The sequence below is a fragment of the Fusibacter sp. genome, from assembly GCF_057447755.1.
Genome location: NZ_JBVBZF010000001.1, coordinates 212,161 through 316,878 on the forward strand (window position 1 = coordinate 212,161; position 104,718 = coordinate 316,878).

A 104,718-nucleotide genomic window follows, 5' to 3' on the forward strand; every position below is an offset into this window, starting at 1 on the left:
ACTAAAGATGGAGAAGTTCTTGGTTATCATGAAGAAAATTTGGAACTAATCGAACCATCTATGATTGTTGATTTGGTTCGGAATGGTAAAGTTGTTGGTCAAGTTGATCTTAGCAAATAACCATAGTATAAATAGAGTTGACAAGATAGACTTGTCAACTCAACTTTTTCCATAGGAGGAACTCTTATGAAGTACGATTATATTATTTTAATTGGCAGATTCATGCCATTCCACAATGCTCACAAACATTTAGTTGAACTTGCTTTGCCTTGGACAGATAAAGTTATTATTCTGTTGGGTAGTGCAAATCAAGCACGAACTGTCAAAAATCCTTGGACGTGGGAAGAACGTAAACAAATGATTCTTGCTAGTTTTCCAAACGATGCTGATAGATTAATTTTTGCACCCATTGAAGATACAATGTACAATGATCAACAGTGGGTAACTGAAGTACAAGAAACAATTTACAATATCATTACTTCCAATTACAAAGATGGTGAAGACCTAACAACAAAGAAAGAAATTGGTCTAATTGGTTGTGAAAAAGATGATTCTTCTTACTATCTCAAAATGTTTCCTCAATGGAAATTTCATGGTCAAACACCAGTTAAAGGCCAAGTTGCACTAAATGCAACTGATGTACGTGCTGGTTATTTTGATTTGGGAATTATTCCTGACTCAAATTATGCACCTGAAGGTACCAGAAGTTTTCTGTATGAATTCATGAAAACTGATGAATACGATCGGTTGGTTCGTGAATATAAACACTTACAAAAGTACAAACAGGCATGGAGTGTCGCTCCTTATCCTCCCACATTTGTAACTGTAGATTCAGTTGTAATTACGTCAGGACATGTACTAGCAGTTCGTCGTAAAGCCGCACCAGGAGAGGGATTATTAGCATTACCAGGAGGTTTCTTAGACCACAACGAACAAATTGTGGATTCAATGATTCGTGAATTGAGAGAAGAAACCAAACTGAAAGTTCCTGATCCTGTACTTCGTGGTTCAATTAAGACAAGTGGTGTATTTGACCATCCAAATCGTTCATTACGTGGACGTACAATCACACATGCTTTTCTAATCGAATTAGAACCAACAACTCACGGATTACCAAAGGTTAAAGGTGGAAGTGATGCTCAAAAAGCAGAATGGATACCACTTAGTCAAGCATTAAAAATGGGTGATCAATGGTTTGAGGATCATTTAATGATTTTGAAGCACTTTGTTGGAGAGATCTAGTATAAATACTCTGAATTGAGGAGATTTTTAATGAAACTTGCTGACATTTTAGTAGAAGCATCAGCCAAAATGGGTCTGATATTTTCATATGTTGATGGACAATTTGAAGATATTGAACTTGTTGATTGGAATACACAGATGGTTGTTCGTGGAAACCATTCAGCTAATCTGTTTAAAAGTTTGATTCGTGTAATTCGCGAACATGGTGATTTTAGTGAATTTGCAAAGTTTGCTCGACAACACTTACAGGGTGGTAAAAAACTAGGTCCTGATTATGCAGACCAAGGTGAAAATGACTTATACGTCATGTATCCTGTAGATGATCAAGTTATTGGTGACTTGATTGACATGTACGAAGATGAAACTGGAGCAAATGATCGTGACGAAGATGAATATCCACATGAGGATGAGTATAGTCGTCGTGGTCTAAGACGTTCAGACTTTTATTAATCTAGGACCGTTTGCTGTTATGCAGTAGGCGTCTGTTAAGGGCAAGGATTCGCTACCTTTGCCCTTAACCTTTTTTACATAGGATAATATAATGCGATTAGAAGAGATTAAACCAATCAAGGAAGCTAAGAAACCTAGTGAAGATTCAACTAAGGGCTTAGAAAAATATGTTGATGCCAAGAATTGGCCTAGTGATCTAGAACAGGCAAAAGCGTTTGGGAAACAAGCGGTTAGTCATTTCAAGTTCAAAGATAAGATCCCTAAGTTCAAAATGGCGATTAACAAAGCAAACTCTGTTGCAAAAGTACAATTTATTGTAATCAATGCAATCATGAGTGGTGAAGGTAAAGCTGTCATCAAATGAAGTTGGTTGAATTGCATCAAGCTAATTGTACGTTTTGTAATCAAGATGCAACAAAAGCTGTTGTATGGGCGGATGGACGAGCACAAATACCTGTTTGTGATGCTCATTTAAACAAAGCAAAACAAAAAGTTAAAAGCAATGGTGACAAGGTTGTAGAAATTAAAGCATTATGAAACTTCGGGATCTATTTGAAGAAATGCCACTACAACAAAGTCCCACTTATACCAGTGATTGGGATTCATCTGGACGAACAGATGTGGAATCATTGGTGAATAAAATCCATCAACGTGGAATACGACCTTCACTTGAAATGGTACGAGTAAATGATCTCTTAGCCACACAAGATTGGTTAAGTGATGAAGGTGGTGGGGGTGATCCTGTATTTGATGAATATGAAGATTATCCTGTTGCTTTGAAAGATAATGAAGGTTATCACTTATTAGATGGGCATCATCGTGTAAGTGATGCATACGATCAAGGTCGTAAAGTAATTAAAGTCTACGTTTTTCGATTATAACCGTTGACTACTCTTATGTCGAAGAGTATAAATAAAGACAGAACAGATCGGAACGATCTAAACCTTAAAGAAAGACTTAAAGGTACAACTTAAACATGTGGAGGAACTCTGTCATGAAACACACAAACAATATCCTTTTAAATACCGACTCTTATAAACCATCTCACTTTTTACAATATCCACCTAACACTACTCGTGTTTTTTCATATATCGAATCTCGTGGTGGGGCTTATGATGAGACTGTTTTCTTTGGTCTTCAAATTTTTCTAAAAGAATATTTGAGCAAACCAATCACTCAAGAAATGATGGACTATGCTGAAAAATTCTTAACAGCACATGGCGAACCCTTCAATAGGGAAGGTTGGCAACATATTTTAGATAAACATAATGGTTACTTACCAATCAAGATTCGTTCAGTTCCTGAAGGCCTAGTAATACCAACACACAATGTGCTTGCAACGATAGAGAATACTGATGATAAATGCTATTGGTTAACATCTTACGTTGAGACTGCTCTATTACGTAGTATATGGTATGGAACGACAGTAGCAACTAATAGTTATACCGCAAAACAAATTATCAAACAGTTCATGGAAGACACGTGTGACGATCTAAGTGGACTACCTTTTAAGATGCATGACTTTGGGGCACGTGGTGTTAGTTCAATGGAAAGTGCTGGCATAGGTGGAGCTGCACATTTAGTTAATTTTATGGGCTCAGACACTATTACAGGTGTACTTTTTGCGAATGAATATTATGATTGTGAGATGGCTGGATTTTCTATACCAGCAGCAGAACATTCCTCAATAACTTCTTGGGGTAAAGATAGAGAATTAGATTCTTATCGAAACATGCTTCGTCAATTTGCAAAACCTGGAAGTCTAGTTGCTGTTGTAAGTGACAGTTATGATATTTTCAATGCTGTAGAAAACCTATGGGGTAAAGAATTAAAACAAGAAGTTATTGATTCTGGTGCTTTGGTTGTGATTAGACCAGATAGTGGCGATCCAGCTACCGTTGTTTGGAAACTTGTTCACTTGTTAGCAGATTCCTTCGGATATGATATTAATACAAAAGGATATAAAGTACTAAAATATGTTCGAATTATTCAAGGTGATGGTATTAATAATGAAACAATTAAAGAGATTTTATTTCGACTAAAAGGTTCTGGTTTCAGTGCAGAAAACATTGCATTTGGTCAAGGCGGTGGATTGTTACAAAAAGTTGATCGAGACACTTGTAAGTTTGCCATGAAAACAAGCGCAGCGTTAGTTGATGGTGTGTGGGTTGATGTTTATAAATCACCAGTGACCGATACTGGCAAACATTCTAAACGAGGTCGTTTAAGTTTGTATCGTGATTGTAATGGTGACTATGAAACAATATCAAATAGTTTAGTTCATGATCATTTAGTTGAAGAAGTTCTTCGAGTTGTTTATGAAAACGGCGAACTAAAAAATACAATTACATTTGAAGAAGTAAGAGCTAACTCAGAAGTTTCTTAGCAAACTCACCCAACAAAACCATCTCTTGGAGAGTAGCATTGTTTTTCAAACTATTTGCTCTCCAAGAGATTATTTGTATGTTATCTTTAGTGTATCCTTTTGAAGAATCAATTCGATCAACAGATGGATATCCAGCTTCCTTTATATGATGTCTATCTGGTTTCCATTCTTGAAGTAATGGAATATTAAGAATTGGGCACACTTTTGGAATGATAATATCATTTTCAGTTAGATCAAAGTCTAATCCTTTTTTATTAGCTCTACGACGACATGAAGTAAGTAATGTATATGTGAACCCTCTTTTGCGTTTATAATTCTTGCCGCGTTCGTTGTGATCTTTGCGTAAATCATTTAAACTTTGAACAGTCGGATCACCATCATATACTCGTTGTAACCAATTTTGTTTTCGTTTTCGAGCACACGCTTTACACTGAGAATGGTGCCCATCTCTTGTTGACTTATCTTTAGGAAATGCTGATAATGGCAATAAACGTTCACCTGTATGCAGCGTTCCTTTACATTCTTTCATACTTATAACCTCTGATACCAAACTTTTATTTATGTTGGATACCAAAAAGATTTGGAAAACTTACATATGTCTAATATTCCACTCGAATTACTAAAAATTATCGAACCTGATGAATCGATACCATTGACACATTTGAATTCAAGCGTTCATTCAATACTTAGTATTGTCAAACAACAACTTGAATTCAAATTATACCAATATTTTCCACCAAATGTAGAAATTATGGTGACTGGTGCCCAAAAGTTCTTATCATCTCAACACATGATAACATGTATAGGTCCATATGGACATACTAATGGAGTTTCAATACAAGACGCAGGTCAAGTATTATTCCAAATATATAACGAAGAACCTCTTTTTCCTGAAATATATGATCTTATAGATAAAACTAAGTTTTGTATTCGTATTAATGAAGATGAAAATTTTGCTATAAAACAAATCAATGATATTGATCATTATTATACGTTAATTCGGTCGCCATCTTCTAGAATTAAACGTTTGTACAAAACTAAATGGAAACTTTAGTTGAAAAAAGTTCAGACCCAGACTATAATTGCTGTATAGAAAGAGAAACAATTATGTATAATATTAAAGCTGATAAACATGTAAATTGTATTACCCCACAACCAGGCTTTCGTCGCGGTCATCAATATCGTGTTGAGTGTAATAGCACTGTTACCAGTCGAAAATTGAAACTTACTAATGATAGTGGTGATATTGTTACAGTACAGAAACATGCTTTTGCTCCAGTCCATTATTCTTTAAAAAAGGGTGAAAAAGTTGTTTGTCTCCAAAACCTAAGCTATTTTACTGCAGGTATTCTTTATCCAGTAAGAGAAGATAGTTCTATTGATGAAGCCCATTTTCGCACCATTGACAATGATCGTGACACTGCAACAAAGAATAAAGGGTACTTTGTACCAGAACGTTTTTTTAAATTACAAACCAATGAGGACACCGATATGAATATTGATCTCAAAACACTTTTAATGTTCCAAATGATGAGTGGGAACAATGGGGAAGGCACTAACATGATGAGTAGTCTTATGCCATTATTATTGCTTGGTGATGGCAACAAGTTAAAACTGGATCGTGCTATGCTATTGAATGCTATTCCCGATTTGACTGACAATGAGCGTCAAAGCATTTCCGAAGGTAACACTGAAGCTGCTGTTACTTCCATTTTAGCACGTCAAATGAAAGACTCGACCAATCCACTTGGTGGATTGTTACCTCTCATGCTTTTGGGTGATGACGACTAGTCTTAAAACCTAGTAATATCCCCTGGACATAAATAAAGAAAATGATTATGTTCAGGGGATTATCGTGAGAATACCATTTCGTCAAGGTATAATTGACCACCAAAAAACTAATAATACTCAGTATTTTCTAGATATTAATGGATCTAGTGTCAATTTCCTTGCAAATCAAGAACCTACCCTTTTAACCTTTGCAGATCGAGATAAAGATTATCTTCTCACTGAAGATAAAACTGTTACCAGTGCTTGGGCTGGTCCCTTTCTTCCTGGCGTAGACTATTGGTTATTTTGGGATTTAAACATTATTACTGGAGTTCGTACGTTTGGTCACACTCTAGTACAACCTATTACCTCTTTAACACCACCAGCTTCTCCCGTTATGGATCAACATTGGTTTGACTTAACTGTTAACCAAATGAAAGTTTGGAAGGGTACTGCTTGGAAGCCAGTAATTCGGCTTTTTGCGTGCAAGTATGAAGAAGCTGCCATACTTTATCCCCTTATTGGCAGCTCATTCGTTGGTTCGCAAGTAGGCATAGTTGGTCAAAGAACTGCAGGATCACTCATTTATGATAAAAATGGGGTAGCAGTTCGAGCTGGTGGTCAATTTTTCACAACAGAAGACATTGCATTTGCAGGTGTTCCCACAAATGCTCAGCTTCGTATTGAACCGATTACGTTTCAAGCACAATGTAATGCTGAAATGGCAGCATATACAGTTGTTCATCTAAGTGATTTTAATCAACTTATGCCTGCAACAAGATTTGATCTTGGTCAAAAACTAGTTGGTGTATTAGAGCGTGATTCTATCATTGGTGATGTTGTAAGCATTACAACTGAAGGATTGATAACAAACCTTGAATGGGATTGGTCTGACGTTAATATTCCCATTTACATTGATGATTTTGGTGTACTGACCGATGTTGAAGACTTACCAAATATTCCTGTTGGTGTTTCAGTTGATCGAAATTCTGTTTACTTTCGTAATCCAGCATTTGGTATTGTTAATACAACCAGTGGTTCAGGTGGAGGGGGTGGCAGTGGTCCAGTCGTTGAGACTCCTCACAATGCTATTGCCTTGGAAACAAATGTTACAGGTGCACCTGTTGTAGTAAACACAGCTAATCCACCCTTACCTGGTCAAGTATTGTATGCAATTAGTCCAACGGAAGCAATATGGAAATATATTACTACTGAGGATATAGTTTTAGTTGCTGTTGGAATTACTATTAGTGGACCAACATACATTAAAGAAGGTTCAACAAGCACAGCACCTTACACAGCAACAGTTGAATGGTCTGATGGTTCTTTTTCAACTGTCTCACCAACTTGGAGTTTAATTCACCCTGATATATCCACTGTAACAATTGATGGTAGTAACTATATTACGGTAGGGACAACTCCGACACAAACTACATTTGATTTAAAAGCAACATTTGTTGATTCGTTAGGTACAACAGTTACTGCAACCAACATTATTACAGTTATTGTTATTGATAGTTTAACAATTTCTGGTCCAATAACAGTATGGGAAACCGAATCAGCTAACTATACTTCTTCTCTGACGTGGAGTAGTGGATTACTTGAAACAATCACAACAATAACAACATGGTCTGAAGATAGCACATATTCGACAATTGATTCTACTGGATTTTTCTCGGCTAGTGCTGTTAATGCAGATGAGATAGTAACTGTTGGAGCAGAATATAGTTATGCAGGCAAAACAGTTAATGATACAAAAATTGTTACTATCTATGATAACTATGTTCAATCATTATCAATTTCTGGTCCAACAAGTCTTGACGAAAAAACAACTTCTGTTGGAACCTATTTAGCAACAGCAACCTGGCGAAAAGGCAACACACTCAATGTTACAAATGCAACAACTTGGTCTTTGAGCGTTGCAGGATCAATTGCTGTAATTGATACAATTGGTGTTGTGGATACTTTTGCAGTAATTGCAAATACACCTTGTACCGTTATGGGTGAATATACTTCCGAACTAGTTACGGTCAATGGTACGAAAGCAATTACAATTATTGATGTTCCACCTCCACCACGTTATGGTGTTGGCTCAACAGGTCAAACAGGTGAAGCTTTCATTCTTGCACTTCCTGGCGAATTGCCTGATCTAACTACTGGTCACCATTTTACCATGACGGCTGGTGCTGGTCAAAAAATGTATTTTGCTCATTTGGCTTCTGTTGGTACAGCTGTCATTGAAGATTTAACAGGTGGTGCTGGATTTACAGGTGGATGGGATGCTTCAGGTAATCCTGGACCATCCGTAGTTAATGTAACAACAGATGGTGTAGTTCAACAGTGGTATCTATATGAAACAGATAATGCTGGATTGGGTACACGTGAGTACCGAATTAATCAATATGTGTGATCGTTATGCCAATTACAGTAATCTCTAATATAGTTCCAGCAAATAATCTAACCTTTCCAATAGTTGAAGATATTCACTTGAAAGGTGGTTTTAGAGTTGCTGATGATATAACCGAGAGAGATACTATTCCAAATTCAGCTCGTAAGGTTGGAATGTATGTAGCAACTGCAAATGATAATAAGTTATACCAACTTGAGAGTGATGAATTTACTTGGACTGAGACGAGCCTTGGTGCACCTATCTCATCATTATATTCTCGTGCAACATTGCAAGTAACAGCTCAAACAATTGTTGGCCCAGGATGGACAGGAACTAATTCTTGGGTTTGGCCCACAGGAAAAACTTGCATTGTTCATCAATTAGCAATGTCAGCTGAAGGAATAGTTGAAGCTCACTCATCTCCTGCGCGAAATGATAGTAATCCATACAAATTTCGAAGTTATGCAGGTCACTATGTTGATGATGGATCATCTTTAATGAGTGATGGTAGATTGTGGTTACGACCAAGAGAAACAACATTGTGTAATCTTGAAGTGCCACCAACAGATCAAACATATTGGTCAATTACAAATACGACAGGATATAGTATCACATATACTATTACAGCAACAATAGAAATCTTGGAGCCTGCATAATGCCAATTACGGTTATTTCAAATATCATTCCAGCTAACAATCTTACTTTTCCGATAGTTGAAGATATTCACTTAAAAGGTGGGCTACGTGTAGTCGATTCTCAAACAGAACGTGATAATATTAATGCAACTGCACGAAAAGCTGGAATGTACGTATATGTTATTTCAACAGGAATGATGTATTATCTTGATGGTGATCTAACAACGTGGTTAGAAGTATCAACAGGTACTGGTGGATCACAAATTACTTTTTCGAGAGCAACTGTAGTCCATACGACAGATCCTGTAGCTGCTGGTGCATACGAAGATTTTACGTTGCCTACGGGAAAATGTGCAGTTTTATTAGAAGTTGGGATCACAGATGTGGCTCGAGTTGAAGCCCATTCTCGCTCTGGACGTTCAGATCTTAATCCATACGTTTTTGAATCATATGTTGGTCATTTGAATGATGATGGTTCATATTTAGACTCAGGTATGAATTTGAAGTATAATCGTCGTTATACCACACTTGCAAACCTGGAAACACCAGCAAATTCAATAACTTATTGGCGAATTATTAACCAAAATGCTGTAGATACAACTTATCAACTAACTGTCACTTATTTGACAATAGAGCAGTGATAAATACTTGAAACATAAATAAACAATAAACCGATTGAATTAAGGAGACTCCCAAAATGGCAGGTTTCACAATAGAAAATGATAATGGTGGTGTTGGTTTTTCAACTCTTCAAGAGTTAGCCAATTCCATGATTTCGGATCTAACAACGAATGGATTCACTTTGATGTATCCAGCATCGTTTAGTGCATCCGTTTATTCAGCTACAATGGAGGCAAGTTTGACTGTCGATCCATTGCAAGCTTCACAACCTTGGCGTTTTCGCATAGATGCTGATGGTACATCAATGAAATTATTCGTAGCTACAGCATTACAATTAGATGACTTGGGTAATACTGTTGTTGACCCTGAACGTACTAACCATCAAGTTGGTGAAGTTAGTCATGGTGTTCAACATAATTATAGTCCTGATGTACTTACTTCTGGTCCTTATGATTTTATTCCAGATGGTAAGGTTAGTGCTTCTACACCTTTCTCATATCGACTATCAATTACTGATCGTGGATTTGTTATGGTTGTATGGCAGCATTCTGATGCTGAAATTGTGGACTACTCTTGGATTTGTGTACAACGTCCAGTTGATAATTCAACTGGTGCAACAGTTGTTGCAGGTAAAGCTCCAGTATTCTGTGTATTCCACAATATGGGTACAAGTGAGCGCATGATGGATTCTTATCCTTATAGTCGAGTTAATTGGAGACGTCCAATTCCAGGTTCAAACTCATCAACAGCGGGTGTGGCAGATTTGGAAAATGGTATTTTTAGATTTACAGTTCGTGAGTCTGATATTTTTAGACCATCTCTACCACGTAGTGCAACCTCACACTTTCCTGATAGCACAGCTATTATGAATGAAAATCAGCAAATCAGTATTACTGAGAATAATCAGTATGTTATTACATTTCCTGCAAATGTTAACACAGCACGGTATGCTTATACACATGAATTAGACATGATTGCATACACATCTGCTGACGTTATTTCACAGTGGTCTGATGCTTCTATTACGGTTTATGGTGAAGGTTCAGCTCGTACCTATAAAGCCTTGATGCACAATCAGGCTGGTCGAGATCCTGCACTCCAACCATTTATTTGGGGCATGCGATTGCTAGTCTTAACTGCTGGTGGTGGTATTTAATATCTAATTCAATCGGTCTAAAAAGAGTTCATTTCTGGTAAATACAGGGGTGAACTCTTTTTTTATGGATACAAATAAATGGCTGATTCTTTTCAATTTACAGATGTAACAGGTGCACCTTTATCAACAGATGTAACTTCTGCACCAATTACGGTTAGTGGTACTGCACTTTCTTCAGCCAATTTAAGCTATATAACAGTTCAAGATTACACTGTTAATAGTCCAACATCTCTAACAATGTCAAATGAACATAACGATATGTTCATTACAAATCCACTTGTTGGGGACTTTAATATCTCGTTTACGGATGTTACATCATTCCATGCTCCTGAGTTTCATGGTAATGTATTCTTATATTTGTTCGACTCAAGTTTTAATAATTTGATTTCAGGTGCCCCATATCCATGGTTTTTAGCAGCGAGAGACTATCCTGAATATCCTCTTGAACTATTAAGTGTTGGTTATAACGCTTATGATTATATCGACTTTTATGGCAGTACAGTCACATGGACAATTGCACGAACTGGTAGTAATATATCGATGCAAATTACTGATGGAACAGTAACAAGAAGTATAGCATATTCAACAGCCGTTGATGTACGCATTGCAATGGCATTTGTGCAGTCCTCATCAGCTTATGTAACGAGTCATACATTTGAAAGTTGGACTGGTTATTCTTTATTGTCAGGTGGGGCAACTGCTACAATTGATAATGGTACAATTGTTTTAAATACAGTTGATACTGGATTACAATCAGCAGCAGTATTTGATGGTGATAGTGTTGCAATCAAGTTAGGATCTTCTGCAAGTAAAGCTACCACAACATATTCAAGAATGGATATTGATAATCAGTTTGATACATTTAGTGTTACAACTGAGCTAGAAACTCAAACTATCCTTGATCCTAATTCGGTTACAGTTGATCCTTATGGATATACTTTTCCGTATAATGTAACAAATAATAAACTAACTCTCATTGATGCAACAACTGGAACCGTTGATCAGATTATTCCTTTATTAGCACCTGTTTCACCATTAGCCGAAGATGCAACCAATAATCTATTCATTTCAAATTATTGGACTAATTCATTGTTTGTTTTCAATCCAACATCTAAACTTGTTGCAAAAGAAATTGCTGTTGGTAATCATCCTACAGACATTGCATATATTGATGAGGGTTTGTCAGTACCATCAGTATATGTTGCATTAAGAGGTGACAATGCAATTGTTCGATTAGATCCTACTACTCACGAAGTTACCAACACTATTAGTGTTGCTGGTGGACCGTATGGTTTAGTTGCAGATTCAACAACTTCTCTATTTGTTACAAGATATGCTGCCGATAAAGTTCAGCACTTAACATCAACTGGTGTTGGTACGTTTTCTGAAGTTGAAATAACTGGATTTAACAAGCCACTAGAAGTTACGGCTGGGTTTAGTTCAGTATGGGTTACAAATAGTGGTAGTAACACTGTATCAAGAATCAATCCTGCTTCAAATACAATAATCACAACAATCACTGTTGGGAATAATCCTTGGGGCATTGCTGCAAATAGTACACATATTTGGGTATCAAATAGTACAGATGGCACAGTTTCAAAAATTGATCCTAGTTCAAATACAGTCGTAGCAACAATTAACGTTGGGTTTGCTCCATACCAAATCAAAGTTGATGATAATGATGAAGTTTGGGTTGCATTGTTTGGTGAAGATAAAGTTATTGAAATTAATCCACTAACTGATTCAATTGCAAAGACTATTACTGTTAATCCAACATCTTACGATATGGAGTTGTTAAACGGTAAAATCTGGGTAATGGACTCTTGGCAAGATACACCAGACCGCTTACAAGCAACAGATCAAACACCTGAATCATTATACTTTGTACCACAATTAGCTGCTGACTTAAACACATTAATTACATCTAATACTGTTACAGTTTCAGGATTAAATGTAACGACACCAGCATCTATTGAAACTAATATGCATTCAGCACAATTATACAAGAATGGTATAAGTGTTGGAACATCAACAACTGTTTATAATGGGGATGAATTATACATAACTTTACAATCTAGTGTAGATTATAGTGTTACAACCGAATCGGTATTAACTGTTGGTGGAGTCCAATCACCATTTACAGTTAGAACAGCTGATCCGATTGAAGATCCAAACCCATTTTCATTTACTGCAGTAAACAATGCTACTACTGGGATTGTGTATACTTCAAACACAATTACTATTAGTGGACTAACAGCAGGTGTTTCTACTCCTGTAACAGTTTCAAATGGTTCAATTGTCAAGAATACTGTTGATATTGGCGCAGGTCCAACAACAGCTATCAATGGTGACACGTTTGCTATAAAACTAACTTCTTCAGTAATGTTTTGCGAGACTGTAACTGCCACATTAACTGTTGGAAATATATCTTCAACTTATGTAGTTACAACAACATCTGGGGCTTCTGAATATGTTCTAGATGCAAACAGATATTATGATCCTTATTGGGATGGAAGCGAACCCTTTACTCCTAACTTAGCTACCACAAAGTCAGTTGCACTGATTGATATAACATCTGGGGCTAAAACATCTTTAGCCATTCCTGACAATACTGATTTGGTTGCTGCAGCTGCTATAAAAGATTTTGTTTATGTAGCAAACTATTATCATGACAGCATTTCACAAATTGATCCAGATACTTTAACAACAGTTCGTTACATTACTTTAGCAAACGGTGATAGACCACACGGATTAACATATGCACCAAGAGTATCAGGATCGACGGTTCAAACTAAATTGTGGGCTTCATTGGCAGGTGCGAACCAAGTTGTTAGTTTTGATTTAACAACAATGGCTGTTGATGATGTCATTAACGTGGGAGTTCGTCCTCTTGGAATTGGTTCAACAGAAGATGGATCAGTTTTTGTTGCAAATAGAGGTTCAAATACAGTAACAAAGATTAGTCCAACATTAACTACTTCGAATGTTGGTGTTGGTAGTTTACCATTTGAACTTGTTGTTGATAATAGTGATAGAGTTTGGGTTACAAATAGTGGAGCCAATACTGTTTCTGTAATCAACGGTAGCACAAATAGTATCATTACAACAATAACTGTTGGTGCAAATCCTTGGGGAATTGCATATGGAGCAGGATATATTTGGGTTAGTAACATTTACGACAATAGTGTTACAGTTATTGATCCATCGTTATTTTCTGTTGTAACAACTATTTCTGTTGGTGTTATGCCATATAATATTGTTATTGATTCAAATGATAAAGTTTGGGTTAGTCACTTTGGGGAAGATAAATTATACAGAATTGATCCAACGACATTTCTAATTGATTTTCAAGTTAGTTCAGTAGGCTACTGTAACTATTCAGCTGCGTTTGTACCAAACGATAATCGTGTATGGGTTACACAATATTATTCTAATACACCATCTCGAACAGCACCTATTAATCTATCTCCAACAGGGCTAACATTTGATACCTTAGAAGTTGGATTAAATGAAACAGTTATATCAAATGAAGTTGAAATAACTGGACTAGATAGAGAGGTAACTGTCTCAGTTCCAAATTTATATAATGCTGTCATTTATAAAAATAGTGTTGCTAGTGGTCAGTCAGTAACAGTTACAAATGGTGACTTTATTAAGTTACAAATGGATGCTGCTAATGATTTTAATGTTACAAGAACATTATCAGTATCATTTTGTGGTTCACTAGTTGAGTGGACTATTACAACTATCCCTGATGTAGTTCCAGATCTATTTAGTTTTGGTAGTGGCAATGATGCTATCATTCGTGAATTAACATGGTCAAACGATTCACCAATTACAGGTATGGATACTGGATTCTTTGCGTTAGGATTACTAGTACAACCAACAGGCGTATCTGGTGCTGCTTATGCTAACGTACAGGATAGTGGTAGTATTCGTGTTAATGGTATTGAATCAGTTGAAGATTTTCCAACAACATTAACGGAGCTTGATACATATTATGCTATTAAAGTTTCCCCATTAAATTTTAAACTTGCAGCAACTAATCAAGATGCTCTAGATGGTATTAGTATTGGGACTGGTGGAAGTGGTGCTGCTGGTATACAGCAAAACGGTGGACTAGATGATCCAATCCCATTTGTTGCTATTGATGGTACAACATGGCGAACTAGTATTGAACATGGACTACAAACAGGAGATCCAATAGTTGTAGAAGCTGCAACTATTGCAAAGATTTTTAACAATGATGTAGTTGCAATTGCTGTATATCCTGCAGGTCCTTATGGTTCAACACACACCTACCACCTGAACATTAGTGGTGTAGTTGGTGATTTCTCAGTTCGTACAATTAATTTGGTTGGGGCAATTGAATATCCACAATTGAATAATCCAAGATTTGCCTCACAGCCAACTGCAATTGAATATTCACCAAATCCAGTTGGTTTTAAATCTTCATATACTGCTTTGCAAACAGCCTCAACAGTAAGCACAAGTAGTCAGGGTGGATTTATTAAATCACAAATTGTACCACAAACAATTGCACGAACAGGAACAATACATAAAAAATTAGGTGTAACTGCAACAACAGGTAGAACAGCAACCAAAGCACAAGCAAGTGGATATCTTGTTGATGCTAATTTATTTGTTGAGAATACGTCTAATGGTGCATATGAAAATGAAAATTTGACAACTTATGATTATCCTAATAAATCGTCTGAACGTACTATAACACCTACATTTGAAATTTCAGACCGCAGAAAAGAATTTATTTTTCTAGAACTTGGACCACCCGAACCTATTAAAGCAGCTGTTGGGGCTCAAATTACAATTAATCAACTGTATGCAGCAAGAAGTACTCATACTGTGCATACAGATGATATGGTATATGAAAAGAAAATTGATGGAACAATAGAAGCCATTAATCATCAACATATAAAAGGTAGCTATCCTGCTGAACATACCCACGATTATACACAATTAAAAAATCCTGGACCAACAGTCAAAACTATTGACCATCAACATACTAAATCAGATCGTAGTTGGATAGCAATGTCTGGATATGGTAGTATAAAAACTGTTTCTGCTGTATATGAAACAACTGGTAAGAGTGCACTTAAAGTTACTAATAACAGTGCTAATGGATCTGCAAAAATTGCAACAAGGTTTCAATACTCAGGTCAGTTAGTTAATGGACTAGCTCCAGTACGTTCACAACAAAAGGTTGCTAATGTTACTGGACCAACTGTTGCACAAAGTGATAATACATACGTTCATGCACAAAATACATTAACACCCATGGTAAATGTGACAGTTGTTGATGAATATACTGGTCCAACAACATGCCCTGATTTGGATATGTTTGCAACTAGTACTGATGCATTAAATGCTTGTGTTGCTGCAGGAAATGCAGTAGGAACCTGCAGTACGGGACAGTGGGCGAATGGTTGTTGGTATTGGACATATGATATCGTTGATGATACGGTATGTGATGTTATTAACGTAACACCAATTGATGAACTAGAGATTGTAGCTGGATATATACAGGGAGGATAATAATATGACACACATTGCAAAAACTCCCATGAAGTGGCGAAATTTCGCACCACAACAAGCACAAGTCTTTACTTACCAAGCTACACAAAATGAAGTTAATGTCATTAGATTGAGACATGATTTTAATATTGCTGTACTAGGTGCAATTCCTGTAGACAATACTGTTATTGCAAGTAATGGTTTCCAAGGTGGATTTCAAATGACACCAGCATCCATCATATCGTACCCACAGTTTGGGCAACTTGAAGTAAACTGGAATACCATTGATTTAGATTATACTCCTGATTTGGGGTATACAGGACCAGATTGTTTTGTTATTGCATTGACAGCCCAAGAAACGCAACAATCCTATTATTATAAATTTTTTATTCAAGTTGGACCTCCACAAGAACCAGTTATTGAACCACCTCAACCTGAACTACAAAGTCTAGTTCAGTTGAAACAAATTGATAACTTAACTTTAGTTGGTCGTCATGGATGGGAAGTACCATTAGATGGTGTCTTTCTTGCTTTACAGGGTGAAACTATAACTTATTCTATCTATGAACAAGGTGGTGGAACTATAGCATGGATTTTTTATAATGCTGCTGCCAATACCATTTATATTAATGGTTTTCCAGATAACTTGGCTGGTACAACTAAAACTGTATTTGTTAAAGCAGAAATTCCAGGTGAATTTTTAATTACGTCATTTGACTTAACGATGATTGCTGAAATCGCTCCTAATGTTCCAGCAGAAGGTGCTCGATCAGAATGGTTTACTTATGAGTATAACCTAGGCTATTGGTATAATAATCAGGCTAATCCTACATCACTTCCAGGTAATATGTTGCCACAATATGCGAGTTGGGATACAACAGATGCTGGTGATCCTGATACATGGAAAGTCGAATCATACGGAGATTCGGACCTTGTTATTCAAAGTATCAATGGAATAATGCGCTCGTCTGTACCACTTGATAATGGAAAATATTCTTGGGAAATTGTTTTAATTAATGGTGAGAAGACTGCCTTTGGAATTGCAACGGATACATTAGTTCCCGATCCAACTCGTGGAGTGTTTCTAAATGCCAGTTCGGGTATTTACCCAACAGCACATGCAGTAATTGTATTAGTCGAACACTTTAAAGATTCTAATTTGATTACAATCTATAATGATGGTGTGCCAACAACATATGATTTAACAGCATTAAGTCTGCCTTCATATGTATATCGAACTCATACTCTTACCTGTACGTTTGATTCCACAACAAATGAATTTAGTGTGTATTATACTGATACCTTACTTGATACTATTACAGCAGCTAGTGGTCAGACTTATCGAGCAGCAATTTTTGGGGACGTTACGGAATATTATACATCTGGTGGGGCTGATATTCCTGATCCACTAAGCGGTTTTTTACCTGTTAATAAAGCATTTTATTTAACAAACTTAGGACATTTTGGTTTTACATATGATAACCTATTGCCAGTTGGTTGGACTTATGGAATTAGTGAAGAAGTCCCAGAAGCAACTATCCTTAGTGGATATTATGGTCCAGATACCAAATTTCCTTTCGCCCATCAGGATCAAGTATCTTGTGAGAATGCTGGATATGTATGGTTTAATGGTGCTTGTTATCCACAAGACCAGTCTACAATTCCGCAAACAAAAATCTATCAAGCAACTTCTGAAGATTGGTGTACAGCATTGGGTGGTATTTGGGATAATCATACATGTTGGAGAAATAGTACAGTTGACACCACATCTTGCACTCCTCTCAATGCAGACCTGTTAACACTAGCCTCAACTTTACCAGCACCAAATTACGTAGACATTCCATATGATACGGATCCTAGTCCATATGTACCATCTCGTACTATGGCAATATATGGAACGACTGGTCCTTCTGTTGATGCCGTTGAGCCTGAAGATGTCGTTACAACCAATGATGCAATATATCGAATTTCTGCCGATATGTTAGATGCTATCAATCCTAACCTTAAATTCAATGCTATTCAACTTAAATTAGCCATTGAGGATTATTTTATTGCTAATTATCCGATTGTAGATAGTGGTAGTATAACAGAAGCACACTATCCTTATGTAAGTCGTGTTGAGTTTATGCCAAAAGAAACACATTATGCTTATCGATCTGTTACTGAGCGAGGAAGATTATCAACTTGGAGACGTAGACTAAAGACGCCACAACCTGCAAATGTGCCTATTATTCCTGATTTTAATTTTTTAGAACCAGGCAAAATGATAGCTGCTCTTGGTGATTTGATTCCATCTCGTGGTCGAGAGTTTGTAATTCCGGGAACATCAACCCCAACAAAAGATATTGTAATGCACTGGGCACATGCATCGTTTTTTGATCCAACGGATAAGAATCGGTATCAGAATATGATTCTTACAGTGTTCCCAAAAATTTTTCCTGAATTTACTTTTAGTTTTACAACCGATATAAGTAGTTCAAACTTTTTACTTCATGCATTATCTTACGAAGACATGTATGCTTTAACTGGTAATTCTCGATCTCATGCTGGATTTACTATAGATGGTATTGCTGATGTGTGGATTGGTACAACCCTTAATGGTAACTATCTAGATAGCTTAGAACAAACCTTTCATCATGAAATTGGTCATGCTTTGGGACTTTCACATCCATTTAGTTTTCCAGAATTTAAAAATGAAGTTAGTGTAATGAATTATTATGGTGCTTCAAAAGTATTCAGTATTAGAGATATTTGTGGAATTCATTTGCATAAGGATAATCGCATCCCAAACAATATGTTATTGCCTAACTTATATCGTTTATTAGCACAAGGCAATTATGGAATGTTGGATCCTTATAGAAACGATACAGGTCACACATTTGATTTACGTGATGATTTATATTTTGCACCATGGTATGATTTTCGTTTTGAACAAAACTTTGGAATGCCAATAGATCAAACAATTAATATTAATCCCAACCTATACACTGATTTGGATTTGGTTGTAACAGTAACATGGTACAAAGCAGTTGATGATCCTACAGGACAACTCGCACTACCTCACCGTGGAGATCCTACAAATCTTTGTCCATAAACCTATTTTCTTTTTGGAGAAACTGTAGTATATTCTTTGCTCTTAGGAGAAAATAATGTTTGTAGATTATCATTTATTTGCAGAGCAAACTATCAAAGATTTAAGAGCCAAAGTAGAACCACTTGTCAAATCTGGCGATTGGGTTCCAATTGGTGATGTAACAGCTATTCACAACCCAAAACAAAATGTTACTGAATACATTTTACAGGTTGGGAAATTAGACAGAAGTTTAATAGGAAACCCATAATGCACATTTGTCCGAACGAAATTTATGCACTTCTCTTCGTCTGGCCTCAGATACAAATTCTGTTCCACCAATTTACTTGTTGGCTTGGAACCAAATTTGGTAAGGAGTGTGATCACTGTCCTGATTGTGATCATGATTAATCATGATAATTGTTTGTGCAAGAGAAAAATATTTTTTTGTTAAAATTTGCTTAGGACATTTTTTAGGTTCTCCATCCTTAGAGCGTTTGTATGGCAAAGAACCTTATCTTAAAATTGATCGTATCTATGATTTAGGTATGCAATCTATTGCAACTATGAGAAATGGTCAATTTCATCAAAAACGCATGTCAGCCGAAGATTTGAAATGGTGTGATTCTGTTAATAAAGAAGAAGCCACTCCAATGGAAGTCATGTATTATCTATTCAACCTTGACTAAATTCGAATCTTATTATATACTCCGCAAAAATTGGAGAACTATATGATAAGACATCCTAAGTACAATCGTGGCAACATGTACTTGTCAGGGGGTATGCAGTTCAAGAAGGGAAAAGGATCTACTTGGCGAATTAATGCTTCTGAGAAGTTACGTAACATGGGTTATTTCCCATTAGATATTTGTGAACTTGATCGAGCATATGCAGCTGAGCATGGTGATCTATTTTATGCTTATCAGAAAGAATTTTCTCATGAAGAGTTAGTTCAATTCAAATCTAACATTCGTAAACACTTTGTATACACCGACCTTGAGTTAGTTGATAAAGATTCCGATGCCATAATTGTATTATGGGATGAAGCTGCTCAGTTAGGTGGTGGTACGCATAATGAAATAAGTCATGCATATGAACGTGATATCCCAATCTTTTTAGTTGCAGCTGTCCCTAGAGAGAAAATTCCTGGATGGATTGTTGCCCAGTCTACAAAAATTTTTCGTAGTTTTGATTCGTTGTGGAAATACTTAGAAGATCTCCCACATGGCATTTTGTGTCGAGACATTTATGGCAACCATGCAGCAGGTAATCAATACTTGTGTTCATTATGTGGTGATCCATTCACAAAGCAAAAACATCATTTTGTTTCTAAAGTAAGTCCGCTATACTGCAATGATTGTGTTGATAATGTTGAAAAAACATTTGAACAGCATAAAGATAGATATGAATTCTTTGCTGAATATTTAGCAAACCAATCACTAGAGGAAATGAAAAAAGATGGATGAGCTAAAAGAATTTTATGAACATGAAAAAGATCATGTTTTAAAACAAATTCAATATTATTATAAAGATACTAATAAAATTGAACACTTTGGTCCATTTATTGGGGATATCGGGTATAGTGATATTTCTTTAGCCCTTAGGCGACAGGTTGATCCAATTGTTAAAGATAATCAATATTATTCTCTTGCATGGATGATGAACAATCCTTACCAAATCCGTTTAAGAGTTTGGAGCGAATCCTATCATAATGGTGATACGTATGGTGAGGAAGAACATGATTTTGATTTAGACTTTGAATCAATGGTTAAAATTTTTGCTGCAATCAATCAAAAGGCTTTACATGTTGCTGAACGTGAAATGCTTGATGAAGAAGAAGCCCAAAAACAAAAAGCGTTAGAATTAAAAGTTCGACGATTTTTACAGGAAAAGTTGGAGCAATATTAATGAACTTTAGAACAAAATTAGCACAAATACGATTTGAAACTTCCATTCGAAAAGCTCAAAAACGCAGAAAAAAATCTCTTCCTGTAGAAAAACCTACTAAGAATAAAGACTATCGATTTAACTCAGAAAATAAACAAGAAGCACTATCAGATAATGATTGGCATCACGATAGTGGTGAAAGTTGGTATCCTGATCGAGGTGACAGCTATTATCGTTACGATACAGGCTTCTTTGGTCTGTTCGGTTTTTAGGAGAAAATATGCCTTACATCAAACAAACAAATAGAGATCATCTTGATCCAATTATAACCCGTTTAGTTGATGCTCTTAAAGAATTAGGTCGTGACCAAGTAAATGGTAACCTAAATTATACTTTAACCAAACTGTTACTTGAACTTTATCCTGTAAATAAGTATCATGAAATAAGTGAAGCTGTGGGTATGTTGGAGTGTTGTAAACTCGAATGGTATCGAAAACGAATGGCTTTACGTGAAGATCAAGCAATTTACGAAAATGGTGATGTTTACCCATCACCTGTTGAGGAACCAAAATGAAGGCAATAGATTTTTGTTACAAACTACAAGGGTTTGTAGAAATTAGTAACGTTGTTCCCTCTGATGAGCAGTTACTAGTTATTTTGAATTTGTTGGATGAGGTTGAACTTGAAAAACCCACATCTAAAACATCTATGGATCCAAATAATTTTGTTGTTTGGATGAGAGGATGGAAAGAAATCGTTCAACCATCATCTATAGATGATACTGCTTGGGTTGTTATTCAAGATCATTTACAAGCTGTTTTTCTAAAGGTCACACCAGATCGCTCAAAAAAGCAGGATGCTGAAATCGAAGAAATTGAAGTAACTCAGAATGACATTGATGATTGGATTAGAAAAATTAATGAACGGAAGAAAGATTATCCTGATTGGCCTAAACCAAAATGTAGTCCTACATTATGTAGTTCATCAAATTCATTAAAGGCTTGTTAATGCAATATATAGAAAAGGATATTACGACAGTTGACTTCGGTATTGTTGCACATGGAGTCAATTGTCAAGGGGCAATGGGCTCAGGTGTAGCAAAAGCTATTAAAGAAAAATGGCCCCAAATTTATGTTCGGTACCTACAAGCAGGAACAGGTGAAACAATGTTGGGTGCAGTAGATTTAATTGATGTTAAACCTGATACAGATCAACTATTTGTTGCTAACTGTTATACCCAACTCTTTTATGGTAATAATGGACGATTTGCAAATGAAGATGCAATCGCCCAAGCGTTGGATAGAGTTATGCAATATGCTGCCTATTATAATTTACCAGTGTACTTACCAAAGATTGGTGCAGGTTTAGGTGGGTTAGATTGGGAAAAAGAAGTTGAACCAATCATTTTATGGTTAGATAACATTTATCGAACAGTTGATATCTTTGTATGTACATTCAACTCAACTCCTACACAATAATTGAATCCCTTAATGATCACGACAAATGTAACTTTGTCGGTCGGCTTTGTGTTTCCCCAGAAAATGGGGATTTTGCTGTTCGTGTTGATGAATGTTGGGTCTGTCACAAATATCAAATTTGTGATAATCAGAATCTTCCTGAAGAAGCATATGATTGGATAGCCGAACATAATCAAGAGATAGATAACTATAATAAGAAAATATTCAAATCTACCTTTGTACCTACGACAGCAAGTTGGGGAGGAGGTAGTTGGCAAGTAGAAGAGATTACTGAAGATGAGTGTAGGAAAATCCTCAATAGATAATGGTTATTTTTATTGCCCTTATGTGCCCACTGAAACTGACGAACAAGAACTTTATAGAGTTCTTTTAATGCTTCAAGAAAAATATCCCGAAGTGTTTGGTAGTTGTCAATTTTCTATTCGTAAAGAAGTTAATTGGGGAGCAATTCATCAACTAATGCTAGAAGAATTCCCCGAAATCGTAGCTGAATTAATGGCACATGCTAAGTTGGGCATTAAGTGCATCAAATATCCTACTGAGAAGCACATAAGATTGCAAAAAATTGCATATGACCTGTAGGAAACCCTTCCAAAAAATCATATAAATTACTATAATAAAGAGAAAACTTGAGGAGTGAAAATGAATATAATCGATATAAATTCAAAAAAGAAAAAAGTTCCTAACCTATCATTGCCCGAATATGGTGACGATTACGCCCTTAAAGCTCTCTTTATTAAAGTGTGGGGCAATGCAATGTCTAGTGATGAATACAAACGTGAGGATTGGAACAAATTACAAGTATTACTACAAGAACGTGGTATAAACGTTTAGGAGATAAAAATGCACGATAGTCAACTACTAACTGACAGTGATAACAAAGTTGTATATTATGTTGTTGCAGCAGGAAAAAGATTTGGCCCATATCCCAATGAAGCAATTGCTGGTGTTCAATTAGCAACCAACTTACCTTTGACTGAATCAGAGAAGATGTCAGCTCAAATCATTCCATCTACCCAAGATGGTAAACAAATATTATTGGAAAGTTAATTCCCTTTAACTAAATATGTCCATGCGATATTCTGAAATAGTTGAAGAGTTACTTGTTAAGGTTGAAGAAATCATCCGTGAAATGGAGGACACGGAAGATGAGGATTTCTTTATAGCCTTAGAATATGCTGACCAATTACGGGCAGAGTTAGAAAACCTCCAAGCCTAACTCTGCTTTTTCTTTCAATTTTAGTTCCATCCCGATAAATAATTATAGTTTATTGGGAGAATTAAATGCCTGCAAAATCCAAATCACAGCAAAGACTAATGGGTATGGTTCATGCTTATCAAAAAGATGGATCTTTGCCTGATGACAAAGAATTAGCAGCCAAAGTTAAAGAGGTTGCTAAAAGTATTTCCAAAAAAGATGCAAAAGATTTTGCAGAAACCAAACATAAAAAGCTCCCAGAAGTTAAAGAAGGAATGTCTTTCAAACACTTTTTCGAAGGTTGGAAAGAAACAGGAAGTGTATAACAAAGTGAGATACACATGCCAAAACAATTAAATTCTTCAAGTACTTGGTGGACACATCGTCCTGCTCCAGGTTTGGGTACAATGCAAAAAGCAAATAGAGGTTGGTTCGTTGTAAAGTTAGTAAACGGAAAAACCTTTTATCTCCAAGGAAAAGATTCAGATTTTGAATCTGTATATTGGGTTACAAATTTAAAACAAGCACGTTGCTTTAAAACTCTTTCTGAAGCAGAGAGTTATACTACCACCTACCTTTCAAATTATTCTTTTGATGATATTCTTCAAATAAGTCGTTGACACTTGACCCTGAACATATTATAATACTCATAATTGTGAGGAAATATTATGTCAAACCAATTCCTAAAATTATACGTTGATGATGAACGTGAAACTCCTGAAACTTGGGATCGTGCATATAACGTATGGGAAGCATTATTCAAACTTGAATTACTTCACTATGAAGAAGTAAGTTTGGATCACGATTTGGCTTCCTTTCTGGGTCCTTACAAAGAATTAACAGGTTTGGATATTGTACATTGGCTTGTACAACGGAAACAAGATGGAAAATATGTTCCACCTGTTGTTAAAGTACATTCTGCAAATTGTGTAGGATCACAAAACATGCAGTCTTTAATAGATAGGTATTTAAAGAAATAATAATGGAAAGTGGATTAATTTTACTCTACGCCATTTTAGCAGGTGGTACAATTGGAATGGAAAGAACTTTCCATGGGCGACCTGCTGGTTTTCGTACACATATTTTAGTTTGTGTTTCTGCAGCATTACTTACCCTTGCAGGCAAATTAATTATTACATCATTGGGTGGATCAGACATCTTACGAGCTGATCCAACTCGTATGGCTCAAGGTATCTTAACTGGTATTGGTTTTATAGGTGCTGGAGTCATTATGAAGGAAGGACTCACAGTAAGAGGTTTAACTACAGCTGCGTCCATTTGGATGACTGCTTCAGTTGGAATTGTGCTTGGATTAGGTTTAACACAAATTGCCTTTGAAGCTGTGGGGTTAACGATAATTGTTCTAATTGTATTTAGGTGGCTTGAATTAATTACCCCAACATTGTATTATAGAAAATTACAAATACACACAAACAAAAATTTTCCAAGAGAAAAATTTGAGAGAATACTTGATGTTTGTGAGATAAAAAGTAAAGCAATTAGTTTTACTATTGATAATACAGGAAATAAACTTATAACGATGACTATTGTTGCAAGACATCGTGAGAATTTTCAGTTATTGGCTCAATTGTTAAGTGCAAACCCACACGTTGAGAAATTTTCAATTCAGTTTAAGGATTAGTTATGTCAAATGTACACTACTTAAATGGTCTTATCAGTCGTGAGGCTGGTGAAGGTGAACTTGCGTTTTTCAAAGGAAAAACTTTGGAAGATAATCCTTATGGAGAAGATCAACCAATGTACTATTCATATTGGGAACAAGGTTGGAGAAACGCAAAAAAATATGCAATCGATTTTGGAATAGATTTACATGAGAGAGCTAGAAAATAAAGTTTTTGTTGTTGGTGGTGCAGTTCGGGACTTAATGCTTGGTCGAGATCCAAAAGATCTCGACTTTGTCGTTGTAGGTTCCACACCAGAAGAAATGTTATCACTTGGTTTCAATCAGGTTGGTGCTGATTTTCCTGTGTTCTTGCATCCAGAAACAGGTGACGAGTATGCATTGGCTCGTACTGAAAGAAAGAGTGGTAAAGGTTATCATGGTTTTACTGTGGATTTTTCTCCTTCAGTAACACTAAAGGATGATTTGTTTCGTCGTGATTTAACTATTAACGCTATGGCTATTCCTGTTGAATCTTGGGAAGATGCTAAAAATGGTGATATGTTAGCTTTGTACGACCCGTTTGAAGGTTTAATTGATTTGCAGAACAAAACCATTCGTCATGTCTCAGAACATTTTCGTGATGATCCTGTACGTTTGTTGCGTGTTTGTAGGTTTGTAGCAAGGTACAATTTTCAAGTTAACAACAACACCTTACTGTTGATGCAAGATATGGTTAATAATGGTGAAATTGATCATTTAACCTCCGAAAGAGTTTGGTTAGAATTTTCCAAATCACTTTCTGAACCATACTTCATTAAGTTCTTGTACACTTTAAGAATTGTTGGTGCATTGGATGTACTATTTCCCGAATTAGTTGAAATGTGGGAATTGGTTGCAAAGGGATTGGAATGTACATATGTTACATTAACTGACGAAGAAAGGTTTGCAATGTTATTTGTTCACTGTGTACCAAGTGAAGTAACAACTTTTGCTGATAGGTTGAAAATTTCAAATGAATTTCATCACCTAGCAAAAGTCGTATCTGAAACTTGGCCATTAATTAATTCTTGGGATAGAAAAGATGTGCAAGAAACATTTGAGTTAATTCAAAAGTTTGGTGCATTTAAGCAAACTCAAGACTTGTTTTCAGTCACAATGATTGCAAATGCATTAGGTGACATGTCACTTGTTCAAATGTTATCATGGTTAAGTGATGTTGCAAATATTACTAGAAAGGTAACATTTAGTGATTTGAGTTCTCATCAACAAGAAACGTTAAAGGGTGCCCAAATTGGTGAGGCTATTAATCGTTTACGTAAAGAAGCGATTCATAATAGGTTAATTCAGCTGTGGAGAGAGGAGATTGAAACGTCAATTCATTAAACTATTCACTGACCATCCGAGTCAGGTGAATGAAACGTATCTGCAACACTTAGTATTTGCATTGACCCTAGGATTACGGTTGATCTTGCTCGGTGTTGCATGTACGATTCATAGTGTTTTTCCGTTCTTGTTTGAAACAACTGCTTCAGAGGGTACTGTGGAGATAGTTCGTATATTGCAAGACAGAAATTCAAATCGGTAATTTAAACCTTAGAGGAGAAATGCGAATGTCATTTTTAGGTATATTCTTAGGTGTAGTATTAGTAATTGCAGTTATTGTTTTAACTGTTTTACGTTCTGCACATAAATCGAAAGTAGAGCGAGAAATCGCTGTACTTCGCCGCAAGGCCGAAGATCGTGGGAGTTATTCTGAAGAGCAGATTAACGAAGCGATGGAAAGTGAGCGTGAAAATCGTGCATGGCCTATCCCCAATGCTGTACGACCATCATTAATTGTGTTAGCAATTGTGATGTTTGGTTTGGGATTATTCAATAGTATTTTCTTTTATGCTGAACCTGGATTTGTTTATCATGTTCGAACCATTGCTGGTGAAGAACGAGTGGTAGATGATCTTGGTTATAGTTACTACTTATTTGGTAGAGTTAATGCATGGAAGAAAGCTATGACTGTTCAAGCAGATGATACTGGTAGTGCAGTAGCAAATGTTCAAGCTGAAAACGAAGCTGGAGCAAATACGTCAGCATCTTTAGCACCACTAACTGTTGTGATGTTAGATCAGGTTGATTCAAAAATTTCAGCAACCACACGTTTTCGTATTCCAACTGATCGTGAAACTTTCTTAAAGTTAGCACATGAATATCGCACACCTGAAAACTTATTACGTACTGCTTTGATTCCTGCATTTAAAGAAACTGTTCAAGCAACTGGTTCATTAATGGCTGCAGAGGAATACTACAGTGGTCGTCGTACTGAGTTTAATGCTGAGTTTGAAAACCAAATGCAAAATGGTATCTTCTTGGTTGAGCGTCGTCAAGTTGTTGTTCAAGATGAAACTGCTCAAGCAACAGGTTCGGCTGCTGCTGATCTTGGTAAAAATCAAAAAGATTTTGGTGACCATGCAAAAGTACGTTGGGTTGTTGAAAAACGTATGAAAGAAGATGGTGTTACTTTTGAACGTAAAGTTCAGAACTTCATTGATTATGGAATAACAGTTATTGAAGCTCGTGTAACTGACTTAAAGCCAAACCAAAAGTTTGTTGAACGTATGACGTTGAAACAACAGGCTGCTGCTGATCGTGCAATTGCACAGGAAAAACGGACTCAGGAAGAAGAACAACGTTTATTAGCAATCGCTAAAGGTGATCGTGAAGTTGCAGAAGAACAAGCAACTGCTAAGAAAGCTCAGATCAAACAAACAACTGAAGCTGAAACGGAAAAACGTTTGACATTAATCGGTGCTAACAAACAATTGGAACAAGCACGTATTGATAAACAAACTGCTGAAGTACAGCTAGATCGTGATAAGATTAAGGCACAATCAGTAAAAGTTCTTGCAGATGCTCAAGCTTATGAAAAGAAAGCTCTGTTAAACGCTGACAATGCATTGCAAATCAAAATTGATGCAATTGTTCAGATGAACAAGGATGCAATGGATGCAATGGCAAAACGTAATGTACCTGGAACTGTAATCTACAGTGGCAGTACTGGAACGTTAGGTAGTGACAGTGATATTAACAATATTGCAACTACTCAATTGTTGAAAAATTTGAAAGCTCTAGATTTAGATCTAAGTGTCAAAAAATAATCACAAATTGCCGATTTGTTGATGACGAGAGCCCATCCCAAGAAATTGGGGTGGGTTTTTCTTTTCTCCATAAATAACAATGATTAATCATAAATTGCAATTTTTGGGAGATAAAACAATGGCGAACAAAGCTAAACTTATGAAAATGTTAGAATCTTTGATGAACGATGATGGTTCATCAGCAGACCAAGCAATTCACGAGTATACAACTGAAAAGTTCCGTGAAATGTTAGGTGAGTCTTGTGGAATGTCACATGAAAATGAAGAAGACGACATGAAAGATGACAAAAAAGATGAAGGCAAGAAAGACGACAAAGGTAAAAAAGACAAGAAAGACGACAAAGTTTGTAAAGATTGTGGAAAAGACCCTTGCGTTTGCAAAGACAAAAAAGATAAGAAGAAAGACTAAGAATTTTCCTTCTTCATTAAATAAAAAAGGTGGCTTAGGCCACCTTTTTTATTGTATAATAATTACATGAAATGTCCTATCTGTCAACGTGAACTTATTACTGGTAATTCAATAGATGAACATCACTTAATTCCCAAAACATTTAAGGGAAAAGAGACTGTGACTCTACACAAGATTTGCCATCAGAAAATTCATCACACGTTCTCTGAACGAGAACTTTTGAGTTACTACCACACAATCGATCGTTTGTGTGGACACGATGAGATAAAGAAATTTGTTAAGTGGGTCTCAAAGAAAGACCCTGAATTTTATGATCGAAATAAAGATACCAAAGCTCGTAGGAGAAAAAGATGATTCGAGTAACGATTAGTGGTGATATACTTGGAACAATGTTTATAAAGGGTTCACAACTAGACAAATCAGAATGTGTTGATGGTATTCCTTCAACTGCAGAATTAGTCGATGTTACACTAAAATATGATGCAAACCTTGATCCTATAGTTGAATTCATTTATGATATCCACGATGGAATTATACAAATTCATGATAAGGCAATAACATGGCAACAGAAACCATAAAACAAGTAATTGTAATTCGAAAAGACCTCAAAATGCGTAAGGGTAAAATGGTAGCCCAAGGTGCACATGCATCTATGGCTGTATTTTTTGATCGTGCTGGTTTTAAACATCCCGAAAGTGAAGTTATGGTTGTTGAAGTAACTCCTGAAATGAAAGCTTGGGCTTTAGGATTATTCACAAAAATATGTGTTGGAGTTGATTCTGAGGAAGAATTGATCCAAATCTGGAAAGAAGCTCGAAACATGGATATTCCTTGCTCACTCATTAAAGATGCAGGATTAACAGAATTTGGTGGTGTTCCAACTTATACTGCTGTTGCAATTGGACCCGATGAAGCTGATTTAATAGACACAATTACTGGACATTTAAAGTTATTATAAATATGAACATGAAAATATATGCAAAAGGAGGATGTGGTTATGCTTAGTTAAATTAATTAAGGAGGTACCACATGTACTATCAACAAGAAGACGGTTTTTACGTCTATCGATATGATTATGTTTACGAAGAAGTTTTCAGTGAGCATTGTCAACAATGGTTTGAAAAATTGCACAAACGTTTAACTTGGGAACATTTTAAAACCCTACCTGAGTTATTCCGATCCTATAACGAATACGCATTCGAACATCGTTTCAGCCACAATATAGAACATACTTTTTGTATGTTCTCTCCATACAAACGTCGTGGTTGGTTGCCTTGTCGTAACAAAAACTGCAACATTCACTCAGATGGTAATATACCTTGTTATGTGGTCTATGATCACAATGGTTATCTTTACACTCCTTCGAAATTAATTGAATTATATCGAGAGTGGCGAGATGAAGTCTATAAATATCGCAAAAGATGGTATGTTCATCATGCTGGTTACAAGAAAGGTTGCTGGGGTGGTTACCACTATATGCGCACGTTTCAGGAACGTAAGTGGGCAAATGCTTGGGATGATGAAGAATACCCTGTTAAAGTTCGAGCTAGAAGAAATGCTGCTAACTTACCAACCGTTTGGGATGATTATCGAACTCATGCCGAAAAGAGTTGGAAATGGCAAAGTAAAAGAAGACATCAATGGAAACCAAAAAACTAACCGTAAATGATTATAAAAAATTGGAAATGAAGTTGAAGGTAGCTTTAAAAGAAAACCTTCGACTTCAAAAACAGTTGGTGCTTCAGGGTAAAGAACTCAAAATGAAGAAAAATAAACTGTATTCAGCAGAACGCAACTTGGATATGGCTCGTTATGAGAATATGCAATTAAAAGAAGATTTACAAATTGCTGAACAGGCTTTAGAAAAAATATTTGGAGACTAAGATGCCGATTGGATTCTTACTAAAATACTGGAAATATGGAGTGTTAATTCTCTTTTTGTTAGGTATATACATGTACTGGCTTAGTTTAACACACAAAATTGAGGATTTAGAACAACAAAAAATTGTTTTACTGCAAAATGAAGCAACATACAAAGCAAATGAACAACGTTTTCGGGAAAGTATTCAGGCTCAAAATAATACGATTATTAGAATGGAGCAACAACAACGAGAAGATCAAGAACGTATTCTAAATCTTTCGATGGAAGCTAATGAGGCTCGCAAAGAAGCCGAAGATACAAAGAAAAAGTTTAAAGAACATGATTTGGATCGTCTTACCCTAAGTAAGCCAAAATGGCTCGAAAAATTAGTTAACAAAGGAACTAAAAAAGTCTTTAAAGATCTGCATGATATAGCAGATCCAGAACAGATTGAGAAGGAGATTAAAGGTGAAAAATAAAAGCCCATCACTCAGCATGTATCTCTTACTATTCATCCTAGCAAGCACATTTGTGGGATGTACTGGAATGCAAATTAAACCTGCTGAACCTGTAAAGGTTGAGACAAGAACATCAACAATTCCTGTATTTCATCCACCATTACCAGATGCCCCAAATTTTGTTGATGTGAAATATGAAATTTGGACTCCTGATAGAATGAGAGAATATTTGAAGGATTTGGAAGCTGGTAAGGCTGTCCCAATGGCTTTATATGTACTAACAGCACAAGGGTATGAAAATGTTGCTGGTAACATCGCGGAAGTAAAGAGAGTTTTGAAACAATACAGAGCTGTAGTTATTTATTATCGCAAAAATGTTAACAACATGGCTGCCCCCGAAATGCCCAAAGAGAAGCCAAAAACAGATAAATAGTTTCATGAAACTGATTGATCTTATTGAAAATCCACTGACTGCATCTGTTGATGGTGATGTTATCATTCTGGAAGCTAAATTTATTAAGAAAGCACTAGCAACTGCTGCAAAACATCCAATTGCTACAGGTGTTGCTGCTTTGTGGGTTAATTCAGCACTTCAGCAATATCAGAAAAATAAACGATATACTACTCGATTCTTTGCAAAAACTGCTGAAGAACGTAAGTTATATCAGACTATTGTTGATGATCTTATGAGAACTGGACACTATAAACTTATCAAAACAAAATTTGTTGATGGTGGAAAGTTGTGGGAATTACGACACACAGGAGTATAACATGCGAAAAATTAAAGTTCGTGTACTAAATCCTAAAAGTCGTGAAAAGCAAAAAAGATTTAATGATTCGTTAACGATTGAAGTCAACGAGATTTATCTCAGCAAAGCAAGAGAAGAGTTTGTTGACTTAATGATTAGTGAGTTTGCTAGTTGCTGGTCTGTAAATAATGCAGGTTCAATTACGTTGCAGTTAACTGATGATCAAAAGAACAAGTTAGCAAAATGTTGGTCATTCTATGATGACTTAGAAACTTGCATTAATATTGCAAGTTTTGAGAGTGTTGAACCATATACAGGGACAGATATATTTAATGGTATGTTTGACCAAGAAATGCAAAGATTATTTTTACGTCGTGTACGTTACACGAGAGTTTACAAAGAAAGGTTTAAAGAATAATGAAACTTCACGAAATTAAAAATCTCGAACCTGTCGACACAATCGAAGAAGCTTCAGATCTTTCTGAATTAAAACCTGACGTCATTCAAGAATTACAAAAACGAATTAAAGAAGGTGCAAAAGACACTGAACAAAAATGGGCTAATGCTTTAGAATTAGTTCATAAAGCTTATCAAGTAGTGGGTGTTGAACGTCCTGTCCCTGCTATGACCTCTGCATGGACGCAATATGAAGAGATAATCACCTTTGCAGTTAAGGAACTTTCGAAATTTCGAGGGTTTGATGCTGATTGGAGATCTACTTCTGTCGAATATCCGAAAATTGATACTTGTGGCTGTTGATTAGGTGTTAAGCTTCCTATATACTTCAAGCACACTAGGAGAAATAGATGGCTGTTGATCACTTAGATACATATCATAATTGGTATAATGATTTTATGAAGTTAAATGAACGAGCGATTCGTCGTGCCTTAAAAGCTCGTGAACGTCATTTAATGAAAGATTTTACTACCCTTCTTAATAAAGATTATAGAAGTCTTATGTTCCTAGATCATCTTGATGATGGTATACGTAATTTTCCCGATGAAGCTAAATTTCAACTTGATCTAATTTTAAATACAAAAGAGGTTTATGCTTCGGATCTTGCATATTTGTTTTTAAATGCTCTTAGAGATCGTTACAATTTACCTAATACAGATTCAGTTACAAGAGTTGGAATTGAATTAAGACATTATGAAGGTAAACGGAATCAAATGTTAAAAGCAATTGGAACCTTTATCTTAAATAAAATTAACAATAATATGAGTGAGAAAATATAATGGCTTGGTGGGGTTGGGCACTAGGATCAACATTCTTTTGGGGATTATTTTATCTACTTATAGCTCGTCTCTCACCCGTACTCTCACCTGTTTCGCTTTACTGGCTACCCAACATTGTATTATTTGCAATGTTACCGTTTACTTATCAGCAAATAGCAGATGATTATGTTAAGTTATACCAAAGTACAATGGATATAAAAATCTTTGCTGGTATTGCTGCTGCCTTGAGTATCATTGCTTCGGTTATGTTTTATAAGGCACTTGGGCTACATGATAACTCCACTCATGTAGCATTGATACAAATTTCATACCCAGTGTTTACGGGATTGTGTGCATTTGTTTTATTTCAACAAAACACATTTACACCTGTTACTATATTGGGTGGACTACTAATTATGGCAGGAGTTGGACTTATCGTGTATAATGGCTAAAGTAACTTTAACATCACCAGCAAAAAATATCTACCTGTTAACAGGTGAAAGTCAATATAATGTTTCATCTACCTTTATGCGAATACAAGAATTCTATGAATCTCCTCTTGAAGAAATAAGAGGTCATTTTTTCACACTCGAACAATTTATGGACCGTTATGCAGAAGAATATGGTGACTTCTCATATACGTCTGATTGGGATGGATACAATGTTCCAGGACACGTTGTAAGACAATTTTTCGAATTGTTTAATGGGCACTTCTTGAAAAAAGAAATTAAATTAAAAAATCTCCTAAGTGAACCACTCCATTCCAAAGAACCTTTCTATATTATTGGCATTTATGATGAAGGAGAATTTGCACATGAAATGTCTCATGCTTTCTATTATCTATATCCTGAATATAAAGAAGCTTGTGACAAATTAACAAATTCCCTCCCTCCAAAAGTGTTAGCAACTCTAAAACAAACCATAAAAGATTGGGGGTACTATCATGAAGATGTTATGATGGATGAAATTCAAGCTTATATGGGTACTTCTTCTTTTTGGTGGTTATTCCGTACTTTCGGATTAAGTGTTATTCCATGGAGATATGTGCACAAATATCGTAAAATATACATTGAAACTTTTCGTAAGTACTCTCTCGCTCCACGTTGATTCCCCTATTCATTTACTGTAAAATATTTTCAAATATATTAAGTTGGAAATATTATGAATACATTAAACGAATATCAGAAAACTCTGTATAACGATTTGATGAATTTGGTAGAAACAAATGAAGCTTTCTACTTTACTGATCAGGAATTGGATGGTTCTACATATAGAATCTTCAATTATCGTTTAGCATCCTATATGGATTTTCAAGCTCCTAATGCTCGAGAATGTCGTGGAACTACGTTCCGAATTCGGGATGGTGAAGCAATTCGTTTAGTAGCTCTTCCAATGGAGAAGTTCTGGAACTTACACGAAAATCCTCATACAATTGATTTAGATCTTTCTCAAATCAATCAGGTGATGTTGAAGGCTGATGGTTCGTTAATTTCTACCTATATGCACAAAGGTCAGTTTCGGTTAAAGACAAAAGGTTCGTTATTTTCGGACCAAGCATTGAATGCTATGGAGTTCTTAAATCGACCTGAAAACTCTCGGTTAGAGTGGCAATTGAAGCAGTTAACTGAATATGGTTACTGTATCAACATGGAATGGTGTGCTCCTGATAATCGAATTGTGATTGGTTACTTAGAACCTAAGTTGACTATCCTTAACATTCGTGTTTTGGATACAGGTGAGTACGTTAAATTTCCTGATCGTATTTCAATCGATTATGATGCTTTGCATGAAAATTGGATTGAGATTACAGAATTGAATGCAACTGAAGAATTTGTGAAAAGTATTCCTGATATGCAAGGTGTGGAAGGTTATGTTATTCAAATTCCTGGTGACCATGCAAAGATCCGTACTGGAACTGATGCACACTGGAATGTTGATGGCATTCAACACGTTAAAGTGAAGACTGAATGGTACTTAGTACAACATCGTGCCAAAGATTCCATTAATTCTCCACGTCGCTTGTATGAAGCTGTGCTTGAACAAGCTACTGATGATTTACGTTCCTTATTTTATGATGATCCTTTAGTTATTAAAATGATTGAAGAGATGGAAATAAAAGTTGATAAGATGTATAATCATTTAGTTGCAACAGTAGAAAACTTCTACACAACAAACAAGGATTTGGAGCGTAAGGATTATGCAATTTTAGGTCAGAAAGAATTACCAAGAGTTGCATTCGGTCTTGCAATGTCCAAATATCTTGATCATGAAGTTGATTATGTTGATTTCATGCGACGTAATTGGAAGAAGTTTGGAATTAAAGATGAGGTAAAAGAAAGTGAGTAGTTGGGATTCTTTAACAAAAGAACAGTTGGAGAATCTTCCAACTAAACGTTTAATGAATGTGTACGACCTTGCTCGAAAACGGGCTTGGTACGTACCTACCTATTCTTGTGGTTCTCCATCATGCAACGATTATGCAGATGAAGAATATTTACAAGAAAAAGAACAACAAGAAGAATATCGTCTTCTTGTTAAATCAATCTTAGATACAAGAGAACATATTGAGGATAAAAAATGAGTACACAAGACGTGCCAGGACATGGTAGTGCAAAAAGTGATGTGTTAATGATGGGAGTTTGGGGAGAACATGAAGATGGTAGTCTCCTATTTGTAGAATCAACTGAAGGTGGTAGAGTCATCTATTCCATCTTTGATATGGCACAAAATCCTGTTGTGGAATATCGTGATGCTATGCCTGAAAAAGGCTTCAAAGAAACCTTTTCTTATGGTGATTCCAACTGTAAAGTTGATGCTGGTTGGCTATTTCACGACAAAACTCCATTCCCTTGGGATAAAGTAATGGCTGCTGGTGGTAAGGATGGTTTACGGTATGCATCTGTACAGGATCAACTTAATGCAGCCCAACGTGTTGCAGAATCTATGCAACTTCGTCAAAGAATCTTTGAACAAAGTAAGTGGTCACACTTAATCGAAACTGTTGGTGATAAAGGTAAAGTTATTGTCAATAAAATCCAACGTGCAATTAATGAATTGAGAAACTAAATGTCAAATCAGATTGATGATGAAGGTAGAGCAGAAGGAATTGTTCGAACAGATATGCATTGTCATGATTGTTCGAACACCTTTTATGCTTCAATTGACTTTGAGGTCGATGGAAACCACATTATAATTTGTCCTTATTGTGGACATCAGCATTGTCGTGTCATCGAAGATGGACAGGTGACAAGTGAAAGATGGGACAGTAAGTGGGGATCTGAGATAGATCCTACTGAACGTGTTTGGAGTCACCAATCACTAAAAATGGAAACGAATTCTGCTGCCAATTTTTTAAGAAAGAAATGGTTGAATAAATGAGTATAACAATTGCCAATTCTGCGTTTGTAACTTCTGGTACAGGACCTGCAATTTATGTTTCGGGAAATGGTCAGTATTATATAAACTCATCAACTACTTCAACGACTGCTAGTACCACTACATTCTCTGGATCAGGACTATCAGTTGTAGCATCATCCTTTGATGATGATGTTATTCGAGTACTTACAGGTAATCAAAAAGTACAACCAAACTCTACGTTAGAGTTTGATGATGGTACAATCATTGAAGTTGATGATATGGGGAACTTTAAGATAATCGACAAAGATGCAACGGTTATCTATCAAGGTTGTAAGATTAGAGAGTTCAATCCATTTATTAATGCTTCAGATCAATTAGAAGATTTCATTCGCGATCTTGGTAAGTTAGGTGTTAAGCAGAGTGAAGTACTAAATGTTCCAATTGATTTGTTTATTAATTGGTTAATATGTAAAGCAGCCGAACAAGATGGTGATATTGTTCCAACTGATGTTCCAAGACTTGAAACTACTGTTAAAAAACAGAAAAATCGTTGCAAGTGTTGTGGTCGATATATTCAGAAGAAACTTATCGAGAATGATATCTATTTTTGTAATCCGAAACATCACAAAAGTTTTCTAAAAAAGATGAACTTGTGATTCATAAACTAAAGGGTAACTATAAATGAAACCTTATTTTCATGCAAGATTAAGTGTAAAGAAATATGGTGGAGAGATAGAAGATTATCTTGACATTCATAACTTTATTGATTCTTCCAAAGCAACATTGGCAGATGTTCGTCATAGAGCTTTGTTACATAGTTCATTTGGGTGTTTTCTTGCTGAACAAGTTTTTGGAGTGTACATTACAAACAGTGCTGGTAAAGTAGTACAAGTTAGGGATATTGCTGAAGAGCATATTCAAGAAGATTTAGGATTCATACCATCAGTCGATAAGTGGCTGAGAAATATGAGAATCGAGCCGTGGATGAGTGGAATGAAAAAACGGCAAAAAGTGAAACGTTTGAAAATTGATTAGAGGTGAAATATGAGTTGGCAAGAAGAGTTAGAATCATTGCAAAAAGAATTGGATGATGCAAAATTATCCTATATGAATAAAGCAAAGAAAGTGTTTATGGAAAATCTATTTCCTCCTTTCTTTGAAGCCCACCCAGAAATTAAGGTAGTCTACTGGGTTCAGTATACTCCTTACTTTAATGATGGTGATCAATGTGTTTTTAATGTTGGTGAAGTTTGTTTAGCAGACGTTCTTCCTGAGGAAATGGAAGACTTCAACCTTTATGAATCATTTGTTGGTGGTAAAGAAACTTGGCGGGTTCCAAAACATTTGAAGGATGATTTCAATTCCATTTCAACATTCATTTCTAACAATGAAGAGTTGATGTTGGATCTTTTCGATGACCACGCACAAGTCATAGTTTACAATGAAACCCCAATTCGTATCGAGTCTGAAGAATACGAACATGACTAATAGTCATACCGTTCGTATTATTGGTGGACGTGGAAAGGTAGTTCAGGGAGAAGTTTGTATTCCTGATCGTGGTGATGTTGTTAATGAAAACAGCATCATCATTATTCCACATGGTGGTGCTGACTATCATGTGGCTGGACTAACCTGTAAAGGAATAATTACTGAAATTGGTAATCAACTTTGTCACTTAGCAATTGTAACAAGAGAGATGAAAAAACCTCTTGTTGCAATGCCTGGTGCAATAGTGGAACTAATGGATGTACAGAGAGTTATAATTGATTGTGAAGAAGGGAAAGTGTTGTGGAAGATATAATTGAAAATTATTTCAAATTACGTCAGGAAGTTTTTGAATATTTTGGATATAGAGAAGATTGGGTTGCAATTCCTCTAGAAGATACTCGTGAGTATTATTGGATAATTGATGAGGATGAAAGAGAGTTCATTCGTTATGCTGAAACGTTAGAACAACTTAAGGACGAGGAAGCTGGTCAGTATTATGAAGATGAAATTTATACACAACGTTTTCTACCGAAGTGGGTATATCGTGGTGAAAAATACACTTTAGTTTGTTCAAATCCTGGTGTGGATGGGAACAAATTTTTACGTGTTCTTGATAATGATAAAGAGGTTAAAGAAGATGAGTTGTGATAAGTGTGGTTCCAAACGTGTAGCACATTTATATGCCCACAGTAAAGATTGTTCTGATTTTGTTTGTGAGACTGATGGAATTATGTCAGAAAACACATATTTTCCCGACATTCCAAATATTTGTGATGGTGATGATGTTCAAATGAATATTTGTTTAGAGTGTGGAAAAGTACAGGGTAAATTTCCTGTTGTCATCGAGAAGCAGGAAGGGGTATTGTTAAGGGGTGAAATTGTTAATGCATGTAAACTTGGAATCATTGAAGCAGATCAAAATGGTGATGAGGAACGTGCTGACAAATTGGACGATATTGTTCGTGTCCTAACTGGGAATGGTCGATTAGCTGATTTTCCTAGTTTTGAGATTTGGGAAATTCCTGAAATGATTCCACACGAAGAATTGATTGCTGAAATTTTCAACTTTAGTTACTCAGATTATGATTAATTGGGACAAACCTAAAAAAGTAAGAACTACAGAGGAGCACAATAAAATGTACTCCTCTGATTCTGGAATACCTGGTACTTATGTACCAAACATGTCAGAGGAAGACTTATATTCATGGCGTGGAAAACTGGTTGGACAACGTACTGGTTTTCCTCATGTTGAATTACGAAAAGCATTTACCGCAGATGTCCTTATCTATGTTTCATTAGGTGAAGGATTTAAAATTTCCAAATATGAAGGACCCGACCAAACAAAAGGAATAAATGTTCGTATTTCATCTAACGCTGCCATTTCCTTAACATTCGAAGAATTACAAGAATTGAATCTTGTAATTGAAGAAGCAAAGGAGAAATTGAAAAATGAATTCCGAAGCGAAACCTAATTATTACTGGATTAAATTTCTATTCAGATGGATGTTGACATTCGCTGGAATTGTATTAGGAACAATGTTATTTGCTTGGTTGATTGGATGCGTCTATGGCTAAAAGTAGATACGTTACAAGAGTTCGTACTGAACGCTCCAGAATTCGTAGATACGAAAACAGGACAAGACTTTTCAACTCCAAAGTAGAACGTTTTATGGGTTGGTGGGGAATTGTAATGTTGGTCGGTATTCCTATGTTTTTAATATTTCAATGTGGACGAGCTGTTCAACAAGAACAAATTGTTGACAAGTGTGCGAAAACTCATTTAACATTATTATCAGATCAAAAAACCTATGTTGAATGTAACATAGATTATGCAAAGAGGAAACATTATGAAAAATTTCATTAAAAAAGCAAAAGGTTTTACATTAATTGAATTGATGATTGTGGTTGCATTTATCGGAATTTTAGTTGCAACTGTTGCACAAGCTTTAGGAAAGTAAAATGTCTCCAAGACCATTTCGACCAAGAATCCATCAAGTTGTATCCTTTATGATAAAGGCTCACGATGGACAAACTGATAAGAAAGGACTCCCTTATTGGTACCATCCTTATCGAGTTGGTCTTCGTTTACATCTTGCTTATCCTGATGATTTTTTTGATCCATTAATATTTGGAGCTCTTTTACATGATGTTGTAGAAGATACATCACTTGATCGTCAACAATTAATGAATGTTGGGTTTGATTCTTTAACATTAGATATTGTTGAGTTGGTTACAAAAGATCGTTCCATAACATATATGGATAATATTAAACGTATTATCAATGGAGCTAATACTCATAGTGAATTAGCAAGAGATTTTGCAGTTTTGGTAAAATTAGCTGATAATTATGATAATTCCTGTCCTTCTCGAATTAACCATTTAATGGAGGACGAACAAAATTTCTTAACAAAACGGTATAAGAAAGCACGCAAACTGCTTGAACCTGCAGCAGAAAAAATCTTAACTAAGTATGACCACATCGACCTTATTAAAGGTGATGTTCGTTTAAACAAAATGGACACTTACTTATTAACACCAACATGTCACATAAGTTAAAACTTAATCTTCGAATTATTTTTGTTTATTTACCCCTAATTGTTGCCTTTGGGTGCTTTGTTATGGGAAAATTAGCTTATCAATGGGTTAAATCCTTATTCAAACGGAGATAAACATGCAACTACTTTGGTTATTCTTAATTCCAATAATTATCGCAATCGTTGGACGAATGGTTTTCAATAAAACAATTACTTGGAAAGAAATGGGAGTACAAATACTCATTTGTTGTCTTCCAATTGGAATTGCTTATGGATTAGGATCTTACGCTCAGACGTATGATAGAGAAATATTAAATGGTGAAGTTCTTTCAAAAGAAAGAAATGAAGTATCATGTTCACATTCATATTCGTGCAATTGTGTAACTTCGTGTAGTGGAAGTGGAAACAATCGTTCATGTACAGAAATTTGTCAAACTTGTTATGATCACAGTTATGATGTTGATTGGGATGTTTTAACAAATGTTGGTACATTAAGTATTGACCGTTTGGATCGTCAAGGTCTTGACGAACCTCCTCGTTGGACATCTATACGACCTGGTGAACCTGTTGCTGTTGAACATGGTTATACAAATTATGTACAAGCAGTTCCAAGTTCTTTATTTAATGATAAAGATGTCACAACTGGTGACCAGTTTGCAAATTTAATTCCTACTTATCCTAGAGTTTATGATTATTATCATGTAAATCGTATACATGCAATGGGTGTATCAGTTCCTCACCAAGCAGAACTTAATCAGAAACTTGCTGAGATACTGAAACATCTAGGTCCTAAGAAACAAGCCAATATTCATGTTGTATTTGTAAACACATCTGATGCAACTTATAGGTATGCATTGGAGCGTGCATGGTTAGGTGGTAAGAAAAATGATATTGTTATAATGTTAGGAACTCCACACTATCCAGAAATTTTATGGGCTGATGTGATGACATGGGCTTTAAATTCAGGAAACGAGGTTTTCCATGCTTCGTTAAGAAATGCTTTAACTGATATGAAAACCGTTGATCAGGACAAATTAATTAGTACAATTGATTATTGGGTACCTAATAAGTTTGATAGATTTGCACATTCTAATCTTGAATATCTAAAAGATGAAATTAATCCTCCAACATGGGTGTACATTTTTTGTATCATCTTGGGAATATTTGGTGGTGTTGGTGCAATGATTTATATGCATAAGAATGATGTGTTCAACGAAGAATGGAGAAGGAGATATTAATGACTGTTCGAATCGAAATTACAAGTTGTACAGAATGTCCACACCACAAATCACCAAGATTAAAATGGGAATTATAGATTAATGAATACAATTGAAGACTTAATAATTATTTCTTCTGATACCAAAAATGAAGTGGATCAGTATCGATTGAAGAAAATTGATACTGATTTGGTAAATGAATTTCATTTATTATTGGATGGTAAAGGGTGGAATGATCATGTACAAGGTGATATTGTTACCAAAATTATTGATACAGGTGACTCTATTGTGGTAGAGTTTGGAACAATCAAAATTGAACTTGATTATGCTCAAGTTCATGAATTGCGAATAATGCTTGACTTTTTAAATAAGTTGGGTGATAATTGGAGTGAACAATATTTCGAAAAAGTCGAAATATAACTTTTGTAAACAAAACTTCAAAGGAGAAGTACATTATGAGTAAAGGTGTAATTGTAACACTTGGTATCGTTGGAATCTTTGTTCTGATTGGAGCAGTGATTTTTGGTTCTTATGTCAGTGCATACAATTATGGTGCTGATATGGAAACTCGGTTGGAAGCTGAAATGAAGAACAATGAGCAAATTCTTGCCAACTATGGCAAGAAAATCAAAGAGGCTGCTCAAATTCCTTCCATGCAAACTGATGATTTGGTGAAAATTTTCACTGGCACATTGGGTGCTCGTTATGGTAGTGATGGTTCAAAGGCTGCTTTTCAGTGGATTAAAGAACAAAATCCACAGTTGGATCAAAGTACATATCGTAACTTACAGAACTTAATTGAAGGTGGTCGAAATAAGTTTGAGAATTCTCAGACCAAACTTATCGACATTAAACGTCAATATAAGAAAGCACTTCGTACCTTTTGGCAAGGTATGTGGTTGAGAGTTGCAGGTCTTCCAAGCATTGATTTGGATAAGATTGTAGTTGTAACGTCTGAACGAGCAGTCAATGCTTTTGAAACTGGTCGAGAAGAAGCTCTTCAAATTCGATAAACCACTCTGCCATCTTCGGATGGGGACATCTAAGGCGCTCATTTGAGCGCCTTTTTTGTTGGTTCCAATAAATACTAAACAATCATTAGGAGCCTAATATGAGTGATATGTTACGAAGAATGCAAAAAGCAGCAGGAGTTCCTGCTGATAGATGGGTATCTCTTCAAGAATCCGAACAAAAAGAAGCAGTTAAACAAGACGTTGTTTGCCCTTTTTGTGGGTTAAAAATGTCTGCTTCCGAATTTCATGCACATTATATGGAACACCATCATGCTGATGTAATGAAAGCAATGCATGGTGAAAGTGCAGAAGAAGAGGCTAAGGAAGACAACAAAGAAGATGCTAAATCTGCAGAAGATGCGGAAAAAGAAGTGGTTGCAAGGGCCGAAGAAGAACAAGCTAAAAAAGAATCAGTAAAATTTACAAAGGGGCAAAAAGTTGAATATAATGGCTCACACTATCTTGTGGAAGTTCCTGATGCTAAAGATGATTTTATTGGGATCGTTCCTCTTGATAAAGCAGGTCAAGAAGATGCAGTCATGCTCGTCAAAGGAAACCAGTTAAACATTGTCACAGAAGATGTTGAACAGGAAGAACCAATCGTTGAAGAAGTTGTAGTTGAGAAAGAAGTAGTTGAAGAGAAAGCTGAGACTAATACCAACTACTATCTTGATAAGCCAATTGAATGGATGGAAAAGAAGAAACCTGAAGATAAAGTACAGGTTCCTGGAAAAGTCACATCAGCAATTCGTGGTGTATTACGTGATGCTGAAGCAAATATTAAGAAGTATGAAGGTCGTGATGATGGCAAACATCAGTACTTCACTGATTGTCAGAAAGTCATGAAAGAGCTTTTGGATTATTTCTCAGATGCTACTGTTGCAGACTGTAAATTAGCTGCTTTGTACGTTGCTGGTGTTAAATCACCAATCAATACAGAAATTCCAGCAGTTGTTTGGGAATGGTTAATGACTGGAAGTAAACCTTCTTTAAAAGATTACGTTAACGTTGTTAAGGGGAAGTAAGATGGCGTTAAGAGACATTTTTGCAAAAGTACCTAGAATCAAATTTTATCGTATTGATGAATCGAAGGAACAATTAGACGAAGGTGATGTTATTTCAGGCAAGTTTGGTGAAGAACGTCTTAAAGGTTTTAGTCCTGTTGAAATGAGAGCAATCTTACGTGTACTACAGAAAGCAATAGAAGCTGCAGATGATCATGCTGAAAGTGAACCAAACCGAAGAGATCGAGCCGAATACTTACACCTTGCTGAAGACCTTGAAGAAATGTTACGTGAAGTACGTATGGGAAACCGAAGTCAAGCTTATCGTACTTTTCGTCAGTTGGATTCAACAGGTCGTGACTTTCTTGATGATTTTATGGGAAATAGTGCTAAGACATTTTACTCATACTTTAAAACAAGTGCTCCACATAAAAAACCATTACGTAACAAAATAGAGATCTAAAATGAAAATTCGTGAAATTCTAAATGAAGGTGACATGCCACCACAACCTGGACTTAAAGAATTATTTGAATCAATTCCTTCAGGAAAAAGTGTCCTAAGAGATACAGGTCGTGGTAATCACAACAATGCTGAACTCCGACAACATCCAAGTCATTGGTCAATTTCTCGTCCTATCGAAGGGTCAGATGAAAGAGAAATGATTGCTACTGGAAATGAACAACATATCCGCAAGAAATGGAAGGACGTAAAGAATAAACACTTTACAGGTCCTGCTAAACGTAGAGAGTGAGATGAAAGTTCAAGACCTATTTGAAGAAGATTTTTTCAAAAAGAATCCACATATTGATCAATATTCAAAAAAGAACATTGAAGCTAGAATCCGTCAAATAATGTATGATCGTAGATTGTCTGGTGAAAAGAGTAACAACGGTGAACTTCAAATGCTCCGAAATAAATTAAAAGAAATTCAAAAGAAAAATGTGAATGAAAATGTTTCTTCATTTGGTGATAGAAAAGCAAAACGAGACAGATTGGCAAAAATTGATCGAGAACAAAACGACTTTCGACAAAATGTGAAATCAACAGTACGTCAAGCTGTTAGAACACGTAAAATTCCTGCAGATTTAATAATTGAAGCATTATTAAACTGGATGACTCCACAAGATGTATCTGCAGCCTTAGAACAAGCTGATTTAAAGGATTACTTATGAAATTATCAGAGTTATTTGAAGAAGTTATTTCTTTTGAAGAACGTAAACGTAGATCTGAAGAAATTCGTGATCAGAAAGCAAAAGAAGATCGTGGTGTAAAACGAGCTCAACATAAACGCAATGTGGATTTTCTCAAAGGTGAAATGAAAAAACACGATGTACAACAACGTAGAAAATCTATGAAAGTTGTTGAGAAGTGGGACAAAGAAGTAACTGTTGCCAAAAGTGAAAGAGGCAAGTATAAAAATAAAACAATTGCTGAATTGAAGAGCATGTTAAAAAATGCTAAAACGAAAGAAAAGAAGGAAGAACTTAATTTCGCAATTCGAGCAAAACAAAAGGACAAGTGGGGAGAAGTGAAGTGAAAAAATTCCTTGCAGTATCATCAGTTATTATCATCTTTGGTGGTATGATGGTACTTGCAGTTTTACTTCTTTCAAATATTCATTAAGAGAATCAATAAGATAAAAAACTGTTGACATCTTATATAAATAATAGTAATATTAATTCAACATTTGAATTTTAATTTTTAACAAAGGCAGAACAATGAGTTCAAGACATTCACAACAACATATACTCTTTAATCAACCCGAGTGGTCGGTGGGGTTTTGTGCGTCCTCATTGTTACGAGGTTATCGCCCAGAACAGAGAAACGAGCCTTTTGTGGAGAATTTTATAAGTTAAGATTTTCTAAGTTAAGAAACGAATCAAAAGGCTCACTTCGAAAGAACTGAGCCTTTTTTATTGTTTAACGGTTAATATAGTAAGAGCAAGTGGTTGAAATTCCCCCTCCCTATATTAAGCAACCCTTCAGTAAGGTGGTACTTACATGAAGTCCAGGTATGGGATTAGAACCGTAAAACCGGTCACCCGTGAAAGAATAAAGGGATCATTTTGTTTGGTATAAAATGAGTAAGCGCCCTAACTACAAAAGACTTTATCCGAGAAGGGCCGGATATAAACAATAGTCCCTTACGTATACACCTGTCTGCTAACTGGCCTAGGCGATTTGACTTTCAATCAGAGAAATGCGGGTTCGACTCCCGTCAGGTGTACCAATTATTCAATAACAATTTGTTTTAAAGTTCTAATTTCATCTTCAATGGCTTGATGAATTTCAGACAAAAAGAGATTGGCTGCATCATTTGCAGTCTGTTCAATTCTAGCAAGAGTAGGCTTTTTTCCATCTTGATAGACTTTAATTTGAGAAGCCATTACTAGTTGTCTTGCAATCTTTGCAGCAGCTGTTTGATTTTGAAAGATAATTTCCATAACCGTATATATGGTAGAAGTGAGGTGAGTGATGATGTTACGTTATACAGGCATCAGAGAGGAAGGTGCTGATACAGTTGGGTATAGCACACAAGAAGAATGTGAAAAATTTATTATTGAAAAACAAGGTAAGTTGAGTGTCATGTCTGGTTACCATGTTCTAGTACTTCAAGTTGCAAAAGGTAATATACGGTATGTACCTTATTGGATTGATAGTTTTGGGTATGGTGGTCTACGTTTTGACTTAACACATGAAGATGCGTTCGAACATGCAACCAAAGTTGCTGAAGTACCGTTTAGAATTGTTGAAGTTCATTTTGATGTATAAACTATGGCGATGTGGTGGAAAACAGGTATACACGCTAGGCTTAAACCCTAGTGCCTTCGGGATTGAGGGTTCGAACCCCTCCATCGCTACTAACCCTTGATCACAAAGAATTTTTATGTTAAAGTTAATTCTTTGGAGTGAAAAATGAAAAAAATCGTATTTGGAAGTTTCCTACTATTATTAAGTTGTTCTGCTCAAGTGGAAAGTGATCCAGGACCAATTTATGCAAGATGGGTTTGTGATTCACAAGTTGGAATGGGTACTACAATCCGTAGTCCTTGGGTTCCAGCCGAAGATATTAAGATGGATTGCCACACAAATATGTGTTGGTGGGAAAAGTCACCAAGACGTCTTGGTGAGCAAAGACAAGTACATTTCTTAATTCCAAGACCTGGAGATATTTGTCGTTATGAAGAAGCTCAAGGTCGTAAACCTGATGATCGTTTTGAATAAGAGGAAAATGAAATGCCTAAACAACGGGTGAGAGCAAAGGGTGCATCTATTGCACGAAACAAGAACATGCGATTTCGTATTGGTACACGTAAAGGTGGTCAATCTGCAATGGTAATGTCTGTACAACAACTTTTGGAAGCTTTAACTTCTGGATCTACTCGTCCAAGAGACATTCCAAAAATCAAGAAAGTTCTTGAATTGAAAGGTCATACATTGGCTGCATAAAGAATGGGCTGGTTTTAGCTGCGGCGACCCTTGTTTCCAGCACATGAAATAAGAAAAAATGAGGATTATGGGGTGGTGACGAAATTGGCAGACGTCCTTGGCCTGCTAAGCCGAGAGTCCTAGCGTTAATTTAAGTGTACATAGGATTAGCCGATACTTTTGTGTTGATCAGCATTTGTGTCGTGGAATGCAGGTTCGAACCCTGCCCACCCCACTAAATAGTATATGAAATAGGAGATGATTATGTTTTTCAAACCGAAATTCAAGTACTATAAGGATCATAGAGAAACTAAACGATACAAAACTAAGAAACGTATGGCTACAAACGTGTGGTTATATAGTTCACCATTCTTGTTAATTGGAGCAAACGTTATTGCTGGATTAACTCTTTGTTTAATGATTCTTGGTATGTTCACAACATTAATGTTTCTTGATGAAACAAAATAATCTATGGAGGATGCAATAAGGGCTAACTGGTGTGGCCGCCTGACTGTAAATCAGGTCCCTTTGGGCAAGAGGTTCGATTCCATCCTTCCTCCACCAAACACATCATTGTACTAATCGCGAAGTACAATGCAGTAAGGCTGACTACTGGTTTCATGAGCCACAGTCACATGAAAGGGATGTGATACCCTCGCCTTACTACCAACAATGAGCTTATGGTCTAAGTGAAGGGCACCCCCTAGTCTATTGGGGGAGATGAAGGTACGAACTTCTGGGCTCACCAAAACAATCTGTGCGTGGTATAAAGGTATTACTCTTTGTTTGGAACGAAGGAATGAGGGTTCGAGTCCCTCCGCACTGACTTTGACAGAGTGTAATATCAGTCTGGTAGATGGCTCCCCTAGGAAGGGAGAGGTCGTGAGTTCGAATCTCACCACTCTGAATGCTGAAGTTCAGATCGTATCGTTTTGAACTTCATAAATAACTGAAAGAATAACTGTTGGGAGACACTTTCATGTATTTTTATGTTTATAAAATAACCAATAATATAAATGGTATGATTTATATTGGCGTTCATCAGACAGAAAATCTAAATGATGGTTATATGGGATCTGGCCTCCTTCTAAAAAAGGCTCAGAAAAAGTATGGACTCGAAAATTTCTCTAAAGAGATTTTATATGAATGTAATTCTCGTGATGAATTATTTGTAATGGAATCTCAATTAGTTACCCAAGATTTTGTAAACAGTAAACAAACATACAATACTCGATTAGGTGGTCAAGGTGGACCAAAAGAACCTCGAAAAACCGATTATTATCGTTCTGGTGCACACTCCCACAATGTAAAATTAGCACAGAAAAAAGCTAAAGAAAAACATATTTTATTAAAACAACAACGAGTTGACAAATATAATCAAAATCCAGTATTATGTACTCATTGTAAACAACCTTTACTATACGAAAAACACCGTAATAAATTCTGCAGCAAATCTTGTGCAGCAACATTTAATAATACGGGCCGAGTGCCTACAAAAGAACATCGAGCAAATACAGCTCGAACTTTAAGGAAAAAGAATGATTTATGAATTTGACGGCCTAAAATTAAAAGATTGGCTTCCTATATTTTAGGCCCAATATATGCTAGACAACTAACTCCAGCTGACCTTAAAAAAGGAATTGCTAATCTTGATTTGTATTTTTGTGAACGAACAGCTGCTGGTGAAATTTTAATTCAAACGAATATTAAACAAACATCTGCACAATTTATAATCAATGAAAATACTCAAACTGTTATTGGACAAATTGAATGTTGGGATGTTAATGATTCCAATCATGAACCAATAATTTATTTCGCTTTACGAGATGATGATATATTGAAACAACTTTATGTGCGAGTTGTTAATTCTATCTCCGTGTAGCTCAGCTTGTTCAGAGCGCTCGCTTTGGGAGCGAGAGGTCCAAGGTTAGAATCCTTGTACGGAGACCAATTTTTGAGATAGAAATTATGGGTATGGCAAATGAGTGGTTGTTTCAAACAACCCATGAATTAAAACATATTTTGCGTTACTGTTTTATTTACACAAATAAAGATCCTGACACTTATTTGGATTTTACAATTGGTAAATTAAATGTGGATCAATGTCAAACAGTTAAAGAAATTTATACTAAGTTGTGGAATAAATTTCAAGAAATTAATGGTCTAAAAGAATATGTTATCCAAAATTCAAAATATGCTTTTAGCCACTTAAATGAGCCAACTAAAGAATTAAAACGTTTACACAAGTTAAAGTGGAAACTTTGAATACCTAGACGAGCGATACAGTGGGTACGGTGAATAAGAGAGTATGGTATTAGGATCTTATTTGCGAGATGGTTGCACTAGAATTGATCCTCTAGCACAACCATTGACTCGTCGTTTATTTTAATAAATCTCGATCACCTTCATCTTCTTCAATTGAAATGTCACAATGACGATCTTGAAAAAGATTTAGGATACGACAAATAATATATGCAACTTTCCATTTCCATGTGTTGTGTGGTAGACGTAACCATTTTCCAAAACGTGAAGACATTGTTTCGTCAGGATCACCACCAAAAACCGTGTTGAAAAATTGGTCAATTGAAACTAAAATATTCCAGAAATAACGATTCATACTACTCTCCTTGTAAAGTAGTATTTATTTCAAAAGGGTGATATGTTAAAAGTAAACCAAGATTGGCTACAAATGAATTATCAGTATCCAATTAAAGTAATCAAATTACTAATGTTGCTTAGTCATACTCAACATGATTTTGAGGTTGTAAAAGCATATCAAACTATCGTTACAGATGAACAAATATTAGATACTTTTAATTGGATTTGTAAACATTATCCAGAATATGTTATTGAGATGATACCTCATCATCCAAAAATTATAGGATATATAAACAACCCAACAAAAGAAATGCAAAGAGTCCAAAAATTGTGTTGGACTTTATAATGGCGATGTGGTGGAAAATAGGTATACACGCTAGTTTCAAAAACTAGTGCCTTCGGGATTGAGAGTTCGAATCTCTCCATCGCTACCAATAAATACCTCTATGAAATTAGAGGAATTGTTTGAAAATACTGATATGACTTTGGATTTAGAACCAAAGAATGTTCAGTCTATGAGTTTACTGAAAGGTCGCAAACCATTGGGCCAAGGTCAACAGGCTGTTGTTGTTCCTCACCCACGATCAAATACTGTTATTAAAAAAGTACGTATTCCAGGTGGTGATATTCAGGCTGATCCCTACGTTAATTTCTTAAAATTAGTGAAGAAAGTTGATAATCCTTTCTTTCCAACAATTTATAGTGTTAAAGCCTATCGTACACCAAGTACTAAAGGTCGTTTTCGTACTGTTCCAGGTGAATTATTTTTGGTAGTTCACATGGAAAAGTTACATCCTGCAACTCCTAAACTAATTGATTCTATTAAGCAATTACTACCTGAGCTTGGATTTGAAGGTGAAACAGAGTTAAGTAATGACTTATTTGACCAACCAAATTGGAGACGTCAGATACGTGCTAAAACAAAAAATCCTCAACTAAAACAAGCCTTGAGGTTGTTAGAACCAATGTTTCGATTATTTGGTTCTGATTTACATACCCAAAATTGGATGGTTCGACTAACAAGTGTTGGTCCTCAATTAGTAATAATTGATCCATTCTATGATTTTGCAGCAGATTTCTAAATGTCCCGTGCTAACTGTCATCGAAAAGTTCATGCCAATACTTTAACCGTTTCGGAAAGTGACGAATTAGCAAATATAAAATTGATAAATGAAACAATCAATATCCTCGTATACCCTCACGCTACGAACGTGTCGAAAGGTTAATTGGATACATGCAGGTTCGAACCCTGTCGGGGATGCCATTCCAAACACGAAATAGCATAAATGTAATGCACTCCTCGTGAGGAGGAGGTTATCTAGATTAACAACCTAGTTTCGTGACCAGTTTTTTATGGGTACTTATAGATTTCCTTGCATAAATATGTAATAGCAAGGAGATACTAGATGAAAAAAGTAGATTGGCAAAATAGATCCTTTTTAGAGAAAATTATTAAAAGTTCTTTCTGTTATAGCGATGTATTAATTAAATTAAAATTACGAACTGTTGGTCGCAATAATGAAACATTAAAGAAATGGATTGATTACCATAAAATTGATATTTCTCATTTTGATTCATATCGTTCTAGATTGAAGCTTTTACACGAAAAAAACACTATACCTTTAACTGAAATTTTAAGCGGGAAACATCCTCAATACAAAACTTACCATCTAAAACAACGCCTTTTAAAGGAAGGTTTAAAGAAAAATTGTTGTGAACAATGTGGATTGACTAATATCTGGAATAACAAACCAATCGCTATTCAACTTGACCACATAAATGGGAATAGTACTGATCATAGATTAGAAAATCTAAGAATGTTGTGTCCAAATTGCCACAGTCAGACAGCGACATTTGCTGGTAAAAACAAATAGTAAGGGGTAGACAAATTGGTAAAGTCATCTGCCTTTGAAGCAGAGGTTTGTGGGTTCGAAGCCCACCCCCTTATCCAATTACTTACATGCAAGATGTTTGTACTTAATGGAGTCATGACCATTAAACTAAACTGATTGTCGCTTGGTGGTTATACTAGTTGACTAAGATCAGAATAAGAATAGCTGAGTTTTGATTATGTAAGTAGTTTTAAATAGGTCTGTAGTTTAACGGAATAACACTTGGCTCTGAACCAAGAAGCGAAGGTTCGACTCCTTCCAGACCTGCCAATAGGCCTATGGTGTAATGGTAACACACAACGCTTTGAACGTTGAACCCCTGGTTCGATTCCAGGTGGGCCTTCCAATATGGATCTGTAGCTCAGTTTTTGGTAGAGCACTTGCCTGAAGAGCTTGGTGTCGTGGGTTCGAGTCCCTCCAGATCCACCAAATAGAATGTTGTGTATGGTGTAGCGGATAGCACGTCGGCGTGGAAGTCGAAAGCACGAGTTCGAATCTCGTTACATAGCTTAGACAGGGTAGTAGCTGTCGACAGTGGGCCAACATATATCATCTACTACTGGTATATGACGGTCCAACGTTATTAATGGATCAGTAGCTGATGTGGTCTTAGCGCTCGGTTGAAGCCCGAGAGATGTCCGTTCAATTCGGACCTGATCTACCAAACTAATCTAGTGTATCGCTATCGAAAGATAGAGGAAGCTCAGGACACACTCGGAACCTGTAGGAGGTTAAAACCGTTTTACTACTGATACCGAAAGGGAGTGTGCAACACAAACAGACCGAGATAAGTTCCATTCTATGAGGTCGGGTTGTGGCTTAGATGAATGATACACCTCGACAGAATCCTGGCTATCGGATTAGTACAAACAATGGCGACGTGGTGGAACTTTGGTATACACGCTAGTCTTAGAAACTAGTGCCTTCGGGATTGAGGGTTCGAACCCCTCCGTCGCTACCAAAATAAAATGCTTGGGTGGTGTAACTGGAAGCACGACGGGGCTTATAACCCTGAACACTAGATAGGTGGTTAGCAAGAGTTCGATTCTCTTCCCAAGTACTGAATTTTAGTAGATAATGCATTTATGATTAAAAATGTTATTATTATGATTTTATCGATAGGGTTAATTGTTGTAATTGATGCCTTTGAAGAAATTCGACCGAATAAAATGTCTGTCAGAGTTCACTGGGTTGTGCATCAAAATTTGCAATCTGTGCACAATTACTGTGGTTCAGATGAAGATCCTGAGTTGCTTAAAACTTGGACAATTCATGGTTGTGCAACATTTGATTTAGTTCGTCACACTTGTACGATACATGCTGTCGAACCTGACCCCAAACAAGAAGAAGGTGTATTAATGACATATCTTGGTCATGAATTATATCACTGTTTTGTTGGGCAATTTCATCCAACGATGGCTGAAAAAGAAAAGCAACGTTTAGAAGAAGAGAAGAAAAAACAACAGGATCAACAATCTTTTCCAAAAGGATTAGATTGGAATAGAGTTCCCTAATTATGGACCGTTGGTGTAATGATAGCATGAGTAGCTCCAAACTACTTGGCAGAGGTTCGATTCCTTTACGGTCTGCCAATATTTCAGTAAATAAGATAATGGTTGCTGCATTTTTTGCTATACTACTCATTATCTTAGGGATAACTGATGGTTTAATGACCATTATGATTATCCAAGCAGGAATGGGTTATGAACTAAATCCAATTATGGGGTTATTCATTAATAATGACCCTTTTGCTTTTCTATTAGTAAAATTATTTGTTGCAATTGGTTTCACATGGTACGTCTATCATTATGGAGATGGTAGATACAAATGGTGTAATAGGGAATTGATTTTACCCCTATTATGCATACCATATATGTTTATCGTAGGGATACAAATTGCGCATCTTATATCTTAGTTTGATATTATTGGTTAGTTGTTCGACACCTTTAGTAGATCCAACTCCTATTAATAATGAAACCCATATTAAATGGGTTCGTCATAAAGATTTGTTTGAACTTGAAAAAGCATGTGTAAAGGTTGCTCCCAGACCCAACAAATTCTTTGAATATCATGGTTGTGCAACGTTTAATCTAAAAACAAAAGAATGTATAATTCATACATTAAATCCTCAAGAATATATTGGTGAGGACATGGCTTACTTAGGTCATGAAGTTAAACATTGTTTTGATGGGAATTTTCACAAATGAGTATTGATTATAGAGATATGGATCGTGATATGGGTGATCTAGAAACTGCCCTAGAAGGTATTGAAAATTATTTGGAAAATTCAAAAACTGAATTGTACAATGTACAGAATTCATACGAAAATTTACAAACACAATACGAAGAAATCGTAAGTGAACGAGATTCGCTGGAAAGTGAAGTAGAAGATTTGCAGGGAATGAATGAAGACCTGCAAAGTCAATTATTTCATGCTCATAATGAAATTGATGCCTTGAACGAAGTCATTTCTGAATATGAGAAAAATGAAAAGCCTTCAAATAAATTTGAAGCCCATTCACAAATTTTAAGAGATATGCTTGAATAATGGAAACTGTTAAAGAGAAACAAACCGAAAAGCAAAAATTAAAACCACCTAGTAACTATAATGTCATTTTAATTAATGATGATTTTACTCCAATGGATTTTGTTGTTAGTGTTTTAGTTCAACTGTTTAATCATCCAATTGAGAAAGCTAATAAAATCATGTTAGACATTCACAACAAAGGTGAAGGTGTAGCTGGCTCTTATACAAAGGAAATAGCCGAAACAAGAGTTGCTCAAGTAAATAATATCGCTCAGCATTATGGGCATCCACTTAAAGCAGATATTAAACAAATTTAATGCCCCATCCTGTGGATTCAGGACGTGAGTCTTCTAAGCTCGTAGTCGAGGGTTCGATTCCTTCATGGGGTGCCAAATATAAAGAATGAAATTCATGATAGTTAGAGGTGTAACTGTTGATGGACGAAAATTTCGTCCAAGCACATGGATTGAAATGATTGCAGGTAATTTTGCAACATTCAAAAACGGAAGATTAAAATGGAATGACCATATTTTTCCTGGAATGTGGGAGTTCGACGGACAAGTTGAAAAAGTATTGTGTTTAACTGATGCTATACGTTATTTTCATCCTGAAATTGAAGACTTTGTTCGTGAGTTCGTTAAAGAAAACAATTTAATAATGGAAGAGTAATCCGAGTTTGGACTAGCGGAGCCTACCTCGAAAATAGGTTGTGTAGAGATACACGTGCAGGTTCGAATCCTGTCTCTTCCGCCAAAAAAATATCTATGGTGTCTGTAGCATAATTGGAATAATGCCTCTGACTGTGAATCAGAAAGATGCGAGTTCGAGTCTCGTTGGACACCCCAATCACATAAATAATCCTATGAAATTACAAGACCTTTTTGAATCACCATCGGATATTACGAAGATTGTTAGTCATGCACGTAACTTGACTACATTTCTTCAACAATTAGTTCGTGTTGCTCAAGACGCTTATGATCGTCATGGTGATATGAAAAAAGTTCGAATGATCTTGGGATCGCAAAAAAGTAGATGGTTTTCAGCTAATTATCCCGTTCGTAGAAAAGAATCTACTATTCAAGGTACTTTAGAATTATTTAAAAGCAGTACAGCAAAAAAACTTGCAAACCTAAAACTATATGCTCAAACAGCCAACGAAGATCAAGAATCACGTAGTTCACATTTAGATACACTTGCTGAACAATTACCAAACGTTTTACGTGGACTTGCATCACAAGCTGATAAAAATTCTCGTCAGCAATTGTTATCAGCTGCTGATGGTTTGATAAATGCTTATGACAGATTTATAACCAAGCTAACTGACTTAAAAACTCAGGGAATGGCAAAACGTCCTGAGAAGATTAAGAAAGTTAAACAAGAAAATTTGCTTGGAAAACAAAATAGTAGTGCTGAAGACGTTGTAAATGAACTAATTCGTACAAAGATTCCAAAAGAATTGCGAGGTGATATTCGTAAAACTATTTCTCGAATGGGTAGCAATAAACTACAAGCATTAATGAAAATCATGCATGATATGGGTATACACGAAAGTGTTGAAATGGATCCAATAAGGTTCTTAAAGATTGTTAACAAAGCAATCGAACGTAGACGTAAAGAGCAAGTTAACCCAACCGAAAAGTATCCAAAAATCAAAAAGGATAAGAAAGATAAAGATCCTGACGACCCAAAAGGTCAAAATGTTGATGAGTATGCATAATGTTGTTGTCTGAATTAAAACAAGTTCAAAAAAGAACAAAACACTTAGATCGTAAAGCATTATATCCTAATGAATTGGGGACAGGGGCTGATGCTGAAGTATATCAGCACCCAAAGAAATCGAATACTGTTGTCAAGTTTGCATTTGTTCGTAATCCTAAACACGATGGGTTTGTTGATTATGTAAAGATGATAGAGCAACACAAAGATAATATCTTTTTTCCCAGAATTTATACAGCTAAATTGTATGATCATAGTAATCCAAAATATGAGGATGAAGACTATAACTTGGTTGTAACAATGGAAAAGTTAATACCACTAAATCATCCAAAAGTAGCTCACATGCGTGATGAATTGTTGAAATCTATTGGAATATCAGAAAAAGATTTGGCTGACATGAGAGATTTATTTGGAACACGTGAAGCTGATTCTCACGAAACTTTACGATTAAAAGCAAAATTTTCATCGCCAAGATGGCGTAGACGATTAATGGCTGTATCAACGAACGATGAGTTCAAACGTGCATTACAATTGTTAGAACCATTAATGAGTAAGTATGCTACTGATTTACATTTGAATAATTTTATGGTACGATTAACTGGAACTGGGCCACAATTGGTAATTACAGATCCATTTTATACAGAAAATCCTGCAGAACATCGCAAAGGATTAAATAATCGTATTAGATTCATGCAAAATCAAAAAGGAATAAGATAAATTACTACCCTCTTAGCTCAACTGGATAGAGTACTCGGCTTCGAACCGAGAGGTTGCGGGTTCAAATCCTGCAGGGGGTGCCAAACATTGGAAGAATAAGCCGAGTTGGACTAGCGGCGACTGCCTTGAAAGCAGAGGGCCTGTGATGAGCAGGTGTGTGGGTTCGAGTCCCACTTCTTCCGCCAATTGCATAAATAAACTTATGGATAGAAATCGTTTACTAGAATTAGCAGGTGTTGACTCTTCAAACAAAATAGATGAAGGTCTTGGTAGTGATGAAGTTTACAATACTTTGTTTAAATTAGCTGAACAAGCCGATGCAGCACGTCGTGGTTTGGGCATCGCAAATAAATTGCGTGATCCTGCAGATCGTCGTAAGCATCGTAGCCGAATTATGACGAATCTTAATAGAATGCGTGCGTTAATTCGTAAAGCTGAACAGGCTTTGGATGCTGAATTAAATGGTGAACAATCCATGTCTGACGAAATGCCAGATGATAATGCGGGTATGATGTAAAGGTAGCCTGGAACCTTGCCAAGGTTTTCGTGAGGGTTCAATTCCCTCTACCCGCTCCAACAATCGCGGAATAGAGAAGAGGTTATCTCACCGGGCTCATAACTCGGAGATCGTGTGGTTCAAATCCCACTTCCGCTACCAATTCCATGAAGAAAAAAGACGCTGAAACAATAAAAGTCCTAACCCAATTAGGGTTACGCCAAGACCAACAATTAACTCCTGAACAGGAACAAATGTTGAAGAATGCTCTTGACCCCCAAGAAGATTATCTCGAAAAGATCAAAAAATTATTTGAACCTACTGACAAATAGTTTCTTTTCCTGTATACTATTCGAATGAATAGTTTGCTTACAAGAGATCAATTTCGCACCCAAGTATTCAGTCGAGACAAATATAGATGTGTTGTTTGTGGTCAACCTGCAAAAGATGCTCATCATATACTCGAACGTCGCTTATGGCCCGATGGTGGTTATTATTTGAATAATGGTGCATCTGTCTGTGAAACTCATCACTTAGAGTGTGAGATGACTACAATCTCTGTTGAAAAAATTCGTGAACTTTGTGGAATAATAAAACCTATCTTACCACCTCATCTTTATGATGATCAGATTTACGATAAATGGGGAAATATTATTCAACCAAACGGTCAGCGACTAAAAGGTGAATTATTCTACGATGAAAGTATTCAAAAAATTCTTGGTAGAGGTCAAGTTTTAGATCTGTTTACTACTCATATTAAATATCCAAGAACATATCATTTACCTTGGTCTCAAGGTATGCACGATGATGATCGAATGATGCCTAACACTGACATGTTTAAAGGTGAACGTGTTATTGTTACAGAAAAAATGGATGGTGAAAATACAACAATGTATAATAACCATATTCATGCTAGATCGATTGATAGTGTAAACCACGAAAGTAGGAATTGGGTTAAAAACTTTTGGTCTCACATTAGTTATGAGATTCCTGATAATTGGCGAATATGTGGCGAAAACATGTTTGCTGAACATTCCATTCATTATGATAACTTAAGTAGTTATTTTTATGGTTTTTCAATTTGGGAAAATGATATTTGTTTGAGTTGGGATGAGACTTTAGAATTTTTTGATATACTTGAAATAGAAACCGTACCTGTTTTGTATGATGGTCCATTTGATGATCTTCTTGTAGAGAATCTTTGGGATGATGCAATGCATGGATCACATGAAGGTTATGTGATGAGGTTAGCTGATTCATTTGCTATGAAGGATTTTCGTTTTTGTGTTGGAAAATTTGTTCGTAAAAATCATATCAATACAGTTAAACACTGGATGCATGGTCAACGAATAGTCACCAACAAATTAAAATATTAATATGTTACCTAAATTTGAAGAATTGTTAAAATTAGAAAAAGGTCCCAGAATACATCCAAACGGATTTATTCAATTAGATTTAGATAAAGAACATCGATTGCATGTATGGCCCGATGAAGACTTGATTCCAAAGAATCCTGCTCATATTCATGATCATACATTTGGTTTTGAAAGTACAGTTATTAAAGGTAGTATTGCTAACTTTGATTATAACTTATTGAGAGGTGATGCTTATCATATCTATCACGTTATACCTTATGCAATAAATCAACGTGAAGAACCGATGACAAAACTATCTAATTATACGTATGATGCTAAATCTGTTAATCATTCAATGTATAATGAAGGTGAAACTTGGTATATGCCACCCTTTATGTTTCATGATGTAATGTGGTTTGGGTTGGCTGCAACAATTATTAAGATTGGTGAAGTAACGGAACATACAACTGCAAAAGTGTTATGTCCTATTGATGAAACACCAGAAGAGAAGTTTGATCGACACAATACATTAAGTACAGATGAATTGTGGGCTTGGATTGAAAAAATTTATGAATAAATGGTAGGGTGGCAGAGTGGTTGAATGCACTGTCTTGGAAAGGCAGCGACTCACGAAAGTGGGTCCGTGGGTTCGAATCCCACCCCTATCGCCAATTAGAGGTGAAACATGAAAAAATTAGCATTCTTAGGTTTCTTACTTGCATTATCTTTTAATGCAAACGCTGACTGTCAAAAAGTTGTAACATTGGAATTGTCACAATCTCATTTTACCCTTGACCTTTGGGAGCATGCAAAAGATGCTATGAACAAACAAGAAGTAAAATTACCTTTTTCGTGTGAATTTGCTGACTCATTGAAAGTTGGCGATGATTTAATGAAAGATGGTTTTCGTGTTGGTAGCTTTATTGTGCATGGATCGTTTGGTGATTGGCATTTAAAAGTTAAATCAAAATGAATGTAAATGAATTAAAAACATTAGCCGAGAGTCGTGGCTATAAAGCTCAAATATCTAACAACAAATGTTGGATAAAAACAATGTTGTTTATAGGTAAATTTCATTGGGTTTTATTTGAACCAGAAACTGATCTTGGTGATTAAATAAAACCGTTGAAAAAAATTTTATTTTCTATTATAAATAAACTCGAATCGCCTCAAAAGGGATTCACAGTTATATTGCTTTTAGGAGGATATTACCATGTCTGATTTAGACCGTTTATTTAATGAACTTTTTTCCACATCTATTGGATATGATCGTTTAAGTAGTCAACTACGCAAAAATCAATCATTCCCACCATATAATATTGTAAAACTTGAAAATAGTGATGATGTATATGTTATTTCACTTGCCGTTGCAGGATATTCAAGGGATGATATTGACGTCGAACTTCAAGATGGTGTACTTACAGTAACTGGAAAAAGCGATACCTCAGATAAACTTTCTGAAAATTTGGTGTATTTACATCAAGGAATTGCTCAACGCAAATTTAAACAACGTTTTAACCTCGATGAATATATTGAAGTTGAAGGTGCAATGATGGAAGATGGTTTACTACATATTAAGTTACGTAGACATCTCCCTGAAGAAAAACAAGCTCGAAAAATTGCCATTAATCATGGTGTTGATTCGAAGCTTCTTCTTGAATAACGTTGGGCGGTGATAAACCGCCCCATGCGTCTGTGGTGTTAATGGTAACATTCGTGGCTTCCAACCATGAGTTGCCCGTTCGAGTCGGGTCAGGCGCTCCAATAATGGTTCCATAGCTGAGGGGATTAGCACCGCTTTTACAAGGCGGAGACGTTGGTTCGATTCCAACTGGAACTACCAATTCGAGGTACAAGATGGCTAAGAAGAAAAAATTTCCTGAGCCGAAAGGTGGGTGGGAATATATTCCAAAAGGTTCAATGTGTATTGTTTGTACACACTTTGAAGATAATTGTTCAAATTTTGATTTCAATAAAATGCCTTCCATCGAAATGGATGAGAAATTTAAAGTAGTAAAGTGTTCACATTTTGAAAAAGATGATGTACAGTGTTACACATTAAAATAAGAGGAAGAGAAATTGGAAATTAAATATATGTTGGACGGTGCTTCCGTCCGAATCGTCAAAATTAATGAAGAAACTGCTCTCGACAAATTACCCGCTCGAATCTATTCAGTTGAATTTGCTCAACTACTAGGTTATTATTTGTCTATTGTAAAAGATCAGTTTGAAGTTCCTGCTAAAATTTATGGTCGCACAAACAAACGTGCTGAAAAAATTCTTTATTCATATCAAGACCGTGATGCAGCAACTGGAGTTTTATTAACTGGCGACAAAGGTACTGGTAAATCTTTGTTAATGTCTTTGATAGCAAATAAGGCTATCACCGAATTAAATTTACCTGTTATTTTAATCAAAAATCCATATATTGGTTCTGATTTCACAAATTTTGTTGAAAACATTGGTGAATGTGTTCTAATTTTTGATGAGTTTGGTAAGATGTATTCAAATTCGAAACATTCCGAAGGTCCTACCCAAAATGATTTATTATCATTAATGGATGGTGTAGATAAAACAAAACGTCTATCTATTTTCACAGAAAATAGTGATTGGGATATTAGTGAATTTATGTTGGGTCGTCCTGGTCGAGCATATTACCACATTCGTCACAAAAAGTTGGATGAAGCAAGTATCACTGGTTATTGTGAAGATCATAATGTTTCTAGTGAGATTGTTGACGAGATTGTTGATCTATCACGTCGTTCAAGACTATTTAGTTTTGATATGTTGCAATCCATTGTTGAAGAACATATTCGTTTTGGTGAACATGTTGAAGATATCGTTGATGACTTGAACATTGACACACGTCAAGAAACTGTTGCAATGATGGAAGTTCTAGAAGTCTTCGATTTGGCAACAAACGAAAAACGTGTTATTCACGATACACCTTTTGTTACCAAGCCCACTAGCAATAGTTGGGATTGTGAAGTGAAAGTCAAACGTAACTTTACTGAAGCTGAAATTCGTCACATGGAAGAGGAAGATGAAGAGTTGGAAGAACGTTATGACGAATTCTACGTTCGTATCAAAGATCTCTCATACGAAAAGAATGGTAAATCTGTTTATGAAACCGATCGATATCGTGTGATTGCAAAGGATGTGCCGAAAGTTTCAACAAACTACAGTTTGTTAGTGTAAAGGATTACATTAGTTCCATAGTGAAAAGGTATCACGACACCGTGACATGGTGTAGTTAACAGTTCGATTCTGTTTGGAACTACCAATAAATAATTTGATGAATTTAAAGGAGACTTATATGTTACAACCCATAATGTAGTCCCAGTCAACACTTGCTGGGGCGTTAACAAGTGAGGTGTAACAATATGGTTATTAAATTTTCTCGTGCTCAACGTAGACACGATTATCGTCGTGTTATGAAGAAACGTCAGAATCATTGGGGCTATGGATATCAAGGTTGGCGACAACTTGAGATGGGAACTAATGATATGTGTGCAAAACTTGCTGGTATGGTTGCTCGTACCCCAAAAGTTACGAAATGTTACTGTTGTTGTAATCCAAGACGTAACGATTGGCAAAGTAGTTTAGACCGTTTAACTATGCAAGAACGTAGAGCATTAAATAAATATAAAGACGATTATGACGAGTTCGTATAATGGTAGTGCAGTTGGTTGCAACCCTTCAGGTATCGGTTCGATTCCGTTACTCGTCTCCAAATTGGAAGTGTGGCTGAGTTGGTTTAAGGCAGCGGTTTGCTAAACCGTCGACCCACGAAAGTGGGTCCGTGGGTTCGAATCCCACCACTTCCGCCAATTCTTAAATTTTCTGTTGTTTTTTATTCTATACATATTATAATAGACTAGATAAAATAGGAGATTATAATGAAACTAACCCCACTACATGACCGAATTGTTGTCCTTGAAGATAAAGCTGATGAAATTTCTCAAGGTGGAATAATTATCCCAGGTCAAGCCCAAAAGAAACCTGCAACAGGTACTGTTATTTCCCACGGTCCAGGCAAATATGTCGATGCACAACTTGTTCCAGTTACTGTAAATGATGGTGATAAAATTGTGTTTGTTAAACATCAAGGTGATATGGTTGAAGTTGACGGTGTTGAATATCGTATCATCAAAGATGAACATATCATTGGAATTATCACTTAATGGTTGAAAAGTTCGCTATTATAGGTCGCTCACTAAGAGCCGACGGTTCTGTTATTCGTGAAAATTATGTCGGAAATGAAACTGATTTAATTAATGGCACAATTAAACTCTTACAAGAAGAGTCACTTTCTGCTGCCATTTCTTTCTTTTCAAAACGAATGGCTTATCAATATCGGACTGAGCTTATTAATTGGGTTAATACAAAACACCCTGGTAAAAATGCTGAATTTGATGTTGTTTCTATACATCTTTCAACAGATGATATTAACATATAATTTTTGGAGATTACTATGTCCCTTTTAACACAAATAAAATTTGATCAACGTTCTCTCCGTTTACTTTCTCGTTCAGAAAATCATCGTGCAAAGGCTACCCTATTAACAACTTTAATTGGTGAAGCTGAAATGGTTGGTAAGAATGATGGTAACCGTGAATCAACAGATGATGAAGTAATTGCAGTCATCAAAAAATTTATTAAGAACATTAATGAGACACTCTCTCACATCGATCCAAACCAATCAGCATATCAGATTGCTATTGATGAAAGGACAGTTCTAGAAGCATATTTACCTCACCAATATACTGATGATGAACTAGCAACTATCATTCAAGCCTATATTGAAGAAGAAGATTTGACTGATGCTCGATCAATGGGTAAAGTAATGAAATTCTTGAAAGAAAACCATAAAGGGTTATATGATGGCAAGGTTGCTAGTGATTTAACTAAAACTATGCTTTCATGAACTTTCTATTAAAACTTAAAAGATTTATCATTCGTGTAGAAAATCATTTTCATGGTAAAGGAATGGTATATCTTGCAAGCCCCTATAGTGATGAAAGTGGTTTTGTACAATCGGTACGCCACAAAGAAGCTGAATTTCAAATTGCACAAATGATGAATGACGGATTATTAGCTTTTTCACCGATTGTACATTGCCATCATTTGGCTATGATGCACCATTTACCTGCAACTTTTGATTTTTGGCAAAACTATTGTCTGGGAATGTTGAACAACGCTAGTGAACTTTGGGTGTTAATGCTCCCAGGTTGGGAAAACTCAACTGGTGTTCAGGCTGAAATTAAATATGCACAAAGTCTCAATATGCCAATTTATTATTTGCATAGCAAACGAGACGATTCTCTTTAAATACAGCAGTATTCAAATGGTTAAAGAAACTAGGCTCTCAACCTAGTGCCGAAAGGCTTTGCGAGTTCGAACCTCGTCTGCTGTACCAATCCCCTCCGATAAATACTCCATAATTCATGGAGATCTCCCAATGCTAATTGACGGAATAGAATTAACAGAAGAATCTGTTGCAGTAAACATGCAGGTTGCATCAGGAACTGCTTTCCCTGCAAGCCCATCTATAGGTGAACTATATTATCTAACTGCTGGTATGGCAGGGTTATATGTTTATGATGGGGCTAGTTGGATTGCTGCTGATGGTGGTACCATAAACGAAAGCACAATTAATCATGATAATATCATGAACGTTGGTACCAACACCCATGCCCAAATTGATGCTCACATTGCTGACACGGTTGTACACGCTAATGATGCTGTTGCAGCTTCTTCAAATGATACTGCACCAGGTTCATTATTTGATAAATTGGTTGCTGGTGGCAATATCACTTTTTCAGTGTTAAATCCAGGACTAAATGAACAATTTCAAATTAGTACTAGTCCAGCAGTAGGTGAAGCCAATACAGCAAGTAATGTTGGGGTTGGTGGAGTAGGTATTTTCAAACAAAAAACTACAACTGACCTCGAATTTAAAAACATTAATGTTGGCAGTAATAAACTATCTGTAACGGATGATGTTGGCAATAATGAAATTGATCTTGATATTGTTGAGGCAAACCTTGTTCACGATAATATTGGTGGTGCAGGAACTAACACTCATGCCCAAATTGATTCACATATCGGTACAGGAAGTATTCACTTTACAGTTGCAAGTATTGACCACACGTTAATTCAAAATATTGGTACCAATACTCACGCCCAAATTGATACTCACATTGGGGATAGTACTGTTCACTTTACAGAAGCAAGTATTGATCACACCAACATTTTAAATAAAGGTACAAATACTCACGCTCAAATTGATTCACATATATCAAATAGTGCTTTACATTCTGATATAAATGCAAAAGTGTCAGCAACAGATACTACTACAAATTATCTGGAAAGTAAAATTGTTGCAGGGGCTAATGTAACTATTACTAAACTTAATTCTGGTGCAAATGAACAATTAGAGATTGCTTCAACAGGTGGTGGTCCTACAACAACAGTTTCAACTTTAGACCCATCAGGTGGTAGTGATGGGGATATTTGGTATAAAGTATGAAAGTTATTATCACAGTCCATCCAGGCATTGACAAACATGCCTTACTTCATGAACTTGAAGCTGATGGGTATGGTGTAATTGCTTCTCCTTGTAGTTGTGTTGATCATATGCACCATAGCCAAGTTAATATGGTCTTTGATCTTGACCCAGAAGATTTTGATAAACTTCGCAATGATCCAAGAGTTATGGATGTTGAAGATTACGATCATGTTTTAAACGTTCCAATGCAACTACATGATACACGTACAATTACGCCAGCAATGTATTACGATGATCCGGTTCATGATAACTGGGCTTTTGAAAGATGTACCAAACGAACTGGTTATAATGTTACAACAGCTAATACCAATACAACATTTCGTTGGAGTCATGAAGGTGATGGTGTTGATGTAGTAATTATTGATACAGGTATTCGATTAGATCACGAAGAATTCAAAGATGAATTTGGAGTATCTCGTATCCAACAAATAGAGTGGGAAGCAGGAATGTTAACATCCAAACCCAACTTTTATACTGATCAAGTTGGACATGGAACACACGTTGCAAGTACTGTTGCAGGATTAACACAAGGCTGGGCACCTAAAGCAAGAATCTATGTGATGAAACTTCATTTAGATATAACTAGTTATGATGATTATACTAGTGCATTAACGGCACTACAGTTAGTTCATGCTTGGCATAATGCTAAGTCAGGACCTGATGCTGGAAGACCTACAATTTGTAACAATAGTTGGGGTTATTATTGGCAATACCCAAGTAATTATCCTGATGCTAACTTTGCAGATTTTAACCATCCATATTCTGTTTCTTCAGTCAATGCTGAAATTACATCAATGGTTAATGATGGAATAGTATTTGTGGCTGCAGCTGGTAATGATTCTCACTATATTGCAAATACTATCGATAGTCAGTATAGTGATGGATACTGGACAGATGCTGGTGGTAATTATGTTACTCCAACTGATCCTAGCAAAACAACTTTTTATTATCTATATCGTGCAACACCTGCAGGTGCTGATAATGCAATTTGTGTTGGGGCGACAGGCTACTTATATCTTACTCCTCCTTTAACTGATGAGACTGCTTCTTTCTCAAATTATGGTTCACGCATTGATGTATGGTCACCAGGATTTTATATACAAGGAGCTGACTTTGCATCATCAACAGGATTGATTAAAAAGAGTGGAACCTCAATGGCTTCTCCAAATGTTTCAGGAATGTTAGCTCAATTGTTAGGAGCGTTTCCAACACTCACCCATGCACAGGTTTTGGATTGGATTTCTGATTTATCTGTTAATACAGTAGTGAGTAGTCAAACTTACAATCCAGGACGTCCTGGATTGACAAAGGTTATGACAAACAGTACAACACTAATGATCTTTAGTCCTTACATGGGTATCTACGTTAAAGATGCAGGAACCTGGAAATTAGTAATGCAGCCTTCTATAAAAGACAGTGGTGTATGGAAATTACCCAAAGAAGTACATATAAAAGATAGTGGATCTTGGTATAAAGTATACGGATAATAAATAAATCTAATTACAACCTACCGAGTATTCAAATGTCCTGCAACCATGAGTTTCGACCTGATGGGATACGTCGTCACAAGTGTATAAAGTGTGGCGAACGGCAGATGTGTGATTGGAAATTACACGAACAAGAACTTCACTTTCATGATGAAAAAGAAAAACCTGAAGTTCGAATCGATCGACACCTTCGTTGTCAACACTGTAAACAAAAACATTATTTTGAGAATTAGTAGTGCTCATAAAGACGATGAGTTTTATATGCAATTAGAATTATTACCTGGAGCAATAGACTTGTGGGAACATGTTAAAGACTATGACGTGTCTTTTTTAACAAGTGTCAAGCCAGAAAAATTTCGTGAACAAAAAAGATGTTGGGTACAAGAACATTTTGGTGATGTTCAAGTTGATTATGTCTACACTTCAAAACTTAAAGCAAATTGGGCAACTCCAACATCTGTTTTGATTGATGACAGAATGAAGTCCATTGAACCATGGATAGAAGCAGGAGGGATTGGAATTCTTCATACTTCTGCAGAAGATACGATTGCTCAGTTGTTAGAGTTTGGAATTTAGATTACTTACATAAGACACTGAAAGACTTCATCAGTGCATGAATTTGATCTATATTCAATACCCCTGCAATGAATGCAAGTACAACCAATGTCTTGAAATCTGTTAGTTTGTTAACTAACATGATCCAAAAGTCACCAACCTTTTCGATAATTTTTACAAGAATGTCTTTCATGTTATTATTTATGATAACCGTTGACTTTTGTGACCCTTTGTAAGATAATGAGATTTATTTGGAGTGGGAAAAAATGCAACGTTCTTTATTTGAATTCCTTGTACTGAATCTAAGTACTGTGGAAATTGCTGAGTGTTATCACATTGCTTTATCTCATGGATTTGTAATGAGAAATCCAACAGAATATTGTTTAGCTGACTTGATTAAGAAAAGTCCTGAAGTTGTGGAATTTCTTATTCCAGTATCACCAATGATGATCAAGTCAGTTAATCCAACTCCAAAAATGATGAGATTACACAATTTAAAATGGGAAGTATAATGACACCAGATAACATCATAATTGGAACTCCAGTATGTTCAGAGGAAGAACTTGACATCCTTTCTGAAGAGGAAACTGTTCGTTTTAATTTTGATGAACTTAGAAATGAAGATGGTGATGTCTTTCTTCCCAATTTACTAGTAAAAGTAGGTCTATTTGAATCTACAAGCCAAATTCGAAGATTAAATAAGGACAGATCTACAAGTAAGAAAATTGTTGATCCAAACGAAAAGGACTTGTGGAGAAAGTTAGAAGATTTAGAATTTACACACTTCAAAATTGGACGAAAAGTATTTTGGTTGTGTGTTGGAGAAGATAAGTGAATGAAAGAATAGTTTTAGTGTTTGGAAAAATTTGTTCAGGCAAAGGACATTTTTGTAAACAGTTTTCTCTACGTACACATATTATTACTTCTTCTATTGTGAAACAACTTAGTCAATTTGATACACGTTCACAATTAGGAACAACAAAACATCTTGATCAAGAAATTGCTGAAGAAATAATCAAACAAATCAATGAAGTCGAAGGAAATGTGATTATTGATGGAATTAGACAATTATCAATTGTTCAAGCCATAGTTGATTGCTTTGGTCAAACTAATGTAGCATTAGTTTGGTTAGATGTTTCCAAAGAAGAATTGAAACGAAGATTTTTATCACGAAAAGATATTAAGGATGATCAAGATTTCGAAACAGCATTACTAAAAGATGCTGAACTGGGGTTGGATGAATTGGAACAAGAAGTTCGAGCAAATCCTAGTACTTATATAGTGAGATATGAAAATGATGCAAAACGGTGATCACACATTAAGTCCAATTGCTTTTTGGCAACAGGTATATATTGCAGCGATTCGAGCTGGTGAAGATAGTTACTATGCAAAAATACGTGCTGATAATGCTGTAAAGGAAATGTTTGATTTTGACATTGATAATTTTCGAATGCAAGACGAATCTGTATAAATATGTTGATCTTCCTTCGTTATGGCTGGAAGATATTAGTTCAATTTTATTAACCAAAGGAGAAAGTAAAATGCAAAAGACACTTGAAATACGATCTGCCGAAGGTGGAGAAGATGCAAAGTTGTTTGTTAACGACTTAGCAGAAATTTACGAACGAACATTCCTCAAGTTAGGCTGAAAGTCTAAACGTATAGAAGTCCGTTCTGGATTTCTATCTCTTCAAATCCAAGGCAACAATTTAAACGTACTTAACTCAGAAACGGGTGGGCATCGCATCCAGAGGATCCCACCGACCGAACGTAGAGGTCGTGTGCATACTTCAACCGTTACTGTAGCTGTAATTGATGACCAAGTGGAAACCAATCCTCTTTACGATCGCCTATCTGAAAATGATTTTCGTATAGAGTGGTTTTCTGGAACTGGTAAAGGAGGTCAACACAGAAATAAGCACCAAAATAGTTGTCGAATGTATCACATTCCAACTGGGCTTATGGAAGCACGTCAAGGGCGTAAGCGTGAGACTAATCTACGTGAAGCGAAAGCTGCACTACTGTTAAAACTAGAGGAAATGAAGGCAAATGAACTAGGTTTAACAGTTGGTGCACTTCGTAAGGAACAAGTGGGGTCTGGTATGAGAGGTGACAAAATTCGAACCTATTGTTTTCAAAAGGATCAAATTATTGACCACCAATCTAACACTAAGATTTCATTGAAGAAAGTATTACGAGGCAACATGGACGTATTCTGGAATATTTCATAAATAATTTTATGAAATTGTATGAAATTCTTGATATGCCAAAAAATTCACGCAAATTAAAGCGTAATGTTCGTTGGCCTGATGATGAAAATCGTTTAGGAAGGGGTATTCAAAGCACAGCTTATGCCCACCCTAAACGTAATACTGTTGTCAAAAGAACAAGATTAGATACGTTTCGTGAACACACATATGTTGAGTTTGTTCAATTGTGTTTAGAACATCAAGACAATCCATTTTTCCCAAAGTTTTATACTGCTAAGAAAGTTCAAGAACCTGTAGAAAATGATGAACAAAGACGTGGGAAGGAATGGTTAATCACAGAGATGGAAAGACTGGTTGATATTGAAAAACCAAAAATTCAGGAAGCATTATTGCACAAATTGATTAATGATGGTTTTTTAGATGTGTACAAAGTCCTTGCAACAGATCATAATTCTGCAATTAGTGAAGTAGCAGCAATGAATTTTGACACTTTTTCAACAGCTCGTCAATTTGATGAATTGTATTCATTACTAGACTATCATAAAGGTCGAGATATGTTAATGTCTCGTTCACCTAATGGAAAACTACGTCAAGCATTAACTTTGCTAAAACCTCTATTCGATGAACATCATGCTGATATGCATGCAGGTAACGCAATGGCCCGAATTTCTGCGGGTGGTCCACAATTGGTTTTTGTTGATCCTCTATTACCTTAATTTTTATTAAAAAATTCGTTGACTATCATATATAGATCCGTATAATAGTTTTGTCGTTTGGGACACATAAGCATTCGCAAGAATGTGAAAGGGCAGTGATCCTATTATAGCTGTCGCCAACTTCGGTTGGACATCCAAACAAGCCTAATACCTCCCGTGAGGGAGTTTTCACTTATAAATGCGGTGGAAATAACTATGAAGTTAGTTATGTAGGAAAGAGCTTTGACTTAAGTGCCAACTTCGTTGGGAACACAAGTCGAAGAAGAGTAACAGGTGGTGCTGACCTCTACATTAAACCAGCTAACGAATAGGTAGTATAAAAGGTAGAATTATTGGTTCGAGACTCGCAATCAAGAGCTGTAATTCAATTCCAAAGGCGCTGAGGTTTTCGAACCCCAGAATCTTGAAGAATTACTGAGTATTCGGCAGAAGAAAGGTATTTCGGCGGAGTGTATTTTGTAGACCAAAAGTCTATGAAGCATTGAGTACGCTCGTCGAGATAGGTAACTAAAGTAACTCATTTGGTAGAGTGTCTGCCTCAAAAGCAGAAAGTAGTTGGTTCGATTCCAACCTTTTTAAAAAACGCAAAGTCGTACTCAGTAATATGTGAAAATGGCTTAATTCCTTACACTTCGGTGAATAAGGAGATTGGAAACTCGCAAGGTGGAAAATCTTAAGTGAAAGTCGCACGGTGGCTCGCAAGCCTTTACTGCTCGCAAGGTAGACGGTAGACGGAAACTTGAATAGCATATTATGATAGGTGAATCGCCGCACCTTAAAAAAGGCAGTCATGCTTGTAGACTTTTCTCGGAAAAGTGGATAAGATAAGAACCCAGAGTGTCGCAACTTATTGGGATAATGTATCGAAGGTACAAGTACTAATGGTGTAATCTCAGCCTATTAACCATAAATAAACCTATGAAAACGCTATTTTTCGCAATCTTGTTAATGTTTCCATTTGTCACCTATGCAAATGATGTTGAGGATTTGAATAAAAAAATCCAAGATAATCCTGATATTACACAAGATCATTTATATCAAAAACTGAAAGTTTTACAGACCCAACTTCCAACATTGAAGTGGACGGTGCATCACCATACTTTCAAAGTAAACATTCACAGCAACAGAGATTTTTTGCTTCAATACAAATATGAATTCTAAAAAACCCCGTAAAACCAAAGCATTGGTTGTGGGTTGGATTATAATCGATAAACGATTTGGTCCTCTATTCACAACCTTTAGCCCAAATAAAGATACCTGTATTTCGATGTACGAAACGAAATTTGGGATGGAATGGAATAACGCTTGTCAACATGGAGCAATTTGTGATAAAGTTTCACTTGTAAAAGGTTGGAATTAATATAAATATTAAATAATCTTCATAAAAGGTAGCCTATGTCATCACAAAATAAATCAGTACATGAGTTCAAAAAACGTGTAATGCCAACGACTTACCGTGACGAACTAGAGAAAGGAATGACCCAATCAGACAAGATTGAGTATACTTTTCGTAAAGCATGTAAGAATGTTGATGGTGTAGTAGGTGGTGCACAAAGTACTACTGTCCAACATCTTCAAGATGTTGAAGCTGTTCTTTCTTAATGGCATTTCCATATTCTATGAAATGTCCAACTTGTCAAGCAGATCACGGTTATGTGTTTATGGGTAGAGTAAATTGCTATCATTGTAATGAGTGTAATTCAAGATTTTCGCTCCATCACACCACAAATGGCGGATTACAAATTACAGGAACTTTACTTGATGGACTAAAACTTAATGCTGATCCAGCCTATGCCTCACAAGCTATCGAAATCTACGATTTTGCTTATAAGTACATCACAAATCCAACCCCAAAACAAACTCGCTTACATAAACTTACCTGGGAATTATAGGTCATTCAAATAAATACATTTTTTGGAGAAATGTATGTCACACAATGGACCTGAACGACGTAAATTGCAATCCAGAAGTCACCCTCATCGTCGACAAGATGATCCTCCAATGACCTTCTGGCAAAAAGCAAAATTGAATCCTTTCAAAACTGCAACTGCTGTACTTACCTTTATTGCAACCCTTGCAAGTATGGTGTATGGATTTTTGGAATTTGTAGCAACCAAATCAGATGTCCATATGTTACGTAGTGAAGCTATTGACGTTGCTATTATGAAATATGAAGATGATTTGATGGAAATCGAATTTCGAGTTACATCTGGACACGGAAGTGATTTTGATGTAATATTAGTAAATCATTATAAAAGACGTATTGAAAGTTTGAAGGAATTAAAGAGAGAAGAGTAATGCGATTCTTAATATTCATTATTTTTAGTTTATGGTTTAGTGTTTCCTGTGCAGAAGAAGCACCACCACCTCAACAAAAAGCAAATATGAAGGTTCTTGAATCTCAAGTCGTTCAAATTCAAGAGAAAATTCAACAAGGTGAAGCTTCCAAAGAAGAAAAAATTTGGTTGAAAATTCTTAAGGAACAAATTAAAAAACAATCCAAAAAATAGGTTGTCCTCCAACCTTAAATTACAGATAATATCTGTTATGTCCGTATAGTTCAATGGTAGAACGGGAGATTCTAGTCCTCTGCGTTGTGGGTTCGATTCCTACTACGGACACTTATTTTATAACCCTAAAGAGAGAAGAGAGAAATGAACTGTTTTAAATATTTCAGTATAAATGTTTTTCCCACCATATTACTAATAATTTTCCTAGTGTTCAGTTTAACAGGTTGTGAAGATGACAACCTTTATCCTTTTATGGTAACAAGTGTTGGAGATCGAGTAACACTCCATTATATTGGACAGGAGAATGTTCTTCCTGAAAAATTTTATGTAATCACACAAGGTTCTTGGAATGGAGATCCCTGTAATCTTCGAACAACTGCTCGTCCTGCTAATGATAAAGCTTGTGGTCAGCAATCCAACATTACATTGGGAATGGTATTGAAAATTCGTGGTGATCGAATTGAGAAAAACGAAGCACGTTTAACTATGCAATATATTGATTGTAACAACTGTCAAGCAGTTGATCTCGAAAAACTTGGAATTGCTCTTCAACGGGCTGCAACAAGTGATGGTAAGATGAGACTATCTGAACGTGTGGAAGAAGTAGAGAAGGTAGCAAATAAAGCAAACATCGATATTAATCGATTAAATGATAAGGTTGATGCAAATATGGATGAAACCGTAGTTGCTGTCAAACAAGTACACGAAAACTTAAAGGGAACACAAGAAGTTGTTATGTCTCACGAAAAAGATATTGGTGAGTTGAAACAACGATCTGAAGCCTATGAAGAAGTTGTTGCAGAGAACTCTACGAAACTTAAAGTAATTTGCAATGACAAAGAGTTTGACATGTGTAACAAACGCGAAAATATGTTTTCTGATTCAGTAAATAGTGGTACAGTTGCACCAAAAGCAAATCACTTTGATTTCTTGAACAAATAAGGAGCAGTAATGAAAATTCCGTACACACCAATTAAAACTGTTATCACTCAAACTACTTGTGATTTTCACAAAGAACATCCTGGAGTACCTTATGCAGGCTGTTGTTGTAGTTTTAATTGTGCAAGTGTAGAATTAACTGCTGAAGAACAACTTCAAGAAAGATTGAAAAAATTTAAAGATCAAATGGAAGGTGATAAAAATTGCCTTCCAAATGGTTTTTGTTTTAATGATAAAACCAACTTTATAATTTAATAAATAAACTTACCAAAAGAGGAGATAACCCATGACATAGGTTTCTAACAGAAGTCCCCCTTAATAGTTTGTTAAATTTACCCATTTAGCAACTTTTAACATTTAACTATTAGGAGACTTAAAATGAACGCTAAAGAATTTTTCAAATCAAAAGATCATTATCTATACTTTCGTAAAATGTGGGCTGAGCATGTAAATGCAAAAGGTCTAATTCGAGCTCACCATCATGTAATTTACAATATTCTTCGTGGTCGAGACCCATTTCACGGTTTTTCACCAGTAACTGCAAAACGTAAACTCTATCCAGGACAAAATCCTCATAGATATTATGATATTGTAGATTGGTTTATGCGTGCTTTGGAGCGTCAATATAAAGATTATATCACAAGTGCCATGGCACCATTTGGTGGAACCATTACAGCTGAAACGCTTCTACAGGTATGTGAAGTGTACAAACAACGTATTGAAGCTAATAAGGAGGCTGCATAATGTCTTAGATTCCTTACGTTTACGTCGTTGTAAGGACAGATATCAAGCTTGAACATCAGATTGTTCAAGCTTGTCATTCTGCTCTTGAAAGTGGATTTAGTTTTGATCGTCCTAACGAAACATGTCACCTTGTATTGTGTCAAATAACCAATGAGGAGGAATTGTTGAAGTTAGCATCGAAACTGAGAGATAATAGTATAAGTTTTGAACTATTTCATGAACCTTGGTGGAATATGGGGTACAGTGCATTATCTACTGAACCTATGTATGAAAAACCATCAATTTTGAAACGTCTAAAACTATGGAAGGGTATAAATACTCAAATAACCGAGGAGGAAAATGGCAATGGCAATCTTAAACAACCAGCACATTTCGCTTGAAGAAATTCCTAGAATTCTAGCACTTGATATCGCTGGTCAGCCATTTCGCTGGATCACGTATCAAGATGCTTGCTATTACACTGCAAAAGGAGCAGTAGCTTGGGCTATGCCTGAACATACTGTAACTGTTTATGGTGGTACTTCAAGTTTGACAGGTGAACAATCTTCACTAACATTTAACTCGATTATTGCAATTCGAGGTAAAGTACAAGCTAAACAAGGACACAGAGATGTGGCATTCAATGGTAATGCAATGTTTCGTCGTGACCAAAATATTTGTGCTTATTGTGGTCAAGAATTTCCTACCTCCAAGTTGACAAAGGATCATATTATTCCTCAAAGTAAGGGTGGTAAGGATTCTTGGACAAATTGTGTAACCTCATGTGGTCCTTGTAATCGTCGTAAGAGTGATTACTTACTAGATCAGTGTGGAATGGAATTATTATATGTTCCTTACACACCTTGTCGTAGTGAATACTTGTTACTACAAAACCGTAGAGTACTGACTGATCAAATGGAGTTCTTGAAATCTCAAATCAAGAACAAGAACAGTCGTTTCTTATAACAATAGGGCCTTCGGGCCCTATCTTATATTATGCGTCATATAGATACAAATACAGAAATTAATCCTTTAGAGATTGATGAGTTATCTCTTCGAATAGACTATTTAATTTCGTTATAAACCTTTTCTTTTCCCAATTTATTTTGTATCCTTAAAATAGCTATAAACTATAATAAGGAGTAGATAATGTCCGTCTTAGACATCATTACTTACCCAAACAAAAATCTTTCTGCTAAATCTCGTTTGATTGATATTGATAATGAGAATGAAATGGAAGAAGTTCGAATACTTGCTGCTGATATGCTTGAAACGATTGAAGCACATCCAGATGCTGTTGGACTATCAGCTGTACAAGTTGGTAGACATCTTCAGTTAATTGTTATTAGAGCAATTGAGGGAATTATTGAAGAGCCCCTTTATCTTATCAACCCTACCATTACACAATTTGTAGGTAAAAAAGCACTACAGATGGATGAAGGTTGTCTTTCGGTTCCTGGTATTTTTACAATGATTAAACGATCACCTGCAATTGTTATTAAAGCTCATAAACTTGATGGATCTGACTTTGAAATTCAGGCTACAGGTGTCATGTCAATTATTATTCAACATGAACTTGATCATTTAATTGGTAAAACAATTCTTGATAAGGTTGGTATCTTAGATAGAATAAAACTGAAAAGTCAGTATGAAAAACAGCAGGAGATGAACAATGGATGATATTGAAAAGACAGAAGAAAATCTTCAAGAAGAAGCTCAACAAGCCCCAATGGATCCAGAACTGTTGCGTATGTTAATGCAAAGTGGTATTCGTAGAGGAAAGTTACGTTTAACTAAGAAACGTATACCAAAAGCAAAACGTATTCACAAACGTAAAATTCAAAAACAAGCACGTAAAGCAAATAGAGGTTAAAATGAAACGTAAAGTACAAATGAAAATTTTAGATCCACGTATTGGTAATGAATTTCCTATACCTGAACATGCTACTGATGGTTCAGCAGGTATTGATTTGCGTGCATGTATAGATGAAGACATTCAACTTGTGAGAGATGATGTATTATTAGTTCCAACTGGTATTTCAATTCATATAGAAGATCCAAACTATATGGCAATGTTAGTACCTCGTTCTGGGCTTGGTCATAAACATGGTTTGGTGTTGGGAAATTTAACTGGTATTATTGATTCTGATTATCAAGGTCAACTATTCGTATCTTTATGGAATAGAGGTATTAGAGCCCAAACAATTCATCCTGGTGACCGTATTGCACAGATGATTGTTGTTCCTGTTCAACAAATAGAACTTGAAGTTGTTGATGAATTTGTTGAAACAGAAAGAGGTGAAGGTGGGTTTGGTCACACAGGTGTTAGTGTTGAACCAAGCGTAGTTCATTTTGAAACATGTGATGGTGACATGATTGCTTTTGAACTTGAGGAAGATAAAGCTGAACAATTCCCAGTAGACCGACATCACGAAATGAGAACAGAAAAGTCTGCAGTAACCGTTGATCCAAAACAAGATTGAATTTATGGTAACAAATAGACTAGAAAAGGATGCTAGTTTTCAATTAAAGGAAATACTTTACATTTAAGAGGAGTAGCCACACAATGTCAATTGTAAGTAATCGTTTCAAGGAACGTTTCAAAACTCACGCTAAAGAGGAAATGTCCCTAGATGAATATTTAGACCTTTGCAAAACCGACCATATGGCTTATGCATCTTCAGCAGAAAGAATGCTTGCTGCTATTGGTGAGCCTGTATTGGTTGACACTTCGAAAGATCCCAGAATGTCTCGAATCTTTCTAAATAAAACTATTAAAGTTTATCCAGCATTCAAAGAGTTTTACGGTTGTGAAGAATCGATCGAAAACATCGTTGCTCACTTTCAACATGCTGCCCAAGGGTTGGAAGAACGCAAACAAATTTTATATCTTTTGGGACCTGTTGGTGGTGGTAAATCATCATTAGCAGAACGATTAAAAGAGTTAATGCAAAAATTCCCTATCTATACAATTAAAGCCATCAACAAAGAAACTGGCGAAGAAGAAATTTCCCCAATTTTTGAATCACCTTTAAACTTGCTCGATGCTGTTGAAGATGGTCCTGTTGTTGAAGAAGAATATGGTATCTCTGCACGTTATTTGCAAGGTATCGCTTCACCTTGGGCTGTTAAACGACTGGAAGAATTGGGTGGGGATGTAGACCAATTTCGAGTTGTTAAACTATGGCCTTCAATTTTGAAGCAAATTGCAATTACCAAAACTGAACCTGGTGATGAAAATAACCAAGATATTTCATCGTTGGTTGGTAAAGTCGACATTCGTAAGTTAGAAGACTTTTCTCAAGATGATCCTGATGCTTATAGCTACAGTGGTGGGTTAAACCTCACTAGTCAAGGTATTTTGGAATTTGTGGAAATGTTTAAAGCCCCAATCAAAATGTTGCATCCTTTGTTAACTGCAACACAAGAAGGTCACTACAATGGAACACAAGGTTTCGGTGCGATTCCTTTCCAGGGCATTATCTTAGCTCATAGTAATGAATCTGAATGGGAACAATTTCGCAATAACAAGACTAACGAAGCTTTCTTGGATCGTGTTAATCTTGTTAAGGTTCCATATTGCTTACGTTATGAGGAAGAAGAGCACATCTATGAAAAACTTCTTCGTAATAGTTCATTGATTGATGCACCAATTGCTCCAGGTACATTACGTATGATGGCTCAGTTCTCTGTGCTATCACGATTATTCAAACCTGAAAATTCAAATCTCTACTCTAAGATGAAAGTCTATAATGGTGAAGATTTGAAAGATGTAGATCCAAAAGCAAAATCTCTTTCTGAATACCGTGAAAATGCTGGTGTTAATGAAGGTATGAGTGGTCAGTCTACTCGTTTTGCATATAAGATTTTATCAAAGGTCTTCAACTATGATCCAAATGAACTTGCTGCTAACCCAGTACATTTGATGTATATTTTGGAAAAGACTATCATCAATGAACAGTTTGGTAGTGAAGTTGAAGAAAACTACTTAACCTTCATCAAAGGAATTTTGGCTCCTAAATACGCAGAGTTCATTGGTGAAGAATTACAAAAAGCCTATTTGGAATCATATTCCGAATATGGTCAAAACTTATTCGACCGTTACATAGCATATGCTGATTCTTGGATTCGTGATGAAGATCATCGTGATCCAGATACAGGTGAAATTTACGATCGTGAAACTCTAAATGCTGAGTTAGAAAAGATCGAAAAGGCTGCTGGTATTGGAAATCCAAAAGATTTTCGTAACGAAGTTGTTAACTTTGTTCTACGTGAACGTGCTAACAATGAAGGTAAGTCACCTGCATGGAACAGTTATACTAAACTTGCAAACGTCATCGAGAAGAAGATGTTTACACAAACCGAAGAGTTACTTCCTGTAATTAGCTTTGGATCTAAAAAATCCAAAGATGAAGAGAAGAAACATAACGAGTTTGTTGATCGTATGGTTAAGAAAGGTTATACCCCAAAACAAGTTCGCTTGTTAGTTGAGTGGTATATGCGTTACAGCAAATCGAGCTAAGCGTTCTAAGTCGCGATGATCGTGACTATTCCTCAGAGTGGTAGGACAGCTTTTGGTCGGTGGCGTAACCTCAAGTTTCTGATGGATCAGATTACTACCCTCTTTTTACCATATTGATAGTTAAAATTAACGGAGAAACTTAATGCCACATATTATCATAGACAGAACAAAAACGACTAAGAACAAGTCGGCTACAAACCGACAGAAATTCTTAGATCGTGTTAAAGGAAGAACAAAAGAAACTGTTAAAAAAGCCATTCAAGATGGGAACATAACTGATATTGTTAAAGATAGAAAAGAGAAGGTTAACGTCCCAACAAAAGATATCAACGAACCAAATTTTCGACACGATCATGGTGGTGTAACTAAACGTGTACTACCTGGTAACAAAGAATTTATTCCTGGTGACCGTGTTCCAAGACCACCTAGTGGTGGGGGTGGAGGTGCTGGTCAAGGTGCTTCTGATAAAGGTGAAGGTGAAGACGATTTCGAATTCACTATCACTCGCGAAGAATTTCTTCAGTATTTCTTTGAAGATCTAGAACTTCCTGATATGGAAGAAAAGAATATAGCCACAACTGAAGAGTACAAATGGAAACGAGCTGGATTTGTTACGGATGGTGATCCTGGACGCTTACATTTAGTTCGTTCAATGAAAAATGCTTCGGCTCGTAAAATTGCTTTACGAAATCCTAAGAAACGAAAACTCAAGAAGTTGTTAGAAGAACTAGCACAACTTGAAGCATTCTGTATTGGTAAGACTGAAGATCAAACTACAATTGAGCGTGACCGCATTAAAGAGATCAAAAAAGAAATTGAAGTTCTTGAACGTAAATTAAAAAATATTCCATTTGTTGATGAAATTGATTTACGTTACCATAATACTGTCAAGTATCCTGTACCTACGACACAAGCAGTTATGTTTTGTGTAATGGATGTATCAGGGTCTATGCAAGAATGGCACAAGGAAATGTCTAAACGTTTCTTTATGTTGTTGTACTTGTTTTTACACCGTAATTATGAGAAAATAGATGTTGTGTTCATTCGTCATCACACTTCAGCAAAAGAAGTTGATGAAGAAGAATTCTTTCGTGGAAGAGAAACGGGTGGTACGTTAGTTTCACCAGCTCTTCAACTTTTAATGGATATTCAAAAAGAACGTTATCCGACCGATGCTTGGAATGTATATGTTTGTCAAGCTTCTGATGGTGATAACTGGGATAATGACACAAAAACTGCAGTTGAGTGTGTAAACAAGATACTCAAAATTTGCCAATACTTTGCATATGTTGAAGTTAGTAATCGAGATCAAGGTGATCTTTGGCCTCATTATGAAGCAATCGCTTCTCAACATCGAAACTTTGATATTGCAAAAATAACTGATGCTTCTGATATCTATCCAGTGTTCAGAGGTTTATTTTCAAAAGAGAGAGGTTAATATGACCGCAAACGCCACAGCGCCCAAGAAAAAGCGCAAATACACTCGAAGAAAAAAGAAAAAGACTGGATATATTTCTGAAAGTGCATCATGGTCTGAAGAGTTATTGGAAGAATACTATTCAGCAATTGAAGATATTGCAATTAATAAGTTTGGAATAGATTTTTATCCAAACCAATTAGAAATCATTTCAAGTGAACAAATGTTAGATGCATATAGTTCAGTTGCAATGCCTGTTATGTACAATCACTGGTCATTCGGTAAGTCGTTTGTTTCTAACATGGAACATTACAAACGAGGTCGTATGGGGTTAGCTTATGAAGTAGTTATTAATAGCAATCCTTGCATAGCATACTTAATGGAAGATAATACAATGCTTATGCAAATACTTGTTATGGCTCATGCATGTTTTGGTCATAATACATTCTTTAAAACAAACTACTTATTTAAGCAATGGACTGATGCAGATTCCATAATTGATTACTTAGTATTTGCTAAGAAATACATTATGGATTGTGAAGAAAAATATGGTCCAAGAGAAGTAGAAGAAGTTCTTGATTCTTGTCATGCTCTTCAAATGTATGGTGTTGATCGATATAAAAGACCTGCACCTTTATCAATGGCTGAAGAAAAAGCAAGACAGGAAGAACGTGCAGCCTATATTCAACAGTCACTGAATGACTTGTGGAGAACTGTACCAACTTCAAACAATCGTGACGATGTGGAAGAAGAAAGACGTTTTCCACCTTCACCAGAAGAAAATATTTTATACTTCATAGAAAAACATGCACCACACATGCCAACATGGAAACGTGAAATATTACGTATTGTTAGAAAGATTTCTCAATACTTCTATCCTCAAATGCAAACTAAGTTAATGAATGAAGGTTGTGCAACTTTTTGGCATTATCAGTTAGTTCATGAATTACATGCCCAAGGAAAAATTCCTGATGGTTATATGTTAGAATTCTATGAATCGCATACTGGTGTTACCGCTCAACCAAGTTATGATAGTCCATATTATAGTGGTATCAATGTTTATGCTCTTGGGTTTGCAATGTATATGGATATTAAACGTATTGTTATGAATCCCACTGAAGAAGATCGTGAATGGTTTAGAGGTCAAGAGTGGGTTGGGTCTGGTGATTGGGTTAAAATTGTTAAGTGGGCTGCTGCATCTTTTAAAGATGAAAGTTTTGTTCAACAATTCTTATCACCAAAAGTAATACGTGACTTTAAACTATTTTCTTTTATAGATGATGATGAAGATACGGAATTAGAAATTACAGCTATTCACAATCGTCAAGGGTATGAAATGATTCGTGATATATTAGCTGAGCAATATAATGTTAATGAAAATTTACCTAACATTCAGATTTACAATGTAAATCGTAGAGGTGATCGTTCACTAACACTAAGACATTATCAACACAATAGACGTCCACTTGAGTTGGATAGCACACATGAAACATTAAAGCACATACGTCGATTGTGGGAACATGATATTATCCTCGAATCGGTCGATATAAATGATCAAGTCAAAACAGTCTACAAAGCAACTGAAGATAAATGCTTATTGGAACATTTTGACGATTGACCCATAAATAAAGAGAAAATGGATTTTCTCTTTATTAATTCAGAAAAACAAGGATTTAGACCGCTTTATGCGAGTATACAATATAACTAATATACACCTACAATTTCCTGTCCAAATTACCAATTCGGTATTGTATTTGTCCATGCTCTGGACATCCAATAAACAGCTACAATTTACAGAGGAGACGTGATATGTCTACAACAATTCACTTCTAATTGCGTTTATTAGATTTAACTTTCCTACGAAGGGTGAATATCATGTCCAAAAAGAAAGGCAGTACAACAAAAAGGAATTTACAACGAGACGTTGAGTTTTTAAACGAAGTTATAAAAAATAATGGGAGAGCCATGAGCGAAGGAGCAAAAAAGAAAAAATGGACGCGGCATGACATTAAGACAAATGTCAAGCCCATGACCGCAAAACAAGAAGATATGTTTCATACATATTTTCAGGGAAATCAATTAGCTGTATATGGATCTGCAGGAACAGGTAAAACATTTTTGGCTCTTTATCTAGCCATGATGGATATTCTCGACAAACGAGATCAAAAAGATAGAATAGTAATAGTTCGATCTGCTGTGCCAACCCGTGAACAAGGGTTCCTACCAGGCACACTTGAAGAAAAGCAAATGCATTATGAAAATCCTTATCGTGATGTACTTTGTGAACTTTTTCACCGTCCAACCACATATGATGACATGAAAGAAGCTGGTCTTATTGAATTTATGACCACATCATTCGTTCGTGGGTTAACTTGGGATAACGCAATTGTAATTGTTGATGAAGGTCAAAATATGACATGGCATGAAATCAATTCTATTATGACACGTATTGGGAATAACTCTCGTTTAATCTTTACGGGTGATTTAGTTCAAACAGATTTGAATCGTCGCTTAAGTGATCAAACAGGAATGGATCAATTTTTAAAAGTCACAGAAGCTATGCACAGTTTTGCACATATCCGTTTTACAACACACGATATTGTTCGTAGTGGTTTGGTCAAAGAATGGATTGAAACTTGTGAGGAGTTAGGGGTATATTAAAATACCCCTTACTTTTTCTTGGCTTCAAACTTTTCCAACTTAAATTCTAATTCACGAATTTGTTGTTTTAGTTTATTAATGTGTTGAATTTCTTCAATTTCTCGGTGTGTAAATAATTTCTCTAATTCACGAAGTTTCTTTTCGTGTTGCAAAGCGATTGTTTTATCTTCCATAACGTGACGTTCAACAAGCTGCTTTAATGCCACTTGGTCACGCTCTATAAAGGATAAACGAGCACTACCTAACCCCCACGCAACAGCAACCGTTGCAACAAGGGCTATTGCTGTAAGTACGTCTTTTAACGAGAAAGTTGCAGGTACTCGGACGCGTGTATCGTTGTCATTGTCGTGTCTATGCATATGAATATTTATTCAAAAACCCTTTTACCCATAAATAATTTACATGAATACACGTGTCTCTATCAAAGAAGCTTGCAGAAATTTTTGGGTACTTGTTTTATCCATTGTAGTTGTTGTAGGTGTAATAATTGGTATTGTGGCTAGAGAAAACATTATAACTCCAGCATTTATACAAGCTCACAATTTGCGAGTTGAACAGCTTGAAAAACGTGTAAAAGATCTGGAGAATCTACACTATCATGAATAGTATTATACCATATTTACCAACCATTTTTTGTTATTGGACTAGTATCTTAATTGCATGGAGTGCAATATCTGCATTAGGCATGTTTCAAATCATTCGTAAAATTAAAAGCTGTGGGTATGAAACAAGATCTTCAGACCATGCAGCTTTATGGTTATCAATTATTGGGGGAATTGCAGGTACTGTAATTCTTTTTGGCTTACCTGATCTAGTTGCATTAGTTATGGATGTCATGATTGCTCTCAATGTTTGGTATACTCTTTTTATGGGTTATTTGAGTTGGTCGAGTTTATCAGGTTGGCCAATTGTAATGCAATATGAACACCCAAGACATTCTAAACGACCTCATTTAACTGAACTGTAGTTTACCCTCTTCTTTTATAGTATAATTTCTCTTGAATAATTAGGAGAAAAATATGCGTGCATATTATTTTACAAACATGTACTTAAGTTCAATACAGCAAGGTATTCAACCTTTACATGTTACAAGTCGTTTATTCACCAAATATATGGAGATGAATGACGATTGTGCTTGGATTGATAATCCAATGTTACGTCAAATATATGATTGGGCAACCAATCACGAAACCGTTATTTGTTTAAATGGTGGATATACAGAAAGCATTCGTGAATTGATGAATAATTTTTTCAACGTACCTGAAAATCCATACCCTTGGGCTTTCTTTAATGAAGGTAAGGATGCACTTGATGGTGCTCTAACTTCTATTGGAATCATATTACCTGAACGAATTTATGAAACTGCTCAAGAAAAACGAGAGAATCGTGCGGATTGGGCATATGGTGATAAAGGATGGTTTCTTATGTATGGTGGTCGATATGGAGATGTTTGTGTGTATGGTAAATACCAAGACCTTACAGAATGGGAAAAAGACTTTATCGATGAAATGAGCAAGTATGGGTTAGCAAAATGATTAAGATAACTGTATCAGGTGATGCTGCTGTTGGCAAATCGACTATTATTAAGATAATTGAAAAAGCATTAAGAGGTTTATCTCTTAATGTGGAAGTTAAAATGCTTGATGAGAATTTTGATGACACTCCTTATGCTATGTCTCGCAGGATTGGTAAGATGCAAGAACATAACTTGCCAATCAAAATTATTGAGAAACGATCATTACACCTCATCAACAATGTTGAACGTATTCGCGAAAAGCCAATGTTTATTAATGTTTATTATCATGGTGATGGTGGTCAATGTTGTATAGAATCTGTACAATCATTTATTAATGATGAAACAGGTGCAGAAATAGCCAATAAGTTTGTTTGGCGTAAAGTTAACGAACCTGGGCATAATTGTAGAAATTCTGTTCGGGTTGAATATAGTGATGAGAATTTACAAGGTAATTGGGATGGACAAAACTACACTAGGTGATAGAATGAAAGGTTACGAAGCAACAAGTCAAAGTAAGTTACTTCGTCGTACACCAGTTATAATTAGACTTGATGGTAAAGCATTTCATACTTGGACAAAACAACTTCCAAATTTTGATGCTTCTTTACGTGAAGGACCTTTTAGTGATGTTATGCATTGGGCTATGACATACACTACCCAGTCTTTACTAAACAATATTCAAAATGCTGTATTTGCATACACCCAATCTGATGAAATTTCAATTCTCTTAAATGATTGGAAGAAACTTGAAACTGATCAATGGTTTGATGCTAAAGTTCAGAAAATGGCAAGTGTATCGGCTAGTATGGCAACAGGTTATTTTAATCAAGCTGTAACAAATGAAAACTACAATTTCTCATTAGCATTGTTTGATGCTCGCGTGTTCAACATTCCTCGTGAGGAGGTGACAAACTACTTTATCTGGCGTCAACAAGACGCAACACGTAACAGCATCCAAATGCTTGGGCGTTTTTATTTTTCACATAACCAAATGAATAATAAAAACGTCAGTCAAGTTCAAGATATGTTAATGGCAGAACACAATGTCAATTGGAACGATCTTGAAACATGGAAGAAAAGAGGGACAGGAGTACATCAGTATGGAATTGATGCACAGATCCCAATCTTTACTCAACAAAGAAATTATGTTGAGAAGTTTCTATTGGAAGAACAAGATGATGCAAGTGTTTGAAGATAGACCAGTTATTGATCGCTTTAATGGTGAATATGATTTTCTGAGTAATTTTTACTACAGTAAATTTATGTTTGAAGGTATTACCTATCCAACAAGTGAACATGCTTATCAATCCTTGAAAACACTTATTCCTGCAGAGCAAGAAATGGTTCGTAATGCACCATCTGCAGGCCAAGCAAAAAGAGCTGGTCGTGAAGTAACAATGCGTCCTGATTGGGATGAAATTAAGTTTCAACTTATGTATGATATATGTTTGGCTAAATTTACCCAGAATGCTTACTTACGTAAACGTTTGTTAGACACAAAAGATGCTGAACTTATCGAAGGAAATACCTGGGGAGATACTTATTGGGGTGTTTGTAGAGGTGTAGGTCAAAATAATCTTGGTATAGTTTTAATGCAACTTCGTGAACGTTTTCGTTTGGAAGAAGAATTTAATGTTGAGTGGGATAATGACTAAACGTTTTGTATATGATGCAGTTGAGGTTGTTTTGACTGGTCAAACAGCTAAACGTGAATTAATTCGTAAGTCACGCAAAGGAAATATTGTGACTTATGATATCAAACACGAAATTAAACCCGCCAACCGAAATGATGGTGAATGGACTAAATGGGTTCGCATGGATGAGTTATATGAAATTGAACAAGAGGAAGATGATGTCTAATTTAGGTAAAGAATTCTTAGGTTTTGTTTATAGACTTATGATGGATTCACTTTGGTTTGGGTGTGGAGTTTATGCTGTACTAACTGTCTTTGCACATCTACCATCTGATGGTTGGATGTTAGTTGCTTCTATAATGGGTGCACTTCTTGGATTTACTATATTTCGTCAGAAAAAGATTAAACAATATTTTGCGGAGTTACGATCATGATGAGTTGGGGCAGAGATGAGTGTCATTGTGCTTGTCATAGAGATCCATCAGTAAAACATATCATGCCTTGTTGTATTCAATGTATGAAGTGTGGGGCTCGTGTAAAGAATATTGAAGCACATATAAAAGAATATCACAGTGAACAGGAGAATAATAATGACACAATACCACGATCTACAATACCTGAATCTTCTTCAGAAAGTTCAGAATGAAGGTGTATTAAAACAAAATCGAACAGGTACTGCAACGTATAGTCTCTTTAGTCAACAAATGAGATTTGACTTAAGTGATGGTACCATTCCTCTATTAACTTCAAAGAAAATGTTTACCAAAGCAATCATTCACGAATTGCTGTGGTATATTCGTGGTTGTGATGGTGGTAACATTAAACAACTACAAGCAGATGGTGTCCGTATCTGGAATGAATGGGCTGACGAAGATGGTAATCTTGGACCTGTATATGGTGTATTGTGGAGGCACTGGCAAAGATTAACACAGGTTGATTCAGAGATTGATTGGCAAACCGATCCTCCATCGGTATTACTTCATTCTAAGTTTGAAGAGTCTGATCAATTAGCTCGTTTAATTTATCTACTTCGAAATAACCCAGATGATCGTCGAATGCTCGTAACTGCTTGGGACCCTACATTAGTACCCAGAGACGATAAAACCTTTGCTGAAAATGTTGCAAACGGTAAACAAGCCTTACCACCTTGTCACTATACGTTTCAGTGCTATGTTGCGAATGGGCGATTGTCGTTAATGCTTAATCAACGGTCTTGTGATTTGTTCTTGGGAGTTCCCTTTAATATCGCACAGTATAGCATTTTATTACACATGTTAGCCCAAATTGCAAATTTACAGCCAGGTGAATTTATATGGAATGGTGGTGATGTACACATCTATCACAACCATCTTGATCAAGTTGCTGAGCAATTAACTCGACGACCATTTGCATCACCTTTTCTTGACTTAAATCAAGATGTTACAGAAATTGATGATTTTAAATTTGAAGATTTTCAAATTCTTGACTATGTAAGTCATGGTACGATAAAAGCCCAAGTTTCTGTGTGACTTAATATAAATAGGGTATGAGCCCTATAAAAGTACCAGGATATACTATTGTTTTTCGTAAGAAAAACATTAACGGAAAGCATGTCGTTCGTGGAGTTCAAGGAATGATCCATGAACGACTAAGCCGTTTGCCAACTGTTGGGGTTATTAATAATCCAGTACTTCAAAATGTAACTCGTTTGATTACAGAATATATGGAAGACTTACTTGCTCATGACAAAATTCAAGCTTATCAAATCATATGTGACCAACGCAATAATAATGAAGACTTCAAACAACGCAATGGTCTAATTGCTATAATTGTTCGATTTCGTCAAACAAATTGTTTAACAATTACAGAACTCCTATATGAGATGTATAGAAATGATTCGAACTAAACACAAAAATGTAAATTCTAAAACATTAGTAAAAGCTATAGATGAATATGTAATTGATGAATTAATTTCTGAAGAAGCTAATTGGGAAGATCCAACAATTCGTATAATGTCTTTGGAGTTCATTGATATTGTTATGGAGGATCATAAATCTCAAGGACAAATTGATCATTGGAAAATTTATAGTGATAAAAGAAACAACTCTCCTGAAATGATTGCTCAATCTATATACACCCTCAATATTGAGTTTAAACAATCTCACTGTTTAAATACCACCAAATTAGTGTATACTTTTGGTGTAGGATTAAAAAACTAACCTGTTGACCCTCCCCCTATTTCACTGTATAGTAGTTATATAACTTAAATTACTATTGGTGTCAAATGAACAGTTTATATGATATTTTTCTTGATTTTGAAAATCATCCTTCCGAAGATATTGTGGAAGTACTACAAACTGCTGATGATCAGTATCATAATGACGATGAAAGTTTTCTAACAGATGAAGAGTACGATGCTCTTCGTCGCTACCTTGAATTATCCGATCCTACCAATCCATACTTAATTGGAGTTGGTAGTGACGTTCGTGGTGGTAAAGTTAAACTCCCATTTGAAATGGGAAGTTTAAACCAAATTCAAATTGGTGAAATAGAAGAGTGGGTTACAAAAAATCGTTTATCAGAAGTACAATGTGTTGTGTCTGACAAAATGGATGGAATTAGTTGTTTATTAGTTTACGATAATGATGGCAAATTCCAAATTGCTTACTCTCGTGGAAATGGTACTGAAGGAGCAGATATTTCACGTCACATCTCAAAAATTGCTAATGTTCCTCAACAAGTTAATGGTCGTATGGTTGTACGAGCTGAGATTGAAGTTGATGAAACCAATTTCCAAAAAGTACGTGAAAAAGTTACACGTCATTCCTCAAAAGACCAATACAAAAATGCACGTAATATGGTTGCAGGTTTGATGAATCGAAAAGAAAATCCAGAATTTGTTTATGATTACATGTCTGTAGTTGCTTATGAGGTTTTGGGTGAAAATTCTCTTTCGAAGTCAGCACAGTTAGAAAAGTTAAAACGAAATAATTTTAATGTTGTTCCTTATACAATACTGCTTGGTAATGAATTAACTGATGAAATTTTAGCAAATCATATTGATTTTCGACGTGAACAATCAGATTTTGCAATCGATGGAATTGTAATTGAAGTGGATAGTGTTGGAGTTCGTAATAGAATGAATCCAACTCGTGAGACTCTCAATCCTGAATATGCTATTAAGTATAAAGTAGCAGATGCCTCCAATATAGCAAGAGTTGAATGTGAAGGTGTAACTTGGAATATTTCCAAACACGGTTATTGGAAACCTCAAGTCAACATTGAACCTACTGAACTTGTTGGTGTAACTGTAAGAAATGCAACTGGTTTTAATGCTAAGTTTATATTGGATAATAATATAGGTCCTGGAGCAATAATTGAAATCACAAGAAGTGGTGACGTTATTCCTTTTATCCAAAATGTTATTCAAGGTACGACAGCACAAATGCCTGATGGAGATTGGCATTGGAATGAAACTGGTGTTGATGCAATTATGGATAATTTTCATGAACATGATGAAGTAATGGCTCAACAACTTATTGATTTTTTTGCATCAATTGAAGCTCCACACCTTAAAGAAGGTAGTGTACGAAAAGCTTTAGAGTACAAAGGATGTAACACTAATGGTTTTACAAATGCTCTGTTATCGATCCTAAACTTTACTGAAAATGATTGGAAGTTAGTGATTGGTAAAAAAGGACAAATCATTTATGATGGTTTACAAGATAAACTATCAAATATCCCATTACATATCTTAATGGGTTCCTTACCATATTTTGGTCGTGGAATCGGTCGTCGCAAATTTAAGAAGTTGGAAAAAGCATATGGAACTGAGGAGTTGCACCTACATATCATTAATGATGTAGAGTATATAACTGCTGTGGAAGGATTTGAAATGAAATCTGCTGAAAAGATAGTTGAAGGTGCTCCACGTTATTACAATTTTTACAATCAATTACCTGATTATGTTCAGGTTCAAGTGACTAATCTTAACCAGAAATCTGGAGGTAATATGGAAGGTCAAAAAGTAGTATTCACTGGTTTTCGTGACAAAGAGCTACAGTCTTTGGTGGAAGAAGCTGGTGGTGAAATTCAAAATGCATTTAGTGGAAAAACAACTTTAGTTGTTGCTAAAGATCCAAACAGCAATTCAGGTAAATTGAAAAAAGCTCGTGATAAGGGAGTGAGTGTTATTGGTATTGACGAACTTAAAGGTATGTTGTAATGCTTGGAGTGATTTTAATCTTTATCGGATTCAATATTTTAGCTATTACTTGTTGGTTCCAAATTTATTCAGCACAACGATTTTTGACAGAGTGGGTTAAACGATTCGCTCCTCATCAAAAAGAAATGTCTGAAAAAGATGTGGAAGAATTTGAACAAGTAGTAGTTCAAAAACTTTATTTTTATCATCGAAATGCTCAGTATTACAATATGTACTTACTTGGTGTTGGTATTGGTAATTTGTGTTTAATTCCTTACATTTTTACAGTTTGGTTTGCACCTATTATAGCTGTTCTTTTAAACTATCCAGTATTTCGGTTATTCCAGATTATGTTAAAAGATAACCAAAATCTGGGTTCTTTCTTACAGAAAAAAGTTTTAGCTTACCAACATTTCTTTAATAGTGAGGAGCAACATGATTAAAGATTTAATATTATTAATAATTCTTGTAGTAACAGCTTGTATGCTTGGTATCGAAAAGGTGCAAGCAGATGTTGATGCTGAAAACGAATTTGCTGATCAACACTTTGAATCAATCTTTGGAAAAGTATCTTCTTCTCAGGAATTTGATTTTGAAACGGTTGTTAAAGTGAAAGTAATCAAAACAGAGTTTGATGAAACTTGTGTTATCCTTTATTTTGATTATGAGGATGTTAAAATACCTACTTTTAATGGTGAAAATGCAGTCCTTTTTCGGTGTAATTAAATGAAATTATCAGCTATTGTTTGTTTAGACATGTATGGTGGAATGGGTAAGGATGGTAGAATTCCATGGGTGGACGAAAATGGAAAGAATGAATATCCTTCTGATTTTAAACACTTTCAAAATGTTACAAAAGATAAAACTCTCATAATGGGACGAAGGACGTATGAGGAGATTGAATCAATTACTCTGAAACGTGCTAAGAAACCAAAAGCACTTTTACCAAAACGTGAGAGTATAGTTGTTTCTCGTAACCCTGATTACAAACCCAAACTTGCAACCAAGTATGAAAATTGGAGGTTAGCTCTTTATGATCATAAAGAAGAGGATGAAGTTTTTATCATAGGTGGTGCACAGTTATTTTTAGAGACCCTTCCATTTATCGAAACAGCATATATAACTATTATAGATAAAGATTACCAATGCAATAAGCAATTTCAAATTGACTATTTGAGAAAAAACTTTAAAATTGTAGATGGTCGTCAAGAAAAAGATTTATATTTTGTTACATATGAGAGAGTGCGTTAATGAGAATATTTCAGTCTGGTTCTATCCCTACTCCAGTTGGAAAAATAACATATTATATACAAAAACAGGATACAAACAATTTTAAAGTATCTCTAAAAAATGGAAGTGAAGAGACTAACACAACACTTTCGACTTCTGAAAGTGCCATTAAGTGGCTTGAACGACAGGTAAGTTGTATAGTCAGAAAATTCGAGGAATAGTAATGCGTTTTTTAACACTTATATTTTTTAGTTTGTTTACACTATCTTGTGCTGCCGATCCTGTAAACCCTCATGCAGGGTTAACTCCTGAAATGCTTCATCAACAACGTGAAGCCTTCCATCGTGATATTGGTTATCCAATGGTCTTCCGAGTTCCTGGTCCTGGTGAAATGTACAATTTTCCAATCAAGGAATATCGATTATTAATTGTTGCACCTGACAATGATGAGTTTCTCGATAAGCTTGACCAGTTGGTTAATGCTTGTTTTGATTATGGTATGTTTGGTGCTTTTGTTTTTCAGGATAAGAAAATTAGCACACCAATTGATACAATCCTTAATCGAATTGAAGCTGGAGTAAATGTTGAACGATCTGAAAAAGTTGTTCGAATGAGAGTTGCTCGAGACATTTATCGCAGTAATTTTAATCGAAAAGAATCAGCACGTCATGCTTACAAGGAATGTATGACAGACTTAGGACGTTTACGATATGAAGGTCCTACTACTGATGATGATTTTCTAGGTTTTACTGAGTAGCTTTTTTGCGAGGAGCCCGTTTCTTTTTAGCAGCGGGCTTCTTTGGCTCATTTAAGATTTTAATCATATTCTTCAAACGTTTTCTAATTTCATCAGAATCCATCCAAAGATCTTCACCTTTTAACAAACGATCAATTTCATCTTCACTCAAAAAGGGGTAGTAGATTTTCTTGATCATTTTACTGAACCACTTAACAGTAGCTTCTAACTGTGCAACTTGCTCATTACCTTTTCCAAACACACCACCACTAAAATTGTGGAACATCATTAAACCGTGATCATTGACAATAAATTCATCACCAGAAAGAAAAATAATTGTTCCCAAAGAATGGCATTCACCTTCAAGTACAGTAATACATTTAGCTGGTGAGTTTTGCATGCAGTTGATAAGTTGTACACCTGTATCGAGAACACCACCACCAGTGTTCAAAATAATGTAAATCAGATCTTGTGGATTGGCTGTTCTGATTCTGTGAAACATATCAATGTAGTGTTGTGGTTCTAAAATTTCACCAGTGAGATAAAAGGTATGAAGACGACTTGTTAGAGGCTGTTCATAGTATTGAAAGGCTCTAGGTTCGTCATTAGGTTTAATTTCTTGTTCGGTATTTTCTTCCACACGAGTACCCTCATACACGACCAAGAAAGTATGATCGTTATAACTATATATATGAAGATTTTACCAAACGTCTATGTATTCATTCAGCGGTAACCCTATGGTTCTCTTGATTTTATCCTCCCATTCATAGAAAGATTTACCGTGTGTCATGCGTTTAATAAAAGGGTAAGAAGTACGTTTTTGAAGTTGCCACAAGTGTACCATTTCGTGCACTAGCACAGTAAGGAAAGTTTTTCTATCATCAAATTCACTACAGATGCCCATATGATATGAGTCTTTTTTAATGTACCGACAATACCCAAGAGCAGCATCTTCCCCATAACGTGGTTGGAAGACGGTAATAGATTGGGGCATCTCCAATTTGTTATTGAATATTGCAGCGTTAAGATAACGAAACCAAAATACAACCATTTCTTTCGAAATGTCAATACAGTATTCTTCTCCGCGTTTTCGTATGTGATCCTTTATCTTAGCTCGTGCATATTTGACACTTACTTTTTGCATACTTCCATTTTCTTTGGTTGATTCCAATCAACCTCCAGGATCTTTATTTTAAATAAAGACGAATTCTAGTTTTTGCTTCAAAATCAGACACAATATTTTCTTTAATTATACGTAAAACATATAATTTACCATATTTCTTCATGGCGTCACTAATATCTTTTGCATCGAAGTCATGATCAGGCGGAATACTGACACTCCAGCCTTCCTGAATTGCCTGATTAGCCATTACAAATCCACTTCCATGTCTGTCTGGGATGATTACTTTTGGACGTGGTGAACGTCGTAAGATTTCAAGCTGATGTTCTGTAAGCTCATTACTGAGAGAAGCAGCCCCACTAACGACATTAGCGTCAAAGTATCCTTCTAATACATAGAGTGGATCTTGAGAGTATTTAGTGATTTGATCGTAACCGTAGAAAATATTATCACGTGAAACGTCAACAGATTTGTACTTATTTGTACGAGAATCAAGGAGATCCCTACCTTGATAAAAAATTAATTTGTTGTTTTTGTAAAATGGAATGATTAACCTTGCTTTCCAGTCTTGATTCCATTTTTCTTTACCACCATCAGAGAGATAGTATGGATATGCATAAGGGTCTAAGCCTCTTTCTTCAAGATAGTATTCAGCTAATTCTGTATATTTGTCATTTTCTTTTGACCCTAATTTATAGAAATGATATGGAAGTTCAATTTCTTGAGGTTCAAGTTTGAGAGTGGATTCAGGAACATGATCTGTAGACTGTCCTCGTTCTTGAAGTGCTTTAAACATTACAGCATTTAGTTCTTCAGGTGGCACCCCAAAAGCTGTTAGAACTTCTTCCATTTGTTTTGAGACTTTAGTCTGTTCATGAGGATCATATTTTGGATTAGCCCCACAATTGAAACAATGATAACCAACGACATCTCCATCAAAACGAAACCCTGCTCTCTTTCCTTTACGACCATGGTCCATACACTTTCGGCAGAGTACACGATACCAACCTTGATTTGTGGGCATGGCTGGTATTGGAATATATTGACGAATTACTTCTTCGAGAGATTTACCTTTCATTAATAAGTTGACGAATTACCTCAACAGTCGCAGTTATTTGATGACCATTAAGTGTCACAGTTACTAACTTAGAAGCTGTATTAGGTATTGTATTAGGTATTGTATTAGGTATTGTATTAGGTATTGTATTAGGTATTGTATTAGGTATTGTATTAATACCAAAGGTTTCACGAGTGAAGTTACGATTGCTTGCACCTTTTTGTCTACGTAAATGAGACTTACCATATAGGTAATAACTTATCGAGTGTCCATGTGCAGATTTCCTTTTTTTGCCATCTTTATTTTTCGGATTAGTAACAATTTTGTCATCAATTTTGTATACTCCTAATCCACCATTAGGAAAAACTTTTACGGCCATTTTTGTTGCCTTAGCAACAACATCACAATCAACTAAAATACGTTCTGTTCCACCATTTGATGTTTTGACCTCGACAATTGTTTGTTTTTGCATACTAAATTCCTCACTAAAAATTTAAGTATACGAGTTGTTTCCTGAAATGTAAACATATATAATGGAAAAATTATGACAAAGAAAAAAGACGATTATACTGGTAGAGATATTCAAGCATTAAGTGACCAAGAACATGTTTTATTGTGTGTATAATTAACTTGTGAATAATCATATGTGGTACCGTGTTTTTGTGTTGCTCGCCGAATAAATTCTTGTGTGTCAATTTGATTAGCCATTAAATACCTCCAATTAGTTTAAACTATTTATAAGTAGTTCCAATACCGTTTATTGGAAAAATCAAAGAATTATGAGAAAAAAATCATATAACGAAACTGATATACAAGTCCTTAGTGATGTCGAACACGTTAAAAAACGTGTTTCTGTATACCTTGGAAGTAATAATCCAGCAACATATACAATACCACTATATAATGATACTTTTAGTGTGACAGATGTTACGTTTGTTCCTGCAACTTATAAAGCTGTGGGTGAATGCTTGGACAATGTAGTTGATGAATACACTCAACATATGCCCAAAAAACCACTTATAACGATTTTAGCTGATCCACAAATTGGGTATTATCAAATTCAAGATGCTGGTCGAGGTGTTCCAATAGGTAAGCACGAAACAGGTAAGTATACACCCGAAGTTGTGTTTGATTCTTTGAGGTCAGGAAGAAATTTTTCTGACGATCGTCAAGCCGGGGTTATTGGAATGAATGGTATGGGGGTATCTTTGACTCGTATTTGTAGTACGGAATTTAACGTTACTATTAATCGGGAGGGTAAAAAGTATACCCAACGATTCTTATCAGATAAAACATTCAAACCAAAAATTATAACAGGTCCAAAAGCAAAAACTGGAACACAAGTAGAATTTACCCTTGATCCTTCCGTATTTAAAGATATTAAATTACCCAATGTCCTACTACGTAATAGAGCAATAGAAATTGCTGCCACAAATCCAGGTATTCAGGTTCAATATAATGATGAGAAGTTTGTCTTCAAGAAAGGGTTTGAAGACATTGTTAAATCTATGTCTAACCAATACTTCAAGTTTGAAGCAGACGATATGGAATTCTTTGTTATATTTGATGTAAACAAAAATATAGATGAACAAATCTTCACATATGTAAATTCGTCTCTTCTTTTCGACGGAGGAATATGTAATACACAATTTCTTAATGCGTTCTACGCCAAAGCTGTTGACCATTTAGCCACAGCAGCGAAAAAACAAAAATGTGAGGTAACAAAAAATGATGTTCGACAAAATCTTCTTGTTATCGGCAACATGAAAATTGCAAACCCAGAATATGATGCTCAAAGTAAAACAAGATTAACTGGTCCAAATCTACGAAAAGAATTTAAAGATTATATTGATAATCAGTGGAGTTCATTTGCTCGTAAGAATAAGAAGTGGTTAGAAGATGTTCTTGAACGTGCATGTGATAGGCATCATATTACTGCAAATAAACAAGCCGTTAAAGAAATGGCTAAACAATCTCGTAAAAAGATTCTTGGGCTAAATGATGCAACAAGTAAGAATCGATTTGATTGTCAGTTGCTGATTACTGAAGGTAAATCTGCGGCTGCTTCAATTACATCAGTCCGAAATCCTGCAACTACTGCTTCATTTCCATTAACTGGTAAAGTGAATAATGTTTATGGGATGACTGTTGCTCAATTGTTAAAAGCAGGAAAAATTACTGACTTACTAACATCTATTGGATTAGTTCCTGGTCAAAAAGCTTTGCGTGGAAATTTAAGGTATGGAAAAATAGTTATTGCAACTGATGCAGACTATGATGGTAATGATATTTTTACATTATTAGTTAATATCTTTTTCCAATTTTGGCCTGAGTTGTTTGATCAAGATTATGAACCAATCGTTCATCGACTTATTGCTCCAAATGTTGTAGCCGTTAAGGGTACGAAGCGTATTCATTTCACATCAAGAAATGACTATGAAAAAGTAAAACATAAGTATAAAGGATATGAGATTAGCTATTATAAAGGGCTTGGTAGTATGGTTCAAGAAGATTGGAAAATGATTTTAGATGGACAAACAGATACCTTGATACCAATAATTGATGATGGTAAACTCAATACAACTTTAGAATTACTATTTGGACCCGATGCAAATAAACGTAAATCGTGGTTACAAGATGAGGAGTAAAAAAAATGGGACATTATGATAATTGCAGAGATGGAAATTGCCCAGTGTGTGGACAAACTGAAGGATACTGTGAACACACGTTAGAGGTATACATGCAGAAACAAGCCAAACAATTTGGAACGGACCGTAGAATTACTGATGGTAAAAAACCTGGAGTAATTCCGCAATTACAACAACTAGAAGAACGAGTAAAGAAAGTTGAAGAGTTGGAGAAAAGAGTTGCTTATCTTGAATCTTTGATGGGAGATTGGAAATAATGGGTAGGAAGTTACAAGCTTCATGGACTATTTCAACAATAGATGATCTTAAATCAATAGCTGACTTTGAAGATAATCTTGCTGTTGAAATGGCTGCTGAGATTCAAAAAGAAATCGATTTAGAAGTAATGCATTCCATGTTCAAGCCTATTAAGGATGTAGTTGAACTATTAATTGCTGAAAATCTTGAATTGTGGTCTAATTTTCCACCTGTTCAACTACACCATGAAGATATTAAAATTCCGATGGATCAATTAAGAGATTGTCCATTGAATCAATATGATGATATTGCTCTTAAAATTATTGAATCTAGTCCACTGGGTATATCGGTTATTACTGATCCTACTGAGAAACAATTAAGAGCTCAAAAACTTATTTGGAAATTATAATGGTACATTGGTTAGATATAGACCCAGACATTTTAAAACGATGCATAGATATGTGGGGAGAAGAATCTCAAATCCACATGACAATCGAAGAAGCAAGTGAATTAATTCAAGTTTTGTCACGAATTCGATTTCGACCAAAACGAGCACCTGTAGAAGAAATAGTCAGTGAGATTGCTGATGTATTATTAATGTGCCATCAACTTGCATACATTTATGGTGAAGAATTAGTTCAAGATAAAATATATGAAAAACAACAAAGAGTTGCAAAGAAATTAGAACATTATGAGCGACAACGACAACAGCAAATCCGTGAAGAAAGTACTTCTTCCCCTAATTAGACAAATTATGCCACGGACACTTGCTACGGAATTGGTTGGTGTTCAACCAATGCAGCATCCACATGGTAGTTTGTTTGGTTTATCTACAGATCTTAGTGATTTTAGATACGCTTTAGAATCATGTAAAGCTGATTTTCCTGACCTACCAATTTGGGAACTACTCGATATTATTTTAGATAGAGCTGTTGGAAAGACTATTCTAACAACGTTTATGGAAGTTGAAGTTGAGCAACACAAAAAAGATTTGGCTTGGTCCTTATTGCGTCCAGAAATGTTAATTGAACTACCATTACATCTATATGATGAAGTTGCTTTTAGGTTGATTGAAGCTTCTCCTGTTGCTATTCAGGCATTTGCAACTCCTACTGATGAACAAATGAAAAGACATAAATTGAAATGGATATTATAAATCGACATATGCTATCTGGGACTATTGGATATGCTATATCAGCCCTAGTCTATAGTGATGCGTTTAAGCTACCAAACACTATTACACACGAAGAAAAAGTGGCGATAGTTGAGGCTATTACTGAATCTATTTCACGATATCCTGCTGATTGGAATAAACTAACATATAGTATTTTAGATGTTGAAAGATATCGAAATACTCGTTCACTACAACTTGAAGGACTATCTCATGAAGCTGCTAAGATATTTGTAGTAGTTGCAGAAGGGGCTATTAAAATGATTAAAGACCCAGATGAAAAGTTAACACGTTTACATAAAATAAAGTGGAAAGTATGAGCACAGTATCTGCCGCAAATCTTAATGCCGTTTCAATGGGGATGAATTGGAAATCGCCAGTCAAAACTGCAAAACAACTACCAACACATGCAAATACTGGAGACACTATGATGTGTACAGATACAGGTAGTGTTTACATATATGATGGTACAAGTTGGGTAGAAATTACAGGTTCCAGTATGTCGGTATTAACAGAACTTTTTGAAGCCATATATAATATTATTGGTGCTAGACCAGAACGTGCGCAAGATTTATTAAAAGTTATTCCTCGTTTATCTGACGAGGAAATTTTAGATCTAGTACAATACTCAAGACAGTGGATTGAGTTATTTGATAATCCATCACCAGAAATGATAAGACGACATAAGTTGAAATGGGAATTATAAATGAGTAATTTAGAAGAGAAAAAATGTGAGCACCATAAAGTGTATTCAGGTACTACCTTAATGTCTTCTCCTCCCCAATATCCATGGATTTGTAAAAAGTGTGGAGTTGAAGGAGTAGATAGAGGACAATATAAGATTAATGAATATGAAAAACTGGTGCAAGATAAGAAAGATGGAAAATTTACGTGATTTATATCTACAAGATTTAGGTAAAACTGTTACTTACGGTGATAAAAATCCTCGACAAAGGGTAAGACATCTTCATCTTTGGGAAGGAATTCAATCTACTTACCAAAATCAACCTTTCGATTTACATTCATTCCCCAAAGAAAAAATTTGGGTGTGGAGTGATCAACATTTTGGTCATAAAAATATTATTCGTTTTTGTGATCGCCCGTATACTGACCTTGATATTATGTCTCAATCTATGATTGAAAACTATCAATCTGTAGTACAACCTGATGATGTTTGTATTTGGGTTGGTGATGTTGGGTTTCAAGCTGACTCACTATTAAATGAGATTATTCATCAGTTAAATGGCTATAAAATTTTAGTTGTTGGTAATCATGATTTCAATAAAAAGAAATTACGTAAACTTCATTTTGATGAAATTCATTTATTGCATTATTTCTCAATTGAAGATATAGACTATGTCTTCACACACTATCCAATGGAAAATCTACCAAAACCCATGATTAATATTCATGGTCATATTCATAACAATGAAAATTTAGCTAACATTCAAAATATAAATGTTAGTGTTGAAGTTATCGACTACACGCCAATTAATCTACTAGAACTACATAAAACAATTGGAAGATCACGCTTTGAAGCATTAGTTGATTTTCGCTAGGAGTTAAAATGCACGATTTTAAACACATGAATTCTCTTGAGGATAATTCAGTCAATTTTGTTTTTCCAAAAAACAAATCAAACATCGAATCACGATTTGTAAAACGTAATGATGATTACTTTATTTGTTATTTGTCATCCCAGAATGGATGCCAATACTCTTGTCGTTTTTGTCATCTAACGCAATCAAAACAAACGGAGTTTGATCAAACAACACTTGAAGAATTTCATGATCAGACTAGAGTTGTATTAGACCACTATCGTAGTACTTATCCAACTGAAGAGATGACAGAAAAAGCTATATATTTTAATTTTATGGCTCGTGGTGAGCCCTTAGTTAACCCACATGTTCACCATTGGTTAGAATTACGACGTAACCTAATTGATATAGTTGATGATTATTGTTTTGGATATGGATGGAATGACTTTGAATTTAAGTTCAAATTATCAACAATCATTCCTGAAAGTATTATAACATTGAACCAATACTTATTAGATGATACTTACATTTACTACTCTTTGTATAGTTTAGATCCACATTTTAGGAAACGTTGGTTACCAAAAGCAAAAGATGTTAATGAATCTTTAGAATTATTAAAAGATTTTCAAGATAAGGGTGGAAATATTGTTTTTCATTGGGCTTTTATTGAAGATGAAAATGATAGTGTTGAAGATGTCAAAGAACTTGCTTATGCTGTTCGTAAGTTTAAAAATCCAAGAATAAACATTGTACGATACAATCCTTATTCGAGTAATCAAGGTAAAGAATCAAAATATGTTCATCAAAATGCTGGGTTATTACAAGATATGCTTGGAAACGAGGGTAGAGTTAAAGTTATTCAACGAGTTGGATATGACGTTAAGGCTAGTTGTGGAATGTTTGTATAAGTGTAGATATAAATGGCTGATAATATAAAAAGAAAATCTCTAAGTCGTCGTAAAGATGCACCAACCAAAGATGCTTTCGATGAATATCGAAAGATGTATGATGAAATTGCACATAAAATGGAGAAAGGCGAAAAGGTCTACGTAGAATTCAAAGAAGGTGAACGAAAAGGTTCTATTGCTTATATTGCACAAATGGATATGTCATTTACTGAAACTTACCGCGAACTTCCATTTTGGAACAAAACTGAACCTAGATGGCAACCAAATAGTTGGTCAAGCCATACTAAGGATGATGGATATTATGATTGTGATATTTCAATGTATGTAATTCTTCGATGGGAAGGAAGACAAAATAAAGTTAAATGTAGTCTCCATTCTGATGGAATGAATTATTTACCTGACTATGAAGGTCCAACAAAATGGGAGAAGTGGGATAAAAAAGCTGCTGAATTAAAAGCATTAGAAAACCTTATTATTAAGGATCGTGAAGGTAACGAGCTTGAATTAGATGATAAGGTACTATATATAAATGCAAGATATGGTGGGGCTGCATCACTAGATCGTGGTACCATAAAAGACATTCGTATTAAAGTACAGATGTATAATAACAAGTTAAATAATTATCTAGAAGTAACTATTCTAAATGAGAATGGTCAAACAAGTAAAATTTCTAGTCCTGAAGATACAGTATTATTATTGAAGTCTTTGCAGTCTGAAAACTTTGATTATGAGGATTAAATGAAACCTGAAAGTTCAGAATATGTAGACGATCAACGTAAAGAGTACAGTTTATATGTACTTCAAATGCGTGCAATTCCAGCTTTAACTGATGGGTTAAAAGCTGCTGCTCGTCGTGTATTGTGGACTGCAAGAGATGGTAAGAAATATAAAAGTGCTACTCTTGCTGGGGCAACAATGCCAATTCATCCTCATGCAAGTCCCGAAACAACAATTGACACGTTAGCTGCACCTTTTGGGAATAATATTCCTTTACTTGATGGTATAGGTGCATTTGGTACATTACTTAGTCCAAACGAATATGGTGCTAGTCGTTATACAAGTGTCAAAGTTTCTGAATTTGCAAAAGATGTCTTATTCAAAGATATTGAAATCATTCCTATGCAAGAAAATTATGATGGTACTACAGAGGAACCTGTTCATTTTTTACCATTACTTCCAATTGCTGTACTTAACCCAACATCAGGAATAGCTGTTGGATTTGCTAGTGATATTTTATCTAGATCTTTGTTGGATATTGTTGAATGTCAAATTCAACATTTGCGTGGGCGACCAAAAGTCATTGAAGATCGTTTTCCATATTTTGCTCCAACAAATAGTACAGCTGTTGAGTGGATTGAACCAAACAAGTGGATTTTTCATGGTGCATTTAAAAAGAAGAATAGTACAACACTTACTATTACAAAACTTCCTTATGGAGTACTTCATGAAAAATTTATTAACAATTTAATTAAGCTTCTCGATAATGGGACTATTATCGATTTTGAAGATAACTCTTCAAATCAAATTGACATTGAAGTTAAATTTAAACGAGGAGTTATTGATGATACAAATAGAACGGATATGTTAAATCTTTTAGGTCTAATCAATTCTGTTTCTGAGAATATGAATGTATTAGACTTAGATGGGTCTCGAGTTTGGAGTACTGATTTTATATCTATAATTCGTCGATTCACTGATTGGCGATTAACTTGGTATGAAAAACGGTATCAACGCTTAGCAGATTTACTAGAGAAAGAAATACAAAGATACAAAGATATTATTACAGCAATACGAAAGAATGTGGGTGGTATTGCTAAGAAGGTTGAATCTCGACAAGAGTTGAAGTTATTACTTGAAAGTATGAATATAATAAATATCGATTATATTGCAGATTTGCCTGTATATCGGTTTACTGAAAATGAACGTATTAAGGTTGAGCAAAAACTTGATGAAGCTAATATGTTAATGAAAACTTATAGAAAATTACTCACAGACGAGAATGAACGTAAACTCATTTATATAACTGAGTTAAAGGAGGTACTAAAAAAATATGGATAATACAAAAACATTATATGATTTCAATATTGAAATCTTACAACCTTATCCACACTGTGTGAAAAAATTAGAAACTTTCTGGGGTCGTTTAGAATTCTTAGACTACATTGATTCATTGATATATTTAGAAGATCGTATAACTCGTCAAGGTTTTCCCATTAAGGTTATGCTTGAATTGCTTAATATTAAGGATTATTATATCAATAATCTACTTGTGCTTTGTGTTCATAATGGATTAACAGCACAAGAAAAGTTAACTATAACCCAACAGCAAATTCGTCGATCAGACCCTTATGCTGGTGTTAAATCATTTGGAGAATAAAAATGAAATCGTACAGTAACGAAGTTGTTACACCTGATAAATTGAGAAAGTTTCATATTACCCTTATAGTTCTGCTTAGCATAAATTTGGGCATATCAATTGCTACTCTTATATTAAAATTTGTATAAAATGACGATCGAACCTTTTGCTGCTTTTGTCTTTGGACTAACTGGTGGATGGATTATTCGTCATTTAACCTGCAAACAACCTGATATTGAGCCTATCAAAAAAGCTTTAAAACAAGAACAGTTTGAGTTGTATTATCAATCTATTATTCCACTTGATAATTTAGAATTGGAACCCTATTATGAAGTTCTAATTCGAATGAGAGATAATCAAGGAAATTTAGTTTCTCCAAATGCTTTTATTCCAATTGCTGAACAACATAATTTAATGTCTAGTATTGATAAGTGGGTTATTTCAACTCTCTTTGATATGATTGCAGACACAGAATGTATGGCAAATTTTTCAGTTAATTTATCAGGCAATTCACTAAACGATCCAACTTTTGTTGATTTTGTTATAGAGCAATTTCGTAAGTATGATATTCAGCCTTCTTCTATTTGTTTTGAAATTACAGAAACAGCTGTAATTGATAATTTACAAGTGGCAAGTGAATGTATGCATACTTTGAAAAATCTTGGTTGTAAATTCTCGTTAGATGATTTTGGTAGTGGACTTTCTTCATTTACTTATCTAAAAGCCCTTCCTATTGATATTCTAAAAATTGATGGATACTTTGTCAAGGACATACTTACAGATATTTTCGACTTAGCAATGGTAAAATCTATTTGTGAAGTTAGCAAGACTATGAATATTAAAACAATTGCTGAATTTGTTGAAACATATGAAATTTTAGAGACGTTAAGTGAGATTGGCGTAGATTATGTTCAAGGTTATTTTATTTCTAGACCTACTCCATTATCCTCTGAAATTTTACCCACCTTAAAATTAACATACAAATAAAAAGGGGCCTTTCGGCCCCCTCTTTCTATCCACATTTTGAACTACCACAATTTGTACACTTCTTACATCCTTCACTGAATACAACTGAAGTACTACCACACTCTTGACAAGTTTCATCTTCAACTGCTTCACCATCTTTAATGTAAGATGAAAGATACTTTTTGATCTGAAATACAAATGTGCCAACATAAGCAGACTCTACTTTATCAAGTACAGCTACAATATTCTTGATAAGAATACCATGACGTAAACACAAACTAATTAAACGTGCTACCTTACTTGAATTAGTATCAGATGTCATCTTAGCTAATTGGTCGTCTATATGACGTTTTGGAATGCGTTTCTTACGTGCTAACTTCGTAAGCAAATCTACAGCATCATCACTTACAATGCTTTTTTCATGAGCATTTGTCTTAACAAACAAAGCAAATGGGCGTGATGGATTATCTTCATGATAGGTTACT

General features: G+C 35.5%; 166 protein-coding genes, 31 tRNA genes and 1 pseudogene (2 of these 198 cut by a window edge). 187 read left to right on the top strand and 11 right to left on the bottom strand.

Features of this window, described 5'->3' with window-relative positions; genetic code table 11:
- From AC220I_RS01635 to AC220I_RS01665, 7 genes are all read left to right on the top strand, one after another.
- On the top strand, nt 1-120 hold the end of the coding sequence (locus AC220I_RS01635; protein WP_486722093.1) for a hypothetical protein. The gene continues 570 nt to the left of window position 1, outside the view; only the last 120 of its 690 coding nucleotides appear in the window; the start codon falls outside the window, past its left edge; the stop codon is at nt 118-120.
- Nucleotides 121-186: 66 nt separating this feature from the next.
- Nucleotides 187-1,242, top strand: coding sequence for a bifunctional nicotinamide-nucleotide adenylyltransferase/Nudix hydroxylase (locus tag AC220I_RS01640; protein ID WP_486722094.1), 1,056 nt, complete (start codon nt 187-189; stop codon nt 1,240-1,242).
- 30 nt (nt 1,243-1,272) lie between these two features.
- Nucleotides 1,273-1,692, top strand: a complete 420-nt coding sequence (locus AC220I_RS01645) for a hypothetical protein (RefSeq protein ID WP_486722095.1) — start codon at nt 1,273-1,275, stop codon at nt 1,690-1,692.
- Between the two features lie 91 nt (nt 1,693-1,783).
- Entirely contained in the window at nt 1,784-2,056 is a 273-nt protein-coding gene (locus AC220I_RS01650) for a hypothetical protein (protein ID WP_486722096.1), read from the top strand.
- On the top strand, nt 2,053-2,229 hold the full coding sequence (locus AC220I_RS01655) for a hypothetical protein (RefSeq protein WP_486722097.1): 177 nt from the start codon (nt 2,053-2,055) through the stop codon (nt 2,227-2,229). The genes AC220I_RS01650 and AC220I_RS01655 overlap by 4 nt, the downstream gene beginning before the upstream one ends.
- Nucleotides 2,226-2,573 carry a hypothetical protein gene (locus AC220I_RS01660; protein WP_486722098.1) on the top strand — a complete coding sequence of 116 codons (348 nt, stop codon included), beginning with the start codon at nt 2,226-2,228 and terminating at the stop codon, nt 2,571-2,573. Before AC220I_RS01655 ends, AC220I_RS01660 begins: the two co-directional genes overlap by 4 nt.
- A gap of 113 nt (nt 2,574-2,686) precedes the next feature.
- The gene (locus tag AC220I_RS01665; RefSeq protein ID WP_486722099.1) at nt 2,687-4,078 is read left to right on the top strand and encodes a nicotinate phosphoribosyltransferase; all 1,392 of its coding nucleotides are present in this window, start codon (nt 2,687-2,689) and stop codon (nt 4,076-4,078) included.
- Here AC220I_RS01665 and AC220I_RS01670 read toward each other — a convergent pair.
- Nucleotides 4,059-4,607 (bottom strand): hypothetical protein, encoded by a 549-nt coding sequence (locus tag AC220I_RS01670; RefSeq protein WP_486722100.1) that lies wholly within the window; start codon nt 4,605-4,607, stop codon nt 4,059-4,061. The genes AC220I_RS01665 and AC220I_RS01670 overlap by 20 nt on opposite strands.
- A 66-nt stretch (nt 4,608-4,673) precedes the next feature.
- Between AC220I_RS01670 and AC220I_RS01675 the strand changes: the two genes are divergently transcribed.
- The 64 genes from AC220I_RS01675 (at nt 4,674) to AC220I_RS01990 (ending at nt 46,122) form a co-directional block, all read left to right on the top strand.
- Nucleotides 4,674-5,132, top strand: coding sequence for a hypothetical protein (locus AC220I_RS01675; protein WP_486722101.1), 459 nt, complete (start codon nt 4,674-4,676; stop codon nt 5,130-5,132).
- Nucleotides 5,120-5,869 (top strand): hypothetical protein, encoded by a 750-nt coding sequence (locus tag AC220I_RS01680; protein WP_486722102.1) that lies wholly within the window; start codon nt 5,120-5,122, stop codon nt 5,867-5,869. Before AC220I_RS01675 ends, AC220I_RS01680 begins: the two co-directional genes overlap by 13 nt.
- 64 nt (nt 5,870-5,933) lie before the next feature.
- Complete coding sequence (locus AC220I_RS01685) at nt 5,934-8,258, top strand: hypothetical protein (RefSeq protein WP_486722103.1); 2,325 nt, start codon at nt 5,934-5,936, stop codon at nt 8,256-8,258.
- 5 nt (nt 8,259-8,263) lie between these two features.
- Nucleotides 8,264-8,893, top strand: a complete 630-nt coding sequence (locus AC220I_RS01690) for a hypothetical protein (protein WP_486722104.1) — start codon at nt 8,264-8,266, stop codon at nt 8,891-8,893.
- Nucleotides 8,893-9,513 carry a hypothetical protein gene (locus AC220I_RS01695; protein WP_486722105.1) on the top strand — a complete coding sequence of 207 codons (621 nt, stop codon included), beginning with the start codon at nt 8,893-8,895 and terminating at the stop codon, nt 9,511-9,513. Before AC220I_RS01690 ends, AC220I_RS01695 begins: the two co-directional genes overlap by 1 nt.
- A gap of 56 nt (nt 9,514-9,569) precedes the next feature.
- Nucleotides 9,570-10,649, top strand: coding sequence for a hypothetical protein (locus AC220I_RS01700; RefSeq protein WP_486722106.1), 1,080 nt, complete (start codon nt 9,570-9,572; stop codon nt 10,647-10,649).
- Nucleotides 10,650-10,727: 78 nt separating this feature from the next.
- The gene (locus tag AC220I_RS01705; protein WP_486722107.1) at nt 10,728-16,202 is read left to right on the top strand and encodes a hypothetical protein; all 5,475 of its coding nucleotides are present in this window, start codon (nt 10,728-10,730) and stop codon (nt 16,200-16,202) included.
- 4 nt (nt 16,203-16,206) lie between these two features.
- Nucleotides 16,207-19,275, top strand: coding sequence for a hypothetical protein (locus AC220I_RS01710; RefSeq protein ID WP_486722108.1), 3,069 nt, complete (start codon nt 16,207-16,209; stop codon nt 19,273-19,275).
- Between the two features lie 55 nt (nt 19,276-19,330).
- Nucleotides 19,331-19,522 carry a hypothetical protein gene (locus tag AC220I_RS01715; RefSeq protein ID WP_486722109.1) on the top strand — a complete coding sequence of 64 codons (192 nt, stop codon included), beginning with the start codon at nt 19,331-19,333 and terminating at the stop codon, nt 19,520-19,522.
- A 142-nt stretch (nt 19,523-19,664) separates the two neighbouring features.
- Complete coding sequence (locus AC220I_RS01720; protein WP_486722110.1) at nt 19,665-19,940, top strand: hypothetical protein; 276 nt, start codon at nt 19,665-19,667, stop codon at nt 19,938-19,940.
- Nucleotides 19,941-19,982: 42 nt separating this feature from the next.
- Nucleotides 19,983-20,717 (top strand): hypothetical protein, encoded by a 735-nt coding sequence (locus AC220I_RS01725; RefSeq protein ID WP_486722111.1) that lies wholly within the window; start codon nt 19,983-19,985, stop codon nt 20,715-20,717.
- Nucleotides 20,710-21,159 (top strand): hypothetical protein, encoded by a 450-nt coding sequence (locus tag AC220I_RS01730; protein ID WP_486722112.1) that lies wholly within the window; start codon nt 20,710-20,712, stop codon nt 21,157-21,159. Before AC220I_RS01725 ends, AC220I_RS01730 begins: the two co-directional genes overlap by 8 nt.
- The gene (locus AC220I_RS01735; protein WP_486722113.1) at nt 21,159-21,410 is read left to right on the top strand and encodes a hypothetical protein; all 252 of its coding nucleotides are present in this window, start codon (nt 21,159-21,161) and stop codon (nt 21,408-21,410) included. The genes AC220I_RS01730 and AC220I_RS01735 overlap by 1 nt, the downstream gene beginning before the upstream one ends.
- Nucleotides 21,411-21,418: 8 nt before the next feature.
- Nucleotides 21,419-21,712 carry a DUF6899 family protein gene (locus AC220I_RS01740; RefSeq protein WP_486722114.1) on the top strand — a complete coding sequence of 98 codons (294 nt, stop codon included), beginning with the start codon at nt 21,419-21,421 and terminating at the stop codon, nt 21,710-21,712.
- On the top strand, nt 21,709-22,146 hold the full coding sequence (locus tag AC220I_RS01745; RefSeq protein ID WP_486722115.1) for a hypothetical protein: 438 nt from the start codon (nt 21,709-21,711) through the stop codon (nt 22,144-22,146). The genes AC220I_RS01740 and AC220I_RS01745 overlap by 4 nt, the downstream gene beginning before the upstream one ends.
- Nucleotides 22,146-22,616: a macro domain-containing protein gene (locus tag AC220I_RS01750; protein ID WP_486722116.1), complete on the top strand. Its 471-nt coding sequence runs from the start codon at nt 22,146-22,148 to the stop codon at nt 22,614-22,616. The genes AC220I_RS01745 and AC220I_RS01750 overlap by 1 nt, the downstream gene beginning before the upstream one ends.
- Nucleotides 22,617-22,892: 276 nt before the next feature.
- Nucleotides 22,893-23,198 carry a hypothetical protein gene (locus AC220I_RS01755; RefSeq protein ID WP_486722117.1) on the top strand — a complete coding sequence of 102 codons (306 nt, stop codon included), beginning with the start codon at nt 22,893-22,895 and terminating at the stop codon, nt 23,196-23,198.
- A gap of 60 nt (nt 23,199-23,258) precedes the next feature.
- Nucleotides 23,259-23,450 carry a hypothetical protein gene (locus AC220I_RS01760; RefSeq protein WP_486722118.1) on the top strand — a complete coding sequence of 64 codons (192 nt, stop codon included), beginning with the start codon at nt 23,259-23,261 and terminating at the stop codon, nt 23,448-23,450.
- Nucleotides 23,451-23,459: 9 nt separating this feature from the next.
- Nucleotides 23,460-23,666, top strand: coding sequence for a hypothetical protein (locus AC220I_RS01765; RefSeq protein ID WP_486722119.1), 207 nt, complete (start codon nt 23,460-23,462; stop codon nt 23,664-23,666).
- A 22-nt stretch (nt 23,667-23,688) separates the two neighbouring features.
- Nucleotides 23,689-23,835 carry a hypothetical protein gene (locus tag AC220I_RS01770; RefSeq protein ID WP_486722120.1) on the top strand — a complete coding sequence of 49 codons (147 nt, stop codon included), beginning with the start codon at nt 23,689-23,691 and terminating at the stop codon, nt 23,833-23,835.
- 65 nt (nt 23,836-23,900) lie between these two features.
- Nucleotides 23,901-24,140: a DUF3008 family protein gene (locus AC220I_RS01775; protein ID WP_486722121.1), complete on the top strand. Its 240-nt coding sequence runs from the start codon at nt 23,901-23,903 to the stop codon at nt 24,138-24,140.
- A 15-nt stretch (nt 24,141-24,155) separates the two neighbouring features.
- On the top strand, nt 24,156-24,434 hold the full coding sequence (locus AC220I_RS01780; RefSeq protein ID WP_486722122.1) for a hypothetical protein: 279 nt from the start codon (nt 24,156-24,158) through the stop codon (nt 24,432-24,434).
- A gap of 48 nt (nt 24,435-24,482) precedes the next feature.
- On the top strand, nt 24,483-24,794 hold the full coding sequence (locus AC220I_RS01785) for a cyclic-phosphate processing receiver domain-containing protein (RefSeq protein ID WP_486722123.1): 312 nt from the start codon (nt 24,483-24,485) through the stop codon (nt 24,792-24,794).
- A 2-nt stretch (nt 24,795-24,796) separates the two neighbouring features.
- The gene (locus AC220I_RS01790) at nt 24,797-25,456 is read left to right on the top strand and encodes an MgtC/SapB family protein (RefSeq protein ID WP_486722124.1); all 660 of its coding nucleotides are present in this window, start codon (nt 24,797-24,799) and stop codon (nt 25,454-25,456) included.
- A gap of 2 nt (nt 25,457-25,458) precedes the next feature.
- On the top strand, nt 25,459-25,665 hold the full coding sequence (locus AC220I_RS01795) for a hypothetical protein (protein ID WP_486722125.1): 207 nt from the start codon (nt 25,459-25,461) through the stop codon (nt 25,663-25,665).
- Nucleotides 25,646-26,821 (top strand): tRNA nucleotidyltransferase/poly(A) polymerase-related protein, encoded by a 1,176-nt coding sequence (locus AC220I_RS01800; RefSeq protein WP_486722126.1) that lies wholly within the window; start codon nt 25,646-25,648, stop codon nt 26,819-26,821. Before AC220I_RS01795 ends, AC220I_RS01800 begins: the two co-directional genes overlap by 20 nt.
- Nucleotides 26,802-27,023: a DUF6356 family protein gene (locus AC220I_RS01805; protein WP_486722127.1), complete on the top strand. Its 222-nt coding sequence runs from the start codon at nt 26,802-26,804 to the stop codon at nt 27,021-27,023. Before AC220I_RS01800 ends, AC220I_RS01805 begins: the two co-directional genes overlap by 20 nt.
- A 253-nt stretch (nt 27,024-27,276) precedes the next feature.
- Nucleotides 27,277-28,587 (top strand): SPFH domain-containing protein, encoded by a 1,311-nt coding sequence (locus AC220I_RS01810; protein WP_486722128.1) that lies wholly within the window; start codon nt 27,277-27,279, stop codon nt 28,585-28,587.
- Between the two features lie 79 nt (nt 28,588-28,666).
- On the top strand, nt 28,667-28,996 hold the full coding sequence (locus AC220I_RS01815; protein WP_486722129.1) for a hypothetical protein: 330 nt from the start codon (nt 28,667-28,669) through the stop codon (nt 28,994-28,996).
- 350 nt (nt 28,997-29,346) lie between these two features.
- Complete coding sequence (locus AC220I_RS01820) at nt 29,347-29,574, top strand: hypothetical protein (RefSeq protein ID WP_486722130.1); 228 nt, start codon at nt 29,347-29,349, stop codon at nt 29,572-29,574.
- Complete coding sequence (pth2, locus tag AC220I_RS01825) at nt 29,556-29,954, top strand: aminoacyl-tRNA hydrolase (RefSeq protein WP_486722131.1); 399 nt, start codon at nt 29,556-29,558, stop codon at nt 29,952-29,954. The genes AC220I_RS01820 and pth2 overlap by 19 nt, the downstream gene beginning before the upstream one ends.
- A gap of 71 nt (nt 29,955-30,025) precedes the next feature.
- Nucleotides 30,026-30,655 carry a hypothetical protein gene (locus AC220I_RS01830; protein ID WP_486722132.1) on the top strand — a complete coding sequence of 210 codons (630 nt, stop codon included), beginning with the start codon at nt 30,026-30,028 and terminating at the stop codon, nt 30,653-30,655.
- On the top strand, nt 30,637-30,879 hold the full coding sequence (locus AC220I_RS01835) for a hypothetical protein (protein ID WP_486722133.1): 243 nt from the start codon (nt 30,637-30,639) through the stop codon (nt 30,877-30,879). Before AC220I_RS01830 ends, AC220I_RS01835 begins: the two co-directional genes overlap by 19 nt.
- A 1-nt stretch (nt 30,880) precedes the next feature.
- Nucleotides 30,881-31,336 carry a hypothetical protein gene (locus AC220I_RS01840; protein ID WP_486722134.1) on the top strand — a complete coding sequence of 152 codons (456 nt, stop codon included), beginning with the start codon at nt 30,881-30,883 and terminating at the stop codon, nt 31,334-31,336.
- On the top strand, nt 31,326-31,748 hold the full coding sequence (locus tag AC220I_RS01845) for a hypothetical protein (RefSeq protein ID WP_486722135.1): 423 nt from the start codon (nt 31,326-31,328) through the stop codon (nt 31,746-31,748). Before AC220I_RS01840 ends, AC220I_RS01845 begins: the two co-directional genes overlap by 11 nt.
- Nucleotides 31,749-31,752: 4 nt before the next feature.
- Nucleotides 31,753-32,085: a hypothetical protein gene (locus tag AC220I_RS01850; RefSeq protein WP_486722136.1), complete on the top strand. Its 333-nt coding sequence runs from the start codon at nt 31,753-31,755 to the stop codon at nt 32,083-32,085.
- Nucleotide 32,086: 1 nt separating this feature from the next.
- Nucleotides 32,087-32,482 carry a hypothetical protein gene (locus tag AC220I_RS01855; RefSeq protein WP_486722137.1) on the top strand — a complete coding sequence of 132 codons (396 nt, stop codon included), beginning with the start codon at nt 32,087-32,089 and terminating at the stop codon, nt 32,480-32,482.
- Nucleotides 32,482-32,823: a hypothetical protein gene (locus tag AC220I_RS01860; protein WP_486722138.1), complete on the top strand. Its 342-nt coding sequence runs from the start codon at nt 32,482-32,484 to the stop codon at nt 32,821-32,823. Before AC220I_RS01855 ends, AC220I_RS01860 begins: the two co-directional genes overlap by 1 nt.
- A 47-nt stretch (nt 32,824-32,870) precedes the next feature.
- Complete coding sequence (locus AC220I_RS01865; RefSeq protein WP_486722139.1) at nt 32,871-33,299, top strand: hypothetical protein; 429 nt, start codon at nt 32,871-32,873, stop codon at nt 33,297-33,299.
- Complete coding sequence (locus AC220I_RS01870; protein WP_486722140.1) at nt 33,299-33,730, top strand: EamA family transporter; 432 nt, start codon at nt 33,299-33,301, stop codon at nt 33,728-33,730. The genes AC220I_RS01865 and AC220I_RS01870 overlap by 1 nt, the downstream gene beginning before the upstream one ends.
- On the top strand, nt 33,723-34,385 hold the full coding sequence (locus tag AC220I_RS01875; protein ID WP_486722141.1) for a hypothetical protein: 663 nt from the start codon (nt 33,723-33,725) through the stop codon (nt 34,383-34,385). The genes AC220I_RS01870 and AC220I_RS01875 overlap by 8 nt, the downstream gene beginning before the upstream one ends.
- Before the next feature lie 54 nt (nt 34,386-34,439).
- Complete coding sequence (locus AC220I_RS01880) at nt 34,440-35,624, top strand: T4 RnlA family RNA ligase (protein WP_486722142.1); 1,185 nt, start codon at nt 34,440-34,442, stop codon at nt 35,622-35,624.
- On the top strand, nt 35,617-35,859 hold the full coding sequence (locus AC220I_RS01885; RefSeq protein WP_486722143.1) for a hypothetical protein: 243 nt from the start codon (nt 35,617-35,619) through the stop codon (nt 35,857-35,859). The genes AC220I_RS01880 and AC220I_RS01885 overlap by 8 nt, the downstream gene beginning before the upstream one ends.
- A complete protein-coding gene (locus tag AC220I_RS01890; RefSeq protein ID WP_486722144.1) occupies nt 35,856-36,344 on the top strand; it encodes a hypothetical protein in 489 nt (162 codons plus the stop codon). Before AC220I_RS01885 ends, AC220I_RS01890 begins: the two co-directional genes overlap by 4 nt.
- Nucleotides 36,345-36,656, top strand: a complete 312-nt coding sequence (locus AC220I_RS01895) for a hypothetical protein (protein WP_486722145.1) — start codon at nt 36,345-36,347, stop codon at nt 36,654-36,656.
- Nucleotides 36,653-37,291, top strand: a complete 639-nt coding sequence (locus AC220I_RS01900; RefSeq protein ID WP_486722146.1) for a hypothetical protein — start codon at nt 36,653-36,655, stop codon at nt 37,289-37,291. Before AC220I_RS01895 ends, AC220I_RS01900 begins: the two co-directional genes overlap by 4 nt.
- Before the next feature lie 25 nt (nt 37,292-37,316).
- Nucleotides 37,317-37,670, top strand: coding sequence for a DUF6915 family protein (locus AC220I_RS01905; protein WP_486722147.1), 354 nt, complete (start codon nt 37,317-37,319; stop codon nt 37,668-37,670).
- A gap of 9 nt (nt 37,671-37,679) precedes the next feature.
- Nucleotides 37,680-38,123, top strand: coding sequence for a hypothetical protein (locus AC220I_RS01910; RefSeq protein WP_486722148.1), 444 nt, complete (start codon nt 37,680-37,682; stop codon nt 38,121-38,123).
- Nucleotides 38,116-38,436, top strand: coding sequence for a PEP-utilizing enzyme (locus AC220I_RS01915; protein WP_486722149.1), 321 nt, complete (start codon nt 38,116-38,118; stop codon nt 38,434-38,436). Before AC220I_RS01910 ends, AC220I_RS01915 begins: the two co-directional genes overlap by 8 nt.
- A complete protein-coding gene (locus AC220I_RS01920) occupies nt 38,424-38,771 on the top strand; it encodes a hypothetical protein (RefSeq protein WP_486722150.1) in 348 nt (115 codons plus the stop codon). Before AC220I_RS01915 ends, AC220I_RS01920 begins: the two co-directional genes overlap by 13 nt.
- Nucleotides 38,761-39,213: a hypothetical protein gene (locus AC220I_RS01925; protein ID WP_486722151.1), complete on the top strand. Its 453-nt coding sequence runs from the start codon at nt 38,761-38,763 to the stop codon at nt 39,211-39,213. The genes AC220I_RS01920 and AC220I_RS01925 overlap by 11 nt, the downstream gene beginning before the upstream one ends.
- Complete coding sequence (locus tag AC220I_RS01930) at nt 39,206-39,595, top strand: hypothetical protein (protein ID WP_486722152.1); 390 nt, start codon at nt 39,206-39,208, stop codon at nt 39,593-39,595. Before AC220I_RS01925 ends, AC220I_RS01930 begins: the two co-directional genes overlap by 8 nt.
- 95 nt (nt 39,596-39,690) lie before the next feature.
- Entirely contained in the window at nt 39,691-39,987 is a 297-nt protein-coding gene (locus AC220I_RS01935) for a small multi-drug export protein (RefSeq protein WP_486722153.1), read from the top strand.
- Complete coding sequence (locus AC220I_RS01940) at nt 39,971-40,081, top strand: type IV pilin protein (protein ID WP_486722154.1); 111 nt, start codon at nt 39,971-39,973, stop codon at nt 40,079-40,081. Before AC220I_RS01935 ends, AC220I_RS01940 begins: the two co-directional genes overlap by 17 nt.
- Before the next feature lies 1 nt (nt 40,082).
- The gene (locus tag AC220I_RS01945) at nt 40,083-40,679 is read left to right on the top strand and encodes an HD domain-containing protein (protein ID WP_486722155.1); all 597 of its coding nucleotides are present in this window, start codon (nt 40,083-40,085) and stop codon (nt 40,677-40,679) included.
- A 115-nt stretch (nt 40,680-40,794) separates the two neighbouring features.
- A complete protein-coding gene (locus AC220I_RS01950) occupies nt 40,795-41,895 on the top strand; it encodes a hypothetical protein (RefSeq protein WP_486722156.1) in 1,101 nt (366 codons plus the stop codon).
- Nucleotides 41,896-41,976: 81 nt separating this feature from the next.
- Nucleotides 41,977-42,294 (top strand): hypothetical protein, encoded by a 318-nt coding sequence (locus AC220I_RS01955; RefSeq protein WP_486722157.1) that lies wholly within the window; start codon nt 41,977-41,979, stop codon nt 42,292-42,294.
- Between the two features lie 35 nt (nt 42,295-42,329).
- Complete coding sequence (locus AC220I_RS01960) at nt 42,330-42,887, top strand: hypothetical protein (protein WP_486722158.1); 558 nt, start codon at nt 42,330-42,332, stop codon at nt 42,885-42,887.
- Nucleotides 42,888-42,985: 98 nt separating this feature from the next.
- Nucleotides 42,986-43,912, top strand: a complete 927-nt coding sequence (locus tag AC220I_RS01965) for a hypothetical protein (RefSeq protein ID WP_486722159.1) — start codon at nt 42,986-42,988, stop codon at nt 43,910-43,912.
- Nucleotide 43,913: 1 nt separating this feature from the next.
- Nucleotides 43,914-44,354, top strand: a complete 441-nt coding sequence (locus AC220I_RS01970) for a hypothetical protein (protein WP_486722160.1) — start codon at nt 43,914-43,916, stop codon at nt 44,352-44,354.
- A 1-nt stretch (nt 44,355) separates the two neighbouring features.
- Complete coding sequence (locus tag AC220I_RS01975) at nt 44,356-44,643, top strand: hypothetical protein (RefSeq protein WP_486722161.1); 288 nt, start codon at nt 44,356-44,358, stop codon at nt 44,641-44,643.
- Between the two features lies 1 nt (nt 44,644).
- Nucleotides 44,645-45,064 (top strand): hypothetical protein, encoded by a 420-nt coding sequence (locus tag AC220I_RS01980; RefSeq protein ID WP_486722162.1) that lies wholly within the window; start codon nt 44,645-44,647, stop codon nt 45,062-45,064.
- Nucleotides 45,061-45,429, top strand: coding sequence for a hypothetical protein (locus AC220I_RS01985; protein ID WP_486722163.1), 369 nt, complete (start codon nt 45,061-45,063; stop codon nt 45,427-45,429). Before AC220I_RS01980 ends, AC220I_RS01985 begins: the two co-directional genes overlap by 4 nt.
- A gap of 615 nt (nt 45,430-46,044) precedes the next feature.
- Nucleotides 46,045-46,122 (top strand) — tRNA-Glu (locus AC220I_RS01990).
- Between the two features lies 1 nt (nt 46,123).
- On the opposite strand, the gene AC220I_RS01995 is transcribed toward AC220I_RS01990, so the two are convergent.
- Complete coding sequence (locus AC220I_RS01995; RefSeq protein WP_486722164.1) at nt 46,124-46,336, bottom strand: hypothetical protein; 213 nt, start codon at nt 46,334-46,336, stop codon at nt 46,124-46,126.
- A 31-nt stretch (nt 46,337-46,367) separates the two neighbouring features.
- Between AC220I_RS01995 and AC220I_RS02000 the strand changes: the two genes are divergently transcribed.
- The 12 genes from AC220I_RS02000 (at nt 46,368) to AC220I_RS02055 (ending at nt 49,586) form a co-directional block, all read left to right on the top strand.
- Nucleotides 46,368-46,664: a hypothetical protein gene (locus tag AC220I_RS02000; RefSeq protein ID WP_486722165.1), complete on the top strand. Its 297-nt coding sequence runs from the start codon at nt 46,368-46,370 to the stop codon at nt 46,662-46,664.
- A gap of 5 nt (nt 46,665-46,669) precedes the next feature.
- Nucleotides 46,670-46,753: transfer RNA gene (locus AC220I_RS02005), tRNA-Leu, on the top strand.
- Nucleotides 46,754-46,808: 55 nt separating this feature from the next.
- Nucleotides 46,809-47,117, top strand: coding sequence for a hypothetical protein (locus AC220I_RS02010; protein ID WP_486722166.1), 309 nt, complete (start codon nt 46,809-46,811; stop codon nt 47,115-47,117).
- Nucleotides 47,118-47,129: 12 nt separating this feature from the next.
- Complete coding sequence (locus tag AC220I_RS02015; protein ID WP_486722167.1) at nt 47,130-47,342, top strand: hypothetical protein; 213 nt, start codon at nt 47,130-47,132, stop codon at nt 47,340-47,342.
- A gap of 69 nt (nt 47,343-47,411) precedes the next feature.
- Nucleotides 47,412-47,556, top strand: a tRNA-Ser gene (locus AC220I_RS02020).
- A 238-nt stretch (nt 47,557-47,794) separates the two neighbouring features.
- A tRNA-Tyr gene (locus tag AC220I_RS02025) sits at nt 47,795-47,885 on the top strand.
- A 191-nt stretch (nt 47,886-48,076) separates the two neighbouring features.
- Nucleotides 48,077-48,147, top strand: a tRNA-Pro gene (locus AC220I_RS02030).
- A 6-nt stretch (nt 48,148-48,153) separates the two neighbouring features.
- Nucleotides 48,154-48,228 (top strand) — tRNA-Pro (locus tag AC220I_RS02035).
- A gap of 72 nt (nt 48,229-48,300) precedes the next feature.
- Nucleotides 48,301-48,870 carry a GIY-YIG nuclease family protein gene (locus AC220I_RS02040; RefSeq protein WP_486722168.1) on the top strand — a complete coding sequence of 190 codons (570 nt, stop codon included), beginning with the start codon at nt 48,301-48,303 and terminating at the stop codon, nt 48,868-48,870.
- A 24-nt stretch (nt 48,871-48,894) separates the two neighbouring features.
- Entirely contained in the window at nt 48,895-49,203 is a 309-nt protein-coding gene (locus tag AC220I_RS02045) for a hypothetical protein (protein ID WP_486722169.1), read from the top strand.
- A tRNA-Pro gene (locus AC220I_RS02050) sits at nt 49,194-49,271 on the top strand. The genes AC220I_RS02045 and AC220I_RS02050 overlap by 10 nt, the downstream gene beginning before the upstream one ends.
- 18 nt (nt 49,272-49,289) lie before the next feature.
- Nucleotides 49,290-49,586, top strand: coding sequence for a hypothetical protein (locus AC220I_RS02055; RefSeq protein WP_486722170.1), 297 nt, complete (start codon nt 49,290-49,292; stop codon nt 49,584-49,586).
- 115 nt (nt 49,587-49,701) lie between these two features.
- On the opposite strand, the gene AC220I_RS02060 is transcribed toward AC220I_RS02055, so the two are convergent.
- The gene (locus tag AC220I_RS02060) at nt 49,702-49,938 is read right to left on the bottom strand and encodes a hypothetical protein (protein WP_486722171.1); all 237 of its coding nucleotides are present in this window, start codon (nt 49,936-49,938) and stop codon (nt 49,702-49,704) included.
- Nucleotides 49,939-50,010: 72 nt separating this feature from the next.
- Between AC220I_RS02060 and AC220I_RS02065 the strand changes: the two genes are divergently transcribed.
- From AC220I_RS02065 to AC220I_RS02305, 49 genes are all read left to right on the top strand, one after another.
- A complete protein-coding gene (locus tag AC220I_RS02065) occupies nt 50,011-50,265 on the top strand; it encodes a hypothetical protein (RefSeq protein ID WP_486722172.1) in 255 nt (84 codons plus the stop codon).
- 1 nt (nt 50,266) lies between these two features.
- Nucleotides 50,267-50,353, top strand: a tRNA-Leu gene (locus tag AC220I_RS02070).
- Nucleotides 50,354-50,365: 12 nt separating this feature from the next.
- The gene (locus AC220I_RS02075) at nt 50,366-51,001 is read left to right on the top strand and encodes a hypothetical protein (RefSeq protein ID WP_486722173.1); all 636 of its coding nucleotides are present in this window, start codon (nt 50,366-50,368) and stop codon (nt 50,999-51,001) included.
- A 324-nt stretch (nt 51,002-51,325) separates the two neighbouring features.
- Nucleotides 51,326-51,793, top strand: coding sequence for an HNH endonuclease (locus AC220I_RS02080; RefSeq protein ID WP_486722174.1), 468 nt, complete (start codon nt 51,326-51,328; stop codon nt 51,791-51,793).
- Nucleotides 51,794-51,870: transfer RNA gene (locus AC220I_RS02085), tRNA-Gln, on the top strand.
- Between the two features lie 137 nt (nt 51,871-52,007).
- A tRNA-Gln gene (locus tag AC220I_RS02090) sits at nt 52,008-52,081 on the top strand.
- A 2-nt stretch (nt 52,082-52,083) separates the two neighbouring features.
- Nucleotides 52,084-52,157: transfer RNA gene (locus tag AC220I_RS02095), tRNA-Gln, on the top strand.
- Between the two features lie 4 nt (nt 52,158-52,161).
- Nucleotides 52,162-52,240: transfer RNA gene (locus tag AC220I_RS02100), tRNA-Phe, on the top strand.
- Between the two features lie 159 nt (nt 52,241-52,399).
- A tRNA-Phe gene (locus AC220I_RS02105) sits at nt 52,400-52,475 on the top strand.
- A gap of 210 nt (nt 52,476-52,685) precedes the next feature.
- Nucleotides 52,686-52,772, top strand: a tRNA-Leu gene (locus AC220I_RS02110).
- Between the two features lie 9 nt (nt 52,773-52,781).
- Nucleotides 52,782-52,871 (top strand) — tRNA-Ile (locus tag AC220I_RS02115).
- A gap of 25 nt (nt 52,872-52,896) precedes the next feature.
- Nucleotides 52,897-53,325 carry a hypothetical protein gene (locus AC220I_RS02120; protein WP_486722175.1) on the top strand — a complete coding sequence of 143 codons (429 nt, stop codon included), beginning with the start codon at nt 52,897-52,899 and terminating at the stop codon, nt 53,323-53,325.
- A 4-nt stretch (nt 53,326-53,329) separates the two neighbouring features.
- Nucleotides 53,330-53,403: transfer RNA gene (locus AC220I_RS02125), tRNA-Trp, on the top strand.
- Nucleotides 53,404-53,423: 20 nt separating this feature from the next.
- Nucleotides 53,424-53,726 carry a DUF5658 family protein gene (locus AC220I_RS02130; protein ID WP_486722176.1) on the top strand — a complete coding sequence of 101 codons (303 nt, stop codon included), beginning with the start codon at nt 53,424-53,426 and terminating at the stop codon, nt 53,724-53,726.
- A gap of 288 nt (nt 53,727-54,014) precedes the next feature.
- A complete protein-coding gene (locus tag AC220I_RS02135) occupies nt 54,015-54,359 on the top strand; it encodes a hypothetical protein (RefSeq protein ID WP_486722177.1) in 345 nt (114 codons plus the stop codon).
- Nucleotides 54,359-54,655: an ATP-dependent Clp protease adapter ClpS gene (gene clpS / locus AC220I_RS02140; protein WP_486722178.1), complete on the top strand. Its 297-nt coding sequence runs from the start codon at nt 54,359-54,361 to the stop codon at nt 54,653-54,655. The genes AC220I_RS02135 and clpS overlap by 1 nt, the downstream gene beginning before the upstream one ends.
- Nucleotide 54,656: 1 nt before the next feature.
- Nucleotides 54,657-54,730 (top strand) — tRNA-Arg (locus AC220I_RS02145).
- Nucleotides 54,731-54,740: 10 nt separating this feature from the next.
- On the top strand, nt 54,741-55,007 hold the full coding sequence (locus tag AC220I_RS02150; RefSeq protein WP_486722179.1) for a DUF3579 domain-containing protein: 267 nt from the start codon (nt 54,741-54,743) through the stop codon (nt 55,005-55,007).
- Nucleotides 54,998-55,091 (top strand) — tRNA-Ser (locus AC220I_RS02155). The genes AC220I_RS02150 and AC220I_RS02155 overlap by 10 nt, the downstream gene beginning before the upstream one ends.
- A 14-nt stretch (nt 55,092-55,105) precedes the next feature.
- Nucleotides 55,106-55,183 (top strand) — tRNA-His (locus AC220I_RS02160).
- Nucleotides 55,184-55,200: 17 nt separating this feature from the next.
- A complete protein-coding gene (locus AC220I_RS02165) occupies nt 55,201-56,055 on the top strand; it encodes a hypothetical protein (RefSeq protein WP_486722180.1) in 855 nt (284 codons plus the stop codon).
- Nucleotides 56,055-56,771 (top strand): hypothetical protein, encoded by a 717-nt coding sequence (locus tag AC220I_RS02170; RefSeq protein ID WP_486722181.1) that lies wholly within the window; start codon nt 56,055-56,057, stop codon nt 56,769-56,771. Before AC220I_RS02165 ends, AC220I_RS02170 begins: the two co-directional genes overlap by 1 nt.
- Nucleotides 56,772-56,777: 6 nt before the next feature.
- Nucleotides 56,778-56,854, top strand: a tRNA-Arg gene (locus tag AC220I_RS02175).
- Nucleotides 56,855-56,860: 6 nt separating this feature from the next.
- Nucleotides 56,861-56,956 (top strand) — tRNA-Ser (locus tag AC220I_RS02180).
- A gap of 17 nt (nt 56,957-56,973) precedes the next feature.
- Nucleotides 56,974-57,288, top strand: coding sequence for a hypothetical protein (locus tag AC220I_RS02185; RefSeq protein WP_486722182.1), 315 nt, complete (start codon nt 56,974-56,976; stop codon nt 57,286-57,288).
- A tRNA-Gly gene (locus AC220I_RS02190) sits at nt 57,274-57,347 on the top strand. The genes AC220I_RS02185 and AC220I_RS02190 overlap by 15 nt, the downstream gene beginning before the upstream one ends.
- 5 nt (nt 57,348-57,352) lie before the next feature.
- A tRNA-Met gene (locus AC220I_RS02195) sits at nt 57,353-57,429 on the top strand.
- Between the two features lie 5 nt (nt 57,430-57,434).
- Nucleotides 57,435-57,599, top strand: coding sequence for a hypothetical protein (locus AC220I_RS02200; protein WP_486722183.1), 165 nt, complete (start codon nt 57,435-57,437; stop codon nt 57,597-57,599).
- Between the two features lie 165 nt (nt 57,600-57,764).
- Nucleotides 57,765-58,643 (top strand): RNA ligase family protein, encoded by an 879-nt coding sequence (locus AC220I_RS02205; RefSeq protein ID WP_486722184.1) that lies wholly within the window; start codon nt 57,765-57,767, stop codon nt 58,641-58,643.
- A 1-nt stretch (nt 58,644) separates the two neighbouring features.
- Nucleotides 58,645-59,199, top strand: coding sequence for a hypothetical protein (locus tag AC220I_RS02210; protein ID WP_486722185.1), 555 nt, complete (start codon nt 58,645-58,647; stop codon nt 59,197-59,199).
- Nucleotides 59,200-59,201: 2 nt separating this feature from the next.
- Nucleotides 59,202-59,293, top strand: a tRNA-Ser gene (locus tag AC220I_RS02215).
- Nucleotides 59,294-59,307: 14 nt separating this feature from the next.
- Nucleotides 59,308-59,595, top strand: coding sequence for a hypothetical protein (locus tag AC220I_RS02220; RefSeq protein ID WP_486722186.1), 288 nt, complete (start codon nt 59,308-59,310; stop codon nt 59,593-59,595).
- Nucleotides 59,596-59,835: 240 nt separating this feature from the next.
- Nucleotides 59,836-60,285, top strand: coding sequence for an Hsp20 family protein (locus AC220I_RS02225; RefSeq protein WP_486722187.1), 450 nt, complete (start codon nt 59,836-59,838; stop codon nt 60,283-60,285).
- A gap of 26 nt (nt 60,286-60,311) precedes the next feature.
- Nucleotides 60,312-60,386 (top strand) — tRNA-Gly (locus AC220I_RS02230).
- Nucleotides 60,387-60,391: 5 nt separating this feature from the next.
- Nucleotides 60,392-60,465 (top strand) — tRNA-Val (locus AC220I_RS02235).
- Nucleotides 60,466-60,479: 14 nt separating this feature from the next.
- Nucleotides 60,480-60,689, top strand: a complete 210-nt coding sequence (locus AC220I_RS02240) for a hypothetical protein (RefSeq protein ID WP_486722188.1) — start codon at nt 60,480-60,482, stop codon at nt 60,687-60,689.
- Nucleotides 60,690-60,701: 12 nt separating this feature from the next.
- Nucleotides 60,702-61,820 carry an AAA family ATPase gene (locus tag AC220I_RS02245; protein ID WP_486722189.1) on the top strand — a complete coding sequence of 373 codons (1,119 nt, stop codon included), beginning with the start codon at nt 60,702-60,704 and terminating at the stop codon, nt 61,818-61,820.
- 11 nt (nt 61,821-61,831) lie between these two features.
- Nucleotides 61,832-61,905, top strand: a tRNA-Val gene (locus AC220I_RS02250).
- A 100-nt stretch (nt 61,906-62,005) separates the two neighbouring features.
- Nucleotides 62,006-62,296 carry a hypothetical protein gene (locus AC220I_RS02255; RefSeq protein WP_486722190.1) on the top strand — a complete coding sequence of 97 codons (291 nt, stop codon included), beginning with the start codon at nt 62,006-62,008 and terminating at the stop codon, nt 62,294-62,296.
- Nucleotides 62,282-62,355 (top strand) — tRNA-Cys (locus AC220I_RS02260). Before AC220I_RS02255 ends, AC220I_RS02260 begins: the two co-directional genes overlap by 15 nt.
- A gap of 4 nt (nt 62,356-62,359) precedes the next feature.
- Nucleotides 62,360-62,452 (top strand) — tRNA-Ser (locus tag AC220I_RS02265).
- 69 nt (nt 62,453-62,521) lie between these two features.
- On the top strand, nt 62,522-62,806 hold the full coding sequence (locus tag AC220I_RS02270) for a co-chaperone GroES (RefSeq protein WP_486722191.1): 285 nt from the start codon (nt 62,522-62,524) through the stop codon (nt 62,804-62,806).
- Nucleotides 62,806-63,081, top strand: coding sequence for a hypothetical protein (locus tag AC220I_RS02275; protein ID WP_486722192.1), 276 nt, complete (start codon nt 62,806-62,808; stop codon nt 63,079-63,081). The genes AC220I_RS02270 and AC220I_RS02275 overlap by 1 nt, the downstream gene beginning before the upstream one ends.
- Before the next feature lie 15 nt (nt 63,082-63,096).
- The gene (locus AC220I_RS02280; RefSeq protein ID WP_486722193.1) at nt 63,097-63,549 is read left to right on the top strand and encodes a GatB/YqeY domain-containing protein; all 453 of its coding nucleotides are present in this window, start codon (nt 63,097-63,099) and stop codon (nt 63,547-63,549) included.
- On the top strand, nt 63,546-63,953 hold the full coding sequence (locus tag AC220I_RS02285) for a DUF1937 family protein (RefSeq protein WP_486722194.1): 408 nt from the start codon (nt 63,546-63,548) through the stop codon (nt 63,951-63,953). The genes AC220I_RS02280 and AC220I_RS02285 overlap by 4 nt, the downstream gene beginning before the upstream one ends.
- A gap of 2 nt (nt 63,954-63,955) precedes the next feature.
- Nucleotides 63,956-64,041, top strand: a tRNA-Glu gene (locus AC220I_RS02290).
- Nucleotides 64,012-65,154, top strand: coding sequence for a hypothetical protein (locus AC220I_RS02295; protein WP_486722195.1), 1,143 nt, complete (start codon nt 64,012-64,014; stop codon nt 65,152-65,154). The genes AC220I_RS02290 and AC220I_RS02295 overlap by 30 nt, the downstream gene beginning before the upstream one ends.
- Nucleotides 65,151-66,680, top strand: coding sequence for a S8 family serine peptidase (locus tag AC220I_RS02300; protein ID WP_486722196.1), 1,530 nt, complete (start codon nt 65,151-65,153; stop codon nt 66,678-66,680). Before AC220I_RS02295 ends, AC220I_RS02300 begins: the two co-directional genes overlap by 4 nt.
- Before the next feature lie 93 nt (nt 66,681-66,773).
- Nucleotides 66,774-67,256: a hypothetical protein gene (locus tag AC220I_RS02305; protein WP_486722197.1), complete on the top strand. Its 483-nt coding sequence runs from the start codon at nt 66,774-66,776 to the stop codon at nt 67,254-67,256.
- 1 nt (nt 67,257) lies between these two features.
- Here AC220I_RS02305 and AC220I_RS02310 read toward each other — a convergent pair whose 3' ends face one another.
- Nucleotides 67,258-67,428: a hypothetical protein gene (locus tag AC220I_RS02310; protein ID WP_486722198.1), complete on the bottom strand. Its 171-nt coding sequence runs from the start codon at nt 67,426-67,428 to the stop codon at nt 67,258-67,260.
- Between the two features lie 73 nt (nt 67,429-67,501).
- Between AC220I_RS02310 and AC220I_RS02315 the strand changes: the two genes are divergently transcribed.
- The 25 genes and pseudogenes from AC220I_RS02315 to AC220I_RS02435 all read left to right on the top strand — a co-directional run bounded on the left by AC220I_RS02315 (nt 67,502) and on the right by AC220I_RS02435 (nt 82,933).
- A complete protein-coding gene (locus AC220I_RS02315) occupies nt 67,502-67,747 on the top strand; it encodes a hypothetical protein (protein ID WP_486722199.1) in 246 nt (81 codons plus the stop codon).
- Nucleotides 67,735-68,070, top strand: a complete 336-nt coding sequence (locus tag AC220I_RS02320; RefSeq protein WP_486722200.1) for a hypothetical protein — start codon at nt 67,735-67,737, stop codon at nt 68,068-68,070. The genes AC220I_RS02315 and AC220I_RS02320 overlap by 13 nt, the downstream gene beginning before the upstream one ends.
- Entirely contained in the window at nt 68,067-68,546 is a 480-nt protein-coding gene (locus tag AC220I_RS02325; protein WP_486722201.1) for an AAA family ATPase, read from the top strand. The genes AC220I_RS02320 and AC220I_RS02325 overlap by 4 nt, the downstream gene beginning before the upstream one ends.
- Complete coding sequence (locus AC220I_RS02330; protein WP_486722202.1) at nt 68,530-68,706, top strand: hypothetical protein; 177 nt, start codon at nt 68,530-68,532, stop codon at nt 68,704-68,706. The genes AC220I_RS02325 and AC220I_RS02330 overlap by 17 nt, the downstream gene beginning before the upstream one ends.
- Nucleotides 68,672-69,028, top strand: a pseudogene (locus AC220I_RS02335) (PCRF domain-containing protein); the annotation flags it as partial. The gene AC220I_RS02330 and the pseudogene AC220I_RS02335, both read left to right, overlap by 35 nt.
- Before the next feature lie 30 nt (nt 69,029-69,058).
- Entirely contained in the window at nt 69,059-69,466 is a 408-nt protein-coding gene (locus AC220I_RS02340; protein ID WP_486722299.1) for a peptide chain release factor-like protein, read from the top strand.
- Between the two features lie 8 nt (nt 69,467-69,474).
- Complete coding sequence (locus AC220I_RS02345; RefSeq protein ID WP_486722203.1) at nt 69,475-70,161, top strand: hypothetical protein; 687 nt, start codon at nt 69,475-69,477, stop codon at nt 70,159-70,161.
- A 504-nt stretch (nt 70,162-70,665) separates the two neighbouring features.
- Nucleotides 70,666-70,740, top strand: a tRNA-Leu gene (locus AC220I_RS02350).
- Between the two features lie 339 nt (nt 70,741-71,079).
- The gene (locus AC220I_RS02355; RefSeq protein WP_486722204.1) at nt 71,080-71,322 is read left to right on the top strand and encodes a hypothetical protein; all 243 of its coding nucleotides are present in this window, start codon (nt 71,080-71,082) and stop codon (nt 71,320-71,322) included.
- Nucleotides 71,323-71,601: 279 nt separating this feature from the next.
- Nucleotides 71,602-71,763 carry a hypothetical protein gene (locus AC220I_RS02360; protein WP_486722205.1) on the top strand — a complete coding sequence of 54 codons (162 nt, stop codon included), beginning with the start codon at nt 71,602-71,604 and terminating at the stop codon, nt 71,761-71,763.
- A 17-nt stretch (nt 71,764-71,780) separates the two neighbouring features.
- Nucleotides 71,781-72,053 carry a hypothetical protein gene (locus AC220I_RS02365; RefSeq protein ID WP_486722206.1) on the top strand — a complete coding sequence of 91 codons (273 nt, stop codon included), beginning with the start codon at nt 71,781-71,783 and terminating at the stop codon, nt 72,051-72,053.
- A 34-nt stretch (nt 72,054-72,087) separates the two neighbouring features.
- Nucleotides 72,088-72,459 (top strand): hypothetical protein, encoded by a 372-nt coding sequence (locus tag AC220I_RS02370; protein WP_486722207.1) that lies wholly within the window; start codon nt 72,088-72,090, stop codon nt 72,457-72,459.
- Nucleotides 72,459-72,671, top strand: a complete 213-nt coding sequence (locus tag AC220I_RS02375; protein WP_486722208.1) for a hypothetical protein — start codon at nt 72,459-72,461, stop codon at nt 72,669-72,671. Before AC220I_RS02370 ends, AC220I_RS02375 begins: the two co-directional genes overlap by 1 nt.
- A gap of 144 nt (nt 72,672-72,815) precedes the next feature.
- Nucleotides 72,816-73,613: a hypothetical protein gene (locus tag AC220I_RS02380; protein ID WP_486722209.1), complete on the top strand. Its 798-nt coding sequence runs from the start codon at nt 72,816-72,818 to the stop codon at nt 73,611-73,613.
- 9 nt (nt 73,614-73,622) lie between these two features.
- Entirely contained in the window at nt 73,623-73,865 is a 243-nt protein-coding gene (locus tag AC220I_RS02385) for a hypothetical protein (RefSeq protein ID WP_486722210.1), read from the top strand.
- A gap of 123 nt (nt 73,866-73,988) precedes the next feature.
- A complete protein-coding gene (locus AC220I_RS02390; RefSeq protein WP_486722211.1) occupies nt 73,989-74,354 on the top strand; it encodes a hypothetical protein in 366 nt (121 codons plus the stop codon).
- An 8-nt stretch (nt 74,355-74,362) separates the two neighbouring features.
- Nucleotides 74,363-74,734: a peptidyl-tRNA hydrolase gene (locus AC220I_RS02395; protein ID WP_486722300.1), complete on the top strand. Its 372-nt coding sequence runs from the start codon at nt 74,363-74,365 to the stop codon at nt 74,732-74,734.
- The gene (locus AC220I_RS02400) at nt 74,700-75,299 is read left to right on the top strand and encodes an HNH endonuclease (RefSeq protein WP_486722212.1); all 600 of its coding nucleotides are present in this window, start codon (nt 74,700-74,702) and stop codon (nt 75,297-75,299) included. The genes AC220I_RS02395 and AC220I_RS02400 overlap by 35 nt, the downstream gene beginning before the upstream one ends.
- Before the next feature lie 183 nt (nt 75,300-75,482).
- Complete coding sequence (gene def / locus AC220I_RS02405; protein ID WP_486722213.1) at nt 75,483-76,013, top strand: peptide deformylase; 531 nt, start codon at nt 75,483-75,485, stop codon at nt 76,011-76,013.
- The gene (locus AC220I_RS02410; protein WP_486722214.1) at nt 76,006-76,206 is read left to right on the top strand and encodes a hypothetical protein; all 201 of its coding nucleotides are present in this window, start codon (nt 76,006-76,008) and stop codon (nt 76,204-76,206) included. Before def ends, AC220I_RS02410 begins: the two co-directional genes overlap by 8 nt.
- Nucleotide 76,207: 1 nt before the next feature.
- Complete coding sequence (dut, locus tag AC220I_RS02415) at nt 76,208-76,816, top strand: dUTP diphosphatase (RefSeq protein ID WP_486722215.1); 609 nt, start codon at nt 76,208-76,210, stop codon at nt 76,814-76,816.
- 83 nt (nt 76,817-76,899) lie between these two features.
- Nucleotides 76,900-78,855, top strand: a complete 1,956-nt coding sequence (locus tag AC220I_RS02420; protein ID WP_486722216.1) for a PrkA family serine protein kinase — start codon at nt 76,900-76,902, stop codon at nt 78,853-78,855.
- 142 nt (nt 78,856-78,997) lie between these two features.
- Nucleotides 78,998-80,293, top strand: a complete 1,296-nt coding sequence (locus tag AC220I_RS02425) for a YeaH/YhbH family protein (protein ID WP_486722217.1) — start codon at nt 78,998-79,000, stop codon at nt 80,291-80,293.
- A gap of 1 nt (nt 80,294) precedes the next feature.
- Entirely contained in the window at nt 80,295-81,890 is a 1,596-nt protein-coding gene (locus AC220I_RS02430; protein ID WP_486722218.1) for a SpoVR family protein, read from the top strand.
- 257 nt (nt 81,891-82,147) lie between these two features.
- Nucleotides 82,148-82,933, top strand: coding sequence for a PhoH family protein (locus AC220I_RS02435; RefSeq protein ID WP_486722219.1), 786 nt, complete (start codon nt 82,148-82,150; stop codon nt 82,931-82,933).
- An 8-nt stretch (nt 82,934-82,941) separates the two neighbouring features.
- Here AC220I_RS02435 and AC220I_RS02440 read toward each other — a convergent pair whose 3' ends face one another.
- On the bottom strand, nt 82,942-83,292 hold the full coding sequence (locus tag AC220I_RS02440) for a hypothetical protein (protein ID WP_486722220.1): 351 nt from the start codon (nt 83,290-83,292) through the stop codon (nt 82,942-82,944).
- A 43-nt stretch (nt 83,293-83,335) separates the two neighbouring features.
- On the opposite strand from AC220I_RS02440, the gene AC220I_RS02445 reads away from it, so the two are divergent.
- From AC220I_RS02445 to AC220I_RS02520, 16 genes are all read left to right on the top strand, one after another.
- Nucleotides 83,336-83,539, top strand: coding sequence for a hypothetical protein (locus AC220I_RS02445; protein WP_486722221.1), 204 nt, complete (start codon nt 83,336-83,338; stop codon nt 83,537-83,539).
- Nucleotides 83,532-83,900 (top strand): hypothetical protein, encoded by a 369-nt coding sequence (locus tag AC220I_RS02450; protein WP_486722222.1) that lies wholly within the window; start codon nt 83,532-83,534, stop codon nt 83,898-83,900. Before AC220I_RS02445 ends, AC220I_RS02450 begins: the two co-directional genes overlap by 8 nt.
- A gap of 52 nt (nt 83,901-83,952) precedes the next feature.
- On the top strand, nt 83,953-84,468 hold the full coding sequence (locus AC220I_RS02455; protein ID WP_486722223.1) for a hypothetical protein: 516 nt from the start codon (nt 83,953-83,955) through the stop codon (nt 84,466-84,468).
- The gene (locus AC220I_RS02460; RefSeq protein WP_486722224.1) at nt 84,465-84,929 is read left to right on the top strand and encodes a hypothetical protein; all 465 of its coding nucleotides are present in this window, start codon (nt 84,465-84,467) and stop codon (nt 84,927-84,929) included. The genes AC220I_RS02455 and AC220I_RS02460 overlap by 4 nt, the downstream gene beginning before the upstream one ends.
- Before the next feature lie 4 nt (nt 84,930-84,933).
- Nucleotides 84,934-85,641, top strand: coding sequence for a tRNA(His) guanylyltransferase Thg1 family protein (locus AC220I_RS02465; RefSeq protein WP_486722225.1), 708 nt, complete (start codon nt 84,934-84,936; stop codon nt 85,639-85,641).
- Nucleotides 85,625-86,104 carry a riboflavin biosynthesis intermediates N-glycosidase gene (ybiA, locus tag AC220I_RS02470; protein WP_486722226.1) on the top strand — a complete coding sequence of 160 codons (480 nt, stop codon included), beginning with the start codon at nt 85,625-85,627 and terminating at the stop codon, nt 86,102-86,104. The genes AC220I_RS02465 and ybiA overlap by 17 nt, the downstream gene beginning before the upstream one ends.
- Complete coding sequence (locus AC220I_RS02475) at nt 86,097-86,309, top strand: hypothetical protein (protein WP_486722227.1); 213 nt, start codon at nt 86,097-86,099, stop codon at nt 86,307-86,309. Before ybiA ends, AC220I_RS02475 begins: the two co-directional genes overlap by 8 nt.
- Nucleotides 86,302-86,517 carry a hypothetical protein gene (locus AC220I_RS02480; protein ID WP_486722228.1) on the top strand — a complete coding sequence of 72 codons (216 nt, stop codon included), beginning with the start codon at nt 86,302-86,304 and terminating at the stop codon, nt 86,515-86,517. Before AC220I_RS02475 ends, AC220I_RS02480 begins: the two co-directional genes overlap by 8 nt.
- Nucleotides 86,518-86,673: 156 nt before the next feature.
- Nucleotides 86,674-87,591: a thymidylate synthase gene (locus tag AC220I_RS02485; protein WP_486722229.1), complete on the top strand. Its 918-nt coding sequence runs from the start codon at nt 86,674-86,676 to the stop codon at nt 87,589-87,591.
- Between the two features lie 104 nt (nt 87,592-87,695).
- The gene (locus AC220I_RS02490) at nt 87,696-87,968 is read left to right on the top strand and encodes a hypothetical protein (protein WP_486722230.1); all 273 of its coding nucleotides are present in this window, start codon (nt 87,696-87,698) and stop codon (nt 87,966-87,968) included.
- Nucleotides 87,955-88,281: a hypothetical protein gene (locus tag AC220I_RS02495; RefSeq protein ID WP_486722231.1), complete on the top strand. Its 327-nt coding sequence runs from the start codon at nt 87,955-87,957 to the stop codon at nt 88,279-88,281. Before AC220I_RS02490 ends, AC220I_RS02495 begins: the two co-directional genes overlap by 14 nt.
- Before the next feature lie 65 nt (nt 88,282-88,346).
- Entirely contained in the window at nt 88,347-90,287 is a 1,941-nt protein-coding gene (locus AC220I_RS02500; RefSeq protein ID WP_486722232.1) for a BRCT domain-containing protein, read from the top strand.
- Nucleotides 90,287-90,709 carry a hypothetical protein gene (locus tag AC220I_RS02505; protein ID WP_486722233.1) on the top strand — a complete coding sequence of 141 codons (423 nt, stop codon included), beginning with the start codon at nt 90,287-90,289 and terminating at the stop codon, nt 90,707-90,709. Before AC220I_RS02500 ends, AC220I_RS02505 begins: the two co-directional genes overlap by 1 nt.
- Nucleotides 90,702-90,992, top strand: coding sequence for a hypothetical protein (locus AC220I_RS02510; protein WP_486722234.1), 291 nt, complete (start codon nt 90,702-90,704; stop codon nt 90,990-90,992). The genes AC220I_RS02505 and AC220I_RS02510 overlap by 8 nt, the downstream gene beginning before the upstream one ends.
- Nucleotides 90,993-91,517, top strand: coding sequence for a dihydrofolate reductase (locus AC220I_RS02515; RefSeq protein ID WP_486722235.1), 525 nt, complete (start codon nt 90,993-90,995; stop codon nt 91,515-91,517). It begins immediately after the preceding gene.
- 202 nt (nt 91,518-91,719) lie between these two features.
- Complete coding sequence (locus AC220I_RS02520) at nt 91,720-92,253, top strand: hypothetical protein (RefSeq protein ID WP_486722236.1); 534 nt, start codon at nt 91,720-91,722, stop codon at nt 92,251-92,253.
- Here the strand turns inward: AC220I_RS02520 and AC220I_RS02525 are convergent.
- The 5 genes from AC220I_RS02525 to AC220I_RS02545 form a co-directional block, all read right to left on the bottom strand.
- On the bottom strand, nt 92,243-92,872 hold the full coding sequence (locus tag AC220I_RS02525; protein ID WP_486722237.1) for an ATP-dependent Clp protease proteolytic subunit: 630 nt from the start codon (nt 92,870-92,872) through the stop codon (nt 92,243-92,245). The genes AC220I_RS02520 and AC220I_RS02525 overlap by 11 nt on opposite strands.
- 60 nt (nt 92,873-92,932) lie before the next feature.
- Nucleotides 92,933-93,403, bottom strand: coding sequence for a SprT-like domain-containing protein (locus AC220I_RS02530; protein WP_486722238.1), 471 nt, complete (start codon nt 93,401-93,403; stop codon nt 92,933-92,935).
- A 16-nt stretch (nt 93,404-93,419) separates the two neighbouring features.
- Nucleotides 93,420-94,430, bottom strand: a complete 1,011-nt coding sequence (locus AC220I_RS02535; protein WP_486722239.1) for a hypothetical protein — start codon at nt 94,428-94,430, stop codon at nt 93,420-93,422.
- A complete protein-coding gene (locus tag AC220I_RS02540; protein ID WP_486722240.1) occupies nt 94,420-94,881 on the bottom strand; it encodes a hypothetical protein in 462 nt (153 codons plus the stop codon). Before AC220I_RS02540 ends, AC220I_RS02535 begins: the two co-directional genes overlap by 11 nt.
- Before the next feature lie 110 nt (nt 94,882-94,991).
- Nucleotides 94,992-95,117: a hypothetical protein gene (locus AC220I_RS02545; RefSeq protein ID WP_486722241.1), complete on the bottom strand. Its 126-nt coding sequence runs from the start codon at nt 95,115-95,117 to the stop codon at nt 94,992-94,994.
- A gap of 71 nt (nt 95,118-95,188) precedes the next feature.
- Between AC220I_RS02545 and AC220I_RS02550 the strand changes: the two genes are divergently transcribed.
- From AC220I_RS02550 to AC220I_RS02615, 14 genes are all read left to right on the top strand, one after another.
- A complete protein-coding gene (locus AC220I_RS02550; protein WP_486722242.1) occupies nt 95,189-97,057 on the top strand; it encodes a toprim domain-containing protein in 1,869 nt (622 codons plus the stop codon).
- Between the two features lie 5 nt (nt 97,058-97,062).
- Entirely contained in the window at nt 97,063-97,314 is a 252-nt protein-coding gene (locus AC220I_RS02555) for a hypothetical protein (protein ID WP_486722243.1), read from the top strand.
- Entirely contained in the window at nt 97,314-97,703 is a 390-nt protein-coding gene (locus AC220I_RS02560) for a hypothetical protein (protein WP_486722244.1), read from the top strand. The genes AC220I_RS02555 and AC220I_RS02560 overlap by 1 nt, the downstream gene beginning before the upstream one ends.
- Before the next feature lie 77 nt (nt 97,704-97,780).
- Nucleotides 97,781-98,041, top strand: a complete 261-nt coding sequence (locus tag AC220I_RS02565) for a nucleoside triphosphate pyrophosphohydrolase family protein (protein ID WP_486722245.1) — start codon at nt 97,781-97,783, stop codon at nt 98,039-98,041.
- Between the two features lie 7 nt (nt 98,042-98,048).
- Complete coding sequence (locus AC220I_RS02570; protein ID WP_486722246.1) at nt 98,049-98,450, top strand: hypothetical protein; 402 nt, start codon at nt 98,049-98,051, stop codon at nt 98,448-98,450.
- Entirely contained in the window at nt 98,438-98,785 is a 348-nt protein-coding gene (locus AC220I_RS02575) for a hypothetical protein (protein WP_486722247.1), read from the top strand. The genes AC220I_RS02570 and AC220I_RS02575 overlap by 13 nt, the downstream gene beginning before the upstream one ends.
- Complete coding sequence (locus AC220I_RS02580) at nt 98,782-99,171, top strand: hypothetical protein (protein WP_486722248.1); 390 nt, start codon at nt 98,782-98,784, stop codon at nt 99,169-99,171. The genes AC220I_RS02575 and AC220I_RS02580 overlap by 4 nt, the downstream gene beginning before the upstream one ends.
- A complete protein-coding gene (locus AC220I_RS02585) occupies nt 99,172-99,360 on the top strand; it encodes a hypothetical protein (RefSeq protein WP_486722249.1) in 189 nt (62 codons plus the stop codon).
- Entirely contained in the window at nt 99,344-100,024 is a 681-nt protein-coding gene (locus AC220I_RS02590) for a hypothetical protein (protein ID WP_486722250.1), read from the top strand. Before AC220I_RS02585 ends, AC220I_RS02590 begins: the two co-directional genes overlap by 17 nt.
- An 8-nt stretch (nt 100,025-100,032) precedes the next feature.
- Complete coding sequence (locus AC220I_RS02595; RefSeq protein WP_486722251.1) at nt 100,033-100,911, top strand: radical SAM family protein; 879 nt, start codon at nt 100,033-100,035, stop codon at nt 100,909-100,911.
- Between the two features lie 12 nt (nt 100,912-100,923).
- Nucleotides 100,924-101,649: a hypothetical protein gene (locus AC220I_RS02600; RefSeq protein ID WP_486722252.1), complete on the top strand. Its 726-nt coding sequence runs from the start codon at nt 100,924-100,926 to the stop codon at nt 101,647-101,649.
- Nucleotides 101,650-102,969 carry a DNA gyrase subunit A gene (locus tag AC220I_RS02605; protein WP_486722253.1) on the top strand — a complete coding sequence of 440 codons (1,320 nt, stop codon included), beginning with the start codon at nt 101,650-101,652 and terminating at the stop codon, nt 102,967-102,969.
- Nucleotides 102,962-103,288 (top strand): hypothetical protein, encoded by a 327-nt coding sequence (locus AC220I_RS02610; RefSeq protein WP_486722254.1) that lies wholly within the window; start codon nt 102,962-102,964, stop codon nt 103,286-103,288. The genes AC220I_RS02605 and AC220I_RS02610 overlap by 8 nt, the downstream gene beginning before the upstream one ends.
- Before the next feature lie 129 nt (nt 103,289-103,417).
- Complete coding sequence (locus tag AC220I_RS02615) at nt 103,418-104,254, top strand: EAL domain-containing protein (RefSeq protein WP_486722255.1); 837 nt, start codon at nt 103,418-103,420, stop codon at nt 104,252-104,254.
- A 25-nt stretch (nt 104,255-104,279) separates the two neighbouring features.
- Here AC220I_RS02615 and AC220I_RS02620 read toward each other — a convergent pair whose 3' ends face one another.
- On the bottom strand, nt 104,280-104,718 hold the 3' end of the coding sequence (locus AC220I_RS02620; RefSeq protein ID WP_486722256.1) for an adenosylcobalamin-dependent ribonucleoside-diphosphate reductase. 2,081 nt of this gene lie beyond the right edge of the window; the window shows 439 of its 2,520 coding nt (coding positions 2,082-2,520); the start codon falls outside the window, past its right edge; its stop codon occupies nt 104,280-104,282.

Bases quoted from the DNA above. Each gene is read 5' to 3' on its own strand.
- AC220I_RS02345 (WP_486722203.1), top strand. From the start codon at position 69,475: ATGAAATTGTATGAAATTCTTGATATGCCAAAAAATTCACGCAAATTA.
- AC220I_RS02495 (WP_486722231.1), top strand. From the start codon at position 87,955: ATGATTCGAACTAAACACAAAAATGTAAATTCTAAAACATTAGTAAAA.
- AC220I_RS01975 (WP_486722161.1), top strand. From the start codon at position 44,356: ATGAAAATTCGTGAAATTCTAAATGAAGGTGACATGCCACCACAACCT.
- AC220I_RS02375 (WP_486722208.1), top strand. From the start codon at position 72,459: ATGCGATTCTTAATATTCATTATTTTTAGTTTATGGTTTAGTGTTTCC.
- AC220I_RS02355 (WP_486722204.1), top strand. From the start codon at position 71,080: ATGAAAACGCTATTTTTCGCAATCTTGTTAATGTTTCCATTTGTCACC.
- AC220I_RS02445 (WP_486722221.1), top strand. From the start codon at position 83,336: ATGAATACACGTGTCTCTATCAAAGAAGCTTGCAGAAATTTTTGGGTA.
- AC220I_RS02580 (WP_486722248.1), top strand. From the start codon at position 98,782: ATGAGCACAGTATCTGCCGCAAATCTTAATGCCGTTTCAATGGGGATG.
- AC220I_RS01925 (WP_486722151.1), top strand. From the start codon at position 38,761: ATGAGTTGTGATAAGTGTGGTTCCAAACGTGTAGCACATTTATATGCC.
- AC220I_RS02080 (WP_486722174.1), top strand. From the start codon at position 51,326: ATGAAAAAAGTAGATTGGCAAAATAGATCCTTTTTAGAGAAAATTATT.
- AC220I_RS02370 (WP_486722207.1), top strand. From the start codon at position 72,088: ATGTCACACAATGGACCTGAACGACGTAAATTGCAATCCAGAAGTCAC.
- AC220I_RS01870 (WP_486722140.1), top strand. From the start codon at position 33,299: ATGGCTTGGTGGGGTTGGGCACTAGGATCAACATTCTTTTGGGGATTA.
- AC220I_RS02505 (WP_486722233.1), top strand. From the start codon at position 90,287: ATGCTTGGAGTGATTTTAATCTTTATCGGATTCAATATTTTAGCTATT.
- AC220I_RS02170 (WP_486722181.1), top strand. From the start codon at position 56,055: ATGTTGTTGTCTGAATTAAAACAAGTTCAAAAAAGAACAAAACACTTA.
- AC220I_RS01915 (WP_486722149.1), top strand. From the start codon at position 38,116: ATGACTAATAGTCATACCGTTCGTATTATTGGTGGACGTGGAAAGGTA.
- AC220I_RS01715 (WP_486722109.1), top strand. From the start codon at position 19,331: ATGTTTGTAGATTATCATTTATTTGCAGAGCAAACTATCAAAGATTTA.
- AC220I_RS01735 (WP_486722113.1), top strand. From the start codon at position 21,159: ATGAACTTTAGAACAAAATTAGCACAAATACGATTTGAAACTTCCATT.
- AC220I_RS01655 (WP_486722097.1), top strand. From the start codon at position 2,053: ATGAAGTTGGTTGAATTGCATCAAGCTAATTGTACGTTTTGTAATCAA.
- AC220I_RS02240 (WP_486722188.1), top strand. From the start codon at position 60,480: ATGGCTAAGAAGAAAAAATTTCCTGAGCCGAAAGGTGGGTGGGAATAT.
- AC220I_RS02150 (WP_486722179.1), top strand. From the start codon at position 54,741: ATGAAATTCATGATAGTTAGAGGTGTAACTGTTGATGGACGAAAATTT.
- AC220I_RS02010 (WP_486722166.1), top strand. From the start codon at position 46,809: ATGAAAAAAATCGTATTTGGAAGTTTCCTACTATTATTAAGTTGTTCT.
- AC220I_RS02220 (WP_486722186.1), top strand. From the start codon at position 59,308: ATGAAAAAATTAGCATTCTTAGGTTTCTTACTTGCATTATCTTTTAAT.
- AC220I_RS02425 (WP_486722217.1), top strand. From the start codon at position 78,998: ATGCCACATATTATCATAGACAGAACAAAAACGACTAAGAACAAGTCG.
- AC220I_RS02385 (WP_486722210.1), top strand. From the start codon at position 73,623: ATGAAAATTCCGTACACACCAATTAAAACTGTTATCACTCAAACTACT.
- AC220I_RS02520 (WP_486722236.1), top strand. From the start codon at position 91,720: ATGCGTTTTTTAACACTTATATTTTTTAGTTTGTTTACACTATCTTGT.
- ybiA (WP_486722226.1), top strand. From the start codon at position 85,625: ATGATGCAAGTGTTTGAAGATAGACCAGTTATTGATCGCTTTAATGGT.
- AC220I_RS02075 (WP_486722173.1), top strand. From the start codon at position 50,366: ATGAAATTAGAGGAATTGTTTGAAAATACTGATATGACTTTGGATTTA.
- AC220I_RS01985 (WP_486722163.1), top strand. From the start codon at position 45,061: ATGAAATTATCAGAGTTATTTGAAGAAGTTATTTCTTTTGAAGAACGT.
- AC220I_RS01740 (WP_486722114.1), top strand. From the start codon at position 21,419: ATGCCTTACATCAAACAAACAAATAGAGATCATCTTGATCCAATTATA.
- AC220I_RS02575 (WP_486722247.1), top strand. From the start codon at position 98,438: ATGGATATTATAAATCGACATATGCTATCTGGGACTATTGGATATGCT.
- AC220I_RS01765 (WP_486722119.1), top strand. From the start codon at position 23,460: ATGCACGATAGTCAACTACTAACTGACAGTGATAACAAAGTTGTATAT.
- AC220I_RS01700 (WP_486722106.1), top strand. From the start codon at position 9,570: ATGGCAGGTTTCACAATAGAAAATGATAATGGTGGTGTTGGTTTTTCA.
- AC220I_RS02610 (WP_486722254.1), top strand. From the start codon at position 102,962: ATGGATAATACAAAAACATTATATGATTTCAATATTGAAATCTTACAA.
- AC220I_RS01640 (WP_486722094.1), top strand. From the start codon at position 187: ATGAAGTACGATTATATTATTTTAATTGGCAGATTCATGCCATTCCAC.
- AC220I_RS02565 (WP_486722245.1), top strand. From the start codon at position 97,781: ATGACAATCGAAGAAGCAAGTGAATTAATTCAAGTTTTGTCACGAATT.
- AC220I_RS01690 (WP_486722104.1), top strand. From the start codon at position 8,264: ATGCCAATTACAGTAATCTCTAATATAGTTCCAGCAAATAATCTAACC.
- AC220I_RS02275 (WP_486722192.1), top strand. From the start codon at position 62,806: ATGGTTGAAAAGTTCGCTATTATAGGTCGCTCACTAAGAGCCGACGGT.
- AC220I_RS01910 (WP_486722148.1), top strand. From the start codon at position 37,680: ATGAGTTGGCAAGAAGAGTTAGAATCATTGCAAAAAGAATTGGATGAT.
- AC220I_RS02535 (WP_486722239.1), bottom strand. From the start codon at position 94,430: ATGAAAGGTAAATCTCTCGAAGAAGTAATTCGTCAATATATTCCAATA.
- AC220I_RS01745 (WP_486722115.1), top strand. From the start codon at position 21,709: ATGAAGGCAATAGATTTTTGTTACAAACTACAAGGGTTTGTAGAAATT.
- AC220I_RS01665 (WP_486722099.1), top strand. From the start codon at position 2,687: ATGAAACACACAAACAATATCCTTTTAAATACCGACTCTTATAAACCA.
- AC220I_RS02225 (WP_486722187.1), top strand. From the start codon at position 59,836: ATGTCTGATTTAGACCGTTTATTTAATGAACTTTTTTCCACATCTATT.
- AC220I_RS02545 (WP_486722241.1), bottom strand. From the start codon at position 95,117: ATGGCTAATCAAATTGACACACAAGAATTTATTCGGCGAGCAACACAA.
- AC220I_RS01900 (WP_486722146.1), top strand. From the start codon at position 36,653: ATGAGTATAACAATTGCCAATTCTGCGTTTGTAACTTCTGGTACAGGA.
- AC220I_RS02315 (WP_486722199.1), top strand. From the start codon at position 67,502: ATGCAACGTTCTTTATTTGAATTCCTTGTACTGAATCTAAGTACTGTG.
- AC220I_RS01660 (WP_486722098.1), top strand. From the start codon at position 2,226: ATGAAACTTCGGGATCTATTTGAAGAAATGCCACTACAACAAAGTCCC.
- pth2 (WP_486722131.1), top strand. From the start codon at position 29,556: ATGGCAACAGAAACCATAAAACAAGTAATTGTAATTCGAAAAGACCTC.
- AC220I_RS01850 (WP_486722136.1), top strand. From the start codon at position 31,753: ATGAAACTGATTGATCTTATTGAAAATCCACTGACTGCATCTGTTGAT.
- AC220I_RS02360 (WP_486722205.1), top strand. From the start codon at position 71,602: ATGCCAACGACTTACCGTGACGAACTAGAGAAAGGAATGACCCAATCA.
- AC220I_RS01860 (WP_486722138.1), top strand. From the start codon at position 32,482: ATGAAACTTCACGAAATTAAAAATCTCGAACCTGTCGACACAATCGAA.
- AC220I_RS02270 (WP_486722191.1), top strand. From the start codon at position 62,522: ATGAAACTAACCCCACTACATGACCGAATTGTTGTCCTTGAAGATAAA.
- AC220I_RS01815 (WP_486722129.1), top strand. From the start codon at position 28,667: ATGATTAATCATAAATTGCAATTTTTGGGAGATAAAACAATGGCGAAC.
- AC220I_RS01800 (WP_486722126.1), top strand. From the start codon at position 25,646: ATGAGAGAGCTAGAAAATAAAGTTTTTGTTGTTGGTGGTGCAGTTCGG.
- AC220I_RS02490 (WP_486722230.1), top strand. From the start codon at position 87,696: ATGATCCATGAACGACTAAGCCGTTTGCCAACTGTTGGGGTTATTAAT.
- AC220I_RS01785 (WP_486722123.1), top strand. From the start codon at position 24,483: ATGTCAAACCAATTCCTAAAATTATACGTTGATGATGAACGTGAAACT.
- AC220I_RS01960 (WP_486722158.1), top strand. From the start codon at position 42,330: ATGAGTAAAGGTGTAATTGTAACACTTGGTATCGTTGGAATCTTTGTT.
- AC220I_RS01780 (WP_486722122.1), top strand. From the start codon at position 24,156: ATGCCAAAACAATTAAATTCTTCAAGTACTTGGTGGACACATCGTCCT.
- AC220I_RS02065 (WP_486722172.1), top strand. From the start codon at position 50,011: ATGAATTATCAGTATCCAATTAAAGTAATCAAATTACTAATGTTGCTT.
- dut (WP_486722215.1), top strand. From the start codon at position 76,208: ATGAAACGTAAAGTACAAATGAAAATTTTAGATCCACGTATTGGTAAT.
- AC220I_RS02450 (WP_486722222.1), top strand. From the start codon at position 83,532: ATGAATAGTATTATACCATATTTACCAACCATTTTTTGTTATTGGACT.
- AC220I_RS02060 (WP_486722171.1), bottom strand. From the start codon at position 49,938: ATGAATCGTTATTTCTGGAATATTTTAGTTTCAATTGACCAATTTTTC.
- AC220I_RS01940 (WP_486722154.1), top strand. From the start codon at position 39,971: ATGAAAAATTTCATTAAAAAAGCAAAAGGTTTTACATTAATTGAATTG.
- AC220I_RS02015 (WP_486722167.1), top strand. From the start codon at position 47,130: ATGCCTAAACAACGGGTGAGAGCAAAGGGTGCATCTATTGCACGAAAC.
- AC220I_RS02000 (WP_486722165.1), top strand. From the start codon at position 46,368: ATGATGTTACGTTATACAGGCATCAGAGAGGAAGGTGCTGATACAGTT.
- AC220I_RS01645 (WP_486722095.1), top strand. From the start codon at position 1,273: ATGAAACTTGCTGACATTTTAGTAGAAGCATCAGCCAAAATGGGTCTG.
- AC220I_RS01965 (WP_486722159.1), top strand. From the start codon at position 42,986: ATGAGTGATATGTTACGAAGAATGCAAAAAGCAGCAGGAGTTCCTGCT.
- AC220I_RS01980 (WP_486722162.1), top strand. From the start codon at position 44,645: ATGAAAGTTCAAGACCTATTTGAAGAAGATTTTTTCAAAAAGAATCCA.
- AC220I_RS01770 (WP_486722120.1), top strand. From the start codon at position 23,689: ATGCGATATTCTGAAATAGTTGAAGAGTTACTTGTTAAGGTTGAAGAA.
- AC220I_RS01855 (WP_486722137.1), top strand. From the start codon at position 32,087: ATGCGAAAAATTAAAGTTCGTGTACTAAATCCTAAAAGTCGTGAAAAG.
- AC220I_RS01880 (WP_486722142.1), top strand. From the start codon at position 34,440: ATGAATACATTAAACGAATATCAGAAAACTCTGTATAACGATTTGATG.
- AC220I_RS01720 (WP_486722110.1), top strand. From the start codon at position 19,665: ATGATAATTGTTTGTGCAAGAGAAAAATATTTTTTTGTTAAAATTTGC.
- AC220I_RS02255 (WP_486722190.1), top strand. From the start codon at position 62,006: ATGGTTATTAAATTTTCTCGTGCTCAACGTAGACACGATTATCGTCGT.
- AC220I_RS02135 (WP_486722177.1), top strand. From the start codon at position 54,015: ATGAGTATTGATTATAGAGATATGGATCGTGATATGGGTGATCTAGAA.
- AC220I_RS01680 (WP_486722102.1), top strand. From the start codon at position 5,120: ATGGAAACTTTAGTTGAAAAAAGTTCAGACCCAGACTATAATTGCTGT.
- AC220I_RS02510 (WP_486722234.1), top strand. From the start codon at position 90,702: ATGATTAAAGATTTAATATTATTAATAATTCTTGTAGTAACAGCTTGT.
- AC220I_RS01790 (WP_486722124.1), top strand. From the start codon at position 24,797: ATGGAAAGTGGATTAATTTTACTCTACGCCATTTTAGCAGGTGGTACA.
- AC220I_RS02280 (WP_486722193.1), top strand. From the start codon at position 63,097: ATGTCCCTTTTAACACAAATAAAATTTGATCAACGTTCTCTCCGTTTA.
- AC220I_RS01650 (WP_486722096.1), top strand. From the start codon at position 1,784: ATGCGATTAGAAGAGATTAAACCAATCAAGGAAGCTAAGAAACCTAGT.
- AC220I_RS01675 (WP_486722101.1), top strand. From the start codon at position 4,674: ATGTCTAATATTCCACTCGAATTACTAAAAATTATCGAACCTGATGAA.
- AC220I_RS02550 (WP_486722242.1), top strand. From the start codon at position 95,189: ATGAGAAAAAAATCATATAACGAAACTGATATACAAGTCCTTAGTGAT.
- AC220I_RS02600 (WP_486722252.1), top strand. From the start codon at position 100,924: ATGGCTGATAATATAAAAAGAAAATCTCTAAGTCGTCGTAAAGATGCA.
- AC220I_RS01835 (WP_486722133.1), top strand. From the start codon at position 30,637: ATGGAAACCAAAAAACTAACCGTAAATGATTATAAAAAATTGGAAATG.
- AC220I_RS02540 (WP_486722240.1), bottom strand. From the start codon at position 94,881: ATGCAAAAACAAACAATTGTCGAGGTCAAAACATCAAATGGTGGAACA.
- AC220I_RS01930 (WP_486722152.1), top strand. From the start codon at position 39,206: ATGATTAATTGGGACAAACCTAAAAAAGTAAGAACTACAGAGGAGCAC.
- AC220I_RS02570 (WP_486722246.1), top strand. From the start codon at position 98,049: ATGCCACGGACACTTGCTACGGAATTGGTTGGTGTTCAACCAATGCAG.
- AC220I_RS01730 (WP_486722112.1), top strand. From the start codon at position 20,710: ATGGATGAGCTAAAAGAATTTTATGAACATGAAAAAGATCATGTTTTA.
- AC220I_RS02595 (WP_486722251.1), top strand. From the start codon at position 100,033: ATGCACGATTTTAAACACATGAATTCTCTTGAGGATAATTCAGTCAAT.
- AC220I_RS02455 (WP_486722223.1), top strand. From the start codon at position 83,953: ATGCGTGCATATTATTTTACAAACATGTACTTAAGTTCAATACAGCAA.
- AC220I_RS01840 (WP_486722134.1), top strand. From the start codon at position 30,881: ATGCCGATTGGATTCTTACTAAAATACTGGAAATATGGAGTGTTAATT.
- AC220I_RS02460 (WP_486722224.1), top strand. From the start codon at position 84,465: ATGATTAAGATAACTGTATCAGGTGATGCTGCTGTTGGCAAATCGACT.
- AC220I_RS01995 (WP_486722164.1), bottom strand. From the start codon at position 46,336: ATGGAAATTATCTTTCAAAATCAAACAGCTGCTGCAAAGATTGCAAGA.
- AC220I_RS02480 (WP_486722228.1), top strand. From the start codon at position 86,302: ATGTCTAATTTAGGTAAAGAATTCTTAGGTTTTGTTTATAGACTTATG.
- AC220I_RS01760 (WP_486722118.1), top strand. From the start codon at position 23,259: ATGAATATAATCGATATAAATTCAAAAAAGAAAAAAGTTCCTAACCTA.
- AC220I_RS02130 (WP_486722176.1), top strand. From the start codon at position 53,424: ATGGTTGCTGCATTTTTTGCTATACTACTCATTATCTTAGGGATAACT.
- AC220I_RS01705 (WP_486722107.1), top strand. From the start codon at position 10,728: ATGGCTGATTCTTTTCAATTTACAGATGTAACAGGTGCACCTTTATCA.
- AC220I_RS02210 (WP_486722185.1), top strand. From the start codon at position 58,645: ATGTTACCTAAATTTGAAGAATTGTTAAAATTAGAAAAAGGTCCCAGA.
- clpS (WP_486722178.1), top strand. From the start codon at position 54,359: ATGGAAACTGTTAAAGAGAAACAAACCGAAAAGCAAAAATTAAAACCA.
- AC220I_RS02585 (WP_486722249.1), top strand. From the start codon at position 99,172: ATGAGTAATTTAGAAGAGAAAAAATGTGAGCACCATAAAGTGTATTCA.
- AC220I_RS01755 (WP_486722117.1), top strand. From the start codon at position 22,893: ATGAGTGTAGGAAAATCCTCAATAGATAATGGTTATTTTTATTGCCCT.
- AC220I_RS02410 (WP_486722214.1), top strand. From the start codon at position 76,006: ATGGATGATATTGAAAAGACAGAAGAAAATCTTCAAGAAGAAGCTCAA.
- AC220I_RS02515 (WP_486722235.1), top strand. From the start codon at position 90,993: ATGAAATTATCAGCTATTGTTTGTTTAGACATGTATGGTGGAATGGGT.
- AC220I_RS01775 (WP_486722121.1), top strand. From the start codon at position 23,901: ATGCCTGCAAAATCCAAATCACAGCAAAGACTAATGGGTATGGTTCAT.
- AC220I_RS02430 (WP_486722218.1), top strand. From the start codon at position 80,295: ATGACCGCAAACGCCACAGCGCCCAAGAAAAAGCGCAAATACACTCGA.
- AC220I_RS02330 (WP_486722202.1), top strand. From the start codon at position 68,530: ATGATGCAAAACGGTGATCACACATTAAGTCCAATTGCTTTTTGGCAA.
- AC220I_RS02120 (WP_486722175.1), top strand. From the start codon at position 52,897: ATGATTAAAAATGTTATTATTATGATTTTATCGATAGGGTTAATTGTT.
- AC220I_RS01710 (WP_486722108.1), top strand. From the start codon at position 16,207: ATGACACACATTGCAAAAACTCCCATGAAGTGGCGAAATTTCGCACCA.
- AC220I_RS02300 (WP_486722196.1), top strand. From the start codon at position 65,151: ATGAAAGTTATTATCACAGTCCATCCAGGCATTGACAAACATGCCTTA.
- AC220I_RS02465 (WP_486722225.1), top strand. From the start codon at position 84,934: ATGAAAGGTTACGAAGCAACAAGTCAAAGTAAGTTACTTCGTCGTACA.
- AC220I_RS02165 (WP_486722180.1), top strand. From the start codon at position 55,201: ATGAAATTACAAGACCTTTTTGAATCACCATCGGATATTACGAAGATT.
- AC220I_RS02400 (WP_486722212.1), top strand. From the start codon at position 74,700: ATGGCAATCTTAAACAACCAGCACATTTCGCTTGAAGAAATTCCTAGA.
- AC220I_RS02485 (WP_486722229.1), top strand. From the start codon at position 86,674: ATGACACAATACCACGATCTACAATACCTGAATCTTCTTCAGAAAGTT.
- AC220I_RS01945 (WP_486722155.1), top strand. From the start codon at position 40,083: ATGTCTCCAAGACCATTTCGACCAAGAATCCATCAAGTTGTATCCTTT.
- AC220I_RS01905 (WP_486722147.1), top strand. From the start codon at position 37,317: ATGAAACCTTATTTTCATGCAAGATTAAGTGTAAAGAAATATGGTGGA.
- AC220I_RS01830 (WP_486722132.1), top strand. From the start codon at position 30,026: ATGTACTATCAACAAGAAGACGGTTTTTACGTCTATCGATATGATTAT.
- AC220I_RS01895 (WP_486722145.1), top strand. From the start codon at position 36,345: ATGTCAAATCAGATTGATGATGAAGGTAGAGCAGAAGGAATTGTTCGA.
- AC220I_RS01695 (WP_486722105.1), top strand. From the start codon at position 8,893: ATGCCAATTACGGTTATTTCAAATATCATTCCAGCTAACAATCTTACT.
- AC220I_RS02310 (WP_486722198.1), bottom strand. From the start codon at position 67,428: ATGAAAGACATTCTTGTAAAAATTATCGAAAAGGTTGGTGACTTTTGG.
- AC220I_RS02185 (WP_486722182.1), top strand. From the start codon at position 56,974: ATGGATAGAAATCGTTTACTAGAATTAGCAGGTGTTGACTCTTCAAAC.
- AC220I_RS02390 (WP_486722211.1), top strand. From the start codon at position 73,989: ATGAACGCTAAAGAATTTTTCAAATCAAAAGATCATTATCTATACTTT.
- AC220I_RS02420 (WP_486722216.1), top strand. From the start codon at position 76,900: ATGTCAATTGTAAGTAATCGTTTCAAGGAACGTTTCAAAACTCACGCT.
- AC220I_RS02440 (WP_486722220.1), bottom strand. From the start codon at position 83,292: ATGCATAGACACGACAATGACAACGATACACGCGTCCGAGTACCTGCA.
- AC220I_RS02200 (WP_486722183.1), top strand. From the start codon at position 57,435: ATGAAGAAAAAAGACGCTGAAACAATAAAAGTCCTAACCCAATTAGGG.
- AC220I_RS01795 (WP_486722125.1), top strand. From the start codon at position 25,459: ATGTCAAATGTACACTACTTAAATGGTCTTATCAGTCGTGAGGCTGGT.
- AC220I_RS02320 (WP_486722200.1), top strand. From the start codon at position 67,735: ATGGGAAGTATAATGACACCAGATAACATCATAATTGGAACTCCAGTA.
- AC220I_RS02605 (WP_486722253.1), top strand. From the start codon at position 101,650: ATGAAACCTGAAAGTTCAGAATATGTAGACGATCAACGTAAAGAGTAC.
- AC220I_RS02475 (WP_486722227.1), top strand. From the start codon at position 86,097: ATGACTAAACGTTTTGTATATGATGCAGTTGAGGTTGTTTTGACTGGT.
- AC220I_RS01750 (WP_486722116.1), top strand. From the start codon at position 22,146: ATGCAATATATAGAAAAGGATATTACGACAGTTGACTTCGGTATTGTT.
- AC220I_RS02040 (WP_486722168.1), top strand. From the start codon at position 48,301: ATGTATTTTTATGTTTATAAAATAACCAATAATATAAATGGTATGATT.
- AC220I_RS02055 (WP_486722170.1), top strand. From the start codon at position 49,290: ATGGGTATGGCAAATGAGTGGTTGTTTCAAACAACCCATGAATTAAAA.
- AC220I_RS02590 (WP_486722250.1), top strand. From the start codon at position 99,344: ATGGAAAATTTACGTGATTTATATCTACAAGATTTAGGTAAAACTGTT.
- AC220I_RS01725 (WP_486722111.1), top strand. From the start codon at position 19,983: ATGATAAGACATCCTAAGTACAATCGTGGCAACATGTACTTGTCAGGG.
- AC220I_RS01890 (WP_486722144.1), top strand. From the start codon at position 35,856: ATGAGTACACAAGACGTGCCAGGACATGGTAGTGCAAAAAGTGATGTG.
- AC220I_RS01865 (WP_486722139.1), top strand. From the start codon at position 32,871: ATGGCTGTTGATCACTTAGATACATATCATAATTGGTATAATGATTTT.
- AC220I_RS02500 (WP_486722232.1), top strand. From the start codon at position 88,347: ATGAACAGTTTATATGATATTTTTCTTGATTTTGAAAATCATCCTTCC.
- AC220I_RS02380 (WP_486722209.1), top strand. From the start codon at position 72,816: ATGAACTGTTTTAAATATTTCAGTATAAATGTTTTTCCCACCATATTA.
- AC220I_RS02555 (WP_486722243.1), top strand. From the start codon at position 97,063: ATGGGACATTATGATAATTGCAGAGATGGAAATTGCCCAGTGTGTGGA.
- AC220I_RS01875 (WP_486722141.1), top strand. From the start codon at position 33,723: ATGGCTAAAGTAACTTTAACATCACCAGCAAAAAATATCTACCTGTTA.
- AC220I_RS02560 (WP_486722244.1), top strand. From the start codon at position 97,314: ATGGGTAGGAAGTTACAAGCTTCATGGACTATTTCAACAATAGATGAT.
- AC220I_RS02365 (WP_486722206.1), top strand. From the start codon at position 71,781: ATGAAATGTCCAACTTGTCAAGCAGATCACGGTTATGTGTTTATGGGT.
- AC220I_RS01950 (WP_486722156.1), top strand. From the start codon at position 40,795: ATGCAACTACTTTGGTTATTCTTAATTCCAATAATTATCGCAATCGTT.
- AC220I_RS01955 (WP_486722157.1), top strand. From the start codon at position 41,977: ATGAATACAATTGAAGACTTAATAATTATTTCTTCTGATACCAAAAAT.
- AC220I_RS01935 (WP_486722153.1), top strand. From the start codon at position 39,691: ATGGCTAAAAGTAGATACGTTACAAGAGTTCGTACTGAACGCTCCAGA.
- AC220I_RS02285 (WP_486722194.1), top strand. From the start codon at position 63,546: ATGAACTTTCTATTAAAACTTAAAAGATTTATCATTCGTGTAGAAAAT.
- AC220I_RS01820 (WP_486722130.1), top strand. From the start codon at position 29,347: ATGATTCGAGTAACGATTAGTGGTGATATACTTGGAACAATGTTTATA.
- AC220I_RS01670 (WP_486722100.1), bottom strand. From the start codon at position 4,607: ATGAAAGAATGTAAAGGAACGCTGCATACAGGTGAACGTTTATTGCCA.
- AC220I_RS02435 (WP_486722219.1), top strand. From the start codon at position 82,148: ATGTCCAAAAAGAAAGGCAGTACAACAAAAAGGAATTTACAACGAGAC.
- def (WP_486722213.1), top strand. From the start codon at position 75,483: ATGTCCGTCTTAGACATCATTACTTACCCAAACAAAAATCTTTCTGCT.
- AC220I_RS02615 (WP_486722255.1), top strand. From the start codon at position 103,418: ATGACGATCGAACCTTTTGCTGCTTTTGTCTTTGGACTAACTGGTGGA.
- AC220I_RS01970 (WP_486722160.1), top strand. From the start codon at position 43,914: ATGGCGTTAAGAGACATTTTTGCAAAAGTACCTAGAATCAAATTTTAT.